The sequence below is a fragment of the Sphingomonas sp. H160509 genome, assembly GCF_024124765.2.
Lineage (GTDB): Bacteria > Pseudomonadota > Alphaproteobacteria > Sphingomonadales > Sphingomonadaceae > Sphingomonas.
Genome location: NZ_JAMXSR020000002.1, coordinates 2810001 through 2925343 on the forward strand (window position 1 = coordinate 2810001; position 115343 = coordinate 2925343).

Here is a 115343-nt window from a genome sequence, read left to right on the forward strand (position 1 = left end):
GGTGAAAGGCCAATCAAGCCGGGAAATAGCTGGTTCTCCGCGAAAACTATTGAGGTAGTGCCTCGCACGAACACCTTAGGGGGGTAGAGCACTGGATGGGCTAGGGGGGTCGCGAGATCTACCAAACCTAACCAAACTCCGAATACCTAAGAGTGATATGCGGGAGACAGACGGCGGGTGCTAAGGTCCGTCGTCAAAAGGGAAACAGCCCTGACCTACAGCTAAGGCCCCCAAATCGTATCTAAGTGGGAAAGCATGTGGGACTTCCAAAACAACCAGGAGGTTGGCTTAGAAGCAGCCATCCTTTAAAGAAAGCGTAACAGCTCACTGGTCTAAACAAGAGGTCCTGCGGCGAAGATGTAACGGGGCTCAAGATACGTGCCGAAGCTTAGGGTGTGCCACTTATGTGGTACGCGGTAGCGGAGCGTTCCGTAAGCCTGTGAAGCGATCTGGTAATGGGTCGTGGAGGTATCGGAAGTGCGAATGCAGACATGAGTAGCGATAAAGAGGGTGAGATGCCCTCTCGCCGAAAGACCAAGGGTTCCTGCGCAAGGCTAATCCGCGCAGGGTGAGCCGGCCCCTAAGACGAGCCCGAAGGGGGTAGTCGATGGGAACCACGTTAATATTCGTGGGCCTGGTGGTGTGTGACGGATCATGTGTGTTGTCATCCCTTATCGGATTGGGATGGCTTCGAAATGGTTCCAGGAAATAGCCCCACCGTATAGACCGTACCCGAAACCGACACAGGTGGTCAGGTAGAGTATACCAAGGCGCTTGAGAGAAGTGTCCTGAAGGAACTCGGCAAATTGCCTCCGTACCTTCGGAAGAAGGAGGCCCTCACTATGCGCAAGCACTTTGAGGGGGCACAGGCCAGGGGGTAGCGACTGTTTAGCAAAAACACAGGGCTCTGCTAAGTCGGCTTCAAGACGACGTATAGGGCCTGACGCCTGCCCGGTGCCTGAAGGTTAAGTGGAGGGGTGCAAGCTCTGAAATGAAGCCCAGGTAAACGGCGGCCGTAACTATAACGGTCCTAAGGTAGCGAAATTCCTTGTCGGGTAAGTTCCGACCTGCACGAATGGCGTAACGACTTCCCCACTGTCTCCAGGACATGCTCAGCGAAATTGAATTCTCCGTGAAGATGCGGAGTACCCGCGGTTAGACGGAAAGACCCCGTGCACCTTTACTGCAGCTTCAGAGTGGCATTAGGGAAGAAACTGTGTAGCATAGGTGGGAGGCTTTGAAGCATCGGCGCCAGCTGATGTGGAGCCATAGGTGAAATACCACCCTGTTTGTTTCTGATGTCTAACCTCGTTCCGTAAGCCGGAACAGGGACCCTCTGTGGCGGGTAGTTTGACTGGGGCGGTCGCCTCCTAAAGAGTAACGGAGGCGCGCAATGGTGGGCTCAGGACGGTCGGAAACCGTCTGTTAGAGTGCAATGGCATAAGCCCGCCTGACTGCGAGACTGACAAGTCGAGCAGAGACGAAAGTCGGTCATAGTGATCCGGTGGTCCCTCGTGGAAGGGCCATCGCTCAACGGATAAAAGGTACGCCGGGGATAACAGGCTGATAACCCCCAAGAGCTCATATCGACGGGGTTGTTTGGCACCTCGATGTCGGCTCATCACATCCTGGGGCTGGAGCAGGTCCCAAGGGTTTGGCTGTTCGCCAATTAAAGTGGTACGTGAGCTGGGTTCAGAACGTCGCGAGACAGTTTGGTCCCTATCTGCCGTGGGCGTCGAAATTTGAGAGGAGTTGACCCTAGTACGAGAGGACCGGGTTGAACATACCTCTGGTGTACCAGTCGTTCCGCCAGGAGCGCAGCTGGGTAGCTATGTATGGACGGGATAACCGCTGAAAGCATCTAAGCGGGAAGCCTCCCTCGAGATAAGATTTCATAGAGCCGTCGGAGACCACGACGTTGATAGATCGGATGTAGAAGTGCGGTAACGCATGGAGCTAACCGATACTAATTGCTCTATTCGCGCTTGAGAGTCTCACACCATCAATGACAACACTGGGCAACCAGCTAGCCATTCGATAGTGCGGATGATTAAGACGACGCCAGATTGCCAATCCCCTCGCCGTCGAGGGATTGGTCGAATACCACTACAAACCTTGCACGGTATCGATTTTAAAACCCTCAAGCTTCGCAGCAATGCGAAACTTTGAGGGACCCAGATATGAACGCAAACGCATGTCGCACCGGCTCCATTGCCTGGTGGCTATAGCGTCGGTGTCCCACCCGATCCCATTCCGAACTCGGCCGTGAAACCCGACTGCGCCAATGGTACTATCGCTCAAGCGATGGAAGAGTAGGTCGTCGCCAGGCATTGAAGCCCGTGCAACATGCAAACACACACCATATCCAAAACCCATTCACAATTTCTCATACACTCAGTTCCGCACAACGCGGACACTCGGGCCCCATCGAAGTACCACTTCGATGGGATCTCGGCGCGGGGTGGAGCAGCCCGGTAGCTCGTCAGGCTCATAACCTGAAGGTCACAGGTTCAAATCCTGTCCCCGCAACCAACTCCTATAACGACGACGCCGCCCTCACGGGCGGCGTCGTCGTTTGTAGCCCAAGCTAGAAAATCCGAAATCTTCGCTACCAATTCAGTCTTCGGGCCATACTCGCCGTCCGGGTGAATCGTTAAATTCGTCAGCCGAACTTGACCAAGTCCTTGAAGATCAGCCAGCCCCAGCTCTTGTCGTGCGCCTGGACGAGCAGCCCCCCTTCCGAAAGTCCGCCGAGCTGGATCGGCGCGAAGCCGAGATCTTCCGCCAGCGCACCGACCTGTGCTGCAGCATCGTCGTCGTCACTCGACAAGAACACGACGCGCCTGCCACCCTGTACGGCCGGATCCTGGTCGAGCACGGCGGCGACCAGATGGTTGAAGCCCTTGACCACCCTGCCGCCAGCGAAGGCGTCCGCGACGACCTTGGCCGAAGGCCGTCCGCCCAGTTCCTTTGCGGACACGCCGTACGCATTGGTCACATCGACGATGATCTTGCCCTGCCAGTCCGGCAGCGCCTTCGCGACATCGGGGTGCGATTGGAAACGCACGGCCAGGAAGATGACGTCCGCCTTGACCGCCTCGGCGAGCGTCGTGGACGTGATGCCGGGACCGATCGCTACCGCGGTCGATGCGAAGCTTTCCGGATCGCGCGTGGTGGCGACGGATACCGCGATCCCCTTGCGGGCGAATGTCTTGGCGAGGGTCTGGCCGATCTCGCCGAACCCGATGATTGCGTAGGTCATGATAGTCTCCTTGAGGGTTCGGGCGGTCACAGCTTGTAGCCGCCGCTCGCTTCGATCGTCTGGCCGGTTACCCAGTGGCCGTCGTCGGATGCCAGGAACGCCACGACGGCAGCGATTTCCGCAGGCTCGCCAAAGCGTCCCAGCGCGATGTCGGCCTCGACCGCCTTCACGAGTTCTGGGTTCTCCCGGAAGGCCGCGTTTGCATCCGTTCGCGTGAAGCCTGGCGCGACGGCGTTCGCGGTGATCCCGCGCGGCCCCAGTTCGGACGCGAGCGCATGCGTCAGCGTGTTGATTGCGGCCTTGGCCATCGAGTAGATCGGCGCCGTCGTCACCGGCTTCGTCGCGGCGGCGGACGAGATGTTGATGATCCGTCCGCCATCGGCGAGGCGATCCATCGCGGCCTGCACGATGAAGAACGGTGCGCGCAGGTAGACCGCCATCAGCGTGTCCCAGCTTGCGGGCGTCGCGTCCTTGAAGCCGATCCAGCCGGCATTGCCCGCATTGTTGACCAGGATGTCGAGTGTGTTGCTGCCGTTCCGCTTGGTGAACTCGTGGTCGAGCTTGTCGAACAGGACTGGCACGGTTGCCGGGTCCACCAGGTCCGCATGAATCGCGAACGCAGTACCTCCGGCGTTTTCGATGGCCGCGACCGCTTCGTCCGCGCGGGATTTGCTGGCGTTGTAGGTCAGCGCGACCGTCGCACCGTCGCGTGCGAGACGCTCGGCGATCGCGCGGCCGATGCCACGCGATGCCCCGGTAACGAGCGCGGTCTTTCCCTTGAGAGGATGGTCCACAGGATGTTCCTTTATGCTTGGTCGCAGGTGCCGATCACGCGAGCGATCGGCGGGTGGGATGCGTCAGAGCTGCGCGAGGCCACCGTCGACGGCGAGTTCGCTGGCGGTCATGAAGCTGCTGTCCGACGATGCGAGAAAGGCCGCGGCTGCCGCGATCTCGGCCGGGTCGGCCATGCGCAGCAGCGGGGTCATCGCGCCGTAGGCCTTCTGGCCCTCCTCACCGAGAGCGGCCTTGGCGAGTTCGGTCGCCGTCGCGCCAGGGGACAGGACGTTCACGCGGATCCCGCTACCCTTCAGGTCTTCCGCCCAGCTCCGCGCGAGGTTGCGCACGGCCGCCTTGCTGGCGCTGTAGGCGGTGAACCCCGGGGCACCCGTGGTGCCCGCGCTTGATCCCGTCAGGATGATCGAACCGCCCTCGCGCATCAGCGGTAACGCCTTCTGGACGGTGAAGATCGTCCCCTTCACATTGGTGCCGAAGGTCTCGTCGATGTGTTCGGCGGTGATCTGGCCGAGCGGAAGCGGACTTCCCGCGCCTGCATTGGCAAAGACGATGTCGAGCGTTCCGCGCTCGGCCTTCACCGCGGCGTAAAGCCGGTCGAGGTCGGACCCGTCGGAGACCGAGCCCTTCACCGCGCGGGCATTCGACCCGAGCTCCGCCACCGCGGCATCCAGCGCATCCTGTCGCCGCCCATAGATGAAGACGAAGGCGCCTTCCTCGATGAACCGCTTTGCCGAGGCGAGGCCGATACCGGTCGCGCCGCCGGTGATCACGGCGGTCTTTCCGTCTAATCTCGTCATGTCGTGCATCCTTGTTCGCCGACCGGGTGTCCGACCGTCCGGGGATGTTCCCCCCGCGAGCCTCAACATGGGCTCGGCAAAGTCAGGCAGGGACTGTGAAATTCCGCACATCGGTGGTGCGGAAACGATCCACTGAACGTGTCGTGCGCAGATCGCGGCACCTCGTGCTATGCGCAGCGTGCAGTTTGCGGCGCGGGAATGCACCATGATCGACTGGGACGACGTTCGCTACTTTCTGGCCACTGCGCGCGAAGGGTCGGTGCGCGCGGCGGCCAAGCGCCTCGCGGTGAACCACGCGACCGTGCTGCGACGCATTGCCCAGTTGGAGCAGCGGCTGGGCGCGCAAATGTTCGAAAAGCTGCCCTCGGGCTACCGCCTGACGACGGCGGGCGAGGAGGTGCTCGAATTCGCGCTGCAGATGGAATCTTCGTCGCACCAGTTGGAGACGAGGGTCTTCGGACGCGACCAGAGCGTGCGCGGGCTCCTGCGGGTGACGCTGACTCCGATCCTGGCAACGCACCTTCTGCTGCCGGATTTCGCCGATTTCGCGCGCCGGCATCCGGACATCGAAATGGAAATCCAGTCCTCCGGCGACCTCGCAAACCTCACCAACCGGGAGGCAGACGTCGCGATCCGCGTCGTCTACGATCGGAAGACCCTGCCGCTCAATCTGCACGGATTGAAGGGACCGGAGCTGTTCGGCGGCGTCTACATCGCCCGCGATCGGCTGGCTGCATGGCGCGGGGGCGCGTCCGCCCCCCTCCGCTGGATCGTCATCAGCACGCACGGTATTCCCGATTGGGCGAGTGAGGGCGATGTCCGCACCACCGCAGTTCCGTTCAGGGTTACAGACGCAGCAGCGGAGATCGGCGCCGTTCGGCAGGGGCTCGGGTTGACGACGTTGCCATGCTTTGTCGGAGATGCGGACCCGCTGCTCGAAAGAGTGCCGGGCACCGACCTGCACCCGTACGGAACGCTCTGGGTTCTTACGCAAGGGGAGACCCGCAAGACGAAGCGCGTGCGGCTGTTTACGGAGCATATTTCCGGCAGGCTAGCCGAATACGCTCCGCTTCTCGCGGGAATGTCCGTATCGGGCGGTTGATGCCCGACGGTCTTCAGGCCGGCGATAGCACCTCCATAGAGGCGTCGGTTACAGTGTGCCTCCCTCGGCGAGCGTCTTGAGTTGATCAGCCATCGCGCCCCAGCCGCCTTCAAAGCCCATCGAGCGATGCTGCTCCAGCGCCTCGTCGGTCCAGTGGCGCGCCGTGGCGGTGAAAAGGGTGCCGTCCCCGTCCGGCGCGATCTCGAACAGGCCGACCATGAACGGACCGCTCGGCTTCCAGCCGGCCGTGAAGGCGTCGGTGAACACGAAGCGGCGGTTCGTCTCATATTCGAGGACCACGCCCTCGTTGGGCATCTCCTCGCCATTGGGTCCATGCATTACCACCAGACTGCGACCGCCAGGGCGCCACTCGATATCGCGTGCTTCTGCGCGCCAAGGTCGCGGACAGAACCACTCCTCGAAGCGGTTCGTCATAGTCCGCCAGACCGCCTCCACGGGGGCGGCGATGCGTCGCTCGACGCTGAGTTCGCGGCTATTGTTCATCGCTCGTCTCCTTTGCACATAGTATCGCATATCGCTTCAGTGCTGCCCGCTAACGCGGGCGGCTTGCGGGTAGCCTCTATGACGACGAAGCCTCCGTGCAACATTGCCTGCAAATGAAGCGCAAGGCTCGCAATGTCGGTGTCGGCGTTGAGCGTGCGCGCGTGTGGCCAATGCTTACGCTATGACTTCAAACCGCTCGCATTGATCGCGCGCCGGGCGGAGATAACACGGTCACCATAGAGTATTGCCAAGGATCGATGGACGGCCTTGGCGCACCTGTCGTTCGCCAGAGCCGACGCCTGTCGCTCGGCTTGTTCGCGCTTCTTGCTATAGGCGAGGTCGTAATCTTGAACGTTAGGCATGGCAGGCACTCGGCACTGCGGGCGGAAGCTGATTCCAGCTCTCTATCGTCACCGTGCTCGCGGCAAGGGTGATGGCGATGTCACAGCATACGCCGATGCGGCTTGGGGAGATACAGCGGTTGCGCTGTCTGGCTCGCGCAATGTTCCGTCTGCCGCGTATCGGACGGCTGGCCATGTCGGTGAAGTCCGCAAGGCCTACATCGGATACCAGTCCCATTGAGGTGCCTCAGCATGTCGCGATCGACCAGTCCCTTGTTCGTGGATGCCGTGATCGATTGCATGGGCGAGGGCAGGGCGCCAACGCATGAGGAGATGATGATCGTCGCGCAGCATATCTGGTCCGATGGCGCGGCATCCCGTTCCGCGTTCGCCTGGAACAGCTTGTCGGTATCCTCGCCCGATCGTCTCTGTTCGATGCGGGCGGCGGGTCTGGCCTTGCACGGCTCGCGGTAACCTGCCGATGGCGGCGCGCGCGTGTCTGCCGTGATGGACCCCGCGTACGGCAAATGAGCGGGGATGGTCTTGCGGCGTGGTTGCAGGTCGCCGCCAAACCAGAATAGCTCCGTTTCTCGCCGTTGCCGCGACGTGGCGTCATCGAGACCCTATCTAGACGACACGAAGTCATCTCGCCGCGACAGCCTTGACGGCGATGAAATCAGGATTGCGCCATGAAGAAGATCGGGTTCCTTTCGTTCGGTCATTGGTCATCATCGGCCCAATCCGCGACACGGTCCGCCTCGGACGTGTTGCTGCAGTCGATCGAACTGGCCGTCGCTGCCGAGGAAGTGGGCGCCGACGGCGCGTATTTCCGCGTTCACCACTTTGCGCAGCAACTCGCATCGCCCTTCCCGCTGCTGGCCGCGGTCGGCGCCAGGACCAGCCGGATCGAGATCGGCACCGGCGTTATCGACATGCGCTACGAGAACCCGTTCTACATGGCGGAGGACGCGGGGTCGGCCGACCTGATCAGCGGTGGCCGCTTGCAGCTTGGTATCAGCCGCGGCTCGCCCGAGCAGGTGGTCGAAGGGTGGCGTCACTTCGGCTACGCACCCGCCGAGGGCGAGACCGACGCCGATATGGGCCGCCGGCATGCCGAGGTGCTGCTCGATCTACTGAAAGGCGAGGGGTTCGCGCAGCCCAGCCCGAACCCGATGTTCCCCAATCCGCCGGGATTGTTGCGTCTCGAACCGCACGCACCAGGCTTGCGGCGGCGCATCTGGTGGGGCTCATCGTCGAACGCCACCGCGGTCTGGGCCGCGCAAAACGGCATGAACCTCCAAAGCTCGACGCTGAAGGCGGACGAGAGCGGCGAACCACTCCACGTCCAGCAAGCCAAGCAGATCCGGCTATATCGCCAGGCCTGGAAGGATGCGGGGCATGATTGGGAGCCGCGCGTGTCGGTATCGCGCTCGATCTTCGCGCTGATGAACGATCGCGACCGTGCCTATTTTGGGCGCGGCGAAAGCAGCGACCAGATCGGGGTGATCGACAACATGCGTGCCGTGTTCGGCCGTTCCTATGCGGCTGAGCCAGACCAGCTGATCGAGCAGCTTCGCACCGACGAGGGCATTGCCGAAGCCGACACGGTGTTGCTGACGGTGCCGAACCAGCTCGGCGTCGACTACAACGCGCATGTACTCGAATCCATCCTGACCCACGTCGCGCCAGCGCTTGGGTGGCGTTGAGGTGGCGGGTCACCTCATGCGTGGCTGCCTGTTTAATGGTACACGTCGGAGGGCAATTCGAGCGTTAGCGATGACTGTCGAAACGGATTGTGCATGAGTGTCTGAAGTTGAGAAGCGGGGAAGGGCCGCCGGGCGACCGGGAATGTGTCTCAAGGCTGGCCAGATAGCAGATGCGACCTGCGGCTTCGCACTCAAAGTCGGCGTCGATAAAAGTCCGTATTGTGTGGATGTGTCACAGAACATCCACATGGTGGAGATAGGACGTCTTTTTAGCGACGCGGCTGTGCATGCCGCGCTCTTAAAAGGGGTTTCGATGCTTCGTTCCATGCGACTTTCGTCGCGCGCAGTTCTGCGCGCGCTGTTGATGCTCGGCTCCACCGCCCCGGCCTTGATGATCAAGGCGACATCGGTCGAAGCCCAGGACTATACGAACATCGCCGCGTCCGGTCGCGTGACAGGGCAGGACGGGACCGCGATCGTCGGTGCGCAGGTCAAGATCACCTCATCGGACCGAGGCGTCAGCCGCGTTGCCGCGACGGACTCGACGGGCAGCTACACCATCCCGCAGCTTCCGCCCGGCAATTACGACGTCGCCATCACCGCGCCGGGCTTCGCAACCTATGACGAACGCGGAATTCCGCTGACCCGCGAATCCGGCGGTGCCAACAGCTTCCGCCTGGTTTCGGCGGAGCAGAGCGGCGACATCGTCGTCGTCGGCACGCGTCAGCGCACGGCAGACTTCCAGGACACCACGGTCGGCAGCACGATCAATCTCGGTTCGCTGACGACGCGCGTGCCGATCGGGCGCACCTTGCGCGACGTGATGCTGCTGACCCCCGGCGCGGTCCAGGGCTCGTCGCCTTCCAATGGCGGTTTTTCCAACCAGGTATCGATCGGCGGCGCGGCGTTCACCGAGAACGCGTTCTACATCAACGGCCTGAACGTGACCGATTTCGTGTCGGGCGGGCAGCCAGCCGAAGTGCCGTTCGACTTCTACCAGACGGTCGAAGTGAAGACCGGCGGCGCCCCCCGCGGAATTCGGTCGCGCGACCGGCGGCTATGTGGTCGCCACGACCAAGTCCGGAACCAACGACTATCACGCGAGCGTCACCGGGATCTGGGAGCCCGACGATCTTCGCGGCAGCGCGCCGTCGACGCGTACTGTCGACTATCGCCACGCGACCGCAAGCCGCAAGGAACTGGTGTTCCAGGCGAGCGGCCCGATCATCAGGGACCATCTGTTCGTCTACGGCCTCTACAACATGCGCGAAATCCGCACGTTAACGCCGCAGGCCAACCAGAACAACGCGACGGGCGTGGCGAACACCAGCCCGTTCTGGGGCGGGAAGGTCGACGGCTACATCAATGGCGACCACCATTTCGAATTCACCTATTTCGACACCACGAACGAGACGCGCAACCGCAGCTACAACTGGGATCGCACCGACCATAAACTCGGTGACAAGACCGGCGGCACCAATGCGCGGGCGGGCGGCATCAACTATGTCGGTCGCTACACCGGGACGTTCACGCCGTGGCTGACGCTGTCGGGCGCGTACGGCGTGAACAAGCTTCGTTCGGGCAACGTCCCGCTCGACGTCACCAACCCTCAGGTGATCGATTACCGTACCGACCCGGCCGGTATCCAGATCGGCGCGAACAAGGTGACGGACGCGTTCAGCAGCACCGACAACGAGCGCGAATTCTACCGCGTCGATGCCGATCTTCAGCTCCAGTTGCTCGGCGCGCACCATGTGCGCTTCGGCTACGATCACGAGAAGAACACCCAGTCGCAGACGTTCGAGACGATCGGCGGCGGCGCCTACAAGATCTTCAACGTCACGGCTCAGTCCGCCGCAGGGATCGGCGCGCCGGTCGGCACGCAATATTACACGACGCGCGTCTACGAGCAGAGCGGCGTCGCGCATGTCCGCAACGAAGCCTTCTACATGCAGGACCAGTGGTCGCTGCTCGACAACCGCCTCCGCCTCGATCTCGGCGTGCGCAACGATCGCTTCAGCAACCAGGGCGTGAACGGGAAATCCTTCTTCAAATCGGGCGACCAATGGGCGCCGCGCCTCGGTGCCGCGTTCGATCCGGTGGGCGACGGGCGTACCAAGATCTTCGGATCCTATTCGAAATACTTCCTGCCGATGGCGGGGGGACATAAACCTCAACGTCGCCGGCAGCCTGGTGACGTACACGCGCTACAATCTGTTCAACGGCGTCAGCGGCGCGGGCAGCGTCCCCGTCGCCGGTACGCCGCTTCTGTCGGTCGTCAACACCACGAACTGCCCCGACACCGGCATCAAGAATTGCGAAGTCTCGGCGGACGGCTCGGCATTCAATCCGGCGGGCGCGATCGCGAGCAACATCAAGCCCCAGTCGGATCGGGAGTTCATCATCGGCGCAGAGCACCAGTTCAGCGACCGCATCCGGATCGGAGCCTATTTCACGCACCGCCAACTGACCAACGTGATCGAGGACGTCTCGATCGACGTCGGCGCGCGCGCCTATTGCGTCGGCAAGGGCTTCACCGCGGCGGCGTGTCTATCGGCGTATCCGGGTGGCAGCCAGTTCGTCATCGGCAACCCGGGCAAGGACATCACGACGCAGATCAACAAGCTGCCCGACGGCTCGACCCCGACCGTGACGCTGAAGAAGGACGACCTCGGCTATCCCAAACCGAGCCGCAACTACAACGCGCTGACGCTCACCTTCGATCGCAGCTTCGACGAGAAGTGGAGCCTTTCCGCCTCCTACACGCTCGCGTTCGACAAGGGGAATTACGAAGGCGGCGTGCGATCGGAAAATGGGCAGCTCGCGATCAATCGCACCGCGGACTTCGACTCGCCAGGCTTCGTCAACGGGGCTTACGGGTATCTGCCCAACGATCGGCGCCACAGCTTCAAGGCTTATGGCAGCTACCGGCTGTTCGAAGCGCTGGATCTCGGCGCCAACATGCTCGTGCAATCGGCCCCGCGTTACAGCTGCATCGGCGCCGTGCCGCTTGCAGTCGACGCCTATGCCAACACCTATCACGGCTACGGCTATTACTGCCAAGGCCAGCTGATCCCGCGCGGTACGGCGTTCACCGGCGACTGGTTGGCGCAGGTCGACGTCAGCGCGGTCGTCCACCTGCCGATCCCGCATCTCAAGGCTTCGCTCCGGCTCGACGTGTTCAACCTGTTCGCCAGCTCGGCGGTCACGTCGTTCAACAACTTCGGCGAGTTGAGCGACGGGTCGGCCAATTCCGACTACCGCGCACCGGTGAATTACCAGACGCCGCGCTCCGTGCGGTTGACGGCGGTCGTCGGCTTCTAGGCATCGCTTGCGCGTGGAGCGAGGCATGGAGCATGTCTCGCCAACGCGGGTTCACCGACGAAGCCTATGATGGAGGGAACGATCGAAAAACGATCACAGCGGCAGAGCGAGATCATGGCGCGGCTGCGGGGCGGCCGAACATTGTCGGTGACCGCGTTGGCCGCCGATCTTGCGGTCTCGGACGAGACGATCCGCCGCGAACTGCGCGCACTCGAGGATCACGGCGTCATCATTCGCGAGCATGGCGGCGCGCGGATGACGACGCCCGTGCACGAGGGACCGCTCCACCAGCGCATGGAGGAGAATGCTGACGCTAAAATTCGCGTTGCGCGGGCGGCGGCCGAGTTTGTGCAGGACGGCGCGATCGTGTTCATCGACTCCGGTACGACGAGCTGCTTCATCGCAAGGCATCTTGCCGACCGGCGTTCGCTCACCGTCATCACCAACTCGCTGCGCGTCGCGAGCGATCTCGGCGGGATCAACAACAACCGCCTGTTCCTCGCGGGGGGCCAGATGGATTATGATTACCGCGCATTCTCCGATCACGTCGCGCAGGATTATGTCCGTGGCTTCACACCGCATCTGGCGATCCTGTCGGTTGGCGGCATCAGCCTCAAGCGTGGGCTGATGGACTTTCATCCCGGAGAGGCGGCGATGAGCCGTATCGCCTATGCGACGTCGAAGCAGGTGCTGCTCGCGGCGGATTCATCGAAGTTCGGGCGGTACGCCTTGATCCAGACGGCGGCACTGAGCGATGTCGGCATATTGGTGACCGACAAGCCGCTGGAAGAGGACTACGCCCGCGCCTTTGCTCACGCGGAGGTGGTGATCGCCTGAAGTCGCCGTGCCGCGCGCATCAGTGGCGGTGCGGCGACGAGAATCAGGAGCGCGCCAGCGCCTGCGGCGGCGGCGTGGAGCAACCAGAATTGCGGGCTCGCGGTCCGCTCGTAGAAGACGCCGCTGAACCCGGCCCACAGGCTCGCGAAAACGCCGTGAAGGTAGAATAGCCCCATCCAGAAGCCGACGAGATGGCGCGGTGCGGTGCCCGCGATCAGGCTCAGCGCAGACGGCCAGATCAGCACGATCGCACCGTCGATGAGGATCAGATACGCGAGCGTCCAGGGGAGCGCGAGCGGTGCGCCGCCGCTGGTCGCGTCGCCCAGCGCGAGGACGAGATAGCCCGCCGAACACAGCATTCCGCCGAGGAATATCTGAGTCACCGCGCCGATCCGGATGCCGCGCCGTTGCAGCGCCCGCGACGCGACCTGCGACACCGCGATCAGCGCTAGCGTGAAGACGCCGTCTAGCGAAAGGAACCACGCCACCGGCATGGTCCAGCCGAAGATATGCCGGTCGGCTCGCGTCCGCGCCCAGACCAGGAAGATGTTGCCGAGCTGATCATAGGCCGAATAGCAGAGGTACACGGCGGCCAAGGCAACGACGAGCAGCGCAGTCGATCGAGCCGGGTCGGGTGTTGACGCCGCCAAGTCCGCGGGAGGGGCTGCTGGCGCCGCACGGCCGGTCACCGCGTAGATCGCCAGCCCCAGTGCGACGGCCGCGGCCGCTGCGCCGATCGCATAGTCCTGACCGGCAAACGCGGCCAACGCTCCGCAGACCAGCGGCCCACAGATCACCCCCGCGTTGAGAAAGCCGAGATAGACCGCGTAACCATGTCGGCGCTGGGCCTCGTCCTGAAAAAGCGCGCCAAGCTGTGCCGATAGATTGCCCTTCAGCACCCCCGCGCCGATCGCGAAGGAGACTAGGCCGATAAGGAATGTCGGATCTCTAAGCATCAGTGTCAGGCCGAGCAGCATCCCGACACCACCTGCCGCGACCATCGTCCGCCGGTTTCCAATTACGTCGCCGATCAGCCCGCCGATTGGTATCGCCAGATAGATCAGCGCATTGGCATAGCCGTAAAGCTGCGAGGCAAGCCCGGTGGCGGACAAGGGTCCGAACATCGCTGCGCTGGTCTCGCTGAAGGCGGTCGCGCCGACGACGCGGGATACGTCGCCGACGAGCACCCGGTCGAGGAAGATCAGCACCAGGAGCGACTTCACGCCCGAGACGGCGAAGCGTTCGAGAAACTCCATCGTCGCGAGCGACAGAAAGCCCGCGCTCAGCAAGCGCTCGCCTTCTACCGAGCCGTCTCTTTGCATTGCGTCCGCCCCCCGCCAAGCGCCGCAACTAGGCATGCTTCGCGACACGGCCATGACAATAGGAGCGGCTCAGGCGGGGTGCGGAAACGTTGCAGCGGGCTCGCTGATGCCGGACTGCCCAGTCTCGACATGCCCGGCCAAACGGAGGCGCACGCCATCCACTGACGTAAGCAACAGGTCGTACCAGCGATGATCGGCCGAAGTGATCGGGACCTTAGCCGTGCCGTCGGCAGCGAGCGCGATCTCGCGTCGCTCGCCGCTGTGCGCGCAGTGCAGCGCCATCGTCACCGGCGCATTGCCGCGGTTGCGGAGCTGCAAAATGCCGGCCGTGCCGTCTTCACGCCATAGCGCCACTGCTTCGACCCCAGCGCTCCCCGCCTGGCCGCGATAGTCGCGCTGGAACCCGTTTGGTCCCCGAACGACCAGCGCGTGCGGCTGGTCCGCACGGATCGGCCACGCTTCGCTCAGGCGGGAGTTCGCCGCCACGGTGAAGTAGCGCCAACCGGGAAAATTCACTTCGTCCTGTACGCCGAACACGACCCCGACGGGACCTTGATTGACGAAGTTCAGCGTCACCGCAGCGTCGGACCAGGCCGGCTCGACGGCGAAGCGGTAGGGCAATGCGCGCGCCGGCCGAGTGCCGGGTTCCTGTACGGGCACGCCTTCCCCCTTGGCAATGATCGGGGCAGGTGCAGTCGCGCATAGCCGCTCGGTTTCCTCGACATAGCCGGCGACCGACGGGAGCGCCGCTGCCCAGCGCGTGTCGAGCCGTGCGCTATGCGGCACGTCGAAGTCGAAGATCGAGGTGAGGTCGCCGCACACCGCACGCCGCCACGGCGAAATGTTCGGCTCGGCCACGCCGAAGCGCTTCTCCAGGAACCGCAGCACCGAGGTATGGTCGAACAGCTGTGAATTGACCCATCCGCCGCGCGTCCACGGCGAGATCACGGTCATCGGCACGCGGGGTCCGAGGCCGACCGGCTCGCCCCGATAGGTCTCGCTGCGGACGTCGACGTTGCTCGCACCATAGCGCGGTGCGATTCCGGGGACGGGGGGCGGGAACGTGATCGAAGAAGCCGTCATTCTCGTCGTAGTTGAGGATCAGCGCGGTCTTCGCCCAGACCTTTGGATTGGACGCAAGCGCCGCGACCACGCTGCTGATCAGGACCTCGCCGAACGGCACGGGCGCGTCGGGATGCTCGCTCATCTGCATCATCGGCACGATCCACGACACCGCCGGCAGCCGGTCGGCGGCGACGTCGGCGGTGAACGCGGCGATCAGGTGCCTGGCCTGCGTCTTCTCGGGATCCTCGGGTGCGACGCCGTCGATCCAGTCGACGTACGCGCGCCCGCGTCGGTAATGCGGCGACGATCGGTCCAGCTTTCGGAACTCGCTGAAATAACCGAGCGGATTATCCGAATAATTGGCGAGCTCCTGGTACACGCGCCACGGAACGCCCGCCTCCTCGAGCCGACCGGCATAGGTGCGCCAAGGCAGGCCCTGCGTCGCGTCGTCCTTGGCCATGTCGGCGCCGGGATTGCCATCGGTACCACCGTTGGTGACGCAATAAGCGCCTTCCTGCCCAACGCTCAGGCCGTTCGTGCCGCTGAAATGATAAAGTCGGTTGGGGCCGGTCGGGCCTTGCAGCGAGCAGTGATAGCCGTCGCAGATCGTGAACTGGTCTGCCAGCGCATGGTAGTACGGGATGTCGGCGCGGGTCAGGTGCGCCATGGTCAGCGGGCCCTTCTGCTCCGCCCAGACGTCCCAGTTGCGCCAGCGCGCCTGGCTATCTTTCCAGCTATGGTCGAGCCCGGTGAAACAGCGCGCGTTGCTGCTGTTGTAGTCGAGCCGGAACGGCCAGGTGATCCGCCCGCCATCACGGTCGGCGCCGCGTTGCGCCCAGACCGACCTACCGCCGGGCAACGTCACAGGCCGTGGATCGGCAAAGCCGCGGACGCCCCGCAACGTACCGAAATAATGATCGAACGACCGGTTTTCCTGCATCAGGATCACGACGTGCTCGACGTCCATGATCGAGCCACGCGCAACCGAACGCCGTAAAGTGCTGGCTGCCCCTGGTGGCGTAGCAGCGGCGCCTGATGCACCGATTAGGAAGGCTCTTCGACCAATCGCCATTCTGCTACCCCAAAGCTATCGCGATGCGTCCCGTATAAGGCCGACAACCAACGCGTAGGCATACAGTGTACGATTCATGTGACAGCGCCGAGGTAAATGTGAATCTTATGATGGCCTCAATCAAAAGGCCCACACTTCAACCGGGGTATTCGTGTCAGATTTCCGACAGACCGAGGCAAAGCGATCATCTTTCGAAGGGAAGGAGCGCCGACGTAGAAACGTCGGGTAGGGCAGCCGAATGTCGGGAAGTGGGCAGAGCGTCACGCGGCCTCGATGTTGCGTGACAGACGATCTTATCATAGACAACGCGTGCTGCGAAAAACGATGGCGTGGTCAAGACCACCATCGCGCACAAGCCGGCCGATAGCTGGCTAGCGGCTCCATCAACGGCAACGCAGGCTTGACCTGCGCCGGCTAGGAGCGCGGACAAATGCGAGAAGACGTTACCATCATTGGTGCGGGCCTGGGCGGCTTGGTGCTCGCCGGCGCCCTGCATCGCAGCGGCATCGGGGTCGTCGTCTATGAAGGCGAGCCGTCGCCGGACGCGCGGGCCCAGGGCGGCTTGCTCGACCTGCATGAGCACAGCGGTCAGCAGGCACTGCATACGCTCGGACTGTACCATGCATTCTTGACGCTGGTCCGCCCGGGCGAGGATGCCAAGCGGGTCGTCGACCGGCATGGCACGGTGTTGCTCGATCGACCGGGCAATGCCGCCACCGCTAGCCCCGAGGTGGACCGTGGTGACCTGCGCCGGTTGCTGCTGAATGCCTTGCCGCCAGAGATTGTGCAGTGGGGCCGCAAGGTCGCGTCGGTGCAGGGTGCGGGACGTGGTCGCCACACGGTCGCATTCGCCGACGGCTCCGCGGTCGAAACGACGCTGCTGATCGGGGCGGATGGTGCTTGGTCGCGCGTACGCCCACTCCTGACCGACGCCCAGCCTGCCTATACCGGCACCTGCTTTGTCGAGCTTCACGTCGACGCGGACGATCCGCGCGCGGCCCCCGCCGCGGCGGTCATCGGCTCGGGCACGTTGATGGCGGTGGCGCCCGGCCAGGGCATCCTCGCGCACCGTAACGCCGACGGCAGCATCCATACCTATGTGGCTGTCAATCGGCCCGAGGAGTGGCTGGCCACAGCCCTGCCGATCACGGCCGCCCAAATCGAGGTCTTGTTCGACGGCTGGTCGCGATCGCTACGTGCCCTGATCACCGACGGCGAGAAGGTCCCGGTTGTGCGCCCCGTTTACGCGTTGCCGCCTTTGCTGACCTGGCCCCGCGTAAAAGGCGCGACGCTGCTGGGCGACGCCGCGCACCTCATGTCCCCGTTCGCGGGGGAAGGCGCCAATCTGGCGATGCGCGAGGGGAGCGGAACTCGCGCGTGCGTTGATCGACCATCGCGGCGATAACGAACGGGCCCTAGCCATCTACGAGCATGACCTGTTCGCACGGAGCCAACCGATGGCACAACTCAGCGCGAGAAACCTGTCCCGCTTCTTCGGATCGGACGCGCCGACCAGCGTCGTGGATCTGTTCAGAACCGCATGAACGAATGGCGGAAGTCGGGAGGTGGGCAGGCCGTTCTGGATGGCCGCTAGCGGTTCAGACCTCCGTCCGCTCTCAAAGATCTAACGCGGCACGACATCCACGCCAAGGTAGCGGACCGTGCTCTCTTTCGCATGACCAAGCAAAATCTGCACTCCCCGTAGATTTCCTGTCAACTTGTAGATGATTGATGCCATCGTGCGTCGAAGCGAGGGAGTGCCATATTATCGTTGCGGGTGGGGGAAGATGAAGTCGTTTAACGTGCCGCCGCGACGCTCTAGCCAAGCGGGCGAGGTTTTGCGGGCTTGCTCGACGATTTCAAATTGCACGGGTCGTTTGGTTTTCTGCCGACTAAGACGGCACGATCCCGGACGCTGCTGCCGGTAACGATGTCGCCGATGCGAACCTTGACGACATCGCAGCCGTACAGTTTGCTGTCGATCGCGACGTCAAAGAGCGCCCGGTTCTGGAAGCGCCTGTGTTGGTCAAGCCAGAGCGAATGTCTCAAACCTGCTGTGGTGTGAGGGAGCGCTTTGCGACCTGCACACGGCCCTTTTCCGGGGGCGGAGTTCATGGATAGCTGGATCTAACGACGAGTAACTCATCGATTATCTCCACGGTGTAGAGTTGATGCTACGGCGTACATCAAAGAAGGTAACACGGCCGTTTCTATTTATCGTTGGTGACGATGCCGATGACCAAGCGGCAGAGATCGAAAAAAGCCTTGTATCCGACGAATGTGCACACTTAGGTCTTTGCTTCAGTCATGGCGTTGAAGTAGCCACTGCAATCATAAAGCAAATCGGTGGTGGCAAAAATCTCAGCGGTGCTGCACCGCCCTCTGTTAGCATATCTTGCCTTGAAACTGCGATGCCGGCTCAACTATAGTTTTAATGGCAGCGTCCGGGCGGCGGCATCGGCACACTAAGGCCCTAGCATATGCCGCAACTAGATCCGCCGGCGAGATATTTACTAGTTTATAACTGTTGCAATGAATTAAGTTTCATTGATTACATCGTCAGTCGCGGTGTCATACCGTCAGCCCCTCGCGATTCACTGCGCCCCCAACGATCCGGGGTAAAAACTACTAATGTCAAACCAGAGCTCGCGCGGCTTTCCCGATTTGTCCAAGCAATTCAGTACATCGTAAGATCGATCCTGAGTCACCAACGACTGAGACAGCACGCGAAGTTTCATCTTTCGTGCAATCTTGTACTCTTCAGGAACGTTCGAAACCTTAATGGCGGTGATCGCAGATGCGCCAACCGCGCCCTCGGCGGCTCCTCTTGAAGCCTCCGCCTGCATCGGAGCCGCCTGAGCGTAGCCCGCCGCTGAGAGGAGGAAAATCAAACTACCGACGATCCGCATCACTTTACACCTTTTGCTGTAGGTTGCCGACAACACATCAAGCGTCAAGGAGCGGCCGCATCATCGTTCTGCGTTTAGTGCGCCTCCAACCGCAGACCTCAAACGACCTATATCGCCACGGCAGGCAGGCGATCTGCTCCTAAGCATCCTCAGCGCTTTACTCATCACGGATCAGATCGAACAGTTCCGATCGGACAATCGCGAGCGGGCAGGCCTATGCGGAGGGTCTTGCGACCGGCTGCGATCTCGCCATCGAGCACAAACCCCTCGGTACCCCGGACCCGATCTTCGAGGCGTTGCGTGCAAGGGCGACGGCCTTCGACGCGCGCGCAGCGATTGCATCCATCAACCGTGAGACGGGCGGCATGGCAGCACTCGCCCGACGTCACGGCGCTGCGCTCGCTCGGCTCGATCAGGTGCTAGGCTGTACGTCGGCGGAGCGGGAATGCGTACCTGCTGGCACGCCGGCGGTCAGCGCGAGCGCCGACGGCCACGATCTCGTGCTGGCGGGGCCGATCCGCGCCGCCTCCGGTATTGCGCAGGTACTGCTGCTGCAGGAGGTCGAGGGTCTGCCACGCGAGAGCGTTGGCTGGGGCCGCGCAAATCCTGCGACTATCGAGCAACTCGGCGCGCTGCATGCCGCCTTGTTCGCCGTGTACACCCACCCGCCCTATATGGCCGCGCATCAAGCCGCCGTGCTCGGCCGCGAGGTACTGGCAGCCTTGTCCTCGACGGGACCGCGGCTGACGGTGTTCATGGGGCATGACACCAACGTCACGGCGCTCGCCGCCGCGCTTCGGGTTGATCTGAAAGCGCCGGGCTATGCCACCAACGACGTTCCGCCGGGCGGAGCGCTATTGATCGAACGCCTGCGCGACGCAAGCACCGGTGACCGGTTCATGCGGGTGTCGTACCGCACCCAGTCGCCCGAGACCCTCCGTGGGCTTGGGCAATCCGCTTCGCTCGTCGCGCTCAAGATCCCAGGTTGCGCGAGCCTATTGTGTCTCGCGACCACATTTTCCCGGCTGCTAGTTTCACACCTGGCTCCGCTGCAAGCAGCTAGGTGACGCTCGAAGTAACCTTACCGCGTGTCCGGGGCGCCAACTAGAAACTCCGCACTCATGGAGATTTCAACACAGCCCTCAGCAGAAGCCGAACAATAAATTAATACTGCAGAGCGGCAGCGTCCTGCAAAGGCCAGAACCGAATCAAATCAGCCGAAAACCGACAGCCGAACAATGCCATTAGGATCGGATTGGGAAGTCGAAAACCGTAAGATCAGGCGAGTCTTCTCAAGAATACTCATGCCAAACATGCGAAGCTAAAAAATGGGATCGGTCGTGCAGCGCACCGGCCGATCCCAATGCCCTAAGCGTTATTTCGTCAGATCTGTGAAGAGCGAGCGATAATAGGTGATCGCGAGTGGGATGTTATCGATCGGGGTGCGTTCGTTGAGGCCGTGGCTGAAGTCGTCCGATTGCTTGATGAAGATCGGGCTGACGCCGTAGCTCGGCACGCCGACCGAGCGATACCACATCGAATCGCTCGCACCCGCCGACATGCTCGGGAAGATTGGCACGCCTGGACGGATCTTGCCCATTGCCGTCTTGACTGCGCCGGTCAGGTCCGCGCGCAGCGGCGAGGCGTCGGTCGGGTTCGATCCTTCGGTGACGTCGCTGAACTTCACACCCGGATCGGCGGCGACCCTGGCGAGTTCGGCCATTACTGACGCGGGTTTCACGCCGGGAAAGATGCGGCAGTTGATGTTGGCGGTCGCACGCTGCGGCAGCGCGTTTAGGGCGTGGCCACCGCTGACCATAGTCGTGACGCAGGTCGTGCCGATCTGGCCGACATAGCCGGTGTTGGCGGCGAGCGTCTCGATCGCCTTCTGGTCCGCAGGATTGGCGACGAACGCGCGCATCGCGGCGCCGAGTTCGGGGGTCTGACGCGGTGCGACGCCCCTCGAAATAGCCTTTGGTGATCGGCGACAGCTGTGGCGTGAAGCGATACGCGCCGATCTTGACCAGTGCGGCGGAAAGCTCGTTGATCGCGTTGACCTTCCGCGGCGCGGACGAGTGTCCGCCGGGGTTCGTCACCTCGAGCTGGAAGTCGGCATAGGTCTTTTCGGCGGCGCCGATCGTGAAATACTCGGGTTTGCCGGCCTCGTCGTACAGTCCGCCGCCGCCGTCGATGTTGAGCGCCATCTCGCTGGCCTTGAGCTTTTCGGCGATCAGCGACGAGGTCTTCATCACCGTTTCCTCGTCGCCGGACAGCGCGAGGACGATGCCGCGCTTTGGCGTGTAGCCTGCCTTCTTCATGTCGAGCAGCGTGGCGATCGCGAGCGCCGCGTCCAGCTTCATGTCGGTCGCGCCACGGCCGTAGAGATAGCCGTTCTCGACCACCGCGGTGAACGGATCGCGCTGCCAGTCGGCGGGCTTGGCCTCGACCACGTCGATATGCCCGGAGACGACGATCGGCTTCAGCGCCGGATCGCTGCCGCGCCATGTCGCGATCAGATACGCCGTGTCGTCGACCGGCGTGATCGTCACGTCGCTTGCCGGAAAGCCGCCCGCGACCAGTGTCGCCTTCAGATACGCGGCGAGTTGCGGAGTCTGGTTGCCGGGGCCGCGCACGCTGCGAAACGCGATCATCTTCTTGGCGATTTCGAGGCCGTTGGTGGCGGCAGCCTGCGTCTGTGCCGTTGCGGGCAGCGCGGTCATCGCGGCCGTGCAGGCCAGAAGAAGCTTGATCTTGGACGTCATCGTCATCTTTCCTCGAAGAAAACTCATCCTCCCCCGCGCAGGGGAGGATCGCAACCGTCGCCGTGCATCTACCCTAGAATTTCGCGCCTGCACGCAGGCCGATCGTGCGCGGCGTACTGCTCACGATGTAGGTGCGTTGCGAACACGTCCCGCATTGCTGGAACCGCGACAATTGCGCGCGTTCGTCCCACAAATTCTGGACGAACAGCTCGAGCGTGTAGCCGGACAGCTCCGCGCCGATCGACGCATTCGCCGTCGTATAGGCCTTGAGCCGCCCGAAACTCGCAGCCTGCTCCAGTCGGATGTCTGCGGCTGCCGAACTCTGGTGCGCGACGAGCCCTTGGATATACGCCTTTGCCGTGCCGACCGGAACGCTGTAGCGCGCCGTACCGCTCGCCTTGAAGCGCGGCGTGATCGGCAGGCGTGTGCCCTTCGGCGCAAGCACGTCGAGGCCAGTGCCGCTACAGGTCTGTGTTGCGCACAGATCGTTGCGCGTCTTCGCATCGGTGTAGGAGGCCGCCGCGGTCAGCGACAGGCCGCCGGTCGAGAAGTTCGCATCCGCCTCCGCGCCCCCTGATCCGCGCGTTCGGGCCGTTCTGGATGATCGTGAAGCTGTTCAGCCCGAGGAACGAGAACTGGAACTTGTCCCACGCCTGTTGATAGATCGACGCGTTGAACCGGAGACGATCGAACAGCGTCGTCTTCAGGCCGAGCTCGTAATTGGTCAGGAAATCGGCGTCATAGGGCGCGACGTCGCCGCGACGGTTGATACCGCCCGGCCGGAAGCCGCGCGAGAAGGTGGCATAGGCGAGCACCTTGTCGCTCGGCTTGAACGTCAGGTTGAAGCGATAGGTCGCGCCTTGCCCCTGCGTCCGCTTCGGGATCAGCCCGGTGGTCGTGTACGTCGCGAGGTTCGTACAGGGCGACCCCGATACCGCTGCGGGCAGCAGGGCGGAGGTGTCGCCGCCGTTCAGATAGGCTTCGCGCAGGGTCTGGCCGTTCGCCAGATAACAGCCTGCGACGCCCGTCTGGCTACTGCCCGCGGCATTGAACGGCGTCGCCGTGAAGGGCCGTCCATCGTCCGGATCGACCGCCGGATTGCGCCCGAACCCGTAGAAGCCGATCAGCGAATTGTCGTAGATGTACGCGCGGCCACCCGCGGTCGCGGTCAGGTTCGGCAGGATGTCGAAGCTTGCCTCGCCGAACATCGCGTAATCCTTGTCGACGCGCTTCTGCTTGGTCAGCCACAAGGTGCCCGGCGAGCCGTTGACCGACACCGCGGTGCCGAGATTGGCGATCTGGTAATCCTGGAAGATCGCGTTGGTCTGGCGCTGATAGAACGCGCCTGCGACGATCCGGAACCGGTCCTCGACGGGCGACGCGACGCGCAGTTCTTGGCTGGTCTTCTTGAAGTGATCGGTGCCGATGATCTTCTGGCGCGGGTCGATCGTCCGGCCGGCATTGTCCTGATAGTAGAAGTAGCCGGCCAGCCCGCCGACAGAGGAATAGGCCGAGTCATAGGCCTCGGCGTAATCGGTATAGTCGCTCGACGTATACGTCTTCCGATCGAGATACGCGCCAGCATAGGTCACGTCCCAGTTGCCGACCTTGCCCTCGATCGTCAGCGCGCCCTGGATGAAGCGATCGCGGCGGAATTCGGGGAAAAAATGCTGGACCTGGAGATCGCCAACCTTCGGGTCGTAGCCATAGGTGCCGTGGTTGCGCTGTTCCTGGTACAGCACGGTCGGCGTCACGGTCCAGTTGCTGTCGAGATCGACCTTCAGCGCCGCACGGCCGCCATAGGTCTCGGTGTCGTTGTAGTTCTTCTTCACGAATGCGGCGTTGTCGACGACGATGCCGCCATTGGCCGATGTGCACGAGGTCGGGGTCGGCTCGGGCAGATAGCTGCGGCACCCGGCGACGTTGTCGATATAGCCGGCGTCGCGCTGGTAGAATCCGACCACACGCAGCGCTGCGGATTGCGACAGCGGCATGTTGAGCATGCCCTCGATCTTGCTGCCGATGCCGCCCGACTTGACGCTGTTCACCTCGCCGTCGACGCGGCCGTAGAAGCCGCTGGTGTCGGGCTTGTTGGTGATGATGCGGATCGTGCCGGCTTCGGACGAGGCACCGTACAGCGTACCCTGTGGCCCGGCGAGGCTCTCGATCCGGGCGATGTCGTAGATGTGGACGTCGAGCGTACCGCCGATCGTCGTCACCGGCTGCTCGTCGAGATAGGTGCCGACCGAGGGCAGGGGGCCCGAATGATTGCCGTCGCCACCCGACGCGACGCCGCGCATGTAGACGACGGTAGAGCCGGGCTGCGTCGTCTGGAACGACACCGACGGCAGCAGCTGCGTATACTGGTTGAAGTTCGAGATGTTGAGATCGTCGAGCCGCTTGGTGCCGATCGCCTGGATGCTGATTGGGACGTTCTGGATGTTCTGGTCGCGCTTCTGCGCGGTGACGACGATGTCGCCCTCATATTCGCCAGCGGTCTGCGCGGCAGGGGTGGTTTGCTCGGCAGGGGCTGGTGCCGCGGCAGGGCCGGTCTGAGCGTGAGCGGAAGACACTATCGCCGAAGAGGCCAAAAGCGAGCCGATCAACAACCGACGATCGAATGTATGCATGCGCGAGCCCCCAAGCGATTATGCGCAGAGACTGTGGTGCAGTGCAGCGAACGTCAAACGAAGCTGGCGTATTTTGCAGCTTTATTACGTAAGCGTGACGTTTTTGCCACGGATCATGCGCGTGGCAGGTCGCCGAGTGCGGTTTTCAGTGGGTCGAGCCACATCTCGTACGGCCGCCAGGCATCAACGCCGTCACGATTGATCGGCCGACGCACCTGTTCGGAACTGGCGGTGCGAACCGCCCGCTCGGTCTCGTGGAAGGCAAGGCAGGCGGGCTCGAACTCAAGTCCACAGGCCGTAAGCAAGGCGCGGACTTCGACCTCTGTATTCTCGAGCAGGGCTTCGTGATCGACGCGGTGGACGCGGCCCGGCAGCACCGCGTCGACATGCGTCATCAGCCGGACATAGTCGCGGTAATAGCGACCGAGATCGTCGAGCGAATAGCTGAACGCCTGCCCCCGCGCGTAATGCTGCTTGAAGTTCGAGAAGCAGCAGTCGAGCGGGTCGCGCCGCGCGTCGATGATCCGCGCATTGGGCAAGGCGAGGTGGATCAACGCGGTATGCGCCCAATTGTTGGGCAGCTTGTCGATGAAGAACGGGCGATCGGTGCGCCGCTGGATCGCGGCACGACGCAGATACTCCTCGCCGATCTCGCGCAGTGCATCCGCAGAGAGGGTGGCGATGCCCTGCGGATAGTCGGCGATGCGGCGGGCGAGCGCGGGCATGTCGGGTAGTTCGGTGGTGCCCTCGACGAGGCTATGGCTGGCGAGGATCTGCTCGATCAACGTCGACCCCGCACGCGGCATGCCAAGGACGAAGATCGGGTCGGGGGCCTCGCATCCCTGGCCGCGGCGCGCGTTCAGGAACTCAGGCGTCAGCAACGCGATGCTGCGGTCGACGAATATGCGCGTTTCGTCGGCGTCGTACACGATCCGGGTCCGGCGGAGTGCGTTACCCGCCGCGTAATGCGCGAACGACTGCACCGGTTCTCGGCGATCCTCGAATGCCTTGCCGAGCGCGAAATCGAGATGGAAGCGGTCCTCGTCATCCAGATCATCCCGAGCGAGGCCAGCCTCCATCGATGCGATATCGGCATCGTCGAACCGTACCGTCTTGAGATTGGCAAGGCTCCACCACGCGTCGCCGAGCGTCGGTAACAGCGCCAACGCGCGGCGATAAGCGGCAATACCGTCGTCGCGACGCCCCACCGTCTTGAGCATGTGACCGTAGCTCAGCCACACGCGCGGCTGGCCCGGCGCATTGTGCAACACTTTTTTCATACAGCGCGATCGCATCCTCGAACCCGCCAAGCCGCCCGAGCGCCGCTGCTTTCAGGTTCGCATGCCCGGGATTGTCCGGCTCGTCGGCGATCACCGCGTCGAGCAAGGTCAGCGCTTCGGGCGCGCGGTTCTGGCGGTACAGCACGAGCGCGAGGTTCGCGCGCGCCGCGGTAAAGCCTGGCGCCAGTTCGACCGCGCGGCGCAGCAATGCCTCCGCATCGCCGTACCGCCCGATCCGCCCGGCCAGTTCGGCCAGCATCCGGATCGCCCGCGCATCTAACGGATCGCGCTTGAGATACGCCTTCAGCAGCGGTTCGGCGACGTGAAGCTGGTTGTCGTGGAGCGCGAGCGCGGCCTGCATCAGGTCGCTCGGCCAACGATGGTTCGGGGTGGCTGCCATTGCTCCAACTTTCAGTGCCCGCCATCTCGGCGTCAAGCGCGAAGGTAGGACGGAGGTTTTTCCACCGTCACGTCGTGTTGTGGGCAAAGACCTCGCGGTCGCAGATTTCGTATCGTGAGGATCAGTCAGCGATGAAAGCCAGTGTTTATAAAACGGTGCTTGCGGCTTCTTGTCTTGAAACAGCAGTTCGCAGGCATGAGCGCAGAAGGCTTCATGTGGAATCGATGTAACGGCTCAAAGTCTAAGTTTTGTCTCTTCGTTACGTCGCTGAACGCAAAGGTGGGGACGCACTCGCGCCCCCACGTCCATTTCAATATTTTACACGAAGACGCGTGTAGTAGAAGCCGCCGTTGAAGCCGAACGGGCCACCACCGCGCGGGTAGACCTGGCCGTCGGACGTGCCGCCGGTCAGGGGATAGATCTGCACCGTTCCGTTCGCCGCGAGGCGATCGGGGTGTTCGTCGGTAAAGTTCTGCGCACCGATCGACAGGGTGAAATGCTCGGCGAAGACATAGCTTACTTCGAGATCGGTAACGAACTTGCCGCCGAAGACCTGGTTAGGCGTCGCCCCGGTCACGATGCCGTTGGTCAGGATGTTGGTGACGCCGTAATCCTGCGCCGCGGTGAACGAGCTGTAGTAATTCTCGCGGACATTGAAGCTCAGATTATCCAGCGACCAATTGGCGTTGAAGACGATACGGTGCTTCGGCGCCAGGTTTTCCGCATCGATGAGGATGGGGAAATTGATGACACGGGAGTCGTAATCGGTAACCTTGGTCTTGTTGTAGTTATACGCGAGCGAGAAGTTGAGCTCGGCTTCGCTCAGTTTCGTGCGGTAGGTGCCGACCACGTCGATGCCACGGGTGCGCGTTTTGAAGCCATTGGTGAAATACTGCACTTGGCCGTCGAGTCCAACGGCTTGCAGTGCCGGTTGCGCCGCGATCGCGATGGCATTGACGATGAATGGCGAGGTCAGGCCGATGCGATTGCGCAAATCGATCTGATACCCGTCGACCGTGACCGTCAGGCCGCGGACCGGCTCCAGGATGACGCCGAGGCCGTAGTTGGTCGACTTTTCCGGGGTCAGCGGCTCGGCGCCGTAATATTGCGCGGGTGCGCTGTTGACAGGATAAGTGCCGGCCTGGAACGCGTTGCCGTTGTTGAACGAGGTCGTGACGATCGAGACGTTCGACTGACCTGGCGACGGCGCGTGGAAGCCGGTGCCGAAGCTGCCGCGGACCGAGAACCCTTCGACGAACTTGTAGAGTGCGTTGACCTTGCCGACCCAGGCATCGCCGAACGTGTTGTAGTGCTCGTATCGGCCGGCCGCCCCGACCGTCAACGCTTCGGTAAGATCGGTTTCGAGGCCGACATAAGCGGCATAGGCCTTCTGGTCGAACTTGCCCGCTGTGGCTGGGCTGGTTCCTGCATAGCCGCTGGCGCCGACTCCCTGCGCCGCGGTCGTGCCGGAATCGACGTACACGCCGGGCGCGGTCTGCGTGTAGAGCTGCTGCGCGATGGCGTAGGGACCGGCTGCATAGGATTGCGCATTGCCGGCAGTCTGTTCGTAGGTTTCCTTGCGGAACTCGCCGCCGGCCGAGATGGTCAGCGGCGCGGCGAGGCCGAGATCCGCCGCATAGGTGAAGTCGGCGTTGAAGTTCACTTCCTTCTGGATCAGGTCGCCGAAGTCGAAGCTCGTCTGGGTCGCCGGCCCGTAGGAGAAGTTGGCCGAGTTATACATCGACAGCGACAGCTTGTTGCGTGCTAGCGTCACCGACAGGTCATAGCTGAAATCGCCGCTGGTGCCCTTGTAGCCGAGCACGCCGTAGAGTTCCTGCGACTTGCCGACGAAGCGCGGCGTGAAGCCGGCCGGGTAGAGCTGGTTGAACTTGAAGGTGTTGCCGTCCCGTACGAAGCCGCCGGTCGGGCAGGTCGCGTTGCCGGTGGGGCAGGGGGGTGAGGAAGAACGTGTTGTTGAACGCGCCGTTCGCACCCTGATTGCGGACCACCCCGGCTGAATCGACTGCGGTGCTGCTCACTGGCGCACGATAGTTGAAGCTCTGGTTGCCCTTGCTCTGCGCAAAGTTGCCGAAGAAATAGAGTTTGCTGTCGGGGGTGACGTTGATCGCCGTGTTGAGCACCGACTTGAATCCGTGCGAGGGCGAATTTCCCCAGATCTGCACGGGGCCGGGGAAATTGGGTAGCTGCGTCGCGAGCGCCGGGAAGTTCTGCGCGAAGTTCGCCGCGGATGGGCGGGTTCGACCCCGGCTGGTCTGCCCCTCGTCGACATATTCGCCGGTCGCGTTGATGAAGCCCCAGTCGCCCTTCAGGCCCGCATTGCCCGCGATCTGGTAACTTTCGCCGTCTCCCGCATAATATTGCCCGGCGCGACCGACCAGTTCGATGCCCTGATCCTGGCGCAGGCCGTAGTTCAGAACGCCGGCGATCGCGTCCGAGCCATATTGCGCGGTGGCACCTTCGCGCAGCACCTGGAGATTGCCGATCGCGAGCGACGGAATTGCCGAGATGTCGGGCCCCTGGGCGCCGCGACCGAGCCCGGTATCGCTGCCGCCGTAGACCTGCACCAGCGCCGACCGGTTGTAGCGCTTGCCGTTCAGCATCACGAGGACCTGGTCGCCCGACAGGCCACGAAGCGATGGCGAGCGAACGAAGGTCGACGCGTCCGAAATCGAGTTCTGGCCGGCATAGAACGACGGTACGATGTTCTTGAGCGCATCGATCATGTTGGCGGCAGGCTGCGTGGTCAGGTCATCCGCACTGATGATGTCGACGGGCGAGGGCGAGTTGGCCAGCGTACGGTCGGTACGTCGCGTACCGAGTACGAGGATCTCACTCGTTGGTTCGGCCTCCACGGGTGCAACCCCTTGGGGGAGTGGTGTCCTGAGCGGAGCCTGTAGCCGCGTCCTGTATGGTATCTCGTTCGGCTGCGAAGGCGGCGGGGCACGATAGTAGTGCAACCGCCAGTGCGACGGTCGAAGTCGTGTATCTGATCATCTAAAGCCCCCTTGGAAAACCTAGCTCTTCAAAAGTCTTCTCCAGATGTTCCCGTTCTCGACCGTCGATTGTGTTCGGCGTATCGAAACGCTTTTTTGACCAGCCCTGCGAATGTCGTGACGGTGTCATTTCACTGCATCGTCATCGTGCACCAAACGGCCACAACGGACGTGTTCTAGCAATCGAAAACTTCGTACGTCGTCACGCATCTGCAACAATGTTGCATTTTTGCCGCATTTTGGTGAGCCGGAGCCAGTGCAGGGCTGGGGACCGCGAAGCGCGCTAGACAAAATGAACGAATGGCAGAAGTCGAACCCAGGAAACTATCAGGAAGATGTCCGCTATAAAGTCCGACTGGAAGCTTTAGTGACGCGTTTGTCGACAGCCGATCAAGTGTTAGGGCCAGTGCCCAAGCACCGGCCCACCACAGTATCACGTCAGACGACAGCGCCTTTGGCTCGCTTGCGACCCAAGATCGACCGTAAGGCGCTCAGTCCGGCGTCTTATCTCAAAATGCGGCCTTGAACTGGCCACCGATGATCCGCGGTTCGTTGATCATGCCCGTCAGGTTATTAAAGTCGATCGCGCTGATGCTGCGATACTGGTTGGTGATGTTGCGGACGAACGCGCCGACCTCATACCCTTGCGGCGATTTATAGCCGACCTTAAGGCCGCCTTCGAGCGAAGACTTGCCGGTGAACTCGACCGCTTCGTACAGGAAGAAGTTGATGCGGCTGCGATAGACCCAGTCGGTGTACGCGTAGACCTCGCCGCCATTGGCGAGCGGGATGCCGTAGCGTGCGGTCCAGTTGGCGATCCAGCGCGGCGCCTGGGGAAGATCGTTGCCGTCGATCACCGCGAACCCGTTGACGATCGGATCGAGCACGGTGCAGGTCGCGCATACCCCGACACCAATGCCCCGGTCGCGGATCTCGGTGAAGTTGTAGCTGCCGCTCGCGGTCAGCGTCAGTTCGGGAAGCGGCCGCGCCTCGAATTCGCCCTCGATGCCGTAGCCGATCGCCTTGTTCGCGCTGATAAGCCGTGCCGAATTGCTGCTGCCGCCGACCGCGGTGATTTGCAAATCCTTGGTGCTGTACCAATAGGCGTCGAGCGAGAAGTTCACCTTCCGATCGAGCAGCGTGCCCTTGAAGCCGCTCTCGCCCGAGAAGGTCGTCTGCTTGGGCGCGGTGCTCTGGACGCTGCCGAAGGTCACGCGGTCCTGGATTGCGGGGCCCTGATAGCCGGTCGCGAGCCGCGTATAGACGTTGATCGCGGGCGTCAGTTCGTAGGTAGCGCTCGCGTCCCAGGTCACGTTCGAGCCACGGACGATCGCACGCGCGGGCAGCGTGTCGCTGATCCCGGTGCCGGGGATCGGTGCTGTGACGAGGTCGTTGCGATAGTCGTGCGAATAGCGGACGCCCGCGCGCAACGTCAGCAGGTCGACGGGCTTGGCCTCGATCGAGGCGAACGCGCCGTAATTCTCGTTGCGGTTGTCGTGGTAGATATCCTGGTCGAGGTCGGTCGCGCGCGAACCGGTACCGCCGAACGCATAGTCGTACTGGTGATAGCGGAGCGTCTGGTGGAAATAATACAGACCGCCCTGGAGGCGGATGCCGTTCATGTCCTCGCTGGCATACCGCAGTTCCTGGCTGAACTCCTTGGGCTTGGTCAGGCCGCCGGTGTTCGACGGAAACAGCCCGACGCCGATCGCGCCGATCGTTCCGCCGAGGAACGTGTAGTTGTTGCCGCCGTCGACATCGCCGGTGCTCTCGACCTTGGCCTGCTCGTAGCCGGTGACCGAGTAGAAGGTGCCGATGCCATCGAGGTGATAGTCGAGCCGCAGGTTGGTGCCCCATTGCGTGAGGCTCTGGCTGGTGTAGCCGTCGAGCGTGACGTGCTTGGGGTCGAATCCGGTATTGAAGTCGTTGGTCCCCGGCTTGAACAGCCCGGCGCGGAAGATGCGTGGCGAGCCCGTCAGGTCGCGGACATGCACGTTCAGCAACGCGTTGAAATCGCTGCTGGTATAGCCGAGCTGGAAGCGACCGGCGACGTCGCGATAGCCTTCGAGCTTGCGATTCGCATTGCCCGTCGTGGAATCGTTCTTAACCCAATCGTCGCGCGACTGGATGATGCCCGATGCGCGGAACGCGAAGCCGTTGCCGATCGGCAGGTTGAGCGCCGCCTCGCCGTTGATCGTGTTGTAGGTGGCCCAGGATCCGGTCGCATAGCCCGAGACCTTGTCCGGGTTCGGCTTGGCGGAATCGATTTTCACGACGCCCGCGGGCGTGTTGCGCCCGAACAACGTGCCCTGCGGCCCGCGCAGCACTTCGACGCTCTGCAGATCGAAGACCGGGAACGACTTCAGCATCGGGTTCTCGAGCGCGACGTCGTCATACACGACCGACACCGGCTGCGCGGCGTTGGGATCGAAATCGGTGTTGCCGAGGCCGCGAATGTAGAACCGCGGGAAGGTGCGACCGAACGACGACTCGACCTGGAGGCTCGGCGTGCGGCCGGCGAGGAAGCGGATGTCGAGGCCGCTCGAATTGAGCACGTCGAGCTTCTCGCCGCTGATCGCGGTGACCGCGAGCGGCACGTCCTTCGACGATTCCCGGCGGCGGGTCGCGGTGACGACGATCTCACCGACGCCTTGGTCGCTCGCCGGATCGCTCACGGCTTGTGCAGCCGGCACGTGTTCCTGTGCGATGGCGGGCACCGCGAAAACGAGCAGCGGCGCGCTGGCGGCGAGCAGTCGGGCGATGGCAGACGTACGAACGGGCAAGCGAATCATGGATGGTCCCCCTTGGGCTTCGAACATCCTCCTGTGTCGATCCGTGTGACCCGGATGCGTCACCAACCGGTAACATCACTGCAACGCGCGGCAATAGACACGATCAGGTGCGATGCATTTTTCCTGGCACCGCGACATCTTTGCCCCAATCTCTGTCCGGGCCTGCAACCGTTGCGGATCGCGCATCGGCTTGTCCTGCCCCACTTCGAATTTAGGAATCCCCGCCCGCTCCCAAGTGGCGTAAATACATAGCCGTCATCGCTCCGCGCGAGTTTTAACCGATCGCGTCCTTCGTCCTAGTCGATGAAGTCGCTAAGCAGAAAGACGCTATCCGTGCGCTGTCGTGCAGAGGCGGGCCGTGCAGATGCGGGCCGCGCCGCCCACGCCTGCCAGAACCGTGCGTCGCGATAATTCTTACGTCATGCGTCTGCAACGGGACGATCATGCTCCCGATCAGACCCATGTCGGCTTGATACCGCTCCGGACGGATGCTTTACCGTTGCTCGGGTATAAGCGCCTTGCGTATCGGCTCTACCCAACGACCCTTGTCGATGTCGTACAGTATGAAGTCGCTGTCGAACTGCCAATACGCCCATGGGAAGCCATGCGCCTCGGCCTCGCGGCGGACGGTCGCCGTGTAACGGGCACGTGCCTCGATTGGCGTGCCGCTTTTCTCATACGCGCCGAACTCCCCCATCAGTACGGGACGGTCGTTCGCGCGCGACCATGCACCGACCTTGTCGTAATCGGCCTTGATCCTCGCCTCGTCGGCGGCTGTGAAGGGCACGTCCTTCAGTTCGGCGGTTTCCGACGACCAGGGCGCACCCTGGTGGGTGAATCGGAAAGGCTCGTACGAGTGGAAGGTGACGAGAATGTTCCGGTCGGATTTGGGCAGTTCGAGTCCGGGCAATTCTTCCAGATTGTTCCAGCGGGTCGGCCCCACGACGAGCGTCCGACCCGGGTTGGTCGCGCGTACAGCAGGGGATGAGCCTGCTCAGCATCGCGTTCCACCGGGGACCATCCAGAGGCGCGTGCGGCTCGTTCAGCAATTCGAACAGAACGCTGTCCGGCGCGTCGCGATAGCGTGCCCCGATCTGCTGCCAGAACGCGATCAGCCTGGGTTCGCAGGCGTCCGGCGCTTCCGAGCACAGGTTGAAGTCGTGCTCATCGAGAATGACGCTCAGGCCTGCTACGGTCGCGTCCTTGACTACACCATCGAGCGTTGCGAGCCACTTCGGATCGAGGCGGTTTCTGGCATCCATGTGCTTGAAGGACTGGAGCACGACCCGGACGAAATCGAACCCGCCCTGCTTGATGATCCGGAAATGACGCGGCTTGAACCGTGCCTTCTGGGGATCGTCCCACAGCGGATCGTATCCGATGATGTTGACGCCGCGGTGCAGGCGCGACGCGGTGCGCCATGCCGGCCCGGTCGCCGTCGCCGGACTGTCGGATGTCCGTATCGATGCTTTTGCGACGCCGTCGTGCGAATAAGCGACCGTCGGAGCGGCGAGGGGCCACCGCCGCACCCAACACATATCTGAAGAGCACGGATGTCTTTCTTTCGATAACGTATCGTAAACTGCAGCTCCCTGGTGCGAAGGCCATGACAGGAAGCTGCAGCATTGACGACGGTGTCGGGCGTGCGCCCGGGTTAGAACTTTAGCCGTGTGGTCAGCGAGAAACGACGATCGTTCTTGAAGTAACTGCGCGGCGCGCGCAGCCCTCGGCATTGACGACCGATTCCGTCTTCGTCGTGCTGTCGAGGAGATTTACCCCCTGGAACCCGATCTTGAAGTTGTCGTTGACCGAGTACAGGATCGTCCCGTCGAGCTGCCCGAACGCACTGGCATAGATCGGCAGGAATGGCGCGATCTCGTCACGGATCGTCAGCAAATACCTCGATCGCCAGTTGTACGCGGCGCGCAACGACAATGGCCCCTTTTCATAGAATAGCGTGCCGTTGATCGTATGGCGCGAAAGCCCTTCGAGCGGCAGGCGAGAGACGTCGATCGTCGTGGTCGGCGAAGTGGCCTGTGCGCCGCGGCCCTGCGGGATGTTGGACGGGTCGACAAAGGTATAGTTGGCCTGCACGCCAGGCCCAGACAGCAGCCCCGGAAGGAAATCATAGGTCTGCTGATAGGCGAGTTCGAAGCCCTTCACGTTGCTGTGGCTGTCCGCGTTCTGTGGCGCCACGAACAACACGTTCTGGGTGATGCCGTTGTTCGTGATCGAGCGGGTTTGCGCCACGTTCGCGACGATGACGTTCGACAGATCCTTGTAAAACGCCGCCGCGGTCAACGACCCGACCTTTGCGAAATACCATTCCGCGGTGAGATCGAACTGGTTCGCCTCAACGGGTTTCAGGAACGGATTGGAATTCCGGCTGCCGCCCTCGAGCTGGAACACCGAAAGCCCGCTGGTCGGTGCGATCAGGGTCGTGCTCTGCAACTGCTCGAAGCCCGGCCGCGAGATCGCCTTCGAATAGGCGAAGCGCGAGATCAGGTTCGGCGTGATGCCAACCTTGAGGTTGAAGCTCGGCAGGAAGTGATCGAAGCGGTTGCGCGTCGTCTGGTTGATCGCGGTTCCATTGGAAAACGTCAGAACGTCCTGCTGCTGCGCCGATGTAAGGCCGCAGAACGGGCTCGTCTGTGCGGGCTGTCCACAGAAGGTCGCGACGCTGGCAGCGCTGCCGATGATCTGGTTGCGCGTCGGGAACGTGAAGAAGCCGTTCGCCTTGTCCGTCGTCTGGATGTAGCGGAGGCCGACGTTACCCGAGACCTTCAGGCCTCCGAACAGGTCGTTGCCCTGCGTACCAAAGTCGAGCCGGGCGTATGCAGCTTTGGTCTCTTCGGAATTGGTGTAAACCTCGCTCGGCAGGAAGCTGGTGCCGGCGACCACGCCCGCGCGCTGGCCGGCAGGCGTCCATCCGCCCGAATTCGCACCCTTCTGGTTGCGCCAGATCGCATTGACCGCCTGTGCCTGTGCGGTGATGGCATCGTAGCTGGATGCCGGATTTCCGTTGATGTAATTTGCGCCGAGCCCGGACGGACCGTCGCCGCGGAACACATTATCGAAGCTGAACAGGCCGTAGCCGTTCGAGTTGGTGTCCGCAAAGGTGACGGGACCCGACCCATCCCAGACTTCGCTGAGCACGCCCCAGTTATACAGCGAATACCGCACTGTCTGGTCGCGGTCGGCATAGCGGGCACCGACCTTGGCCTTCTTAAGGAAGCTGTCGTCGTCGAAATCATACGTCGCGTCCGCCTTGAACGCCCATTCATGGCCCTTGTTGTCCTCGAAATGGTCCATCGCAGCACGATAATAGCTGTTCGCCGGATCCGCGAAATACGCCTGGCTGTTGGCGCCGTTAGGGGCGAGGAAGCTGATGTCGGGCGTATTGCCGGTGAGGTCGAGCGCTACGTCGGAGAACGTCGATCCATAGACCGACAGATCCGTCTGCTTCGTGGTCGATTTTACATACTGGCCATCGAAGTTGAAGGACAGCTTTTCGGTTGCCTGCCACTTCACGTTGCCGCCAAAATCATTGGTCACCGCACGCGTCTTCACGCCGCGATTCGAAAGCTGCGTAACCATGCCGCGTTGCTGTCCGCCGGCCGGCACGTAACCGCGGTCGAGCGAAATCGTACCAGTTTCGAAAAGGCCGTCGTCCCCGAAGGTATAGTTGGTCCCCGGCCGCGGCGCGGTGGCGCGGTCGATGCCGTCGGACACGGTTTCTACGGTGCGCTCGCCCCAGGTCTGGCGTGCGTCGCTGCGCACGAACTGCAGCGTAGCGAGCAGCGACCTGTCGTTCGATTCGAACTGCAGCGCGCCTGCCGCACCGATGCGCTCGCGGTTGAACTCCTGCGTCCGTACGCCGGCGCCCACTGGCGCGTACGCCACCTGGCCCGGGGCAAGCCCTGCCAGGGTGTCGGTTTCGTTTACCCCGTCGCCGTTGATGTCCTGCGAACCGTTGAAGCGGGCCTGGTAGTTCGTGACCTGCAGGCCGTCCGCGCGGCTGAAGAGCTGCGAATACGACCCGCCGACGAGCACGCCAAAACGACCAATGCTCGTGTCGAAGTTCTTCGACGCAAGGCCTGAGATGGAGGGTGAGCCCTTCTTGGAAAAATCGCCGTAGTTCATGTCCGCGGACACGTAGACGACCGGTTCCTTGCTATCGAAAGGCTTGCGCGTGTTGAGGACGACCGTTCCGGCGATCCCGCCTTCGATCTGGTCGGCGGTCATGTTCTTGTAGACTTCGACCGAGCCGAGCAATTCGGGCGAGACGTCCTGGAAGTTGAGCGCGCGGCCGCCATTGACCGAGAAGCTGTCGCGACCGTTGAATTCGGAGCGGACGTAGTTCAGTCCGCGAATGACGATCCCGGAACCCTCGACCGAGAAGTGATCGGAGTCGTTGCCGGCTGCGAAGCGGCTGATCGAGACGCCGGGAACGCGCTGGAGCGCCTCCGTTACCGAGCGGTCCGGCAGGGCGCCGATGTCTTCGGCAGTGATCGCGTCCACGACGGTGTCGGCATCGCGCTTGATACCCTGCGAGTTCGCCAGGCTGGCGCGGATGCCGGTAACGACGATTTCATCACCGGTTGCTGCGTCGGTCTGGGCCGCAACGGGATCCTGCCCCGTAGCCGGCGTCCCCGTCTGCGCGTCGGGTGCGGCGGCGCCGGATACTACGGGATCGGTCGACCGCGATATGCCGCCATCCTGGGAATTGGTCGTGGGCGCGGTCGGCTGCGTCACCGTCTGCGCGAAGCCTTGCACACCGGACGTGAGTGCCAATGCGGACACACCGATACCCAGCGAGCGGACGAAAGATAGGTGCGCGCTACGCGAGGCAATGACGTGCATTCAGTTTCTCCCCCGAGGTCGAGCTGCGAATGTGCGCCGACTCTCTTTCTCGCAAATACGCGAGTGATGGTGCTCGGTAGCTCGCGTTCCGGCGGCGGGACAATGGTTGACGTGTGGTCCTGAGGTATAACTGTTTTGATTTTCATTCATATGTTGCCTACAGGTCACAGTCGCTGAGATCGGCATAACCGTACCGGCCAAACTGGAGAGGATATCGCTATCAATTCGGCTTCGCGCACTCCTATCAAGGTAGTCGTCGTGGGCGGCGGTACCGCAGGCTGGATGACTGCCGCTGCGCTTGCGGCCGTTGCCGGCCGACCGGTCGCGGAGGTCCACCTCGTCGAGTCCGAAGAGATCGGCATCGTCGGTGTCGGCGAGGCTACGCTGCCCCATATCCGAGCCTTCAACACGCGGCTGGGTATCGACGAGGCGGAGTTCATGCGAGCGACCGGCGCGACGTTCAAGCTTGGTATCGAGTTCTGCGACTGGGCGCGGATCGGCGACAGCTATATCCATCCGTTCGGCGCCTTCGGACACGATGTCGACGGGGTAGGATTCCACCATTATCTCAGCCGTGCCGGACAGATTGCCACGCTTCCGGACTATTCGCTGCCGGTCGTCGCCGCCCGCCACGCGAAGTTCGCGCCGCCCCTGGACGATCCGCGGTCCCTGTTGTCGACGTTTGGCTACGCGTATCAGTTCGACGCGACGCGCTACGCTCCGTTTCTCCGTGTGCGGGCCGAGCGGCAGGGGGTGGCGCGAACCGAAGGACGCGTGGTCGATGTCGAACGGAGCGCCACGGGTGATGTCGTGGCGGTCGTGCTCGACGACGGCCAACGAATTACGGGCGACCTGTTCATCGACTGCTCGGGGTTCCGCTCGCTGCTGCTCCGGACAGGCGATGGGCGAGCCGTTCGAAGACTGGTCGCATTGGCTGCCGTGCGACCGTGCAGTCGCGGTGCCCTGCGCCGACGCGGGAACGCTGAAGCCCTACACCACGGCAACCGCGATGCCTGCCGGCTGGCGATGGCGTATTCCGCTCCAGCACCGGGTCGGCAACGGCTATGTCTACTCGTCCGCGCACATCGACGACGGCGTCGCGCAGGACGCCTTGCTGCGGTCGATCGAAAGCACGCCGCTGGCGGACCCGCGCATGCTGCGTTTCAAGGCGGGCCGGAGAGCGCGCAGCTGGGTCGGGAACGTCATCGGCGTAGGGCTGGCCGGCGGCTTTCTCGAGCCACTGGAATCGACGAGCATCTATCTGATCCAGTTGGCGATCACCCAGTTGCTGGAACTGTTCCCCGCCACGCCGGTCTCGCCGATCGACCGCGATGCGTTCAACCGGGTGGTCGATCTGGAATATGACCGTATCCGCGACTTCCTGATCCTGCATTACCATGCGACGACGCGCGACGATTCACCGTTCTGGGATCATGTGCGGACGATGGACGTACCCGACACGCTCGCGGAGAAGATGACGCTGTTCCGCCAGCGGGGGGCGCGTGATGACCTACCGCGAAGGCGTATTCCTCGAGCCGAGCTGGATTGCCGTGTATCTCGGGCAGGGCGTGGTGCCGAAAGGATATGACCAGCGTGCGGACCGGCCGTCCGATGCCGCGCTGGTCCAGGCGCTGGCACGGTTGCGCACCGAAACGCGGGTCGCCGTCATGACCATGCCCGATCACGCCGCCTACATCGCGCAATCGGGGGGGGCTGCTGCATGAGCGACACCCGCATCGGAACGATCGCGGTGGTCGGTGACGGCATTGCGGGTTGGAGCGCCGCGGCCGCCCTGAAGGCGCGTGTCCCCGGTATCTCGGTCGCATTGATCCCGGTCGCGGAACTGCGTCCCGGCTTCGTCGATCTGTTCGGCGGCGCATCGCCGTCGATCGGGGAGTTCCACACGGACATCGGGTTGGACGAGCGCGATGTCCTGACGCGGACCGGCGCGAGCATACGGCTCGGCACCCGGTTCTTTGGGTGGGGCGGGGGGGCGACTATACCCATGCGTATGGGCGCGCCGGAATGCCTGTCGATGGAGTGCCCTTTGCCACGATCTGGGCGGGTTCGGGTGGAACCGAGCCGTTCGACAGCTTCGCACCGGCGGCGGCGTTGGCGGCAGCGGGTCGGTTCGTACCGCCTCGCGCGGACATACTCGGTGGCTATGCCAATGGGTTGCAGCTCGATCCACCGGTCTATCGCCGGTTCATCGAAGCCTATGCCCGACATCTAGGCGTCGTGGTGACTGCCAGCGGGATGCGATACGCCGAGACAAACGGCGATCGCGTGACGGCGCTCCACCTGGACGATGGGGGGCGTCTGGAGGCGGACCTCTACATCGACGCGACCGACGTGGATGCGCACCTTATCACCCAGTTCGGCGACGATTGGCAGGATTGGTCGCCATGGTTGCCGTGCGACAGTTTCGTTCAGAGGCGCGGGACATCGGATGCCGAGCCTGGTGATCGGTTCCTGTCACCTCTTGAGCAGGTCGAAGCGATCGATGGCGGATGGCGCCTGACATCGTGCCTGCCCGGCAGAACCGATACGGCCATCGTCTATGCAAGCGGCGCTCGCCAGGAACCGGGCGACGTTTCACGGTTCCGGAGCGGAAGGCGATCGCGAGCCTGGATCGGCAACGTCGTGGCGATCGGCGAGGCCCATTGCGTCGTCGAACCGCTCGAAGCCGCACCGCTCCATGTCTTGCATACGCAGATCGATCGACTGGTCGCGTCGCTGCCCGATCGCGATTTCGACGAGGTCGAGCTCGCTTACTATAATCGCGAGACGGGGCAGGAGGCGGACCGCCTGCGCGATTTCCTGATCCTGCATTATGCGACGTCTGATCGTCCCGAGCCGTTTTGGCAGGCGGCGCGAGACGCCCCGTTGCCGCCCGAGCTGGCCGAGACGTTGACGCTATTTCGCGAACGTGGCCGTTTGCCGATCCGCGACGGCGAGAGCTTCGATCGGGACAGCTGGCATGCCGTGCTGCTCGGGCAGGGTATCCTGCCACGACGCGGCGACGTTTTGGTCGCTTCTGTCGATCCGAAGCGTGCGCGCGCCGCCATGGTCGATTTTCGAGCGCGGTTGTCGAATGCGGTCGCCGCCGCCCCGACACATCGCGCGTATCTGACAAGCTTGAGGACCAACGCATGAGCGAACACACCATCCGCGAGGTCGTCATCGTCGGCGGCGGCACCGCCGGCTGGATGGCGGCGGCGGCGCTGTCCAAATTCCTTGGCGGTGGCAAGGAGCAGGGGCAGCCGCGTATCCGCCTGATCGAGAGCGAGGAGATCGGCACCGTCGGCGTCGGCGAGGCGACGATCCCGACGATCGCGACGTTCAATCAGATGCTGGGCATCGACGAGGATGATTTCGTCGCAAAGACCCAAGGCACGTTCAAGCTCGGTATCGAGTTCGTCGACTGGCGCAAAATTGGCGAACGCTATTTTCACCCCCTTCGGCCAGTTCGGACACGATATCGAAGGGCTGAACTTTCATCAGTTCTTCCTCAAGCTCGCCAAGCAGGGCCAGTGCGCCGACATCTGGCATTACGCGCCGTGCGCGGTGGCAGCGGCGGCGGGGCGGTTTGCTAGGCAATCGCCCGATCCTCGATCGCCCTTCGGCACATTGCCGTACGCGTTCCATTTCGACGCCGGGCTCTACGCCAGATACCTGCGCTCCTATGCCGAAGCGCGCGGGGTCGAGCGTATCGAGGGCCGGATCGTCGATGTCGCATTGCGCGGCGAAGACGGATTCGTCGAGGCTGTGACGCTGGAGGATGGGCGGCGCATCGAAGGCGAGCTGTTCGTCGATTGCTCGGGGTTCCGCGGTATTTTGATCGAAGGCGCGCTGAAGACCGGATATGAGGATTGGCGCCATTGGCTGCCGTGCGATCGCGCCGTCGCGATGCCCACGGCGAACATCGGCGACCCCGTGCCGTTCACCCGCGCGACCGCCCGAAGCGCCGGCTGGCAGTGGCGCATTCCGCTGCAACACCGCACCGGCAACGGCTATGTCTATTCGAGCGCGCATATCTCCGATGAGGACGCGCAGGCGACGTTGCTTGCCACCGTCGAAGGGCCGCCGATCGCCGATCCGCGACGTCTGGCGTTCGTGACGGGGCGGCGAAAGCGGTTCTGGAACCGCAACGTGGTCGCGCTTGGCCTTTCCGGCGGCTTTCTGGAACCGCTCGAATCGACCTCGATCCATTTGATCCAGACCGGGATCGCCAAGCTTCTCGCGCTGTTCCCGGATCGACGATTTCTCGAGGTGGAGGCCGGCGAATATGACCGCCTGATGGGGAGCGCGTATGACGGCGTGCGCGACTTCATTATCCTGCATTATCACGCCACCACCAGGGACGATTCACCGTTCTGGAACCATGTGCGGACGATGACCGTGCCGGACAGCCTGCGTCGAAAGACCGAACTGTTCCAGGCGAAGGGGCCGCTTCTTCCGCTATGACGACGAACTGTTCTCGCTCGCGAGCTGGGTCGCGGTGATGTTGGGGCAGGGCGTTACGCCCGAAGGGTACGACCCGATCGTCGACGGGCTCGACGAGCGAAAACTCGTGGAGGCGGTGGAGCGGATGCGGCTGGGTATCCGCCAGACGATTGCGCAGATGCCGTCGCAATCGGACTACATCCGCGCACACTGCGCCGCTATCTGATGCGCCGATCGGGTGCCCAGTAGCGGACATAGTCGATCCGCATCCGCTGGGGCAGGGCCGCGTCGTCGATACCTTTCACGCCGCCCCAGTCGCCGCCGATGGCAAGGTTGAGGATCAGGTCATAGGGGCGGGTGAAGGGCCATGCATCGGCTCCACCCGGCCGATCGTTCGCGACGCGCATGTAGGCTTTGTCGTCGACTCCGATGGTGATCGAGTCCTGGCGCCAGTCGAGTTGATAGCGGTGATAGGCGGTACACGCCGTCGATACCTCGGTCTGGCCGCCGCGCTGGGTCCCCTTGGCGTGATTGAATGCAGCGGTGTGGAGCGTGGCGTGGACGATGTTCGGTTGCCAGCCCACCATCTCCATGACGTCGATCTCACCCGCGTCGGGCCATTTTCCAGTCCGCGGCAACAGCCATAGCGCGGGCCATGTACCCCGTGCGCACGGCAGCATCGCGCGAATCTCGTAGAAGCCATAGGCGTGCGATACGCGGCTCACGAGCTTGGCGGATGTGTAGGTCTGACCGCCCCAGTCGGGCTTGTCCGGCAGGCTTTCACGCCGTGCTTCGATCACAAGCACGCCGTCTTCGATACGAGCATTTTCAGGACGATCGGCAGCATAATATTGCCGTTCGTGATTGAACCAGCCGGTCTTGTTGTTGGCCGTATCGAACCGCCACTTCGTCTGGTCGATCGTTTTCCCCGCGAACTCGTCCGTCCAGCTCGGCCTGGTCGACGGCGCAGGCATGGGGGGCGGCGACCTGGTAATTGGTCGCCGCCAAGGTCTGCATCGGCAGGACGAGAAGGATCGCCGCGATCGTCACCTCAACGGGTCGGGCAGGCTGCGACCGGTCCATCGGCATGCGCCAGACGAACGTCGGAGATCGAGAGTGTCAGTTTTCCAGCGGTCGAGATGACGAGCGGCTCGGTGACCTTGTGCGGATCAACCCCGGCGGTGACGAAGCATTTGAGCGGGATCGCCAGGGACTTCCACTCGCCGATTGGTGCCGCTTGCAAGAAGCCGGTGATCGGGACCGCGGCGGTTTTGCCCAGGCTGGCCATCGAGAGAGAGACAGCGGACACGGGCTTCGCGTCCATCCGGAACTGGACGATCATGCTCAGCTCGCCATTGGCCTCACGGGCAATGTCGAGCGGTGCGTTGGCCTCGATCCTGACGTCCGCCTCGCGCGTGCCTGCCCAGGTAAAGCGTCGGGCGTCTTCCTGGGCATTGCGATCGATACCGGCGATCGTCAGCGCGCCACCCGGGCTCCGGCCGCTGTTGCCGACGATGCGGGTCGATCCCCGGTCGCCTTCGCCCAGCGACAGGCTCCACGCTTCGGGTACGCGCCCCTTCGTGAAGAAGACGCCGCCTGCGTCTACCGCCATACCCGCGGGACGGGTCTCGTCCAGCGTGCCGACCACGGTGCGATCGGCGTAGGTGAGGCCGTAACCGAATTTGAACAGCGGGTCGTAATTCGGATCACGCGCATTCAAGACATACTGGTCGGGACGCTTAGGCCACGAGAAGGACAGCTTGCCCCGGAAGTCATGAACGGGTTTGCCATCCTTGCCGGCAAACAGCACGTCGGCGACGCCCGCGCCTTCGCTCCCCGGCAGGAACGCCGCGACGAAGGCATCCGAAGCGTTGAGTTCGGCGTTTACCCACATCGGGCGGCCCGACAGGAAAACGGCGACGACGGGGATGCCCGCCGCTTTCAGTTTGCGGAGCAGCGCGACATTGCTCTTGTCGCCCGGTGAGTATTCCAGGGTCGGCCGGTCGCCCATGAACTCGGCATAAGGGGTCTCGCCGAACACGACGATGGCAGCGTCGGGTTTCGCCGAATACGCGCCCGTCGGCGAGTAGGTGGCGGTACCGCCGCCGGCACGCACGGCCTGGTCGATGCCGCCCCAGATCGACGTCGCATTGGGGAAGCCGCGCTTCGGCACGTCGGTCCCCTGCCAGGTGATCGACCAGCCGCCTGCCTGCTGCGCGACATCGTCGGCAGCGATACCCGCGACGAGGATATTCGCCTTGGGCTTGAGCGGCAGAACACCCCCGTTATTCTTGATCAGCACGAGCGATTCCTGAACCGCCTGACGGCCGATGGCATGACCTTCAGGGGATCCGATCAGGCCGAACTGTCCGGCATAGCGTCGCGTCGAGGGCTTGCCCGCGGTGAAGGTACCGGCGAGCATCTTTACGCGCAGGATACGACGAACCGCGTCGTCGAGACGCGCCGGCACGATTTCGCCCGACTTGGCCTGCGCCAGCGTGTTGCGGTACAACGCCTTCCAATCGCCCGACATCATGAACATGTCGAGACCGGCGTTGATCGCCGCAGCGCAGCTTTCATTGGTGCATCCGGCAATCTGGCCGTGCGCGTTCCAATCGCCGACCACGAACCCGTTAAAGCCCATCCGGCCCTTCAGCACGTCGGTCAGCAATGTCTTGTTGCCGTGCATCTTCTCGCCGTTCCAGCTCGAAAAGCTGGCCATCACGGTCAGGGTGCCCGCTTCGATCGCGGGCGGGTATCCGGCCGCGTGAACGTCGCGCAGCACGACCTCCGACACCTTGGTATCGCCCTGATCACGTCCACCCGTGCCGCCGTCCCCGACGAAATGCTTGGTGGTCGCGATGACGTGGCCGGGCGCCATGAAATCTGGCGAACCGACCTTGCCCTGGATGCCGGTGACGACCGGGCCCGCATAACTGGCCACCACGGAGGGCTCTTCGGAATAGCTTTCGTACGTGCGTCCCCACCGATCGTCCTGCACGACCGCCAGCGTCGGTGCGAAGCTCCAGTCGAGACCGGCGGCGGCCGTCTCGCGTGCCGTGATGCGGCCGATCTTCTCCATCAGCGCGGGGTCTCGTGCCGCGCCCAGCCCGATATTGTGTGGAAACAGGGTTGCCCCGACGATGTTGTTGTTGCCGTGGACCGCGTCGGTGCCCCAGATCGTCGGGATCTTCGGGCGACCGTCATTGCGCTGCATCGAGGCGTCGTAGAACGCGTCCGCCAGCTTCAGCCATTCCGCCGGCGGTGCCAGTTCATCGTTGTTGGGCGCCGAATTGCCGCCGTTCAGCACCGAGCCAAGCTTGTATGTCTTGAGGTCCTCGGGCTTCACGGTCGCGATATCGGCCTGGATGATTTGCCCGACCTTGTCCTCGACCGACATGGCAGCAAGGATCTTGCCGATCCTGGCTTCCAGCGTCGGATCCAGCGCCGGCTTCGCAGCCACCTTTGGCCATGTCTCGGGATGCGCGACGGGGGAGAGCGAGGCCGGCGCGGTCTGCGCCATCGCCGTGGCGCCACCGAGCAACGCCAGGACGCTGGCAACCGAAAGCTTCGTCTTCATCATTCTCTCCCCGGTTCCCGCGTTGCGGGATTGGCAGCGTTTCAAACCACTCGGGAGGTCTCGTCAATCAATATTGATTTTGATTTTCACAAAACGCGCTCAGTCGCGTCCGACGTTCATCAGGATAGCGTCCGAGGGCAGCATGAGATCGCTGAACGGTAACAGCGCCGCACCAACCGCTGGTGCATCGGCGGCCATGGTCGCACGCCTGATCGGCGCAATCGACGGCATGTCCGCGGCGTGCGCGGCGAGCGCATGCGTCAAGCTCACGACCAGGGCATCGATCAGCGGTTCGGGTAACCGGCCTCCCACCAGCACAGCCTGCGGATTGATGAGGCAATTGATCGCGATCATCGGATCGACCAGCATCTCGGCAGCTTCGGCAATCCAGGCGTCGATGACGCTTTTGGTACGAGCGTCGTCCAGGCAGAGTGCGGCGAGTGTCCCACTTGCGCACCCAACGTCCGACAGGCGATCGTACAGGGCGGAAAGCGAAACGCGGCTTTCGATGGACTTGCCGCTCGATGCAGGAACCCGGCTCAAAATGTACCCGACTTCTCCGCTTCTAGCAGACGCGCCTCTATAATAGCTTCCATCGATCACTAGGCCGCCGCCAAGACCCGCACCGATCAGCAGGTAGAAGAAATTGTGGCAATTGCGGCCCGACCCAAACTCCAGCTCGCCCAGCGCGGCCGTTGCGGCATCGTTGTCGACATGCAGCGGCCAAGGCATCAGGTCCGACAGCAAGCCTGCGACGTCGAGATCATTCCATACCGAATAGCCGGCCGGTTGATCGTGAAAGCCGGCCTTGCTGAACGGTTCGGGCACCGCGATGCCCGCGCCGACTATCCGATCGACCATGACGCGAGGGTTTTCGCAGCAGGTCTTTACCGCCCCGGCGACGAATGTCCGTACCTGTTCAGGAAGGGCATAAGCAATGTCCTGGGAAACGCGCACGCGGACATTTCCGGCCAGATCGAGAATGACAAAGGTCAAATGGTCGCGGTCGATATTGACCCCGATGCCGAACGCACCGTCGGGATCTATCCCTAATTGCACGGCAGGCTGCCCGCGTCCCTGTTGCAGCCGTCCGACGATCTGGACCAGGCCAGCGGCGATCAGGCGCCGCGTGATCGTTGCGATGGTCGGCGGCGTCAGACCCGTCACCGCGACGAGCTCCTGCCGTGTGGTCACCTCTCGCAAGCGGATCGCCTGCAATACCACGCGCTGGTTATAGTCCGCTGCACGTTCGAGGTTCGTACCTGACAGACTGACCGTCAGCCTGGCGTGTCGCCGGTCGTTCAAGACCTTCGTCCCAGCCCACGCTGGAGAAACTCGCGCATGAGCGCCGTTCTCTCCGGACTGCTGGGGCCAAGGATACCGCGTGCATGTTCGGGCAGATGTTCCGCGTCGGCAGCGTCAGCATCGAACACATAGTGATCGAAAAACGCCCGCCAGTTCTGGCGTTCCACTGCCGGCCGGTTGCGAACGGCCAACATCGCATAGATCAGCGCTTCGAACGCGGACGCATCGTTCGGCGGGCTCCACCAGTAATTGACGAGCAGGTTGAGGCGTTCGGTCGAGCGAACGTGATGCCACCACATCGTCGGCACATAGATCGCGTCGCCGGGCGCAAGCACCGCCGACCGCGCAGTCTCCGCCGCCAGGGCATAGCGTGGAAAGCGCTCTAGGTCAGGCGCCAACGGGTCGACCATGCTGACGGGTTGACCGGAAATCGTGTTTTCCAAGGGCCCGACATACAGGTTGGCGACCTGTGCGGGGGGAACAGGGTAAAGTGGCGATGGCCGGCAGCCACGCAGGCGATGTTGTCGGCGGTGTCGTAATGCGTCGATACCGTCACCGCATTCCCGATCCACAACCGGGGTATCGCCGTCGGATCGAGCAACGGCATGGGGTTGTCGGCCGCGAAGGTCGGGAAGTGCTCCACCGCGGATGCCGCGCCGCTGTAGATCGCTGGACCGGCACCCGTCGCTAGATCGCCGAGCAACATATCGGCTACGGCGCGAAACGGCGCTGTCCCGCGGTCGAAGTTGAAGCCGTTCATGTCCTCGCGGTAGAAGAACCTGCCAGCGATCGTGGGTGCGCCCACATAGGTCGACAGCGGCGCGCCCGAGTCATGGGAGGCTAGATAGGCAACCAGCTCACGGCCCGTACGGCTGCCAGCGATGGTTGCCGGCCAGTCCGCGACGAGCCCCTCGTAGTACCGCTGGTTCACCCATCGGTACGACCTCAGTCTCGAAAATCTGCCGCGTGACGCCGTGCCATTCGCGAACCGGTTTGCCGATCGTCTCCATGCGGCCGCTTTGCCTTGGTTGTCCCGGAAACGAAAGGCTGGAGCGCGGCAACCGCACCGAAACGTTCAACAGGACGATCTGCCGCGCGAAACTGGGACTGATTCCATTGCCGCGGTTGGCGATTGCTGACAGCTTTACCGGCACCGGTTTTGATCGCTCGCGACAATAGCAAGAACGGGTCTGGATCCCTGTCTTCGCTAACGGTGATACTGTGGCCAGAGAGGGGCACCGATCATGAGGTTACCGGGGTTGAAGTCGAGCAGCGGATTATGCCCGGCAAACCTCGACAGACTTTATCGTTCGTCGCGCCAATCCGGTTCGTCGGCATGGTCCCCTTAGCGGAAACCGTTACGGGAATGCCGGTGTCCTATGAGGATGGCCTGGTCGGCGTCCAAACCACGAACTACACAATGCCCGACCATAGCCTCGGCCGTCGCTGGACCCGCACGCGTGCCGTGTCGGGGCTGGTTACGGTGCGCTACCCACCAGTCCTCGCTGTAAGATCTCTTTTACGCCTCGGCGTTCGCTGCGATACTGTCAGAAAGAGCTAGTGACAGAAAACATCGTGCGGATGGCTTGTGAAGATAGGCAAGCAGATCATCCGCGGCTTAGATCCAAAACGATCTGATGATCGAGCGCTCCGTTTATATCATCATATATCCTGGCTCTAGATTGCGGGTATAGGGATTACGGATCGTGTGTGTTAGGCGCGGGGCAAAACGAATTACCGATCGATGTCGAACGTGCCGCCTCGCTGATGGAAAAAACAGCGTGAGAGAGGACACTCCTCGTCCAGCACAACGATCGGCCCCACGCGGCAAGGATTGAGCAATGAATGGTCGCGATCGCTATACCGTGCCGATGCGGGCCCTGCACTGGACCCGCGCTGGCTTGATCATCGGGCTGATCGCGCTCGGATGGGTGATGACCTCGCTACCCGACAGCACCGCCGTCAAATTCGACTGGATGTATCCCGTTCACAAGGAATTTGGGGTCCTCGCGTTCATCATTGGCCTCACAGCGTTGGTAGTGCGGACGCGTTCGGCGCTGCCCCCGCATCCCGCCGAACTGAGCGGCTGGGAGAATATGCTGTCGACCATTGTCCAATATGCAATGTTGACGCTGGCAGTGGTCGTTCCGCTGATGGGTTACGCAATGTCGAGTTCGTTCACTCAGAGTGACGGCGTCCCGTTTTTTGGCATCAATTTGCCGGAGATTTTAGCTAAGAACGACGATGCCTTTGCAATATTTGAGTGGGTACACAAGACCCTGGCTTACACGATGCTCGCGCTCATCACGCTGCATATATTGGGCGTCGTCAAACATCGCTTTTTCGATAGCAGGCGTGACACCGATGTTCTTCATCGAATGTTGTAAGGGATGCTGGCCGGGTCATGAAATTCTCAGTGGTTTGCAGGCGTAGAATAACATTTTCTTCGCCGGACTCGCCCCGAACGATTGCTGCCCATCAAAACGATGCATAACCTTTGACGAGAAGGGACGGGACGTCTGCAGCGGAAAGGCTCACCAGGCGATAGCGTCACCAAGGAGTGATGGACGAAATGCCAGCTGGAGGGGGCAAGCCGGCGGGCAGCGGCGCTTGCCCCCTCCCGTATTCCGCTAGAACCGCATGGTCCCGCCGAACGCGAACGTGCGGCCGCTCACCGTATTGGTCATCACGCGTTTGGCGGTGCCGTCGGCATATTGGACGATGGGCTCGTCGGTGATGTTGATCACGTCCAGCGACAGCTTGAACTGCCGCGTCAGATTGACATAGGCGGACGCGTCCAGGTTCGTCGTACCTTGATGTATTCGCCGATATTGCCGTTGCCGCCATCGCCCCAGCGATAGCGCGACCGCGTCGCCAAGGAGCCGCGCACCCCCCAGTGATCGGTATCGTAATAGAGCGTCGCGTTGGACGAGAATTTCGACAGCGTCGGCAAGGGCAGGCGGACCGAGACTCCCGAGTAAAACACGTCGCTCGATCCCCTGGCGAGGGTCACGTTGCCGAGCACGCCGAGCTTGTCGAACGGCGCGGGCAGGAAGTCGAAGTCGCGCTTCGCCGCGATCTCGATGCCCTTGATCGACGCGCCTGGCCCGTTGATCGGACGGGTGTAGTTCACCAGTACGGAGGGGCTGACGCCGGGGGGCAGCAGCGCGGCGGGGTAGCCCGTGGTGTCGTAGGCGACGAGCCGCGTCTCCGAGGTGATGTACGAGTCCATCTTCTTGTAGAAGGCGCCTATCGCCAGCGAGCCGCGCTGCCCGTCATAATATTCCAGCGAGGTCTCGACGGAGTCCGCCTTGAAGGGCGCAAGGTTGGGGTTGCCGGCAGCGACCGTGCCGCCGAACGTGGCGAGGTTGAGCGTGCCCGCCGCGCGCATGTCGTTCAACGCGGGGCGGCTCAAATTGCGGTTGCCGCTCAGGCGGAAGACCAGCGATCGGCTGATGTCGAACGCTAGGTTCGCCGCGGGAAGGAAGCCGTCATAGCTGTTGGTCACGTCTACGGGCACGAGCACGCCGCCGACCAGCGCCGTTCCCGACGAACCGAGGTCCGTGTGGTAATAGCGCACGCCGAAATTGGCGCGCAGCCCGACGCTGCCGATCTGGGTCTTGAGGTCGTATTGCAGATAGGCGCCATAGGTTTTCTCGAGCAGGTCGTAGGCGGTGCCGGTGACGGTGCGGCTCGCATCCACGGTCGTGCTCTGGCCGAGCAGCGCGTAGGTCTCCGCCACGTCGCCGATAATGTAAGGGGCGAGGGTGCTGTTCGACAGGACGCTGGTCGGTACGTCGGGGTTGCCCGGCTTGTCCTCGTAGTTCGGGTTGACCTTGCGCTGCCAGCCGCTGTTCGTGAAACGCTTGAACCCGGCTCCCGCCTTGATCGTCGAACCCGAGCCGACGGTCCAGGCGAGTTCCGCCTTGCTGTTGTAGAATTCGCTCGTGATGCGATCGGCGCGGGTCTCGAGGCCCTGCAGGTCCCATTGTGACGCGTCGGTCGTGTCGAAGCCGTAGCTGGTGCGCGGCGATCCCGTGTTCAGGCCTGAGAAGGAGTAGCTCTTGTCGACGGACTCCAGCAACACCTGGGCATAGTCTGAATCGAACGTCGATTTCGACCAGCCGCCGAGGAAATTGACCGTCAGGTTGCTGCTGAGATCGGTGTGGCCGTTCAGCGCCGCCTGCCAGAAGGTCGTCTGGTCATGCGTGACCTTCGATTCGGTCCGCATGTCGACATGATCGAACGATGCGCCGACGATGTCGTTGTAATCGTCGAAGGTCGCACCGGTCAGCACCTGCGTGCCGGTCACGTTGTTGGCGGCGATACCGTTCGTTCCTGCGGCGCCGATTACGCCCGAGGTGCGATCGTTATTCAGCTTGCCGTACAGCACGTCGAGCGACACGTCGGTGCGGTCGTCGGGATGATATTGCAGTGCCGTGGTCAGGCCCAGTCGCTCGCGCTTGTTGAAGAAGGTCGCATAGGTCTGCGCGCGGCTGTTCCAGATCCTGTTGGCGCCGGTCGCACCCACCAGCAACGCGCGGTCCGCCGCCGAGACGGTCGGCCCGACATTGCGGGCGCCGAAATTGATCTGCGACCAGTTCCAGTTGCGATAGCCGAATTCGACTGTGTCCGCAGTGCTGTACGCGACCGATGCCAAGAAGCCGAAATCTCCCCAGCGGTCCGATATCAGCCCTACCAGCCGCGGCGTGACATCCTTGGTATATTGGTTCGTCTGCCCCTTGGCGGACGCGACGACGGTAAGCCCGGCATAGTCGAACGGCTTGGCCGTGTGCAGCCCGACGGTACCGCCGATGCCGCCCTCATCCTGCTCGGCCGCGTAGGATTTCTCGACCACGACCTTGTTGAAGAGTTCGGACGCGAAGATGCTATAGTCGAACGACCGCGAACGACTGACCGACGATCGGCTGTCGAGCCCCGACGAGGTGTTGGTGAGCACCTCCATGCCGTTGAGTTGGGTACGCGTGAAATCCGCGCCGAGCCCGCGCAGCGAGATTTGCCGGCCTTCGCCGCTGTCTCGCGTGATCGCGACGCCGGGAATGCGCTGCAGCGCTTCCGCGAGGTTCTGGTCGGGAAAGGCGGAGATGTCCTGCGCCAGGATGACGTCCTGCGATCCGGTCGCCGCTTTCTTGATCTGCTGCGCCTTGGCGATGCTCTCGCGATAGCCCGTGACGACGATATCGGTGCCGTTCTCGAGCTGCACGTCCGACGCGCTCGTTACCTGTGGGGCCACGCCGCCAAGTGCCACGGCAGGGACGGACGCCCCCGCCGTGGCGAAGCGCATGTGACGGACCACCGTTACCGTACCGTCGACGATCCGGCCGTCCAGGTCGCTACCCGCTGTGAGCTGTGCGAGTGCTTCCTCGGCAGTCATCCGCCCGCGCAGGCGCTGGCCAAGGACGCCCTTCAACAGCGACGGCGACGAGGCGAGCTGCAGACCAGTCCGGCGCGAAAAGGCCAACAGCGCATTGCCGAGGTCCTGCGCCGGCACGTCGAACGTGAACTGGCGCGGCGCCGACGCCGCCTGCGCGACAGCAGGCGCGCTGACGAAGACGGACAGCGCGACGGAACTAAGCAAAAGATGCGAGCTTCGAATTTTTGTGGAACATGTCTTCCCCCCAGATGGTTTGCGGGAAAGACGAGCCTCGGGCGATAAACCCGACAATCTATTTGGTTTCATTTATGTTACACGGATGTTGCAATCCGGTTGCTTACTCGCGCATCTGCAAACGCGACTGTGTACTTGTCGCACTTCTACCGATCTCACCGAGATTGTCACAAACGCGGTCTAGGTCGGCGGGACCAGCAACCCGGATACTCCATGCCCGCCATATTGCACCAGATTAAGAGCTGTAAGGGAGCTCCTTCTGAGGATTGGCGCGCAATCGCTGCGACGTTGAGCCGGTACGTGAGGGGCGCGCACCAACCGCACGGACGTGGTCGAGGACGTCGTGCAGGAGACACTGTCGCGGCTGGTGCACCAGAGTCGCGTGCAGACACTCGTGAGCGTTTATGCGTTGGGCTTCCGGATCGCTGCGAACTTGCTGATCGACCATCATCGCCGAGACAGCCGCTATGTCGCCGAACGCGAGGAAGAGCCCGTCAGCCATGCGCCGTTGCCCGATCGGGTGCTGGTCGGTCGGCAGGAGGTCGCGATCTTGCGGCAAGCACTGGCGGCGATGCCACCGCTGCGCCGCGACGTGCTTGTCCGTCGGCGATTGCAGGGGCAGAGTTGTGCCGCGATAGCGAGGGAACTGGGGTTGAGCCCGAAGGCGGTAGAGAAGCACATAACGCGTGGCCTGGCAGACCTCCACAAGGCGATGCCGGGAGAGGCGCGCGCTTCTGGGAATGTGCGATGAACCGCGAGAGCCAGATCGCGGAGGAAGCAGCCGCCTGGATCGACCGTATCAACCAGCCGGTATTCGACGCCGCTGCGGGGCCAGCCTTCGATGCCTGGATGGCAGCGTCGGCACGTCATCGGGAGGTCTTTGCCGATCTGCAGGCGTTGTGGCAGTCCGAAGCGCTAGTCGAGGCGCTAAACCAGGCCGAAAGCGCACCCGCCGCCGGGCTCGCGCCGCTGGCATCGGGCACGCGACCCCGGCGGACGTGGCGCACCCTCCCGCAGTTCGCGGCGGCGGCCTGCGCGATGTTGCTGGCGATCGTACTGATCTTGCCAGCGTTGTCGACGACGACCTATCGTACCCTTGCCGGCAAGAGCAGATCCGTTGTCCTGGCGGACGGATCTCGCGTCGACATGAGCGGCGATACCGAGCTTCGCGTGCAGATCTTGCCGTGGAAACGCAACGCCGAGCTCGTGCGAGGCGAAGCGTATTTCGACGTTCGCCATGAAAGCGCCCGAACTTTCCGGGTCGAGAGCGGCTCCACCACGGTGCGCGTCCTGGGCACGGCGTTCAACGTCGATCGCCAGGGTCCGACGCGGACCGCCGTCGCGGTGTATCGCGGCGCGGTCGAGGTCGGCGTGGCCGATCAGGCCGACCTCGTGTTGCGCAAGGGCGACGGAGCCCGCGTCGTCGACGGCCATGTCACGGCGCAACCCCATATCGCGGTTAGCGCGCCCGACTGGAAGTCCGGGTGGTTCGAGGCGTCCGATATTCCGCTCGGCGTGTTGATCGGCAAGGTGCAGCGGTATTCGGCGCGGCCGATCCTGTTGCAGGATGCCGCCCTACAGGCGCTCCCGATCAGCGGCCGCTTCCATGTTTCGGATACCGACCGCGTGCTGAAGGCGGTGGAGACTGCCTATCACGTCGACGTCGCTTATGGTCCGAAAACGATCGCCATCCGTCCCGCAGGCAACGCGGAAGACCGATAGTCCCGTTATTTTGCCTGTCGGGTTTCGTCCGGCTGCTCCGTCTTCCCGGCATACGTGGTCGCGACCCGCGCCTGCCGTGAGGGAGTGTCCTTGTGCCTCAGTTCGATCGCCGCAATCTGGTCAAGGCTGGCTTCTCGCTCGCGTTGCTGGGAAGCGCCCCCCCGCCTGCTCGCGCGCGCGACGTTCACGCGTGATCCGTTCACGCTTGGCGTCGCCTCGGGGGACCCCTTGCCCGACGGGTTCGTGATCTGGACGCGGCTGGCGCCCGAGCCGCAGACGCCCGATGGCGGCATGCCGCCGCACGATGTCGCGGTCCGCTGGGAAGTCGCCGAAGATCCCGGTTTTCAAAAATCGTTCGTGCAGGCCCGGCGATGGCGGAAGCCACGCTGGCACACTCGGTCCATGTCGAGATCGGCGGGCTGCGGCCGCATCGCCCCTATTGGTATCGCTTCCTCGTCGCGGGCGCCGGATCAAGCCCGGTCGGCACCGCGCGCACCGCCCCTGCGGCGGGCGCGTCGCTCGACCGGCTGCGGCTGGCGATGCTGGGCTGCCAGGATTTCGAGACGGGGTTCTTCACCGCCTATGCGCATGTCGCGCGCGAGCCCGATCTCGACGCGGTGTTCCATTATGGCGACTATATCTACGAGATGGCCCCGCGCACCGAACCCAGCCCGCGTAAGCACCTCGGCGCCGAGACCTATACGCTGAATCAGTATCGCCGACGTTATGCTCAGTACAAGGCGGACCCTGACCTCCAGGCGGCGCACGCCGCGGTCGCGTTCATCATGTCGTTCGACGATCACGAGATCGACGACAATTGGGCGGGCGAATTCGACAAGGAGGGCAACCGGCCCGATGTGTTCGCGCTGCGCAAGGCGGCCGCGATGCAGGCCTGGTACGAACACGTCCCCGTTCGCCGCGCGCAACGCCCCGGGGCGGGGGTTGCCTATCGCCAGCTCGATTACGGCAATCTCGTTCGCATGCACGTGCTCGACACACGCTCGTTCCGCAGCGATCAGCTCTGCGAGCGTCCTGGTATAGGTCGCGCGGAACTCGACGCCTGTATTCCCGTCGATCGGCCAGAGCGCACGATGATGGGGGCAGCGCAGGAGAGCTGGCTGGATCGCGGACTAGCCAACGACGCGCGCTGGAACTTCATCGCGCAACAAGTGCTGTTCATGCCGTACGACGCCCGCAAGGACGGCGCCTCCACGCCCGTCATCGGCAAGGACAATTGGAACGGCTATCCGCTGTCGCGCCAACGGCTCGTCGACGGCATCGCTCACCGGGGCCTGACCAACGTCGTGATCGGCAGCGGCGACTTGCATCAGCATGTCGTCGGATCGGTGCCGCGAAAAATGGAAGACGTCGGCGGCCCTGCGATCGCGACCGAATTTCTCGCGACGTCGATTTCGTCGGGCGGCACGGGCGGTGCGCATTATGCGGGAGAAAGCCGCGCGCTGGACAATAATCCGAACGTCAGCCTGCTCAACAACCAGCGCGGCTACCAGCTCTTCACCGTGACGCCGGATCGCTGGCTCGCCGAAGTGAAGGCCGTGGATCAGGTCGATCGGCAGGGGTGGCACGATTGCGACGATCGCCAAATTCGTCGTGGATCCCAAGCAGCCTGGTCCGCAACCAGCCTGACGATCTGGACGCCAAGTCCGATCATGCGGAACCATCCCGGTGCTGTCATGCTGCCTTCACGATCGCCTCATAAGACGCTCCAGAACGGCAGATGGGGGCTTGGTGAGCAGCAGAGGATCTCTCGGCGAAGAGCCGTCGCCTGCGCATGCCCTGACGCTCGAATATCCGGACGTGGCGCTGGCGGGGGCGTTGCGGCGTTTCGTGCAAAGCCGGTTGGATCACCATGCCGATGGCGACGACGTGCTGCAGGAGACCTATTTGCGGCTGTTCGCGTACCAGGCGACTGCGCGGGTCAACGACATGAAGGCGCTGTGTTTTGCGATTGCGCGCAACCTGCTGCTCGATCATCACCGTGCCGCGCGGCGCTCGGCGCATGTCGAACTGGATGACGCGATCGTCTGCCAGCAGCCGACGGCCGACAGGGTGCTGGCCTTCCGCCGTGCCGTGGTGATCATGGCGGATGCGCTCGAGCGTATGCCGCCGCTACGGCGCGAGATTTTCCTGCGCAAGCGGCTCGACGGATTGAGGACCGACGCGATCGCCAAGAGTTTGGACATGAGCATGGCGGCGGTGGAGAAGCACGTCGTCCGCGCCTTTCAGGACCTCCGCGGCGCGCTGGCCAAGCGCGGCTTCACGATGGAGGCGGGCGCATGACCGTAGCAGGTGGTGCAACACCGGTGAGCGAAGCCGCGCTTGCCGATGCACTGCAAACCGCGGCAATGCGATGCGGCCGATTGTCGGACGAGCAGGTCCGGTCGCTCAGGCGATGGCGGCGATCGGCCATCGCGGCCGTCGCGACCGCCCCGGTCGCCATCGCCCTGCTGTTCCTGGCCAGTGACGGGTTCGTCGGGACACCGACGGCGCCGCGGGTTGCGACGCGCATGTTCGCCACCCGTGCCGGGGAACGCTCGACCGTAACACTGGCGGACGGCTCGACTGTCGCACTCAATGGCGCGACGCGGCTTCGAATTGTCTATGGCGACGGGCAGCGCAGTGCCGAGCTACTCGCGGGCCAGGCGTTCTTCGACGTGCGGCATGACGTAGCCCGCCCCTTCGTCGTGCGCGCCGGCGCCAGCGAGACACGCGTCCTCGGCACCGCGTTCGACCTCGACCTGACCCAGACACAGGTTGCGCTGGCGGTCTATCGCGGCGCAGTCGGCTTTGATCCGGTAGGGGCGCCGCGCGGCGTCGTAGTTCGGGCGGGGTACCGCAGCGCCGTACGCGGCGGCGTGGCGGCGGCGCCGACGAAGTTCGATCCGGTTTTACCCGACTGGCGCAGCGGTTGGATCGACACGGCGGGCATGCGCCTCGACGATCTGGTCGAAATTCTCGACCGCCAGGGGGCGTCAGGATCGCACGTCCCGTGGAGCCGCTCGCATCGACCACTATATTCGGTCGGTTCCGCACGGATCATCCGCACCAGCTGTTAAAGGCCATCGGCAGCGGGTTCGGCTTCACGGTCGTCGAGGGGCAGGGGGCGTTGGCGCTTAAAACTGCGGACTGACGAAAAACACTGTCCGGATTTGGCGGCCTTTACCGTCTTCCCACCGGGTGGCGTCTGATGGCGCCAAGACGGGGGAATATGATGACGCGGTTTCATGGAACGTCGGCACTGGCCTTGGTAGCGTTCGCTCTATCCGCACCGACGGTTGCGGATGCGCAATCGACGGGCGCACGGATATTCACCATTCCTGCGGGCGATCTCGCTCGGGCGCTGTCGGCCTATTCGAGCGTCACCGGCATGCAAGTCATCGCCGCGCCCGCGCTCATTCGGGGGCAGCGGACCAGGGGTGCCAGCGGCCGGCTCACCACCTCGGCAGCACTCACCATGCTGCTACGCGGGACGGGTCTGCGTCCGGTCGAGAGCAACGGCGTGACGATCCTCCGCCGGGACCAGGCACCGCCAACACCAAGCATCGTCGGCTCGCGTGCGCCGGTCGTCGTAGCCGCCGCGGCGCAGGCCACCACGCTCACGCGGGAAACGCCGGAGACCACCCCGGACATCGTCGTCAACGGCTATCGGAGCAGCCTGCTGGCAGCGCAGGACCTGAAACGTCGTGCGGTCGGAACCGAGGATAACATCGTGGCGTCCGACATCGCCGCGTTTCCGGACATGAACCTCGCCGAGGCGCTGCAACGCGTGCCCGGCGTCGCCATCACGCGCGACACCGGCGAAGGACGCCAGATCGCCCTGCGCGGTCTCGGCCCCGATTTCACCCGCACGCAGCTCAACGGCATGGAAGTGCTCGGCAACACCGCCTCCGGCATGGACAACCGCGGCAACGTCAGCCGCAGCCGCGGCTTCGATTTCAGCCTGTTCGCCTCCGAGCTCTTCAACCGCGTGAGCGTCCAGAAGAGCTATGCCGCCAACCAGGACGAGGGGCGGCATCGCCGGCACGGTGCAGCTCTTCACCGCCAAGCCGTTCGACTATGCCGGCCAGAAGATCGTCCTGTCCGCGAAGGCCCAGACCAACGACCAGACCAGCGGCGTCACCCCGCGCCTCGTCGGCCTGTTCTCGCAGCGTCAGGGCGATTTTGGTGCGCTCGTCTCGGTCGCCTATTCGAAGGTTCGCAACAACGAATATGGCTACCGCAACTGGAACTGGGGCAAGGTCACCTACGGCGCGAACAACATCGGCCCAGAGATCGACGCGCCGACGCGGGCGCTGCTGCGCGGCGGCACGATCTTCGCCCCTCAGGCGCAATCGCCATCGACCTGGTACACCGATCGCGAACGGATCGGCGTCACGAGCGCGCTGCAATATCATCCCGGCGACAATTTCAAGATCGACGTCGATCTGCTGTACGGACACCTCGCCGACAAGCGTGACGACTGGGCGATCGCGGCGGGTGGCTACAACGCGCTGACCGGCAACGTCAGCGGTACGCAGGTCATCCGGTCCGCGACGATCCAGGGCAATTCGCTCGTGGCCGCCAGCTATACCGGAATCGATCAACGTACCGAGCATCACCGCGTCGAGAACCAGACCGACTTCTACCAGGCGGTAGCGAATGTGAGCTGGGACGTCGGCGATCGGCTGAAGCTGACCGCGCTGGGCGGGTACCAGAAATCGAATTTCGTCCAGCCGACGTTCGACAAGATCTTCCTGCAGGCGCGCAACACCGTGTTCAGTTTCGACATGCAGCCGACGATCCCCGTGAACACCTACGGCTTCGACCTGACCAATCCGGCGAACTGGAACGTCCAGCGGCTGGTGACGCAGGAGAACATGATCAAGAGCGACTATCTCAACGGTCAGCTCCAGGCGGTCTACGACCTCACGCCGATCCTGAAGCTGGACGTCGGCGGCGAGTATAAGCGCTTCACCAACAGCGGGTATCAGTATCTCACCAACATCTTCTACGGCACCGCGGCGACCAGCGATCGCGCGATACCCGACGCGCTGAAATACGTCATCAACCGCGACAGCCTGCTCCCGTATATCGGCGGCGACATTGCCGGCATCTACGCGCTGCTCGGCAACAACCGGGACCTGACCGCCGCCAACCTGACCGCGGGCAGCGACTTTCGCATTCGGGAGAAGACCTGGGCGGGCTTCACGCAGCTCGATCTCGATACCGATATCGGGTCGATGCGGCTGCGCGGTAATGCCGGCGTCCGCTATTATCACACCGACCTCGTCTCCAGCGGGTCGCTCGCCACCGCGACCAATGGCGTGACCACGCTTCAGCCGGTGACGGTCGGGACCAGCAACGACGATTGGCTGCCCGCGCTCAACGTTGCGCTCGACATCACGCCGAAGCTGATCGCGCGTGCATCCGCCAGCCGCAACGTCAACCGTCCCGGCCTCCCCCAACTTGCCGCGGCGGGAACGCTGACCGTGGCGCCGTTCGGCGGATCCGTCTCCGTCGGCAACCCCAATCTCCAGCCGTTCCGGTCGACTTCGGCGGAGGCGGGGCTCGAATATTATATGGATCGCAACGGCTTCGCGTCGGTCGGCTTCTTCTGGAAGGACCTCAACAGCTTCATCACCTCGGAGACGTCGCAGGTCCCCTATAGCGCGACGGGCTTCCCGGTGTCGCTGCTGTTGCCAGGCCAGGACGGTACGACGCCGTACAACTACACGCGCCCGATCAACGGCGACGGCGCCAGCATCAAGGGTATCGAGGCGGCGTTCCAGCACGACTTCACCTTCCTACCCGCGCCGTTCGACGGGTTCGGCATCGTCGCGAACGGCACCTGGATCGATGGCGACCAGACCGCGGTCTACAACAGCGTCGTCAAGAGCATCCCGCTCTACAATCTGTCGAAATGGGCGGCCAACGCGACGCTCTATTTCGAGACCGAACGCTTCGGCGCGCGTGTCTCGACCGCCTATCGCAGCCGGTATCTGACGGGCGCCGGCGGCAACGCCAATGTCGGCGACGGCATCCGCCCGACCAACAACGTCGATTTCCAGGTCCGCTACAGCCCGGTCAAGAACCTGCGCTTCGTCGTCGAGGGGATCAACGTCACCAACCGGCCGATCGAGCAGTTCACCGATCTCTCGACCGACCGGACGCTCGTCTACACGCGGAGCGGTCGCATCTTCACCTTCGGCGTGACGACCAGTTTTTGAACTCCACGTCCGCGCCGGCAACGGCGCGGACGGCGTGCGGCCATAGGTAGGACAACGCGCGGTATGTTTCTGCTATGCGGCTTCAGCTTCGGCGGTGCATTGCGCCCCGTTGAGTGCGGAACTCGCCCCATGCCGAAGTTCCGCCCGTGCCGCCTCCATGTCGCGTCGGAACTCGGCAGAGCTATGCAGCATCGCTACCAGCACCGATCCCGCCATGTATCCCGCCTCGACCGCGCTTCGGCTATGCGATCCGCAGATGTAGCGGCTTTCGCCATATTGGCGTCCGCGCCGCAAGATCTGGGTGGCGCGGTCGGGCATCAGTTCGGCCAGGATCAGCGCGGCGGACCAGCCCGAAGTCGTGTGGCCTGAGGGGTAATCGCCATTGCTTGCGAGATGCTCGGTCTTCGGTTCGCAGATCGGCAGGTCGTCCTTCAGATACGGACGCTTGACGGCAAAGCCATCCTTGGCGCGGCCGACCATGCTTTGGTCGCCCATCCGCGCGAAGATGCGGGTGAGGGCGGGGGACGATGTCGCATCGAGCTCGCGACCGATCGCACAGGCGAACACACTGAAGCGATCGTCGGTGACGTCCCGCGTCGCCATGTCGCCACGCGGGGTGCCGAGCAGCGCCCTGGTTTCGCGGAAGGTCGCGCGGTCGTCGAGATCCTGCGGCGATCCGGGTTTGGGCGGGGCGGGAAGGACCTGCATCAGGTCCGGCATCGACCGGTTCCGCAGATAATCGGTCGATGCGGTCGCACCGGTGGCCAGCGCCAGCACGGCAATGAAGGCGAGCGTCCGCATCACTTGCCACCCTTGTCGAGATCGCCGCAGCCCTTCGGAAGGCGCACGGGGTTGCAGCGAGCGACCACACCACCGGGCAGGGCGACGTGATACCCTCCGTCCAGGCGCGGATCGGGCCAGAGATAATCGGTCGATACAAACTGCGCGCCCCCCGCCAGCGCGGTGTCGCGAGGGACGATGTCGTTGGCACGGGCCTCGCGCGTGTTCGCGTCGGCACGCGTGCGAACGATGAACCCCGCGGCGACGTCGCCGCGGATGCGGTCGGCATCGCGGACCGGATCGTTGAGCGTCAGATAGGCGGCCGCGGGCGACGCCTCGTCGGTGTTGATGAAGAACACCCGCCCTTCGAGCGAGCGCCGCTTGCCCCGGTACACCGCGACCTTGGCAGGCGGCTCGTCCAGCGCGAACAGGAATTTCCCACGCGAGCGTTCCAGCAACGGCCAGTTGTCCGCCAGCACCGCCGCCCGCAGCGTAGGATAGCGTCCCTGCACGTCGTCGGGCACGATCAGCTTGCCGGGCGCAATCACAGACCGGATCTCCGCATCGAGCGCATCATACGCCGCCGCGTCGAACGGTAGCGCATCGATCCCGCCCCGCGCCGCGTTCTGCTCGTCCTTCGCATTGAACATCAGCAGGATCGGTACATGGCGCGGATGCTTCGCCGACCAGTCGCGGATGATCGTCAGGCATTCGGTGAGCAGGACGCAACTCGATGCGTTGTCGATGCCGGGGATGTGCAGCACCTTGAAGCCCGGCCGCTTGAGCTTCGGATCGTTGGAGCCTCGCGCGTAATGGCCACCCTGCGGATCGTAGTTCACGTCGATCTCGAGTTGCCGCGCACCGGCGTCGAGCTGCTCGGTCAGACTGCGATGCGAGTAGTCGAGCGCATCCGCCATCGCCGGATCGACCGCCCGCACCTTCGCCATCGTCGCGGCGGGCATCGGCTGCTTATAGCTGTTGTGCGTGCCGATCACCGCCACGTCGTTGATCCGCAGCGGCGGCGCGGTATCGCGCGCCACTGCCGTTTGGGTGAGAAGGCCAAGGCTCAGCCCAGCTACGATCGATCGCTTCACGGATACTCTCCCGATCAGAATTTGAACAACACCGAACCCTGCACCGCGCGGCCGAAGATCGGTCGCGCCAGGATCACCGCACCGTCCGCCGCCCCCGGCACGAGCTGCTGCCCGCCGCCCTGGCCGAGGCCGAGCGCGTTCGACAAATTGGTGCCCTTCACCTGCACGGTGATGTTCTCGGTCACGTCCAGCTCCGCGCTGGCATTGAACACCGAGAACGCCGGCAGCTTCACGAGGTTGGAGTCGTCGTTGAACTTGTCCCCCCTCGTACCGCCATTCGCCCAGCACGCGCAGGCGGCCACCGATCAGCGATACGCGCGGCCGGATGCTCGCCATCACCTTAGGCATGCTCGACGGCCGATTGCCGTCGAACGAGGTGGTGACGGGCGCCCCAGCGACGATGGTGTTGTAGGTATAGTTCTTGAACTTCGGATCCTGGTACGTCGCGGTCGCCGAGACGTCGAACCAGGGCACCGGCTTCAGGTTCGCCTCCAGCTCGACCCCAGTCGTGCTGACGTCGCCATAGTTGATCTCCTGGACGATCCGGAGCGTCGCCGGGTCGATATACGTGTTGGTGAACTGCACGTCCTTGAACGAATTGTAGAACAGCGTGGCGTACAGGCTGCCCCAGGGCTTCTGGAACTTCACGCCCGCCTCGGCCTGTTCGATCGACTGGCTGCGGATGCCCGTCGGCAGCACGTTGTCGCGGTACTGGCCGATCTGCGGCAACCGGTAGGTGCTGGTGTAGCGGCCGAAGATGCCGGCTTCGGGCATGAACTGCCAGTTGGCACCGATCGTGTAGCTGTGGTCGCTGAACTTCGGGTCGAAGCGGTTGAACACGTCCGAGCCGTACAGCACGTTGTCGTCGGCCAGCGTATCCGGATTGCCCAGATTGAAGCTCTTCACGCCTTCCGAATAGCCATGGATCCAGATCGTCTCGTAGCGAAAACCCCCCATCGACGCGCAGCTTCGGCGTGATCTGCCATTCGTCGGAGATGTAGAAGGCAACGTCCTCATACCCGCCATAGGAATGCGCGAACCGGGCCTCGTACCGCTGGATGCCGGTGTCGGTGACGCGCCCGACGACCTGCCCGCCCGCGTTGACCGCGACGATATCGAGCAGGCGCGCGTTCGGGGCGACTTCGGTCAGGCCGACGCCGTCGTTCCGATCGTGTGCCCAGTCGGCGGTGGTGCCGTACAACCCGAGCTTCACGTCGTGGCGGCCGATCCCGGTTTCGTAGACATGGCCGAGTTCGAACAGGCCCATGGTCTCCTTGATCGGGTTCTGGATCGACTGGAAGGTGTTGACCCCGACCAGGCCGTTGCCGTTCGCATTGGCGCCGTACGCGCTGCCGTCATCGTTGTAGACCAGCCGCACGTCGGTCGCGCCGCGGCCTGCGAACGCCTTGACCGCATTGGCGCGGACCGAGGACAATTGCGCGGCCTGCGTGTTGAGGCTGTTCAGTCCGCGCGCGTTGCGATCGGTGGTGGAATCGCGATAGCGGAACCCGCCGCTGACCGTCGTGCCGTCGTCGAACTCGGTATTGCCCTTCAGCGTGAACTGCAGGTCGCTCGTCTGGTTGAACAGGTTGAACTGCGCCTTGCGGATACCGTCGGGCGTCTTGATCTGGACGCGACCGTCCTGCGGTCCGGTCAGCGTGTCGTCATGGCCGTTGAACGGCGCGAGCGGCTTCAGGTCGTCGCCGTTGCGCACCAGCGGAATGGCGTCGAAGAAGAAGTTGTTATCCTCCATGTACTTCACGCCGAACGAGATGCTCCCTCGCGCGAAGTCCTTCGAGATCAGCACGCGACCCTGGCCGCCGTTGTTCGCCGCCGGCCCCGGATCGCGGATGCCCTGGTCCTTGTTGTAATAGCCGCCGACCGAAAAGCGCCAGCCGTCCGCGATCGGTCCACCGAGCCACGCATCGCCGCGGATCTGGCCATAGTCCGATGTCGTCAGCTTGAGCAGGCCGCTCAGTTGCGGCGTGCCCTTGCGCGGGATGAAATTGACGAGGCCACCCGGTGCGTTGGCGGCGAAGATCGAGGAGGGGCCACCGCGAACCGCCTCGATCCCCGAATAGGTCTCGTCAATGCGCAGGAACTGGTCGACGTTGATCCAGTTGATGCCGGGATCGTGCTGGATCGGCAGGCCGTCCTCGTACACGGCGAGCGACTCGTAGCCGCCGCGCGGAATGCCGCGGACGCGCGTGTTGTTCGCGCCGACGCCACCCGAGGAATCCGCCCAGACGCCCGGGATCTGCTGCATCGCCTCCGCCAGGTTGCCGATCGCACGCTCGCGGAGGTCCTTCTCGCTGATCGTGGTGATCGAATAGCTCGCATCGACCTTCTTCTGTGCGACCGTGCCCAGGCGTCCGGTGACCAAGATCTCATCGCCTGCGTTCGTGGCGTCGTCGGTTTCTCTGAGCGTCGATTCCGCCAGGGGGTCGACTGTGCATGAGCGACGGATGCAGGGGTCAGAATGACCAGCGATGCCGCGGTCGCCCGCAGCATGGTGATGGTACGCATAAACATGAACCCCTGTAGTGAATCGGATTGTAACCGATTTGTCCGGGGCGTTATGAGCATCCTCGATGACGGCTGAGCGTCACCTTTGTTTCGGACGCGTGACGCCACTATAATGAAGCTATGATGTAGCCTCACGAGAGGGGTCGAATACCTGCTACGGCACAAGGGTAATGAAGCGCCTCCTCGACAGCTTCTGTTCGTTTGAGCGGATATCTAAACGATGATCGCAGACGGTCAGGGCGCAAGAACAAGGGCTGCCGGACAAGTTCACTAGATAGCTTGCGAGCGTCCGCTTATGGGTATTCGTAACCAGACCGTTGTCGGTCGGCTAGCGCCCAGACCTCGATATCCTGGCAAGCAATCAGAGCCACTGGAAGACACCAAGAACGTCACAGGTGTCACCGACACTTACTGAGCGAGGTTAGGCGCATCCTGGCTTGGAACTACACAGGAAGCCTAAGGTTCGGAGCCGGTCCAGGTCCCCATCTCTTTCGAATGGTGTGTACGCGTGCGTTTCTAATACCGAGTGCGTCGCGATTGCTACTTTCTCGCCGGGTATCCACGTCACGCCTAAATCCGGTTGCCTCGACCGTTATCGATAAGAGATCATCTGCAAGCTTCTCTGTCGAGACGACCGTTGCGCGATGGGCGATCATGCGGGCGAACCGGGCTCAGGGCACCTGCAAAATCGGCCATAGGGTTGTGATCCTTGGTCTGCGCGATGGGTGGCATCGAACGGCTATGCGGCTGCATCGCTCGTCAGCCGTAGCCAGTTGCCATGCGCGAACGCCGCCTTGTCGGCATCGCTCAGACCGCAGCTTGCCAAGAAGCGACGTGCGTCGCCGCCTTCGCGGTATTGGTAGGGATAGTCGGTCGAGAACAGCAGCCGGTCCGGGCCGACGACCGCCATCGCTCGCTCCTGATAGTGGGGTAGGAACATACCACTGGCGGTCACGTACAGGTTGTGGCGCAAATAGTGCGCGATCGGGTTGGACAGGTCCGCGACGCGGTCCATGACCGCGAGGCGTTCCGCGTAGAAGAGGACAAGTTCACCCCAATGGCCGAGGATCACCTGGAGGTTCGGCAGGCGATCGAATGTGCCCGCCAGAACGAGGCGTAGGAACTGGATGCCGGCGTCATAGTGCCAGCCCAGTCCCACGGTCGCGAAGGCGGCGTCCACGATCGGCGAGAAGCCGGAGTAATAGGCTTCTCGTACCAGCGCTGGTGGTGTGCGGGGGTGCAACAGCACGGGCACGCCCAGTGCTGCTGCACAATCGAGAACGGGCGCGAATGCCGGGTCGTCGAGGTGGCGCGTGCCAACCCGGCCGCACAGCATCGTGCCCTTGAAGCCTAGCGTCGAAACGCAGCGCTCGAGCTCGATCGCGGCTTCGTCAGGCATGGACACCGGCAGGGTCGCCATCGCCTGGAACCTGGTCGGGTGCCGTGCGACCGCCTCCGCCAAGGCATCGTTGGTGCGTCGTGCCAACTCTACGCTTTCCGAGCCGAGATCGTGCAGCGCGGGAGTGGTCAACGACAGCACCTGAACGTCGAGGCCGGTTTCGTCCATCAGCGCGAGCCTTTCGTCTGCGAGGTCGACGAGGCGCCGTCCGAACGCGCCTCGATGGTAGCCGACGCTCGGATCGGACGCTTCCAGCCCGATCGCATGCCATGCGTGTTCGATCGCCGGTGTCAGGAAGTGTTCCTCGATGCCGATCAGCGTCGTTGCTGGCTCGGTCACCATGGCACCGTGTTTCCATCGCGATCGAGGAAGGCGAGACCCGGCTTGCCCTGACGGCCGAGCAGCACGTCCACGATCAGAGGCACGCTATCGTCCACACCGAACGGCGCCTTTGGCCCGCCGAGCTGGGTTCGTATCCAGCTGGGTGCCATCAGCACCAGCGCGCGGCGATCCTCTGCATGTCGCGCCGCGTAGCTCCGTACGAGTTGATTGAGCGCCGCCTTGCTGCTGCGATAGACCTCGTGAAGGCCGTTGGTGTTGTTGGTGATGCTGCCCTGGCCCGATGACATGACCCCGATCAGCCCATCGGCTGCGACCAGATTCCGGCAGGCTTCGATCACGCGCATGGGACCGAGCGCATTCGTCACGAGCACGCGCGCATATTCCTCGGTCGTGATTTCGCCGGCGATTTCGTCCTCCATGTTCGCAGTGCCGGCGTTGACGAACAGCAGGTCGAACACCCTGCTGGCGAGACGGTCGCGCAGCATGGCGATCTGTTGCGGTTGCGCGATATCGACGGTCTCGATCTCGATACGATCGGGATGCGCCTCGGCCAGATCGTGCAGTTCGGTTCGGGCGCCCGCGCGCACGGTGGCGACGACATGCCATCCGCGCTTCGCGAACTCACCGGCCAAACCGAGACCCAGGCCGCGCGATGCGCCGATCAGCAGGATTGTGCCGGGATTGAAGGTGTCTTGGGTCATGGGATGCTCCGAAGTATGTCGGGGCAATATCTACTCAGCCGCGATCAATGCGCCAGACGCAGTGGATGCACAGTATCATTGCACCAGACGCCTATCGTGTTGCAGCTGGATCGAGCATGGTCGCGGCTATGACCGACCTCGATTTGAACCTGCTTGATGCACTCGACGCACTTCTGTCCGAGGGGGAGCGTGACCGGGGCCGCGCGAAAGCTGGGACTGAGCGCGTCGGCGATGAGCCGGACCTTGACGCGGCTTCGCAACGCTACTGGCGATCCGCTCCTCGTTAGAGCAGGACGTGGCCTGGTGCCAACGCCGCGGGCGATCGAGCTGCGCGATGTCGTCCACGCACTCGTGCGCGACGTTCGCATGGTCCTCAAGCCGCCAACTGGCGAAATCAACATGGCGGAGCTCGACCGCGTCTTCACCATCCGCGCGAGCGAAGGTTTCGTCGAGATGTTCTGCGGTCCGTTGGTGGCCGACATCGCATCGGCGGCGCCCCGTGTCCGCCTGCGCTTCGCGCCGAAGCCCGATAAGAACGCCGAGGCCGCTACGCGCGGGGCAGATCGACCTCGAAATCGGCGTACTCGGTGTTTCCGCACCCGAAATGCGCACGCGCCTCATCTTCCGAGACCGGTTCGTCGGAGCGGCGAGAACGGGGCATCCGCTGCTCTCGGGCGCGATCACGCCTGAGCGCTACGCAGCCTGTCGGCATGTCGCTGCGTCCCGCCGGGGCGCGTTCACCGGCCCGGTCGATGCCGCGCTGGCCGAGCTGGGGCTGAGCCGCGATACGATGGTGGTCGTGCCGGGCTTTTCCGACGCCCTGCGGATCGCCAGGCAGTCGGACCTGATCGCGCTCGTGCCCGGTTTGGGTTTTCGTCGCAAAGCACCGGGTGCGGAAGGAATCTGTGCGTTCCCGCTTCCCGTTCCTACCCCCCGAGATTGCCGTGTCGGCGATCTGGCATCCACGGATGGACGCCGATCCCGCTCACCGGTGGCTGCGAGAGACCGTGATCGACATTTGCCAAAAGATGGTGCCGGACAGCTGAGGCGGGTGGCTCTGCCGAAGTTCCATCCTCAAGCAGCGCCTCCGACTAACCCACCGGCGCTCAGGCGGTCACGATGCGAAGCTGGTTGAACGGGAGAGCGCATCCCATGCGGCGATCTCGGCCTTCATCGCATCAAGCTTCTGATGGACCACGCCCAGCGCGTCCTCGCCCAGGAACAGGCGTACCGGTGGGGTCTCGGCATCGACTATCGCTAGCAAAGCCTGTGCCGCCTTGTACGGGTCGCCGGGCTGATTGCCGCTCTTGGCCTGGCGCGCTGCCCGGATCGGGTCCATCACGGCGTCGTAGTAGGAAATACTGCGCGGGGTGCGATCCATCGAGCGTCCTGCCCAATCCGTCCGGAACTGGCCTGGTGCCAAGGCCGTTACCCGAATGCCGAAATCCGCCACCTCCTTGCCAAGCGCCTCGGAGATGCCTTCCAACGCGAACTTGCTACCGCAGTAGAAGCTGATCCCCGGCATCGTGATAAAGCCACCCATCGAGGTCACGTTGACGATGTGGCCGCGACGACGCGTGCGCATGCCGGGAAGCACGGCCTTCATCATCGCCACTGGTCCATACACGTTGGCCGCAAATTGACGCTGAAGATCGTCCATCGACGATTCCTCCAACACGCCTTCGTGACCGTATCCGGCATTGTTCACCAACACTTCGACCGCACCGGTGTGCCGCTCCGCTTCGGCCACGGCGGCTGGAATCGCTGCGAAGTCGGTCACGTCGAGGATCAGGGGATATGCACGGCCCGCTGCTGCGAGTACGGCGAACGTATCGGCGTCGCCCTCGTTGCGCACGGTGCCGATCACGCGATGGCCGGCGCCCAACGCACCCTCGGCAAACGCGCGGCCTAGGCCGGAACTCACGCCGGTGATGAGGAAGGTCTTGGCGGTGATGGTTGCCACGGGCTAACTCCATTATACTAGGTTTGTATATCATGATATAGATAGCGATATGGCACGAGACAAGACACGGGAGAACATTGCGATCCGGGGGTGAGCCCGTGCGCCAACGGGTGATCGACGCTGCGGAACGACTGCTGCGGAGTGGCAAGGCCGACTTCTCTATGCGCGACCTCGCCGCCGAAGCCGGCGTCAGCTTCGCCACGCCGTTCAATCACTTCGGAAGCAAGGGGGCTATCATGCACGCGCTGTCCGAACGTCGGACGGACACGATGGCAATGCGCTTCGCCGAAGCGCGGCTTCCGCCTGACGCTGCATCCCGCGTGCTGCTCGCTGTAGACACGGCCGTCGCGGTGATGCTGGAGGAACCCGGTGTGAACCGCGCCGTGATGAGCTGGATCGGCACGACCGGTGGTTCGGCGGGTCAGGCCTGGGCGCGCTCTACCGCATTGTGGACGCTCGCGCTGGGAGCGGGCGAGGGCATCCCGGAGAATTGCCGGACCTACGCGCTAGACTGCCTGCCGAGGCAACTCGCCCTAGGGTTTCGCGGCGCCCTGTCGTTTTGGAGCGCCGGCGAACTCCCCGACGAAGCGCTTGGCCCCGACGCACGCGCCGTCGCAAGCACCCTGCTACTGGGCTTTACCGTGCGATCGATGTCATTTGGCTAGATCTTGGCATGTCTATGTCGCCCTCCATCAACCCGTTTTCCAAAATCATCTGTTCGGGTACGCTCAAGAGTGCACCGTCTGGACGTGTCGTAAACGCGAACTTTCGGGCAGCAGCTGTCGAGAAGCGGTGTCAGGTCGACCGCGGCGGCGGCCTCGCTACCCGCATCGACATGTTTGAAAGGCTCGATCAACCCTTCGATCTTAATCTCGACCAAGACGGCGCCGAATTCTTCCCGCAGGCGCCGGACGAACCTGCGCTCGTTCGCCTTGAGACTGCTTTGGCCGCGCTTCCGATCGACACGCCCTGGCTCTACGCTACGCCTATCGTCCACGCATCGCTCCCTGCCGAACAGCCGCGGCGACGCCGCGTGCTCCAGGTCGACTATTCCGCTGACGTCCTGCCACACCCGCTCGCATGGCGTGGCCTATAGGCGCCGGCTCGAGCTGGTAACGTGTCCGAACGGTCCTGTTTGTATGTAGCCAAGTGACACTGCGAAGCCCGACGGCTGAGCAGGTGTTTTCGTGGCGAGAAGATCCGGAGTGGACTCCGTCGTGAGAAACCATGACGTCGCAAATCCGATCACGACTGAACTGGATAGGTGGGCCGACTATGATCCAGTCGGGGCTGAGGCCGGCGATCGTCCTTGCCGTTGATGCGGTATTGCGGGACGTTATGGTCGTGGCGGACGTAAAACTTGCCGAAACCGTCCTGCACGACGCCGGGCGACTGGATCAGGATCTGGTTGAATTGCTGATTTCGCTACCCGGCAGCGGCAATCGCGGGCTCACTGAAATCCGACGTGGACGTCAATTCACGTACGGCATGGGCGTTCGCTATCGACGGGCGACGCGCTTTAACGAGGTCGCTGAAAGTTGGCTTTTCGGCATTGCCTGCCGGAAAACGTAGCGCGTGCAATGGCGTAGCGATCCCTCGGCAACGCGCAGTCGGCAGGCTCTATCGCGTCGATCGCCAAGAGACGGGCGGCGGTTTGAGCCAACCCTCGTCGGGACCAGCAGGCCACTACCCAGCTATCAGGCTCAAGTACCTCGAGATATCCGAAACGCGGTGAAGCGAGGGCAACACTATGCGCGCGCTATGCGATCCGTGGGGATCGATCTCGCAGCGCTATGTTGCGGCTCGTAGATCATGAGCGCGGGCACGACGCTCGCGATACGAAAGGCAATGAGGCGACATGTCGTCTGAAACCATATCGGAACCCGATCCTACCGGGCTCTATACTGGGCTCGTCATCTATGTCGGCCAGGATCGCGCAGGGCATTGGCTCGTGCAGGACAGCAGGCGCAACCTCGAGGGGCGTTTCATCTCCTATGGCGCGGCGATGAACTACGCTCAGGCCGAGTGCGACATCTATCATGCGAGCGTCGAGATCGCGAAGGTGCCGCTGATCCCGGTCATCTCGTTCGCCCCCCGTAGGTCGCGACGAGCGCGCACTGCCGCAGGCGGCATGACGGAAGCGATGGCAATGAACACGCAAACTCGCCTGAACCGTCTTCACACCGGTCCAAGCCCGAAGATCGCGACCAAAACCGCGATGCCAGGGTCGAAAAACGCGACCCACGATCCGCGTTGGCCGGTCATCGCTGCCGCCCTTGCAACGTTGCGTGACGACGGGCGTCACGCGGTCCGCATCGTCGATGCCGATTGCGGCGCGGGCTCGCTCCTCCTGCAAGCGGTGCATCATGCCCGGTCGCTCGGTTTCACGGCGATCGAAGGGCGCGGGATCGACGGATCCCCTGCGCTGATCGGTCGCGCCCGCGCGGCGGCGAGCCGTTGCACCAACCTTGCGATCGGCACGACGTTCGAGGTGGCGGACATGGTCACCGCCTTGCTGGAGGAGCATGACCTGCCAGCCGATCTCGTGATCTGTCACGGCATGGCGAAAGACCGGCGGCCGGAGGTGGCGTCGGCGTTGGGGAATGCAGCGCGGATCGTCATCGGCGACGACGCGACGTGGCTTGCCCACGGTGCCGAAGCATGACGAAGCGTGACATCCTGTGGCGGGGGATCGGCCTGGCATTGTGCGTGGGCGCGTGCAGCGTTGCGGTTGCAATGGACGGCTCGGCACGCGCCATGCTCGTATTCCCCTTCGCATTGCTGGGCCTGACGCTGGCGATCAACGGCAAGCGGGTCATCATCGCACTTCGCGCCGAACGCCACGGTCATGCACGAACCGCCGAAGCGATCCATGCCGTCCGCGTCCGTCGCTATCGCCGCCGACTCGACCAACCGCATCCCTGACCTCGAGCCTCCAGGATCATCATGACGTATTTCGATCGGCGGGACGGTGTCCTGTGTGCCGAAGGCGTGCCGTTGCCGGCCATAGCCGAAGCCGTCGGTACGCCCGTCCACGTCTATTCGGCGGCTGCACTGCGCGACGCGGCCCGGCGTTTCACAGCGGCGCTGTCGATCCTGCCGCGGACGCGGACGGCGTTCGCGGTCAAGGCAAACCCGAACAGCGCGGTGCTGCATCTGCTGGCCGGCTGCGGCTTCGGTGCCGACATCGTCTCGGGCGGAGAGATGCGCCGCGCGCTCGGAGCCGGTATCGCCGCATCGGACATCGTCTTCTCCGGGGTCGGCAAGACCGACCGCGAGCTCGCCGATGCACTCGACGCCGGCATAGGGCAGTTCAACCTCGAGCTCGAGGAGGAGGGGCGGGTGCTCGCCGCGCTTGCCCAGGCGCGTGGCAAGCGGGCGGTCGCGGTATTGCGCGTCAATCCCGACGTCGATGGCGGCATGCATGCCAAGATCTCTACCGGCCGGCGCGAGAACAAGTTCGGCGTGGCGATCGCCGATGCGCCCGCGATGTACGATCGCCTGTCGCGACTCGATGGTCTCGATCTGGTCGGGGTCGCGCTCCACATCGGCAGCCAGCTCCACGATCTTGCTCCGCTGGAGGCCGCGTACGAGCGCATCGGTTCGCTGGTGATCGAACTGCGCGCGTGCGGCCACGGCATAACTCGCGTCGATCTCGGCGGCGGCCTCGGCATCCCCTACCGTGTCGACGACGTGGTCCCGACGCTCGACGCCTATGCCGCCATGGTCGCTAGGGTGACGCGCGACTGGGATGTCGACCTTATTTTCGAGCCGGGCCGGGTCGTCGTAGGCCTCGCCGGCGTCCTGATGACGCGGGTGATCTGGGTAAAGCCCGGGGCGGACCGCCCCTTCGTCATCGTCGATGCCGCAATGAACGATCTGGCTCGACCAGCGCTGTACGATGCCTTCCACCGCTTCGAAGCCGTCGCGCCGGACGGCGAACGCATGGTCGCGAACATTGCCGGACCGATCTGCGAGAGCGGCGACGTGTTCGCGCTCGCCCGCGATATCGACCGGGTTCGCCGCGGCGATCTCGCGGTCTTCCATGCGACCGGGGCGTACGGGGCCGCGATGGCGTCGAGCTACAATTGCCGCCCGCTCAGCCCACAGGTCTTGGTCGACGGCGACCATTTCGAGATCGTCGCCGACCGCTTTCTGCCCGAAGAGTTCGTAGCGTAGATCGCATTGAGTCCGAACGGGAAGAGGGCAAGCTGCGGCACCGTGACGCTGCGACGGTAACGATCGCCGCGCTGGCCACGGAACGTCGTGGCTGCTGCTTCGCTGTGATGTCAGCGGGCGGCGTGCCCGGGGATGAGGACGGCGAGCATGACCCAGAAACCAGGCGATGCGATCACGGACGAGCGTGGCGGCGGCCTGTCCCGTCCGGCTGCGCTGGCGGTCGTCGTGGGGGTGCTCGGCGCCAGCGCGGTGCTCGGGCGCCGTAACGCGCCCGATCCGTTGCATCCCGGTATTCGCCGCTGGTACAAACGGCTCGACAAACCAGCTTACACGCCGCCCGACGCCGCGTTCGGCGCGGTATGGCCGATTCTGGAGACTGGCCTCGCGGTCGGCGGCTATCGGTTGTTGCGCCGCCCCGCCGATGCGCCGCGCAACCTCGCGGTCGGACTTTGGTTGCTGAATACCGGCATGGTCGGCGGCTGGACCGAATTGTTCTTTCGACGCAAGGCACTCGGCCCCAGCGCGGTCGCGTCGGGTGCGATGATCGCGAGCGGTGCCGGCTATGTCGCGGCTGCGGCCAAGGTCGATCGCACTGCGGCGGCCACTGCGATCCCGTTCGTAGCCTGGCTTGGTTTCGCGACCCTGCTTGCCGAGCGCATCTGGGAGCGGAACCGGTCCGGCGACCCGGACAAGGCATGACCCGCCTGACGGTCTGGCATGATGGCGGATGTCCGCTGTGCCGACGCGAGATCGCGCTGATGCGTCGCCTCGATCGACGTGGCGCGATCGATTTCGTCGATGCCAGCAACGGCGAAACGAGCTGTCCGATCGACCGGAGCGCGATGCTGGCGCGGTTTCATGCGCGCGAAGGGGACCGGATGCTGTCGGGCGCCGCGGCCTTCGCAGCGATGTGGCGCGCCATCCCGCTGCTGCGACCGCTGGGGCTGGCAGCGCGCAACCCGGTCGTCCTGGCTAGGCTTGAGCGAGTGTATCGGGCGTTTCTCCACCTTCGGCCTCGCCTCCAGTCTTTCGCCCGGAAGGTGGATCGCACCGCATGAGGCCGGTCGTTCCCGATACCGCGCGACCGGGCCAGGAAAGCGTCTGGGATTATCCGCGTCCGGCGATCGCGCAGCGCAGCGATCGTCATGTCCTGATCGAGCACCACGAGGTGTTGCTCGCCGACACGCGGCACAGCGTCCGCACGATCGAGACGAGCCATGCGCCCAGCTATTATATCCCGCCCTCCGATATCCTGATGTCGGCGCTCCGGCGTTCCACGCGGCAATCCTTCTGCGAATGGAAGGGCAACGCGGTCTATTACGATGTCGAGATCGCGGGCGATGTCCTGCGCGATGTCGCCTGGAGCTATCCGTCGCCGACGCCCGCGTTTGCAGCTTTGCGCGACCACATAGCGTTCTATGCAGGCCCGTTCGACGAGTGCCTCGTCGATGGCGAACGCGTCATCCCACAGCCCGGCGAGTTTTACGGCGGCTGGATCACCGCCGATCTCGCGGGACCGTTCAAGGGCGTGCCGGGTAGCCGCTACTGGTAGGTTGACGCTCGACGACGCGTATGCGCTCGCCCGCCAGTATGGCCGTACTCGGTTCATCGCATTTCGATGTTGTTTACACCTTTGGCATAGCCGGACGCGTTAGAGGGGTGTGCCGGCTCGCCATCAACCTTTGGCTCGTCACCAAGGCGGGTCGGCACACCCTGTTCAAGATCCCCGAGCCGGATCAACGCGTTACGATGCCTCGGCGATCAGCTTTGAGGCGGCGTGCGTGTTCCATTCATACCCGCCGGTCATCCGCCAGACTTCCTTGCCCGCCGAATCGTACAGGATCGTGGTCGGCAGGTTCGCCTGGTAGGCGAGGCTGAGGCCCAGTTTCGGATCGAGATACGGCTTGAGCGTCGTGAACTTCTTCTCGGCGAAGAACGGCGTCACCTTCTCCGCGCCCTGCATGTCCTGGCTGACCGCGATCACCTGAACCTTGCCGGCGAGCGACTTGGCGGCGGCATCGAGCGTCGGCATTTCCGCTACGCACGGCGCGCACCAGGTCGCCCACATGTTGAGCAGCAACGGCTTGCCCTTGAACGAGGCGAGCGTGACCGACTTGCCATCGGGCGCGGTGAAGGCAACCGTCGGGCCGGTCTCGCCTTTGTGGCTGCGGTCGAGCTTTTCGGTGCTGGCGGCAGGGCCCGTCGCTTCGTCGGGGGTTGGGCCGGACGCGACCTCGTCGGCGGACACGGTGTTCGCGGTGACGACGTTTGCTTGCTCCGGCGCGGGCGATTTCCTATCGCAGCCGGCGACCAGCAGGCCCATCCCGACGAAACAGATGATTGGGCGCGAATTGAACACAGGACGCGAGAACATGGACGGTTCCAATTCGATGTGGGGCGGGCGGTTCGCCGAAGGGCCGGCAGCGGTCATGCGCGAGATAAACGCCTCCATTCCCTTCGACAAGCGCCTCTGGCAGCAGGATATTGCCGGATCGAAGGCGCATGTCGCGATGCTCGGCAAGCAGGGCATCGTATCGGCCGAGGATGCCGCGACGATCGCCGCCGGGCTCGATACGGTGGCGGCGCATTATGCCGAGCACGGCGTCGAGGAGGATCTGGTCCTCGAGGATATCCACATGCAGACCGAGGCGCGGCTGGCCGATGCGATCGGGCCGGTGGCGGGACGGCTGCATACTGCACGGTCGCGCAACGACCAGGTCGCGACCGACTTCCGGCTCTGGGTGCGCGATGCGATCGACCAGGCGCTGGCGGCGCTCGCCGGGTTCCAGGCGGCGTTGCTTGCGCGGGCGGAAGAACATGCGGCGAGCGTAATGCCGGGCTTCACGCATCTCCAGTCGGCGCAGCCGGTGACGCTCGGGCATCACCTGATGGCGTATCATGCGATGATCTCGCGTGACGTCGGGCGGTTTGCCGATGCGCGCGCAAGGATGAACCGATCGCCGCTCGGCTCGGCGGCGCTGGCTGGCACTGGTTTTCCGATCGACCGCGAGATGACGGCCGAGGCGCTTGGCTTCGATGGACCAATGACCAATTCGCTCGACGGCGTCAGCGACCGCGATTTCGCGACCGAGTATCTGACCGCCGCGACGCAGACCTCGCTGCATTTGTCGCGGCTGGCCGAGGAGTTCGTGCTGTGGGCGTCGCAGCCGTTCGGGTTCGTGGCGCTGAGCGATCAATGGTCGACCGGCAGCTCGATCATGCCGCAGAAGCGCAATCCCGATGCCGCCGAGCTCGTGCGTGGGCATGCCGGACGGATCCTCGGCTGCATGACCGCGCTGATGGTGACGATGAAGGGCCTGCCGCTCGCCTATTCTAAGGACATGCAGGACGACAAGCCGCCGGTGTTCGAGGCGCACGACCTGCTCGCGCTGTCGATCGCGGCGATGACCGGGATGGTCGAGAGCGCGACGTTCCGCACCGATCGGATGCGCGGGCTGGCGGAGAGCGGCTTTGCGACCGCGACCGATCTCGCCGACTGGCTGGTGCGCGAGGCTGGCCTCCCGTTCCGCGAGGCACACCATGTGACGGGGCGCGCGGTGAAGCTGGCCGAGGAGCGCAAGGTCGCGCTCGATGCGCTGCCGATCGAGGACCTGAAGGCAATCGATGCGCGGATCGACGAACGCGTGTACGGCGTGCTCTCGGTCGATGCGTCGGTCGCCAGCCGGACCAGCTTCGGCGGCACCGCGCCCGACAATGTGCGCGCTGCGATCCGTGCAGCGCGGGGGGAAACGGCATGAAACGGCTTTTTGGCATCGTGGGTTTGGCACTCGCCCTATCGGGTTGCGGCGCAGCGGACGGGCTCGTCCCGGCGGAGGGCAAGACGCTCCCGATTGCGCCTTACGGTGCGAAAACGCCGCCGACTCCTGAGCAGTTGCTGACCCCCACGACGCAGCAACGCCCGCAGCGCAGCGACGAGCTGCTCACCACGTCCCAGCCGCGCCGCAGCGACGAGTTCGACCTGCCGCCGCCGAATTGAAGACCTGAATCATGGATCACTTCGCCTATCGTGACGGTGTCATGCACGCCGAGGACGTCGCCCTGCCGGCGATCGCTGAGGCAGTCGGCACGCCGGTCTACGTCTATTCGACCGCCACCTTCCGCCGTCATGCGCAGGTGTTTCGCGACGCGCTGAAGGGCGCCGGGCGCGTCCATCTGGCTTATGCGATCAAGGCGAACCCCAACGTCGCGGTGCTCCGCGTTCTCGCCGACGAGGGATACGGCGCCGACGTCGTCTCGGCCGGCGAGATGCAGCGCGCGCTGGCGGCGGGGATCCCGGCGTCGGACATCGTGTTCTCGGGCGTCGGCAAGACGCGGCGCGAACTGGCGCAGGCGCTCGATGCGGGGATCGGCCAGTTCAATCTGGAGCTGGAGGAGGAGGGCGAAGTCCTTGCCGCGCTCGCCCATGCGCGCCGCGAACGCGCGCCGGCGGTGCTGCGGGTGAACCCCGACGTCGATGCCGGCACGCACGCGAAGATCTCGACCGGGCGCAAGGAGAACAAGTTCGGCGTCGCGATCGACCAGGCAGTGGCGATGTTCGACCGCCTGTCGAAGCACGACGGGCTCGATCTGCGCGGTGTCGCGATCCACATCGGCAGCCAGCTGGCCGATCTCGCGCCGCTGGAGGCCGCCTATGCGCGGATCGGCGAGCTGGTCGCGGAGCTGCGCGCTGCGGGTCACACGATCAGTCGCGTCGATCTCGGCGGCGGTCTCGGCGTGCCCTACAAGCCCAACGACGTGCTGCCGAGCCCCGCCGACTATGGCGCGATGGTCGCACGCGCGACCGCGGACTGGGACGTCGAACTCATGTTCGAGCCCGGTCGCGTGATCGCGGGCAATGCCGGTGTGCTTCTGACCGAAGTGATCTGGGTAAAGCCGGGCGTCGTGAACCCATATGTGATCGTCGATGCAGCGATGAACGACCTCGCACGCGTCGCGATGTACGACGCGTATCACGATTTTGTCGCGGTCGCGCCGAGCGGCGAGCGGATGATGGCCAACATCGCAGGGCCGGTGTGCGAGACCGGCGACACCTTCGCGATGGGCCGCGATATCGACGCGGTGAAGTCGGGCGATCTCGGTATATTCCGCACTGCGGGCGCGTACGGCGCGACGATGGCCTCGACCTACAACAGCCGCGCGCTGGTGCCCGAGGTGCTGGTCGACGGCGACCGGTTCGCGGTGGTTGCCGACCGCATCCACCCGGAGACGATCCTGGCCGCCGAGCGCGTGCCCGAATGGCTCAAGCGGTGATACAGAACCTGCCGCTGTTCGTCAGGCTGTCGGGGCGTCCGGTCATCCTGCTGGGCGAGGGCGAGGCGGCGGACGCGAAACGCCGGTTGCTCGATCGCGCCGGAGCAGATGTCGTCGGCGAGGCGGCGACTGCGGCGCTCGCGATCGTCGCGATCGACGACGAAGACGAAGCGCTGGCGGCGGTCGCACGGCTGAAAGCGCGCGGCATCCTGGTCAATGCGGTCGATCGCTCGGCGCTGTGTGACTTTACGCTGCCCGCGATCGTCGACCGCGCCCCGGTGCTGATCGCGATCGGCACGAGCGGCGTATCGGCCGGGTTGGCGGCGGCGTTGCGCCAGCGGCTGGAGGCCCTCATTCCGGCCGATCTCGGCAAACTCGCGCTGGCGTTGCAGGCCGCGCGGGGCACGTTGCGAAAGCGCTGGCCCGATATGGGGGAGCGCCGCCGGGCGCTCGCCACGGCGATGGGGGCGGGCGGTATGCTCGACCCGCTATCGCCGACGCACGATGTCGACGCATGGTTGGCCCCAACCGCCAAGTTATCTGCAAAGCGCGACGTGGCGATAACCCTCGTTCTGCTGTCCGACGATCCCGAGGACCTGACGCTCCGCCAGGCGCGCGCGCTCGCCAGCGCCGACCGGGTTTATCACGGCGCTGACGTCCCTGCGGCGATCCTCGACCGCGCCCGCGCCGATGCTGCACGACTGTGCGCGGCGATGCCCGCCAATCCCGGCACCGGCCTGTCGGTCGAAGTCGAGATGGCACGATGAGCGGTTTCGCATTCCGGATCGTCGATGGGAAAGCGACGCGTGTCGACGTCAAGGAAGCGCTCACCTGCACCGCCGACCTCGTCTGGGTGCATTTGTCGACCACCGCCGAGCATGCGCAGGCGTGGCTCCGCGACGAGGCGAAGCTGCTCGACTATGTCGTCGACGCGCTCACCGCGACCGAGACCCGACCGCGCTGCGAGGCGGTCGGCGACGGCGCGTTCCTCAATTTGCGCGGGCGATCGAAGGAGGAGCTCGACACGTCCGACCTGCTCGCGTCGGTGCGGATCTGGGCGGTGAAGGGCCGCGTCTATTCGGTCACGCGGAAGCCGCTGATCGCGGTCGCCGAAGTCGAGAAGATGGTCGAGCACCACGAGGTGCGCGATCCAGGCGACCTGATCGCCGCGTTCGCCACCGCGATCACCACCGATCTCGATCCCGATGTGGCGACGCTCGGCGACGAACTAGACGATTGCGAGGAACAGCTCGACGCCAACCGCGTGTTCGAACTGCGCCGCGCGGTCAGCAAGGTGCGCGTCGCGGCGATCGGCTACAAACGCTTCCTCAGCCCGCAACGCGCGGCGCTCGAGAAGCTGGCGGCGCTACCCGGCGAGTGGCTCGCTGACGACGATCGGCTGCATCTGGCGGCTGCGGCGGACCGCGCCGCGCGGATGGCGGAGGAACTGGAATCGATCCGCGAACGCTCGGCGCTGATCCACGAGACGCTGACCGACCTGCGCGCCGAACAGATCGACAACCGCTCGCTGATCATCTCGATCGCGGCGATGGTGTTCCTGCCGCTGACGTTCCTGACCGGCCTGTACGGTATGAACGTGAAGGGCCTGCCCTATGCCGAGGAGCCGTGGGCGTTCGACGCGATCGCCGGAGCCTGCGTGCTGATCGCGGTGGGTGTCGTGGCGTATTTCTCGATGCGACACTGGTTCAAGCGCTAGCGCTACGTGGCGCTCGCAGTCCGCCAGGCTTGTGCGATCTCATCAAGCATGTCGGCAGAGTCGCGGAACGGTCGCGGATCGTGGCCGATCGAGGCGTTGACGATGGTCTTCCGCGCACCGGCATATAGTCGCGACAGTGTCTCCGACACTTGGCCGCCATTCTCAAAATCGAGTCCGGCCTCCAGCGCGAATAGGATCGCGGTCGCCCGCGTGACGCGCTCGCTCTTTATCGAGAACTTGCGGTTTTCGCAGGCCCAACCCGCCGCGCGCAGGGCCGCGACGAGTTCCCTTGTAGAGCAGCTGCACCAGCGCCGGGCCGTCCGCGGTCGCGGTACGACCGACGGCATCGATCTGGCGATAAGTGGCGAACGGGTCGCGCGCGAGAGTGGAAGCGTAGGCCATCAGTCGCTCTTGTTCCACGCGGCGATCTGGTTGGTGAGGAAGGTCTGCGTCGATTTATACGCCGACACGCGGGAGTTCATGCTCGCATATTGCTGGGTCAGCCGCGTCGTCATCTGATCGGCTTGCGCGGTGATCTTGTCCTGTTCTTTGGCGACATCGCTCTGCGCAGCGGTGTAGCGTGCGGTCGATGCGCCAAGGCCGGCGGTCGTGCTCGTCGCATTCTTTGCCAGCGCGCCTAGGACAACGGACAGCCCGGCCGGGTTGCTCGTCGAGGGTGCAAACATCGCTTCGATCCCGGCGGGGTTGGTGCCGATCTGCTTCGCAAGCTGCGCGGTGTCCACGCGGAGCGTGCCGTCGCGGTTGGTCGCAACGCCGATCTCGGCAAGCGTAGTCGGCACGCCTGGTGCCGCCCCGGTCGCCAGCGGCTTGAGCGTCAACGCCTTGAGCGAGCGCAACAGCGATGCCGCGGCGGGATCGGCGCGCAGCACGCCGGTCACCGGGTCGGTCTGTTCGTTGATGATCGCGAGGGATCTGGTTGTAGGTCTCGACCACGTCGTTGACCGCCTGTGTCAGGCCATCGGTCGGCGGCGTGCTCGACAGCGTGACGGGCGCCTTGGATATTGTGCTCAACTGGAGCTTCACGCCGTCGACCAGATCGCTGATCGTGTTGCTCGATCGCTCGACAGGGATGCCATCGACCGTCAGCTGCGCGTTCAGCGCGCTGCTGCTGAGCTGCGTGTTGCTCGCACCCGAACCGGGAGGTCCGACATCGATCGCGTTCGAATTGGCACCCTTCAGCGTGAAGGCCTGCGCATCGCCCGTCGCACCCTTGACCGAAAGGAACGCGCCGCCCTTGCCATCCGACACGACCGAGGCGGTGACGCCGCTCTTCGTCGCGTTGATGGACGCGGCGACCGTGTCCATGGTGTCGTTGGCGCCGACGGTGATCGTGAAGGCGGTGCGCTTGCTGAAGTCTGGATCCAGGCCTGCCCATATCGCCCCATCCACTCCCGCCTTGACGCTGTTGCCTTTTGCATCGGTGTAGATTGCAGTGCCGACCGTAAGCGTCAGATTGCCGAATCCCAGCGGCTTGGTGCGATCCATCGCGACCTTCGTCCCGGCAACCTGAGCGGTAGCGAGGCGGGTTACCGAGATCGTCGACGACAGTGTCGAAACCTTCGCGCCGCTGATCGCCGTGGCGGAAATCGAGCTGATGTCGGAACTGGTCGGCTGCGTTTGCAGCGTGCCGCCCTTCACCAGGCTATCGAGCGCACTGGAGAAGGTGGTGATCGCGCTTTTCAGCGAACTGATCCCAGAGATCTGCGACGTCAGCGCAGTCGATTTCGCCGTCAACGCGGCGGTCTTGGTCGCGAACTGCGCGGTGACCAGTGCGGGAACGAGCGTGCCGGTATCGATGCCCGAACCGGCATTCAACGACGCCAGCAGCGATTGCGTTGCTGCGTTCACGACGCTTTGCGCATTGGCGGGAGTCGCTGCGGGTGTGGGAGTCGGCGTGGCCGTCGTGCTGGTGGTCGATGTTACCATGGTCGAGTCCCTGCACGTGCGCGCTCATCTGTAAGAACGGCTGCGCGGCGCGAATGTTTAGGCCTGCTTCATGCCGTTTTCGTCGAACCTCGCATCCTTCGGTACGGTGACGAAGGGTTGAACCCCGCCGGCCGTACCGCCCGCCGCCGCGTTCAGCCCGAAGACGAAAGCGAGCACGGTCGCGATCGCGGTGTAGAGGTCATCGCGGACCTCCTGGCCTTCCTTGCTCGTATAATAGACCGCGCGGGCGAGCGTCGGATATTCGAGGATCGGCACGCGGCCTTCGCCGGCCAGTTCGCGGATCGCCAGCGCGGTCGCGCCGCGTCCCTTGGCGACAACCACCGGCACCTGGTCCTTGCCGCGATCGTAGCGCAGCGCCACCGCGAAGTGCGTCGGGTTGGTCAGCACGACATGCGCCTCCGCGACCGATTTCCGCAGGCCGCCGCTCGCCATCGCGCGCATCTTGGCGCGCATCTGGCCCTTCGCCTCACCATTGCCTTCGGTCGACTTGTGCTCGTCCTTCACCTCCTGCTTGGACATCCGCATCTTGCCCAGGCGGCGGATGATCTGGATCGGCAGGTCGATGCCGGCGATCGCACACAGCCCGAACGCCATCGCGATCAGGATGCCCTTGAAGATCCCGCCGAGCGTCGATAGCGCCTGGTTGAGATCCGCGGACGAGGCGAGCCCCATTGTGGAATGCGCGGCGTTCCACAGCATCCAGCCGCCGATCGTGCCGAGCAGGATCACCTTCAGCAACGACTTGCCAAGTTCGATCCAGCCGTTCGCACCGAAGATGCGCTTGAGCCCCGCCGCCGGATCGACGCGGCTGTATTTGGGGGCGAGCAGGCCGCCGTTGAAGCCGAGCGAGCCGAGCCCCGCCTGGCTCAGGATCGCGGCGCCGATGCTGACGATGAATAGCGTGATGAGCGATGGCGCGAGCTTGCCGCCGGCTTCCATCAGCGGGCGCCAGGGGGAGAAATCCTCGACGTCAGCGTGGGTGAACTGGAAGCTGGAACTCATGATCGCCTTGCACGCCGAGATCAGCGTCGGCCCCGCGTAGATCAGCCACGCGACGCCGGCGAGCATGCTCAGCGCGGTCGCGAAATCGCGCGATTTAAGGATGTCGCCCTTTTCGACCGCATCCTTCTTGCGCTTTGCGGTTGGTGCTTCAGTCTTTTCGCCCGAATCCTCCGACATCAGCCGAGCACCAGGTTTTCGGTCGCGGCGAGGCCTTCGCGGACGATTACGAGCATGTAGTCGCCCATCGTCGGGAACGCGATCGCCAGCGTGACGACGCCCACCGCGAGGCTGGCGGGGAGCCCGACCGCGAACAGGTTGAGGGAAGGCGCGGCGCGGCTCAGCATGCCGACGACGATGTTGAGGCAGAGCAGCAGGAAGCCGACCGGGAGCGCAAGCAGCAGGCCGGCGAAGAACGCATAGCCACCGAAGAACGCGATCGCCTTCAACCGCTCGACGCCGATCCACGCGGCGCCCGGGGGGAGCACGTCATAGCTTTTCACGAGCAGGTCGATCAGGATCAGGTGGCCGTCGACCGACAGGAACAGCAGCGTCAGCATGATCGAGAAGAACTGGCCGAGGGCAGGGGATGACTTGCCGTTTTGCGGATCGATCGAGGACGCGAAACCGAGCCCCATCGCGCCGCCGATGATCTCGGCGGCGATGACGGGCGCGGCGAACGCGATCTGGAGCACGAAGCCGAGTGCGAGCCCGACGAGCGCTTCGGCGGCGGCGGAGAGGATCGTGGAGACCGCAAAGATGTTCTGCGGCGGGACGATCGGGTGGGCGGCAAGCACGAGGAACCCGATCGCGCCCGACAGCGTGACTCGTACGGTCAGGGGGACCGACACGGACCCGAACACCGGCGCGGCGATGAACGTCGCACCGATGCGGATCATTACGAACACGAGCGCCCAAAGCTGGGGCTCGATCGAGAGGCCGAAGCCTAGCATCTCAGTTGCCGTTCGTGCCGAGTAGGGACCGAGCGAAGTCGAGGGCCCGTATCGAGGTACCTGTCCCTCGATCCGCCTTCTCGACGAGCTCAAAGTCTACTCGGGACGAACGGAAATTGTGGCTCACTTAACCAGATCCGGAATACGCTCGAAGATCCCGATCGTGAAATCGCTCAGCAGCCCCAGGATCAGGCTCCCGAAGATCAGGATCGACAGCGCAACCACGACCAGCTTGGGCACGAACGACAATGTCTGCTCGTTGATCGACGTCGCCGCCTGGATCATCCCCAGGATCAGCCCCGCCAGCAGCGCCGGGATCAGGATCGGCGCGCTGGCGAGCGCCAGCACCCACATCGTCTGGTTCGCGACGGTCAGGAAATATTGCGCGTCCATGCTCTCAGGTCGCGAACGAGTTGGCGAGGCTGCCCATCGTCAGCGCCCAGCCGTCGACCAGCACGAACAGGAGGAGCTTGAACGGCATCGAGATGATCGTCGGGCTCAGCATCGCCATGCCGAGCGACATCAGCACGGTCGCGACGACGAGATCGATGACGATGAAGGGCAGGAAGATTAGGAAGCCGATCTGGAACGCGGTCTTCAGCTCGGACGTGACGAACGCGGGGAGTAGCACCGAGAAGGGAATGTCGGTCGGCGTCGCGTAAGGGGCCGGATTTCGCGATCTGCGCAAACATAGTGACGTCCTTAATCCGCGTCTGCTTGACCATGAACGCGTGCAGCGGGACGCCCGCCGTCGTGATCATCTGCGTGCCTGCCAGCTGCCCGGCGGCATAGGGCTGGATCGCGGTCGTGTTGATCTGGCTGATCGTCGGCGCCATGATGAAGAAACTGAGGAACAGAGACAGCCCGAGCAGCACCTGGTTCGGCGGTGTCTGCTGAAGCCCGAGCGCCTGGCGCAGGATCGCGAGCACGATGATGATCCGCGTGAAGCTGGTCATCATCAGCAGGATCCCCGGCAGGACCGTGAGCAGCCCCATGATGATGAGGACTTGCAGCGACAGCGACAGCGAGCCGCTCTGGCCGGTATTGCCCCCAGCCTGGCCGCCAAGCTGGCCAAGCGCGCGATCGACCGCGTCGCCGACGGCGGGGTTGGTCGGGGCGGGGACGCCTTGCGCAAAGGCGGGCATCGCGAGGAAGAGGGCGAGCAGGACGGCGAGGCCTATCCACAGCCATGCGTTTGCGCGCGGGCGCGGCGCAAAATTATGCAGCGCACCGGTCGTGGCTCCTGGATTCCCGCGTACGCGGGAAAACGGTTTGGCGGTCGATGCGGCGAACAGGGCGGGGCCCGAGCCTTTCCGCGTAACCGTCGGACGAGCGACCGCGCTCATGCGTCGACCTTGTCGATCAGGTGCACGCCGCCGCGACCGACCGAGACGAGCAGCCGGCGGCCCTCGAAATCGATCACCGCGAGGCGCAGGCCCGGCGAGATCATCATCGTTTCCTTGACGCCGATCAACCGCGTCGACGGCTTGCCCGGGATCCGGCTCTCGAACTTTCGCCACAGATACAGGCACCCGAACATCAGCCCGCACACCAGCGGGAGCAGGATGACGAGCTTGAGGATATAGGTCCAGAGCATCGTGGTTCAGCCGCGCTTGTCTGGAGACACGAGCTCGGTCATCCGCACGCCGAAGCGCTCGCCGACCGTCACGACTTCGCCGCGCCCGATCAGCGTGCCGTTGACGAATACATCAAGCAGCTCGTTCGCTTGGCGATCGAGTTCGATCACGCTGGCTTCGCCGAGCGCGAGCAGTTCGCGCAAGGTCAGGCTGGTCGATCCGATCTCGACGGTCAACTTGACATCAACATCCTGGAGCAGCCGGAAATTGGCGGCAACGGCAGCATCTACGGGGAAGCCTCCGGTCATGTCGTTCATGCTGCAAATCCTTCGTCGAAACTGGTAATCGAGGTGAGCTGGATGGCGGCGAAGCCGTTCGATGTGCCGACCGTGCCGCAGCCGAGGCGGTTGTTGCCGACCATCACCGGCACGTCGCCCGAGATGGTGATCGGGATCACGTCGCCGGGCTTCAGGTCCATCAGCATCGTCAGCTTGACGACCGGCTCGGCGAGCACCGAGCGGATCGGGAAGCGCACATTCATCGCCGCGCGAGTCAGTTCGGTGCGCCAGGCCGGATCGGGCTCGGCCGACTTGCCGACGACCTTCGCGGTCAGCGATGGCGCATGCGGCTTCAGCGCGGAGACGGGATAGACGAGGTCCAGGAACACGGGCTTGGCGGCGCCCGCGGCGACGCCGAAGCGCGTGACGATCATCGCGTCCTCGCCGTCGAGATCGGCGATCATCGCTGGGTTCACCTCGACGCGCGTCGGCAGGAAATCGAACCGCGCCATCGGCTCCCACGCGGTCTTCAGCGGCGCGGCGATCATCTGGCCGATCCGTGCGACCATCGCCTCGGCGGCGGGCGAGAACTCGGTCGGCAGCACGTGCGGCGCTGCTCCGGTACCGCCGAAGAACATGTCGAGCATCTCGAGCACGAACTTGCCGTCCATGATACACAGCGCCTGCGCCATCCCCGGCGTCATGATCAGCGGCAGCCACGCGGTCAGCGCATCGCTGCGTTCCGCGCGGTAGTCGGTGAAGCGCTGGACCACGAGAGGCTCGGCCCAGCAGCGGACCTCCTGGCGCAGCAGCGGCTCGAACACGCCGCGCAAACCCCGCGCGAACCGTGCCGAGAGATGCTGCAACGAATGCAGGTCGCCGAACGGATTGAGCTTGGCCCCGCCAAGCACGCCCTGATGCAGCACGCCGTCCTTGGGCGCGCTGGAGCGATCCCGATCGCGTCGCTCGCGTGTCTTTGCTGAGGCCTCGTTAACCATGCCTCACTGAACAACGAAACTGGTAAAGTAAACGTTACCGATGCCGCCGAATCCTTCCTTCTGCTTCAGCGTATCGTTGATCGATTTGGCGAGGCGGACCTGCAATTGGCGCTTGCCGTCGCTGCTCATCACCTGCTCCTCGGTGGTGTCGCCGAGCGTCATCAGGATGGCCGAACGGACCGCGATATCGTTGGTTTTCAGGTTGGTGATGACGGTGTCGTCATACGGTGTCGACACCGCGATCCCGACCTGGACGAAGTGCATCGAATCCTGGAGATTCGACATGAAATCTTTCTCCATCGGGAAGTAGGTCGAGGCGTATTTGTCGCCGCCCTGCCCTTCCGGGGTCTTTATGCCGTGGTTTTCGGGCGCTGCGTCCTCGCCACCATGACCGCCGCCTCCGCCGCCCTCGGGAGCATGCTTCTGCTCGCTCTTGGGGAGGAGTTTGGGCTTGCCGTCGTCGACCTCGGCGTGGCCGCCACCGAACAGTCCGGCGCTGCTGGCATAGACGCCCGCACCGATGCCGCCGCCGACGAGCACCAGCAGCGCGACGCCGCCGATCAGCATCGTCTTCATCTTGCCCTTTTTCTTCGGGGCCGTGTCCGCAGTATCTTTCTTGTCGCTCATGTCAGGGTCCTTCGGGTCAAGCGATTCGGGTGTCTTCGGTGGGGTCTGCGATCACGGCGGATGCCGCGGTCGCGCGATTCGGGGCGTTCGTGGTTGCCGGTGCGCGCTGCTGGCTGGAACCGGCGTTGCTGCTCGTGTTGCCATCGCCGAGCATGGCTTGCCCGAGCTTCAGCCCTCGCGCTTCGGCCAGCTCGGCCAGCCGCGGCTGCGCATCGGCGAGCAAGGTCCGCGTCGCAGCCTGTTCGGCGTTGAAGTGGACGTGGACGGTGTCGCCATCCTTCCTCATCGACACGTCGATCGCGCCGAGCGCATCGGGGATCAGGCGGATCCGCGTGTCGGTCGCGTTGGCGGCGTCGCGGAGCATGTCGATGCGTTCGATCATCGCGTGCGGCCAGCGCTCCTGCCGCATGTCCAGCGCGGCATGCTGCGCCGTCGCGGGCGCGCTCTGCACGAGCGGTGCAGGGGCAGCCGAGCCGAGCAGGGCCTCGAGCGATCCCGTTTTAGCTTCGGTATCGTCCCGCGCCTTGGAGGCCACCTGGATCGCCGCGCCGAACACCTGAGCCGCCGACGCGACCGTGCCGGGTTGCGGCTGAACCGCACCGGGCTGCGCCACCGCAAGCGCGACCGGCGCCGTCGCCTCGGTCGCGGTCCAGCGCGGCGTGCCCACCACGGGGGGTGTCATCAAGGGCGCATCGGTGGGTAAAGCATCCGCCGACATCGAACGGCGATCCGCCATTGCATCAGGTCCAACCCGCGTCGGCATCGCGAACGGCGCTGGAAAACCTGCCTGGAGACGCGATTCCCATGCCGCCTCCACCGTTCCCGCACCGGCAATCGGCGACGGCGTGATGGCGGGAGGTTGCACCGTGCCGAGCGGAAGCTCGACGACCTGGCTCCTATTAGTAGCGGTCTGCGCGGTCCGGATCATCAAGTTCGCACCCCCCTCGCCTGCCCGCGTCTGACGCGCCGGGCTTACGATCGGCTGGGACAGCGCAGTATCGCCAGGCGTCGTGGCATTCAGAGGCAATGAGCCAGATTGCGCCGGATCGGAGCGCCGCACGACGCGAACCGACTCGCCTGCGGGGACGCCATCCGGGGGCGCGGAGCCGTTCTTCGCATCGACCCCCGCCTGCAGGTTCGCGACCGGACTCCGCGCGGCTTCGGTCTGCACGACGACCGCGTCATGGCGATCGGATCGTGACGGCAACGGCGTAGCGGACGGAGCGACCTCCGCGTTCGCCGTGTCGGCAATCGCAGGAGCAACGAGCAGGATCGCCGTAACACCGTCTTTCCGCAATGCCGCGATCGCAGGCATCGGGACGGGGCCCGGCGGCTCGACGGACGCGGTATCCTCAGCGTCATCCGCTTCGACATCCTGGTCGATACCGGATGAACGGGGAGGACGTGCGCTCAGTGCCGGCCGCCCGACGGTGAGAGCTGGACGTACGGGAGCCGGCATGGCGACCGTCGCGGGTAGAAGCGCGGCGTCCGGTATCACCGGTGACGCGTCCGGCTTGGCGGCCACGGGTTGGGGCGTGATCGCGGCCTGCCACGAGACCGCGCCGACGCCGGCAAGAGTCGCGATCGGCAATCCGTTGCCGGTCGCGGTCCAGTCCTGCCGGGTGGAGGACCGCGATTGGAGATCGGGCGGCACGTCCCCGGTCGTCGCAGAGGGGGGCGTATCGTCGCTGGCCTGCGCAAAGGACTCCGCGAAACTGCCCGCTCCACCGCCTGCGACACTGCCTGCCTGCGGCGTCGTGGTCGCTCGCAGGGTGGGGGACGTCGGAGGAAGGGTCGCGGTCTGAATCATTCGGGCACTCGAGTTCGGGCGTGTGCCCGTCACTCAGCAAGGATCGTGCCGAACCTTCCGGAACGCCGGCGCATCTTCCATTTCGCGGATCGCCTTCAGCACCGCATCGGCGTCTGCGCGGGCGAGCAGCTTTTCCACCGAGCTCTGATCGCGCTTGGCGGCGCGAGTCGCTTCGGTCGCGCGTTCGACATGGCGCTCGGCAGTGCGGACGCGTTCGACCGCGGCGGTGGCGGATTGATGCAGGCGCTCGCGGTAATGCGCCGACGCCCCCAGCGACACCGCGGCGAGCGTCTCGTGGACCGGCGCGACCGCCTCGGCGAGCAGCGCGATACGGCCGGACAGCGTCTGTTCGTTGGCGAACTTGTCGTGCGCGCGCGCTTCCTCGGCGCGGGTCAGCCCGAGCTGGAGCGTGCGGACGCGGTGGATGCGCGCCAGCGTCTTGCCGCGGGCATCCGCCACCTCAGCCGCCGAACACGCCGGTCAGCTCGGCGACCGCGTCGTTCAACGAGACGTTCTCGTCGGCGTCCTGGCGGATATATTCCATCACCGCGGGATGACACGCGATGGCAGCGTCGATCGCCGGATCGGCGCCGTGGCGATAAGCGCCCATCAGCACGAGATCGCGGTTTTCCTCATAGGTGGCGAGGTGGCGGCGGAGCGTCCGCGCGGCCTTCGCATGGGGCGCATCGACGATGTCTGTCATCACGCGGCTGACCGACGGGCCGATGTCGATCGCGGGATAGACACCGCGCTCGGCAAGGTGGCGGTTGAGGACGATGTGGCCATCAAGGATCGAACGCGCGGAATCGACCACCGGATCATTGCCGTCGTCGCCGTCCGCCAGCACCGTATAGATCGCGGTGATCGAGCCGCCGGTGTGGACGTCGACGCCGGCGCGCTCGATCAGATTCGGCAGCATCGCTATTGCGCTAGGCGGGTAGCCTCTGGCCGACGCTGGCTCACCGAGCGCGAGGCCGATCTCGCGACCGGCATGCGCGACGCGGGTCAGCGAATCCATGATGAGGGAGGACCTTCTTGCCCTCGTCGCGGAAGGATTCGGCGATCGCGTGCGCCCGCAGCGCGCCGCGGATGCGGAGCACGGGCGAATGGTTGGCAGGGACGGCGACGACGACCGAGCGCTTGCGCGCTTCGCCGGCGACCTTGGTCTCGAGGAAGTCGGCGACTTCGCGGCTGCGCTCGCCGATCAGGCCGATCACGATGACGTCGGCCTGAGCGGCACGGACGATCATGCCGAGCAGCACCGACTTGCCGACGCCCGAGCCGGCCATGATGCCGACGCGCTGGCCTTGGCCGATCGTCAGCAGGCCGTTGATCGCGCGCACGCCGACGTCGAGCGGTTCGAGCACGCGGCCACGATCGAGCGGCGACTGGAGCTTGCCTGCGAGCGGCCAGCGCCCGGCGCCGCGGATCGGGCCGAGGCCGTCGATCGGCTTGCCGGCGCCATCGACGACGCGACCGAGCATGGCAGCCCCGACTTCGGCTTCCCCCGACGCGCCGATCGGCTTGACCGGTGCGCGCGGAAGGAGGGCCGCGGCGCCGCCGAGGTTCATCATCAACGTGCGGCCGTTGCGGAAGCCGATGACTTCCGCCTCGACGCTCGCCGCGCCTTCGCCGACCTGGCAGACGGTGCCGACAGGCAGCGTGAGGCCGACCGCTTCCATGAGTAGCCCGTCAAACGAGGCGAGGCGGCCGGAGACCTTTGGCTTGGCGACGAAATCGGCGTTGGAGAGGGTTTCGAGATAGTCGGCGGTAAAGCGATTCAGCATTTGGGCACCGGCACGCGGTCGATCGCTTGCGCCAACTGGTCGAGCCACAATTCGGGACCGTCCTCGACGATCGTCGACGCGCTTTCGAGCACGAAGCTGCCGCGCGCGACGCCAGGGTCGCCGGCTGCGAAGATCGTCTTTGGCAGGCGGCCTTCCAGCAGCGCAACGTCGTCGGGGTGGACGCGGAGCAGCGCGGATTCGGCAGCGTCGGACAGGAGTTCGGCGGCTGTCTCGATGCGGCCGGCGAGGACGTCGGGGGGCGATACCGACTTCACCGACAAGTTTCGAGACTAGGAACAACACGGTTTGGCGGAGCTGGGCGGCGACATGCTCGCGGTCGATCCGGTCTCCGCCGAGCGCGGTGGCGAGGTCGCCGAGCAACGCGCCGTCGCGCATCGCCGTCTCCTGCGCGGCGGCGGCCGCAGCGGCGAGACCCTCCGCGTACCCCGCGGCATGCGCGTCGGCGAGCGGATCGATGAACGACGATTCGCTGACCGGATCGAGCGGATCCCATCCCGCGGTCGGGTTCACGTCCCTGTCCGCGGGGCTGAAATGCTTCGGGGCACTCGGCTCCGAAGTAAAGTTCGGGGACGCGACATTGGTCGGCCGCGCTGTCACACGCTCGCGGATATCCGCCGCGGCGAACCCGGAGGGCGGGGCGAACGCGCTCGCCAGTATGTGCGCGGTCGTCGTGTGGCGCGATGCGAAGCCTGCGGTGAAGCCGTTAGACATAATCGTCTTCCCCCCGCCCATCTGGATCGTGCCGTCCTTCGCGAGGCCGCGCGCGATCGCGATCATCGCCTTCTGCGCCTCGAGCACTTCGGCGAGCTTCATCGGCCCGCGCGCTTCCATCTCGTCGCGGATGCCGTCGGCGGCGCGCGCCGACATGCAGCCGAGGAAGCGGTTGCGGATCGTCTCGTCAACGCCCTTCAGCGACTTGGTCAGGATCTCGCTGTCGACGTTGCGGATCAGCGTGCCCAGGTTCTTGTCGTCGAGTTCGAGCAGATTGTCGAAGACGAACATCGCCTCCTCGATCGCCTTGGCGACGTCGCGGTCGATCTTGAACAGCTTGGGCATCACGCGCTGTTCGGTCGCCTTGCGCGCGCCGGACAGGATCTTCGCCGCCTCGCGCGTGCCGCCCAGTGTCACGCCGGCGCCGGTCGAGCCGGTGCTGGTGCGGTTGGCGAGCAAGGTGCGCAGCGTATCGACCGCCTCGGGCGTGATCGGCCCAAGCCGCGCGATGCGGTGGAGGATGTCGGGCTGGACCGCGTCGGGCAGCAGTTCGAGCACCTGGCCGCCGACCGATGCGTCGAGGTTGGCGATCAGCACTGCGGCGATCTGCGGATGCTCCTTCTCGATCATCGCCGCGATCTCGGGCGCGTCGAGCCAGTCGAGCAGTTCCAGCTCGCACGCAGCCTCGGCCGGGGTGATCCGCGCGAGCACGCTCTCGGCCTTCTCGCGACCAAGCGCGCGGTTCATCACCGCCTCGATCTTGGGACGCGGGTCGAACCCGATCGCGGTCCGCTCGCGGGCGCGGTCGACGAAATCGTCGAGCACGTCCTCGACCTCCTGCTCCGACACGTCGGCGACCTTGAACATCGCCGCGCCGAGTTGGCGGACTTCCTCCGGCTCGAGCTTCTGGAGGATGGCGGCGGCCTCCTCCTCGCCGACGAGCATCATCAGCACCGCGGCGCGCTCGACGCCGGTGTAGGTGCGGATCACGGCTTCGGTCACTTGGCGTCCGCCTTGATCATGTCGCGCACGGCGAGGGCTGCACGCGTCGGATTGTCGCGAGTGAAGCCGCGGACCGCACCGATCCGGTCGTCATAGCCACGCGTGTTCTCGAGCTGGTCGAGGCTGACGGGCGGCGCGACGCCGATCCCGGCGGGTGCGCCCTCGCCATCGACCTCGCCGATCGGCTGGCCGAACGCAGGACGCGTCGTGGCATCCTCGCGCTTCTTCATCAGCGCCTTGGCGATCGGACGGACACCGAGCAGCAGCACCAGCAGCGCGATCAGAATCGCAGTGCCGTTGCGCGCGAGCACCGGCAGCCATGCATTGTCGTACCAGGCGGGGCCGGCGGCGGCATCGGTGGCGCCCGCGAACTTGCGACTGATCACCGTGACGTTGTCGTTGCGCGCCTGATCGAAGCCGACCGCGCTCTTCACGAGATCGCTGATCTGGTTGATCTCCATCGCGGTGCGACGGCCCTTGTCGGGATCGCGCAGCAGCACGGCGACCGAGAGACGCTTGACCCCGCCCGGCGTGGCGCGCGTGACCGACACTTCGCGGCCGAGGTCGTAGGCGCGCTGATACTGGTCGGACTGCTTCATCGCATCGGGGGGCGGGGCCGCCGGCGACCGGCTGCGCCGCAGGCGTGCCGGGGTTGCCGGTCGCAGGCTGCGGGGCGGAAAGCGTGCTCGCGGCAGGCGGCGTGTTGCTCAGCGCACCGGGGATACCGCCCGGAGCAGCGCCCGCGCCGTCCTTCTGGTTGCCGGTCCAGTTGCCCGTCTCGGCGCGCAGCACGCCCTGCTTCTCGTAGCTTTCGCGCGTTGCCTGGCTTTCGTCGAGATTGACGTCGGCCTGGACTTCCGCGGTGAAATTGCCCGCGCCGACGAGTGGCGTCAGCAGCGCGATTAGCTGCGTGCGATACTTGTCCTCGACGCGGCGCTGGATATCGATCCGCGCGTCGCTCGCCGCCCCTGCGCCGTCGTTGCCGCCGGCCTTGGTGAGCAGTGCGCCCATCTGGTCGACGATCGTCACCGCCTCGGGCTTCATCCCCGGCACCGACGAGGCGACGAGGTTGATGATCGAGCTGACCTGCGCATCGCTCAGCGAACGGCCACCCTGCAACTTCAGGATCACCGAGGCGGAGGGCGCGGCGTTGTCGCGGACGAACACCGACGCTTCGGGCATGGCCAGATGCACGCGCGCTTCGGCGACCGCGTCGATCTCCTCGATCGACTTCGCCATCTCGGACTCACGCGCCTGGCGGAGGCGTTCGCCTTCGACCGCGCGCGAAACGCCCATCGGCAACTGATCGAGGATCGCATAACCGCCGGGCGCCGCTTTCGGCAGGCCCTGACCCGCGAGCAGCATCTTGGCGCGGCTGTAATCGTCCTCGCCGACGGTCAGCGCACCGGTGCCTTCGTCGATATGGCTCTTGATGTTGGCCGTCGTCAGCGCGGACGTGACCGCAGCCTTGTCGGAATCGGGCAGGCCGCTGAACAGCGTCTTCTGCGTCGGCGTCGACAGGCTCATCCACGCGAGCGCGGCGGCGGCAATGAGGCCGACCATCAGCGCCATCGGCAGCGAACGGCGGACCGCAGGCTGCGCGAACGCGCCCCTTGATCTGCTGGAGGGGATTGGCGAACCGTTCGGTCGCGCCGGAGGTGGGGATGAGTGCGGTGCTCATATCAGACCGGCATGCTCATGATATCCTTGTAGGCGGACAGCAGCTTGTTGCGGACCTGCAACGTCGCCTCGAACCCGACCGACGCCTGCTGACGGGCGAGCATCACTTTCGCGATGTCGACCGTCTCGCCGCGCTCATAGCTTTCGCTGAGCTTGGCGGCCTGGGTCTGGCCGTCGTTGACGCTCTTCAGCGCGGTTTCCATCGTGTCGGCAAAGCTGGTCGGCTTGACCGTCTCGGTCGGTGCGACGTTCCCCGCGGCACCAGCGCGCGACAGCGCCTGGTTGCGTTCGAGGATCTGCGAGCGCAGCGCCATCACGCGGTCGACGCTCATCGCGCCACCGCCAATGCCTGAGACGCCGCTCATGCCGAGGCTGCCCAATTCTGTGCGCTGCCGATGTCGTCACCCTGCTCGCGCGCCTTGGCGAGGCGATAGCGCAGCGTGCGTTCGGAAATGCCGAGGCGCTTGGCGGTCTCGATCCGGCTTCCGTTGCACGCCTTGAGCGTCTCGCGGATCGCGGCGAACTCGCTCATCTGGACGATGTTACCCAAGGTCTCGGGTTCGGCCGGCGTTGCGACTGGTGCGATCGGCGTCACCGAAGCGGTGCGCTGAAAGGTCATCGTCACCGGGCGGTCGAAGACGATGTGGTTCGCCTCGATCGTGTCGCCGCCGCAGAACAGCAGCGCACGCTGGATCACGTTCTCCAGCTCGCGGACGTTGCCCGGCCAGTCGTGCAGCATCAGCTGCTCGATCGCGGCGTGGCTCGGCCAGGGAATAACGTTGCGGTTGCCGGCATGACGCAGGATCAGCGTCGCGGCGAGTGCGGGAATGTCCTGCGGGCGCTCGGCCAGCGACTTGGTCGCGAGCGGGAACACGGCGAGACGGTAATAAAGATCGGCGCGGAACCGGCCGGCGGCGACTTCGGAGTGGAGGTCGCGGTTGGCGCACGCGATCACGCGCACGTCGATTGGCTGCGGTACCGAGGCACCGAGCGGCACGACCTCGCGCTCCTGCAACACGCGCAGCAGCTTCGCCTGCAACTGGAGCGGCATCTCGGCGATCTCGTCCAGCAGGATCGTGCCGCCGTTTGCTGCACGGAAGAACCCGTCGCCGCCCGCCGACGCGCCGGTGAACGCGCCCTTCTGGTGGCCGAACAGCAGCGCCTCGAGCATCGATTCGGGGGAGCGCGGCACAATTGATCGCGATGAACGGCTTGTCTTTCCGCGCGGAGCCGTTGTGGATGGCACGCGCGAGCACTTCCTTGCCGGTGCCGGTCGGGCCGTTGATCAGCACGGTGATGTCGGCGGCGGCGACGCGCTCGGCAAGCGCGAGCAGCGCGAGTGATTCGGGGTCCGCGGCGGTCGGCATTTCGGGCCCACCGATGAGTGCGCGCGCGAAGCCGTTGCCGACCGCGGTGTCCTCTGCAGCAAAGCTGATCCGCGCCGGCGAGCCGTCACGCGACGGGGTCACTTCGCGCCCCTGGCAACCGATCACCACGGTGCGGGCAGGGGCGGTGATGCCCTCGCCATCCGCGACCAGGAACAGGTCGTTCGGCCCAGGCTGCGCGGTCTCGAAAGAGCCCACCCCGAACCCCTGCGCGCGCAGCGACGAGACGAGCGCGTATTTACGCGAAGTGACTGCCGCTGATGGAAAAATCGAACGCATGAAAGGGTCCCCCTGAACGAATCGGGGAATGCGCCATCATTGGTAAATTCGTGGTTAAATGCTGCCGGCACCGGCAGATTATTTCCGGGCGCGTCCACGCGGACACACGCGGACATATACCGGGTGCGTTCGCGCGCGCGGAAGCGCTCACCTGCGTGTGCCAGCCCGCGCGCGAGGCCGAATTTTTTCCCTAAATCTCCGCGGAAGGCGGCCGTTACTCACTCTGACGGCACGGGACTTCGCCATGGGGGCGGCGCGGATCGTCTGACACTTTACGGAGTTTTCGCCATGACTGTTATCGGAAGCAACATCTCGGCACTCAGGGCTGCTAACGCCTCGACCAGCGCCAGCAGCGCGCTAGCGACGTCGATGGAGCGCCTGTCGACCGGCAAGCGTATCAACTCGGCGAAGGACGACGCCGCCGGACTCGCGATCGCCAGCCGCATGACCAGCCAGATCAAGTCGATGGCCGTCGCCGTCCGCAACGCGAACGACGGCATCTCGATGGCGCAGACCGCAGAAGGCGCGCTTGGCGAAGTCACCAGCATGCTGCAGCGCATGAAAGAATTGGCGACGCAGTCTGCCAACGGCACCCTCGGCACGTCCGAGCGCAAGGCGCTTCAAGCTGAGACCGATCAGCTGACCAGCCAGATCAACGACATTGCCAAGACCACGAATTTCAACGGTCAGAACCTGCTTGACGGTTCTGTTAAGGGCCTCAAGCTCCAAACCGGTACCAATGCGGGCGACACGGTTTCCATCTCGATGGACGGCGTCTCGTCAAAGGCGCTGGGTCTGAGCGGATCCGGCACACCGGGCTCGATCACGGGCGGCCGCGCTTCCGTTTCCGCGGACGGCGTAAATATCGCCGCCAGCGACATTCAGGTGAACGGCAAGAACCTGCTAGCGAGCGCGTTGACGCCGACGAACTCTTTGGAGGGGAACGCGGATATTGCAAAGCAGCTTGCAGCTAAGATTAACGAGAATACCCAGTCGAGCGGCGTTTCCGCGGTTGCCACGAACTCGTTGCGTAGCGAAGCAATGTCCACCACCGGCACGGCAAACGGCGATTTGAAGATCAATGGCGTAGCGATCGCAGGCGCCAAGGATTCGGCGGAACTTGTCGCCAACATTAACCGCGATGCGCCCGGTGTTACCGCCACGCTGAACGACGACAAGACGATCAGCCTGACCAATGACACCGGTGCCGATATCGTGATCTTAGACGGCGCAAGCGGTACGGCAGCGAAGGCTGGGTTCGCCGTCGGCACGAACCGTGGCTATGTTTCGCTACAGTCCGCGGATGGCTCGCCTGTGTCAGTCACCAAGGGTTCGACCGGCGCCGCCCAAGATCTGAAGACGCTGGGCCTGAACACCGGATCGGGTGCTGTAGTTAGCGGCCTTGCTTCAGTTGGTGGCCTCCAACTGTCGAGTGGTGAGCTGAAAATCAACGGCGTCGCGGTTGGCGCCTCGGACAACGCCGGCGTTACCGCAAAGATGGCTGCCATCAACGCCGTGTCGGGCAAAACGGGTGTGACGGCATCCGCAACGACGACGGCGGTACTGGGCTTCACTGCCGGTGTAGGAACGATCAACGTCAACGGTAAGGATTTTTCCACCACCGCTGACTCGACCAATGATACCTTGGCAAAGAGCATCAACGACGCGGGTATCGGCATAACGGCAAAGGTCGATGGAGGCAAAATTGTCCTGACCTCGAGTGGTGGCGCCAACATCACGGCCAAGAGCGCCGACGTGACCGCAACATTGACCGACGCAGCCGGGACCACCGGGGGCGTCATCACGGCCGGTGCTTCCGTCAAGGGCTCGCTTACACTGGCTTCGGCTGATGGTTCGGCTGTCCTGATCGAAGGAACAGACGCTGCGCTGACAGCAACCGGGCTAAACGCTTCGGGTGGAAATGCCGACGCCGCCTCGGGTAAGCTGGATATCTCCAGTCAGGCATCGGCATCGCAGGCAATGTCTAAGATCGATGCAGCACTTGACCAGATCTCTGCGACCCGCGGCGATCTGGGTGCGATCCAGAACCGTCTGCAGGTAACGGTCAACAACCTGACCACGACCTCGACGAACCTGGCAGAAGCGAAGGGCCGCATCGAAGACACCGATTTCTCGGCAGAAACGACGGCACTCGCCAAGGCGCAGATCCTGAGCCAGGCATCGACCGCGATGCTCAGCCAGGCGAACCAGAGCCAGCAGAGCGTCCTGAAGCTGCTTCAGTAATCCGGACCGGCACCGGCACTGCCCCCCTCAGGGTGTTGGTGCCGATCGGACCCGCCTTGCTTCCCAGAAGCGGGGGGGCGGAGAAAACCCCGGTGGCGAAAGCTGCCGGGGTTTTTACGTGTTTGTGGTCGATCGCCGGAACGCGCTATCATGGGCGTATACGACGTGGTCGGTGGGCATGCAGGGCGGGGGCTGGCGATCCGCCTACGCTCGCGACTGCCGATACGGCACCGCGATACATGCCGATAAGGGGGACGCTTCATGACGGCATTGCTCGGCAAAATCGCGCTGGTGATCGGCGGCACGCGCGGCATCGGGGCCGCGATCACGCGCCGGCTGGCGGCCGATGGCGCATCGCTCGCGGTGATCTATCGATCGCGTGCGGACGATGCGCGACAGTTCGTTCGCGAGATCGAGGACGGTGGACGCGCGGTCCTCGCGGTTCAGGCCGATGTGAGCGACGCCGCCGCGTTGCGCGCTGCGATCGACACGGTGATCGCCCACTTCGGCACGGTGGATATCCTGGTGAACGTCGCCGGCATGTCGGAAAACGGCAGTCTCGCAAGCTATGCCGACGACGCGTTCGACCGGGTGTTCGCGGTCAACGTCCGTGCGCCGTTCATCGCCGCGCAGCGGGTGGCGGCGGTCATGACCAATGGCGGACGCATCATAACGATCGGCAGCATCGTCGCCGATCGCGCCCCTGGCGCGGGCGCGACGCTCTATGCCGCCAGCAAATCCGCGCTCGCGGGAATGACCCGGGGTCTCGCGCGCGATCTCGGCGCGCGCGGTATCACTGCGAACCTGGTGCAGCCGGGACCGGTCGACACGGAACGCAATCCTGCCGACGGTCCCAATGCGGAGGCGAACAGGGCGCCGCTGGCCATCCGCCGGCACGGCACGCCCGAAGAGGTGGCCGGGCTGGTCACCTACCTCGCGTCGGACGAAGCGGGGTTCATCACCGGCGCGGTGTATAATATCGACGGCGGTTGGAGCGCCTGAACGAGCAGCGTTGCCCGTCAGTCACTCTATACCGTGCGGGCGAGCGCCTTCTTCAGTTTCGCATGCGCGGACGCCTTGATCTGGCACACGCGCGCCGAGCCGACGCCGAAGACTTCGCCGATCTCCTCGAGGTTGAGTTCCTCGACATAATAAAGCTGGATCACCTGCGCTTCGCGTTCCGGTAAGGCGGTGATCGCGGCGATCAGGGCTTCGCGCATGTCGCTATCCGCCAACTGCTCGAACGCGTCGGGCGTGTCGTCGGCAAACCAGGGGAGGTCGTCGGCGTACATGTCGTCGATCGAGTCGAAGCGGATCGCGTCGGCGGTGACGTAGTCGGCGCGGAGTTTCTCGATCGTGACGCCGATATGCTCTGCGATCATGTCTTCTCCGGGAGCCTTGCCCGTGCGGGCGGTTAGCGTCGAGATCGCTTCGGCATATTGGCGACGGCGACGCATCGCGCCTCGCGTCGACGTCGCCTGGCGGCGGAGTTCGTCGATCATGCTGCCGCGCAGGCGGGTGATGAGGTAGGTCTTGAACGGCATGCCGCGCTCGTCGAAATTCGCGGCGGCCTCGACCAGCGCGACCAGGCCGACCTGGATCAGGTCCTCGACCTCGACGCTGCTGCTCATGCTGCCGTGGACGTGCCAGGCGATCCGGCGGACGAGCGGCAGATGCTGTTTGACGAGCAGGTCCGCGTCGCCACCGGGACGTTGATGCGGGCGGTAGGTCAAAGGCTGGGCGTCTGCAAAAGCGCCGCGCATCGGGAGGGCGCTCATGCTGCGAGCGCCTGCTGCGAAGCGCCGATGACGGCGACGACTTCGACGGCCTTCTCCTCGGGCACTTCGAAGAACGACATGACCGGCGTATCGGGCAGGCACGTCCGCACCAGCTTGCGGATCGCGATGCGGATGGTCGGCTGGACCACCAGCGCGAACGGTTTCGCCTCGGCGATCAGCGGTTCGGCGGCGCGTTGCAGTGCCTCGACGATGCGGCGGCCGAGATCGGGTTCGATGACGTGGCGGCGCGATTGATCGGCGCGCATCGCCTGGCCGAGCAGACCTTCCAATTGACCCTCCAACGTCATGACGCGCAGCGGTTCGCGCACGCCGCACAGTTTCTGGATGATGAGCGCGCCGAGCTCGGGACGGATCGTCTCGATGATCTCCTCGGCGTCCTGCGTGCGCTGCGCCGCGACCGCGATCGCGCCGGCGATGCGGCGGAATTCCTTGAGCGGGACGTTCTCCGCGAGCAGGCCTTTCAGGACCTGCGTCAGCGTCGTGATCGGCAGCGGTGCGAGCGCGGCGACCAGCTGCGCGGCGCGTTCCTTGAGACCGTCGAGCAGCGCCTGCACCTCGTCCTGGCCGAGCAGATCGGACGCGTTCTGGCCGAGCAGGTGATTGAGGTGTGTCGCCATCACCGTGCCGGGATCGACTACGAGATAGCCCGCACCGGTCGCGGCATCGGCATCGCCCGCATCGACCCAGGTCGCGTCGAGCCCGAAGGTGGGATCCTTGACCTTCTTGCCGAACAGGTCGCCGAACGCCTGCCCGGTGTCGAGCGCGAGCATCTCGTCGGGCGACACGGTGTCCTCGCCGACGACGACGCCGTTGACGAGAATGCGGTAGACGTACGGCGCGAGGTTGATGTCGTCGCGGACGCGGACCTGCGGCACGACGAAGCCGAGTTCCTTCGACAGCTGGCGGCGGACCCCAGTGATACGCCCCATCAGCGGCGACCCGCGACGCTCGTCGGCGAGCGGTACGAGGCCGTAACCGATGTCGAGATTGACCTGCATGCCGTCGGTGACTTCCTCCCAGCCGATCTTCGACTGGTCGATCGTCTCGACGGGGACGACCACGACGGGGGGCAGGGCGGCGCTCGATCTGGCGCAGCTTCCACGCGGCGAACCCGGCGATCGCCGCGGCGGGGGAGGATCACCATGTGCGGCATGCCGGGCAGGATGCCGAGCAGCGCGAGGATGACCGCGACCGGTGTCCAGGTGCGGGGGCTGCCGAACTGGCCGCCGATCTGGCCGGCGAGATCCTTGTCGGAGGTGACGCGTGTGACGATCGAAGCGGCGGCGATCGAGAGCATCAGGCTCGGCAGCTGCGCGACCAGCGCGTCGCCGATCGCGAGCAGGATGTAATTGTGCGCCGCATCCGCGATCGTCATGCCGTGACTGACGGGGCCAAGGATCAGGCCGCCGATGATGTTGGCGGCGAGGATCAGCATCGCGGCGACCGCATCGCCCTTCACGAACTTCGACGAGCCGTCCATCGAGCCATAGAAATCGGCTTCGGTGGAGACTTCGACGCGGCGCGCCTTGGCTTCGTCGGGGGTGATGAGGCCGGCGTTCAGATCGGCGTCGATCGCCATCTGCTTGCCGGGCAACGCGTCGAGCGTGAAGCGCGCGCTGACTTCGGACACGCGGCCGGCGCCCTTGGTGACGACGATCATGTTGATGATCATCAGGATCGCGAAGACGAAGATGCCGACGACGTAATCGCCACCGATCAGGAACGTGCCGAATGCTTCGATGACGTGACCCGCCGCGCTCTCGCCTTCGTGGCCGTGGACCAGCACGATGCGGGTGGAGGCGACGTTGAGGCCGAGGCGGAAGAGGGTCGCGAACAGCAGGACGGTCGGGAAGGCGGAGAAATCGAGCGGTTTCTGCGCGTTGAGCGCGACCATCAGCACGGCCAAGCTGATCGCGATGTTCGCCACGAAGAAGATGTCGAGCATGAACGCCGGGATCGGCACGACCATGACGAGCACGAGCAGCAGGATCGCGAGCGGCAGGACCGACGCGCGCGCGTTGGAGAGGATGCGGTTCATCGCTTAGCCGCCCAGCCGTGCGAGCATCATATAGGCGAGCCGCGCGGTGTCGGGTGTCGGGCGCAGGATGCTGGCGGCGGCCTGCGTCGTCTTGCCGGTGAACCGGCCCATCGCCGTGGTCGCCCAGGCGAGCGCGTCGTCGGCGCTTTCGTTGTTGCCGGTGATGACCGTGCTGCCGTTCATGTCGCCCCCCCAGCTCGAGCGCCTGCGCGGCGTAGTTGGCGGGCGTCGCGGTCGCGCTTGCTCCTGCGGCGGCACCGCCGAGCTTGTCGGCGAACCGGTCGTAGATCGCCGACAGCGTGCGTGGCTGGTTGTTCGAATCGTAGAAGACGTTGTGGTTCGCGCGCGCCGCGGCGGGGAAGAGCGCGGCGCCGCTCGCCTGCGGGTTGGCCTGCATCGTCTTGAGGAACTTGGTCGCGCCGCCGAGGCCCATGAAGTGCGCCATATAGAGGTCGGTGCCCGATGCCGGGCGGTTCAGCGTGCCTTCGAGCGACGCCTTGTTGTCGGACGCATATTCGGCGGCCATCAGCGAGGCGGCGTTGGGATCGTTGCGCAGCGCCAGGATCGCCGCCTTGGTGCCGGCATCGCCGACCGAGAGGCGGCCGCTCGACGACTGGCCGATGCTGTTCGCGGCCCACGCCATGCCGTGCTCGGCGCCATGCTTCTTGACGACGGACAGCCAGCTCTGTTCGATGAACTGATAGAGGCCGGATGCGCTCGACGTGCCGGCCTTGGCGTTGGCGTTGAGCCCGCTCTCGAGCTTCGCCTGGCCCAGCAGATAGTCGAAATCCACGCCCGTCTTGCTGCTCGCAAGCGCGATCGCGGACTGGATCCGGCCGGTAGTGATAGGATTGACGGTCATGCCCGTGTGCGGTGCCCCTGGTTCAGGGGATGCTCAGCAAGGGGCGTGCCAGTTTTCGGGGTTGCCGCTCCCACTACCGTCATCCTGACGAAAGTCAGGATTCAGAGCCACGTAGTCCACCCCCCTGTTACTCTGGATCCTGACTTTCGTCAGGATGACGGAGGTTAAAAGGGAGGGGGCGCAGAAGTCAGGCGTACGCGGCGCGCAGACCCGGACGATACCCGGCAACGGCACCATCGCCGGTCAGGGTTTGCAGGCGGCGGCGGACATTTGCCGCCATCAAGTTGGTGTAGATCCGGCACGTCTCGTTGAGCCGGTTGGCTTCGTCGGCCAGCTCGCGGATCTCGGTGCCCGCAGGGCCGGTGCCCAGCAGCGCGACCTGTTCGATCCCGGCGAGCTTGTCCGCGGTCGCGCGCTCGAGGCTGGCGACGTCGTTCGACTTCAACGCGGCGATCTCGGCGTGCAGCGCGTCGATCACGCGGATCAGGGCTTCACGCCGCTTCATTGGAATTCCAGGCGAGGCTGAGCGCCATCAGCCGATCGGCGATGGTCGCGGGAAGGATGGGGAAGGTGCCGCTGGCGATCGCCTTCTTGATCTCGGCGACGCGCGTCGCGTTGATCGGCGGCGACGATGCCATCGTCCTGGCCAGTGCCAACGAATCCGAAAGGACCGGGTTCTGCGCCTGTGCCGCGGCTTGCGGCGAGGGCTGTACCGGAGTCTGAACGGGCGTCGTCGGCGTCGTGGCGGCGACGCGCACGACGGAACGATCTCCTGCTACTGACGGCTTCGCGCCGATCGAGTCCACCATGTCCGCATCCTTTGGTTTGCGATGACATCAGCAGGAACGGCCGCACGGCGAAAAGCTTTAGCAAAATTAATCTGTTTGCCGAATTTAGCTTAGACCTCAGTTCGACCAACCGGGCAGCGTCGCGTGGCCAGCCTCGACGGCGATCGCCTGGACCGGCGTACGCGTGTCGTCGACCTTGACCATGAAGCGGCCGCCGGGCGCGGCATCGCCCATCGCGACGCCTTCGCGGCTGATCGAGAACCCTTCGGTCCCCGCCTCGATCACGATCGGATCGCCGCGCTTGATGACTGGCGCGACCTTCACGGCTGGCGCGAACGAGGCGGCGACCGCGGCGGGCGCATTGGCTGGGCGGACCACCTGCACGAAGATTCGCCATGCCGGTCCCGCGCACGATACGACCACCGCGTCATGCTGTTCGGAGCGCCACGACAGCGACACCGTAGGGCAGGTCGCGAGCCGCAACCGTGCGTCGATCGGCGTGCGTGCGCCACCCTCGGCGCCGGTCGGCCGGCCGGTGAACGCGGCAACCGAGCGATCGAGTGCGGCGGTATCCTGGAAGCTCGCGGCCATGAGCAGGAACGGGATGATCATTGAGCGGTCCTTTGAACGTCACCCCGTGAGGGTTCGCCGACAAAGGCGACGGAGACGATGGCGGCGCGGCGGCCGGGCTTGGTGGCGGTGACGATCGCGACGCGGGACGGCGCGACCGCGGCTAGCGCAGCGGCAACGGTGCGCGCGCGGTCGGCGGCAAGGATCGCAGCGCTACCCGTCACGCGGTCGATATCCGCGGACGTGCCGTCGGTGGAGCCGGTGACGGTGAGCATCACGCGAGGGTCGCGCGCCGCTTCCCGCGCCCAGGCGACGAGCGCGCCCGGCGTGGTCGGCAGGATCGCCGAACCCGGCGCGAAATCGAGGATGCCGGCGGCGGCGACGGGCATCGGCGTCGGCTCGGTATCGTTGGCGCCGAAGCCTTCGCGGATACCCTTGGCCAAGTCCTTGCCGCCGATATGCTGCGTGGCTTGCAGGAGCACGAGAAAACCGACGAGCAACAGCGCGAGGTCGGCGAGCGTGATCAGCCAGAGTGGCTTGCCGGTCGGCGTATCGGGATACTCGCTCGCGTTCACGCGACGGTGGCCAGAACAGGCGCGACATACCCGCGCGGCGTCTCGCGTTCGGCAAGTGCGACGAGCGGCGCTTCGATACGCGCGCGCTCGAACGCCTCGTTGCGCCCCTGCGCGCGCAGGCGGTTGGCGATCGGCATGAACAGCAGGTTTGCGAACAGCGCGCCGTACAGCGTGGCGAGCAGCGCCACCGCCATCGCGCCACCGATCGCGCCGGGATCGCTCATCGTCGCGAACATCTGCGCGAGGCCGATCAGAGTACCGACCATGCCCATTGCGGGCGCGACCTCGGCAGCACCGGCCCAGACGTCGGCGGCGGCGACGTGGCGTTCTATACGGGCGCGACGGCGATGCTGGACCAGCGTCGCGACGTCGGTCGCAGAGCTGCCGTCGACGATCGCGGCGATGCCGGCGGCGACGTCATGGTCGGTGATGACCGAGCGATCGAGTGCCATCACGCCGTGGCGCTTGGCGATCCGCGAAAGCGCGGTGATCTGTTGCAGCAGCGGATCGGCGTCGAACCGGCCGCGGCCAAGCGTCGTGACCGCGGCCAGCGCGCGGCCGAGGTCGCGGAAGGGCGTGCGAAGAACGACGGCGACAGCGGTGCCGCCACCGACGATGGCGAGCGCTGCGGGGTCGAGCAGTTGTGCGAGCGTGATCATGTGCGTGGGGCGATGCAAGGGGCGGGCCAGATTGGCGGGCGTCATGCCGGGCACTTCGGCTACACTCAGGAGAGCCTCGTTCTTGCAATAGCGATCCACGTCGTCGATGGCTTCAGTTACGCCGACCGGTGGATCCCGGATCAGGTCCGGAATGACGGGGTGGGTAGGGAGCCGCAACTCCTCACCCAAAGAACCACCCCGGCGAAGGCCGGGGCCCAATTGGGGGACGCTGCTAACTGCGGATGCGCTTCGTTACTGCAACCTCTCCAATTGGGCCCCGGCCTTCGCCGGGGTGGTGGAGATGGCGGAGTGACAGCGCCCCCTTCCTTGTTCTCCCGCGAAACATAGTGGTGGGGCGGGGTGCCGGGAGTTGCCGCCCCAACGCGCCGAGCGGCAACCGCCTTGCCGCTCACCTCTGCGACACCGGCAATCTCTTGCCGTTCGCCTTGCCGCCGCGTTGCCGCCGTCCGGCAAACCGTCATTTCCTACCCTGATCGCCAAAACTGGCACGGCCATTGCTTATGTCCGGTTGCGCAATGGTTGCGCCAGGAGACGGGCTTGTGTCAGGCGACACGCTTTTCGGAGTTCACGGGGCGGCACTCGAGGTGCGCTCGCAGCGCATGGGTGTGCTGGCGTCGAACATCGCCAACGCCTCGACGCCCGGCTTCAAGGCGCGCGACATCGATTTCCAGGCCGCGCTCGCGTCGGTCGAGAACGATGGCGGCACCAATGCCGCAACCAAGTTCCGCATCCCGACGCAGACCTCGATGGACGGCAACACCGTCGAGCTGAGCCAGGAGCAGACCGCGTTCGCCGAGAACGCCGTCCAGTATCAGACGACGCTGTCGTTCCTGAACGGGCGGATCGGCCAGATCACCCGCGCGCTGAAGGGAGATTAAGCCATGTCCAACCAGCCCATGACGATCTTCCAGGTCGCCGGCCGCGCGATGTCCGCGCAGCTCGTCCGGATGAACACCACCGCGTCCAACCTCGCCAATGCCGGCGGCACCGCGGGGTCCGCCGAGGCCGCCTACAAGACGATGAAGCCGGTGTTCCGCACCAGCTTCGACGCCGCCAGCGGCATGTCGACGGTCGACGTCGAGCGCGTCGTCACCGCCGGTGAAGCGCCGACCAAGCGCTACGACCCGGACAATCCGATGGCCGACAAGGATGGCAACATCTTCGAGGCGGCGGTCGATGAAACCCGCGAGATGGTCGACATGATGGAGACCGCCCGCAGCTACCAGAACAACATCGAAGTGATGAACACGGCCAAGTCGCTCATCATCGATACCCTCAAGCTAGGCCGCTGATCATGGCAACCTCCTTCGACTCCACGCTCTCCAGCATCGGCATTACGCGCTCGTCGGCTGCCACGGCCACCAAGACGACGACGGCCGCTGCGGCAGGGTCGCTCAACCAGAACGACTTCCTGAAGCTGATGACCGCGCAGATGCAGAACCAGGACCCGTTCAACCCGGTCGACAACACCCAGATGGTCGCGCAGATGGCGCAGTTCTCTTCGCTCGCCGGCATCTCCGAAATGAACACGACCATGAAGGCGATCTCCGACAAGCTCGGCGCGACCAGCGCGAGCGATGCGATGGGCTATGTCGGCAAGACCGTCCTGACCGAGGGGCAGCACCGCCTACGGTCGTACCGGCGGCGGGATCGCGGGCTCGGTCGAGCTGGCGGGCGCGGCGAGCGGCGTCAACGTCACGATCAGCGACGCGAACGGCGCCGCGCTCCGGACGCTGGCGCTCGGGCCGCAGGCCAAGGGCACCGTCGGCTACGACTGGGACGGCAAGGACGCGGCCGGCGCGGATGCCGGCAGCGGCCCGTTCACCGTCAGCATCAACGCGCAGAACAACGGCACCACGGTCGCTGTGACCGGGCTGGTCTGGGCACCCGTCCAGTCGGTCTCGACCACCACGGGTTCCACCATCCTCACCCTTCCCGGGATCGGCGAAGTGCCGGTCAGCGCAGTCCGCCAGATCGGCTGATCGCACCCTCGATTTCAAGGAGTTAAACGCATGTCCTTCTACACTTCGCTTTCCGGTCTCCAGGCATCGCAGACCGAGATGTCGACGATCTCGCACAATCTGGCGAACGTCTCCACCAACGGCTTCAAGAAGAGCCGCACCGATTTCGCCGACGTGATCGCATCCAGCGTGTCGGTCGCGCCGTCGCAGCAGATCGGCTCGGGCGTCATGGTCAAGGGCAACCGCCAGCAGTTCGCGCAGGGCAATCTGATCCAGTCGGCGAACGCGCTCGACCTCGCGGTGTCGGGCGACGGTTTCTTCGTGGTGAAGCCCGAGACCGGCTCGTCGCAGGTCAACTTCACGCGCAACGGCGGCTTCCTGGTCGATGCCGATCGCTTCGTGGTCGATTCGAACGGCAGCCACCTCCAGGTCTATCCGGTCGACGGATCGGGCAGCGTCGTCGCCACCGGGCTCCAGTCGGCGATCAGCCTGCAGCTGCCCGAGACGAGCGGCACCGCGGCCCCGACCAAGGCGGTCACGCTGGGCGTCAACCTCAACGCGAGCTCGAAGCTCCCTACCACCGCCACCTTCGATCGCTTCGATCCGTCGAGCTACAACCAGTCGGCGCAGACCACCGTCTACGACGCGTCGGGCAACGCGATGACGCTGACCAATTACTTCAAGCGCACCTCGGTCTCGACCGATGCCAACACGCCGAGCACGTGGGAAGTCCACAGCTTCGTCGGCGACAAGGAACTGACGTCGGGCGGCGTTGCAGGATCGAAGATGACGTTCGACGGGACGGGCAAGCTGACCGACCCGACCGCACCGATCGCCTATGACGAGTTCACCACCGCCGGTTCGGCAACCCCGCAGCAGATCGCGTTCAGCTTCGGCGACGCCACCACGCAGAAGGCGAGCGCGTTCGCGGTCAACTCGCGGACGCAGGACGGCAAGGCGGTCGGCCAGATCCAGGGCGTGACGATCGACGAGAAGGGCATCGTCAAGGCGAGCTTCTCGAACGGCGACACGCAGGCACTCGGCCAGGTGATGCTCGCCAATTTCTCGAACCCCGAGGGCCTGCGCCAGCTCGGCAACAGCTATTGGTCGTCGACCGGCGTGTCGGGCACGGCAAAGCTGGGCGAGGCGGGCTCGAACGGCTTCGGCAACCTGATGTCGGGCACGATCGAGCGGTCGAACGTCGACATCACCGAGGAACTGGTCAGCCTGATCGCGGCACAGCGCAATTTCCAGGCGAATTCGAAGGCCCTGGATACCGCCAGCCAGATTTCGCAGACCATCTTCAACATCCGCAGCTAATCGACAGCGGACGGGGGACCCTGAATGGACAAGCTGGTCTACACCGCGGCGACGGGCCTGCGCGCGCACATGGCGGCGCAGGCGGCGATCGCCAACAACATGGCGAACGCGTCGACGACCGGATTCCGCGCCGATCGCGTGGTGTTCGACCGGCTGAACCTGAAGGGCGACGGCACCGCGCTGGAGGCACGCGCGCCGACGTCGGAAGAAGTCACCGACGCGGACCGCGCATCCGGCGCGATCCAGTTGACCGGCCGTCCGCTCGACGTCGCGATCACCGGCACCACCGCATGGCTGGCGGTGCAGGCGTCGGATGGATCGGAAGCGTACACGCGGCGCGGTGATCTGGAGGTTGCGCCGTCGGGCGTGCTCCAGACCGGCGACGGGCATCCGGTGATCGGCTCGGGGGGGCCGATCACCCTGCCGCCCTACCAGTCGCTGTCGATCTCGGCCGACGGGACGATCTCGATCATCCCGCAGGGTGGCGACGCGAAGGACCCACAGGTCATCGACAAGCTCAAGCTCGCCGACACCAAGGGGTCGGACACCGTCAAGGGGCTCGACAACCTGCTGCGCGTCAAGGGCGGGGGGACGCTGCCCGAGGATCTCGATGCGAAGGTGCAGGGCGGTGCGATCGAGGGATCGAACGTCAACATGACGCAGGCGCTGGTCGACATGATCGAGAACCAGCGCAGTTACGAAGTCCAGGCCAACATGTTGAAGTCCGCCAAGGACATGGATGAAAGCGGTGCATCGCTGATGCGCCTGCCGAGCTAGAAGGAACCGACGAATGTCATCCGCAGCCATGCATATCGCGCGTACCGGGCTCGACGCCCAGGATACCCGCATGCGCGTCATCTCGAACAACCTCGCCAACGTGAACACCACCGGCTTCAAGAAGGACCGTGCGGCGTTCGAGGCGCTCGCCTACCAGACCGTGACGACCCCCGGCGCGCAGAGCACCGCGGAGACGAAATACGCCACCGGGCTCAACCTCGGCACCGGCGTCCGGCTCCAGGGTACCGCGCGGATCGACACGCAGGGTGCGATGCAGACGACCGGCAACAGCCTCGATCTCGCGCTCGATGGTGACGGTTATTTCCAGGTGCAGATGCCCGGCGGCACGCTCGGCTATACCCGAGCCGGTAACTTCTCGCGCTCGGCGGAAGGCCTGCTGGTTACCAGCGAAGGCTATCAGGTGCAGCCCGGCATCACGGTCCCCGAGGGTACGACCGCGATCACGGTCGGCTCCGACGGCACCGTGTCCGCGACCGTTCCCGGCCAGACCGAGGCGACGCAGATCGGCCAGATCCAGGTTGCGAACTTCCCGAACGGCGCAGGGCTCCAGGCGACCGGCGACAACTATCTCGTCGAGACCGCCGCCAGCGGCGCCGCCAATGTCGGCGTCGCCGGGCAGGACGGTCGCGGCAACATCAAGCAGGGTATGCTCGAGGCGTCGAACGTCAACGTCGTCGAGGAACTCGTCGACATGATCGAGACGCAGCGCGCGTACGAGGTCAATTCGAAGATGATCTCGGCGACCGACGACATGCTCAAATACGTCAACCAGAACATCTGATCGTGATGCGCAACGCTCCCATCGCCGCGCTCGCCGGCACGCTCCTCATCGCCGGGCTCGGCGCGTCCCCGGTGGACGCCAGCCTGTTCGGCAAGAAGGCACCGCCCGAGGATTTCTCGGTCGCGCGCCCCCTGCCGGTCGTGACGGTGCCGGTCGTCGCGACCGGCTCGATCTTCCAGGCGCAGGATGGCTATGCGGCCCTCTATGAAGGCTGGCGGGCGCGGAAGGTCGGCGATCCGCTGACGATCGTGCTGGTCGAGCGCACCGCCGCGTCGAAATCGTCGGGTTCGAAGCTCGACAGCAACGGCGGGGCGAGCATCACGCCGCCTACCACCGGCGCGCTCAACCTGTTCGGCAAGAGCGATGCGACGATCAGCGGTGGGCGCAATTTCAATGGCACCGGCGCCGCCGACCAGGCGAACTCGCTGTCGGGTGAAGTCAGCGTCACCGTCGCGCAGGTCTATCCCAACGGCACGATGCTGGTGCAGGGCCAGAAGCGCGTCACGCTCAACCGCGGCGATGAGTTCCTGAAGATCAAGGGCCTCGTCCGTACCGCCGACGTCGACGCGAACAACCGCGTGCTGTCGACGCGGGTCGCCGACGCGCAGATCTCGTACACCGGCAAGGGCGACGTCGCCCGCGCCGGCCGGCAGGGGTGGCTCGGCCGCTTCTTCTCCGTCGTCAGCCCGTTTTGATGCGCAACACCCAGCCGTTCGTCCTGAGTAGAGACCGAGTAGTGCCGGAGGCGCGTATCGAGGGCTCGTATCGAAGGACAGGTTGGGGCGCGCTGCGGGTGCTTCGATACGTACCCTCGATACGCCCCTGCGCGCCTACTCGGTCGCTACTCAGCACGAACGGTAAAGGACTAACGATCGTGTCTCGTCTATTTGCAGGTCTCCTCACCGCCCTCCTCGCATCGCTCCTGATCGCCGCGCCGGCCTCGGCCGACCGGATCAAGGATCTCGGCGGGTTCCAGGGTATCCGTTCGAACCAGCTGACCGGCTACGGCATCGTCGTCGGCCTGCCAGGCACGGGCGACGACAATCTCGAATACACCGTGCAGTCGTTGAAGGCGGTTGCATCGCGCTTCGGTCTGCAGCTGCCGCCGTCCGCGAATCCGGGCATGAAGAACGCAGCGGTGGTGATGATCACCGCCGAACTGCCGCCGTTCGCGAAACCCGGCCAGCGTCTCGACATCACCGTCGCCTCGATGGGCAAGGCCAAGTCGCTCCGCGGCGGCAGCCTGATCATGACCCCGCTGCTCGGGGCCGATAACCAGATCTATGCGATGGCGCAGGGCAATCTCGCGGTCGGCGGGCTTGGTGCAGAGGGCGCGGACGGGTCGAAGATCGTCGTCAACGTACCGTCGACCGGCCGCATCCCCGAGGGTGCGACCGTCGAACGCGCGGTCGCGACCGGGTTCGACAGCGCGCCGACGCTCACGTTCAACCTCGCGCGTGCCGATTTCACCACCGCGCAGAATGTCGCCGGCGCGATCAATTCGAAATTGGGCTTCGGCAGCGCGCAGGCGATCGACGCGGTCTCGGTCGCAGTTCGCGCGCCGATCGGCGCCGATATCCGCGCGACGCTGATGTCGACGATCGAGAATCTCGACGTCGTCTCTGCCGAGCCGTCCGCCAAGGTGATTGTCAACGCGCGCACCGGCACCGTGGTCATCAACTCGGCGGTCCGCGTGGGGCCGGCGGCGATCACCCACGGCAAAATGACGGTGCGGATTGACGAGAAGCCACAGGTCAGCCAGCCAGCCCCGTTGAGCCAGGGGCAGACCGCGATCACCCCGAACAGCCGCGTCGCGGTCGAGGGAGGAGCGTCGCCCGATGTTCTTGCTGAACCCCGGCCCCAAGCTCGCCGACATCGTCAAGGCGGTCAACGCGATCGGCGCTTCGCCGGCCGATCTGGTCGCTATCCTCGAGGCGCTGAAGGAAGCCGGCGCGCTCAAGGCCGAGTTGATCGTCCTGTGAGCCCGCTCAACGCCCCCCTCTCGCCGACGGCCGCTTCGACGACGGGCATCTCGACCGACACCAGCCGCCTCAAGTCGAAGGACAATCTCGAAAAGGCCGGCAAGCAGTTCGAGGCGGTCTTCACCGGCATGATGCTGAAGAGCATGCGGCAGGCGAAACTTGCCGACCCGCTGTTCGATTCGAAGGCGATCGATACCTTCACCGACATGCAGGACGGGTTGGTCGCCAAATCGATGGCCGAGCACACGCCGCTCGGCATCGGCAAGGCGATGACCGATTTTCTGAGCAAATCGCAATCCGATCTTAACCAGACTGCTGCAGACTCGCCGCCATGAGCGATCTCCTCTCGATCGGCGCCTCGGGCGTTCGCGCCTACCAGACCGCGTTGTCGACGGTGTCGGAGAACATCGCGAACACCGGAACGGTCGGCTATACGCGGCGCACGACGACGCTGGCTGAGGTCTCCTCGGTCAATGGCGGGATCAACGCGCGCAACTCGGCGACCGGCAGCGGCGTGATCGTCGTCGGCGTGGGTCGCAGTGCCAACGCGTATCGATCGCAAGCGGTTCGCTCGGCGGGCACCGATCTCGGCAAGACCGAGACCAGCGTCGCCTGGATGAGCCGGATCGAGATCGTCGCTCGGCGACAACAAGCTCGGCGATCGCCTCACCAGTTTCTTCAGTTCGGCGCAGACCCTGTCGGCCGACCCGACCTCCGTACCGGCGCGCGCGGTCATGCTCGAAGCGGCGAAGACTGCCGCCCAGGCCTTTGCCGCGACCGGCAAGGCACTCGATACCGCCGCGACCGAACTCGATTCGTCCGCGTCGCAGGCGGTCCAGTCGCTCAACTCGCTCGGTACCGCGCTTGCCAAGGTCAATGATGGGCTCGCGCGGACGCCGCCGGGATCGTCCAGCGCGGCGCAGCTAGCCGACCAGCGCGATCAATTGCTCGACCAGATGAGCACGCTGACCGACGTCAGCACCGCGTTCGATGACCTCGGGCGCGCGACGGTTCGGCTCGGTGGCACGACCGGCACGGTGTTCGTCGTCGGCAACCAGAGCGGACAGGCGTCGTTCGCGCGCAACGACGAAGGCGCGGTGCAGTTCGCGGTCATCCGCGATGGTGTCACGACCGGTTTGTCACCAACGGGTGGCGCACTGGCCGGAATGGCCGAGGGCGCGCAGCGTATAGCCGCGGTGCGCGGGTCGCTCAATGGCATCGCCAGCGACTTCACCACCCAGGTCAACGCGGTCCAGGCGCAAGGCCGCGATCTCAGCGGGAACCCAGGCGCCGCTCTCTTCGAGACCGGCACCCGTCCCGCCGACATTTCCGTCTCGCTGACCGATCCGCGCGGGATCGCCGCGGCGGGCGCGACCGGCGGCGTGCGCGACGCGTCCAACCTCGCCGCCTTGCAGGCGCTTCGGACCAGCGGCGGGTTCGAAACGAGGACCACCACGCTGATCGCCGGCAACGCCGCCGCGCTCGAACAGCGCAAGACGGTTGCCGATGCGCAAGGCGCGATCCGCGACGGCGCGGTCGCGTCGCTGGCCTCTTCGTCGGGTGTCGACCTGGATAGCGAGGCGGTCGACCTGCTGCGCTTCCAGCAAGCCTATCAGGCGTCGAGTCGCGTGATCCAGACCGCGCGCGACACGTTCCAGACCATCCTCGATCTACGGTAACGCTCATGCAGATCGCCACCAGCCTTTTCTACGATCGTGCCGCGAGCACGATGGCGTCGCTTACCGGCAAGGCGGATGCGCTCCAGACGCAGATCGCGAGCACCAAGCGGTTCTCCGCGCCGTCGCAGGACAGCGTCGCGTATCAGCGGCTCGCCGGGCTCGCGCGCGATACCGCGAACGACAAGGCGTATGCCGCGAACCTCGATACTGCCGCATCGGTGCTGACGCAGGCCGATACCAGCCTGACCGCGATCACCGATCAGTTGCAGAGCGCGGCGGAGCTCACGACGCAGGCGCTGAACGGCACGCTCAACCCGGCGAACCGCAAGGCGATCGGGGTCCAGCTCGCCGGTATCGTCGCGACGCTCGCCAATCTCGCCAATGCCAAGGACGCCGGCGGCCAGGCGTTGTTCGGAGGCGCCGATGGAGCGCCTGCGGTCGCCGCGGATGGCACCTACGCGCTCGCCGGAAAGCCGGTATCGGGTATCCCGATCGGTGACGGCCAGAGCATCCAGGCGAACGAAACCGCCGCGCGCATCTTCACCGTCGGCGGCAAAGCCAACGCCGAAGGCGGCATTGATGGCGGTATCAACACCCTGGAAATGCTCGCCGCCATCGCGACCGCGCTGCAATCCGACGATTACACGCCGGGCGCGCTCGGTACCTCGCTGGAAGACATCAGTGCGGCATCCGATCAGGTGTCGATGGTCCAGTCGTCTCTTGGCGCTCGGGCGGCGCGAGTCGATCTGGAGGCGGCGCGGTTGAAGGATACCGGCGTGGACCGCGAAGAGACTCGCTCCGCGCTCGAGGACACCGACATCCCGACGGCGGTGGTCGAGTTGCAGAAGACGATGACGATACTGTCGGCGACGCAGGCCAGCTTCTCGAAGCTCTCGGCGCTGTCGCTCTTCGATTATCTTCGCTGACCGTATTTAATTGCGCAGGCGCGCATCTGGTAACCGGTTGGCTACCAAATCCGGTTAATTCTCTGGCGACGTAAGTGCCGCTGTTGGCCCTGGGGGAATTTCGAACACCATGTTTCCGGTCATCGGCATCGTCGTCCTGCTCGTCATGGTGTTCGGCGGATTCGCCTTCACCGGCGGCGCGCTCGGCCCCGTCATGGAGGCTATCCCGCACGAGATGCTGATCATCGGTGGCGCCGCCGCCGGCGCGCTGATCATCGGCAATTCGGGCAAGGAGCTGAAAGGTCTCGGCGCCGGCCTGGGCAAGGTCTTTAAGGGTCCGAAATACAAGAAGCAGGATTTTCTCGACGTCATCTTCCTCGCCAGCAGGTTGATGAAGATGCTGCGGATGGACGGGCCAATCGCTCTCGAGCCGCATGTCGAGGATCCGCAGTCTTCCGCCGTGTTCGCCGAATATCCGAAGCTCCTGAAGGACAAGGCGCTCATTAACCTCATCGCCGATACGCTGCGCCTGGTCGTGGTGTCGTCTGGTACGCTCGACGTGCATGCGGTCGAAGAGGTGATGGATCACTCGATCAAGAACCATCATCACGAGGAAGAGGCTGCGCAC

General features: G+C 64.6%; 89 protein-coding genes, 1 tRNA gene, 2 rRNA genes and 26 pseudogenes (2 of these 118 cut by a window edge). 56 read left to right on the top strand and 62 right to left on the bottom strand.

All coding sequences use genetic code 11. From position 1 onward, the window contains the following. From NHF48_RS15590 to NHF48_RS15600, 3 genes are all read left to right on the top strand, one after another. Positions 1-1990 (top strand): 23S ribosomal RNA (locus tag NHF48_RS15590) (it extends 810 nt beyond the left edge of the window). A gap of 224 nt (positions 1991-2214) precedes the next feature. Beyond that, positions 2215-2329 (top strand): 5S ribosomal RNA (gene rrf, locus NHF48_RS15595). Between the two features lie 126 nt (positions 2330-2455). After that, a tRNA-Met gene (locus tag NHF48_RS15600) sits at positions 2456-2532 on the top strand. 130 nt (positions 2533-2662) lie between these two features. On the opposite strand, the gene NHF48_RS15605 is transcribed toward NHF48_RS15600, so the two are convergent. From NHF48_RS15605 to NHF48_RS15615, 3 genes are all read right to left on the bottom strand, one after another. Next, positions 2663-3262, bottom strand: a complete 600-nt coding sequence (locus tag NHF48_RS15605; RefSeq protein ID WP_253071610.1) for an NADPH-dependent F420 reductase — start codon at positions 3260-3262, stop codon at positions 2663-2665. Between the two features lie 26 nt (positions 3263-3288). After that, on the bottom strand, positions 3289-4056 hold the full coding sequence (locus NHF48_RS15610; RefSeq protein WP_253071611.1) for an SDR family NAD(P)-dependent oxidoreductase: 768 nt from the start codon (positions 4054-4056) through the stop codon (positions 3289-3291). Positions 4057-4119: 63 nt separating this feature from the next. Beyond that, positions 4120-4854 (bottom strand): SDR family NAD(P)-dependent oxidoreductase, encoded by a 735-nt coding sequence (locus NHF48_RS15615; RefSeq protein ID WP_253071612.1) that lies wholly within the window; start codon positions 4852-4854, stop codon positions 4120-4122. Positions 4855-5059: 205 nt separating this feature from the next. Between NHF48_RS15615 and NHF48_RS15620 the strand changes: the two genes are divergently transcribed. After that, positions 5060-5956, top strand: a complete 897-nt coding sequence (locus NHF48_RS15620) for a LysR family transcriptional regulator (RefSeq protein WP_253071613.1) — start codon at positions 5060-5062, stop codon at positions 5954-5956. 48 nt (positions 5957-6004) lie between these two features. On the opposite strand, the gene NHF48_RS15625 is transcribed toward NHF48_RS15620, so the two are convergent. Next, on the bottom strand, positions 6005-6460 hold the full coding sequence (locus tag NHF48_RS15625; protein WP_253071614.1) for an SRPBCC domain-containing protein: 456 nt from the start codon (positions 6458-6460) through the stop codon (positions 6005-6007). 593 nt (positions 6461-7053) lie between these two features. Here NHF48_RS15625 and NHF48_RS15630 point away from each other — a divergent pair. The 5 genes from NHF48_RS15630 (at position 7054) to NHF48_RS15650 (ending at position 12668) form a co-directional block, all read left to right on the top strand. Further along, positions 7054-7275 carry a hypothetical protein gene (locus NHF48_RS15630; RefSeq protein WP_133021178.1) on the top strand — a complete coding sequence of 74 codons (222 nt, stop codon included), beginning with the start codon at positions 7054-7056 and terminating at the stop codon, positions 7273-7275. 215 nt (positions 7276-7490) lie between these two features. Then, a complete protein-coding gene (locus NHF48_RS15635; protein ID WP_253071615.1) occupies positions 7491-8507 on the top strand; it encodes an LLM class flavin-dependent oxidoreductase in 1017 nt (338 codons plus the stop codon). 313 nt (positions 8508-8820) lie between these two features. After that, on the top strand, positions 8821-9960 hold the full coding sequence (locus tag NHF48_RS15640; RefSeq protein WP_253071616.1) for a carboxypeptidase regulatory-like domain-containing protein: 1140 nt from the start codon (positions 8821-8823) through the stop codon (positions 9958-9960). A 740-nt stretch (positions 9961-10700) separates the two neighbouring features. After that, positions 10701-11831, top strand: coding sequence for a hypothetical protein (locus NHF48_RS15645; RefSeq protein ID WP_253071617.1), 1131 nt, complete (start codon positions 10701-10703; stop codon positions 11829-11831). A 69-nt stretch (positions 11832-11900) separates the two neighbouring features. Beyond that, on the top strand, positions 11901-12668 hold the full coding sequence (locus tag NHF48_RS15650; protein WP_263816905.1) for a DeoR/GlpR family DNA-binding transcription regulator: 768 nt from the start codon (positions 11901-11903) through the stop codon (positions 12666-12668). Here the strand turns inward: NHF48_RS15650 and NHF48_RS15655 are convergent. The 4 genes and pseudogenes from NHF48_RS15655 to NHF48_RS15670 form a co-directional block, all read right to left on the bottom strand. Further along, the gene (locus tag NHF48_RS15655) at positions 12644-13957 is read right to left on the bottom strand and encodes a POT-type proton-dependent oligopeptide transporter (RefSeq protein ID WP_253071619.1); all 1314 of its coding nucleotides are present in this window, start codon (positions 13955-13957) and stop codon (positions 12644-12646) included. The two genes, NHF48_RS15650 and NHF48_RS15655, sit on opposite strands and share 25 nt — an antisense overlap. Positions 13958-14059: 102 nt before the next feature. Further along, complete coding sequence (locus tag NHF48_RS15660) at positions 14060-14848, bottom strand: phospholipase domain-containing protein (protein ID WP_253072453.1); 789 nt, start codon at positions 14846-14848, stop codon at positions 14060-14062. Between the two features lie 57 nt (positions 14849-14905). Further along, positions 14906-15073, bottom strand: a pseudogene (locus NHF48_RS25260) (alkaline phosphatase family protein); the annotation flags it as partial. A gap of 19 nt (positions 15074-15092) precedes the next feature. Then, positions 15093-16127, bottom strand: a pseudogene (locus NHF48_RS15670) (alkaline phosphatase family protein); the annotation flags it as partial. 475 nt (positions 16128-16602) lie between these two features. Here NHF48_RS15670 and NHF48_RS15675 point away from each other — a divergent pair. Both NHF48_RS15675 and NHF48_RS15680 read left to right on the top strand, forming a co-directional pair. Next, a complete protein-coding gene (locus NHF48_RS15675; RefSeq protein ID WP_263817041.1) occupies positions 16603-17532 on the top strand; it encodes an FAD-dependent oxidoreductase in 930 nt (309 codons plus the stop codon). Further along, positions 17510-17671, top strand: a complete 162-nt coding sequence (locus NHF48_RS15680) for a hypothetical protein (protein WP_263816906.1) — start codon at positions 17510-17512, stop codon at positions 17669-17671. Before NHF48_RS15675 ends, NHF48_RS15680 begins: the two co-directional genes overlap by 23 nt. Before the next feature lie 80 nt (positions 17672-17751). Here NHF48_RS15680 and NHF48_RS15685 read toward each other — a convergent pair. Together NHF48_RS15685 and NHF48_RS15690 are read right to left on the bottom strand one after the other, a co-directional pair. Continuing rightward, positions 17752-18273: pseudogene (locus tag NHF48_RS15685) on the bottom strand (integrase). A gap of 448 nt (positions 18274-18721) precedes the next feature. After that, complete coding sequence (locus tag NHF48_RS15690; RefSeq protein ID WP_253071621.1) at positions 18722-19084, bottom strand: hypothetical protein; 363 nt, start codon at positions 19082-19084, stop codon at positions 18722-18724. A 317-nt stretch (positions 19085-19401) separates the two neighbouring features. Between NHF48_RS15690 and NHF48_RS15695 the strand changes: the two genes are divergently transcribed. Next, positions 19402-20103 (top strand): histidine-type phosphatase, encoded by a 702-nt coding sequence (locus tag NHF48_RS15695; RefSeq protein ID WP_253071622.1) that lies wholly within the window; start codon positions 19402-19404, stop codon positions 20101-20103. Between the two features lie 308 nt (positions 20104-20411). On the opposite strand, the gene NHF48_RS15700 is transcribed toward NHF48_RS15695, so the two are convergent. The 11 genes and pseudogenes from NHF48_RS15700 to NHF48_RS15750 form a co-directional block, all read right to left on the bottom strand. Beyond that, positions 20412-20957, bottom strand: a complete 546-nt coding sequence (locus NHF48_RS15700; RefSeq protein ID WP_253072454.1) for a M20/M25/M40 family metallo-hydrolase — start codon at positions 20955-20957, stop codon at positions 20412-20414. A 316-nt stretch (positions 20958-21273) separates the two neighbouring features. Next, positions 21274-21825, bottom strand: a pseudogene (locus tag NHF48_RS15705) (M20/M25/M40 family metallo-hydrolase); the annotation flags it as partial. A gap of 46 nt (positions 21826-21871) precedes the next feature. Continuing rightward, a complete protein-coding gene (locus NHF48_RS15710) occupies positions 21872-22333 on the bottom strand; it encodes a hypothetical protein (protein WP_342454755.1) in 462 nt (153 codons plus the stop codon). Further along, positions 22260-24371 (bottom strand): TonB-dependent receptor, encoded by a 2112-nt coding sequence (locus tag NHF48_RS15715; protein ID WP_253071623.1) that lies wholly within the window; start codon positions 24369-24371, stop codon positions 22260-22262. The genes NHF48_RS15710 and NHF48_RS15715 overlap by 74 nt, the downstream gene beginning before the upstream one ends. A 170-nt stretch (positions 24372-24541) precedes the next feature. Beyond that, positions 24542-26069: pseudogene (locus NHF48_RS15720) on the bottom strand (sulfotransferase). Positions 26070-26418: 349 nt separating this feature from the next. After that, on the bottom strand, positions 26419-28101 hold the full coding sequence (locus NHF48_RS15725; RefSeq protein WP_253071624.1) for a TonB-dependent receptor domain-containing protein: 1683 nt from the start codon (positions 28099-28101) through the stop codon (positions 26419-26421). A 502-nt stretch (positions 28102-28603) separates the two neighbouring features. Then, a pseudogene (locus tag NHF48_RS25265) lies at positions 28604-28981 on the bottom strand (TonB-dependent receptor plug domain-containing protein); the annotation flags it as partial. 650 nt (positions 28982-29631) lie between these two features. Beyond that, positions 29632-31914, bottom strand: a complete 2283-nt coding sequence (locus NHF48_RS15735) for a TonB-dependent receptor (RefSeq protein ID WP_253071625.1) — start codon at positions 31912-31914, stop codon at positions 29632-29634. Between the two features lie 493 nt (positions 31915-32407). After that, positions 32408-32857, bottom strand: a complete 450-nt coding sequence (locus NHF48_RS15740) for a glycoside hydrolase family 5 protein (protein WP_253071626.1) — start codon at positions 32855-32857, stop codon at positions 32408-32410. Between the two features lie 118 nt (positions 32858-32975). Continuing rightward, positions 32976-33647, bottom strand: a pseudogene (locus NHF48_RS15745) (cellulase family glycosylhydrolase); the annotation flags it as partial. Beyond that, positions 33589-36777: a TonB-dependent receptor gene (locus tag NHF48_RS15750; protein WP_253071627.1), complete on the bottom strand. Its 3189-nt coding sequence runs from the start codon at positions 36775-36777 to the stop codon at positions 33589-33591. The pseudogene NHF48_RS15745 and the gene NHF48_RS15750, both read right to left, overlap by 59 nt. A gap of 282 nt (positions 36778-37059) precedes the next feature. Between NHF48_RS15750 and NHF48_RS26070 the strand changes: the two are divergent. The 3 pseudogenes from NHF48_RS26070 to NHF48_RS15765 all read left to right on the top strand — a co-directional run bounded on the left by NHF48_RS26070 (position 37060) and on the right by NHF48_RS15765 (position 41449). Continuing rightward, positions 37060-38501 (top strand): annotated as a pseudogene (locus NHF48_RS26070) (tryptophan halogenase family protein). Further along, a pseudogene (locus NHF48_RS15760) lies at positions 38498-39933 on the top strand (tryptophan 7-halogenase). The pseudogenes NHF48_RS26070 and NHF48_RS15760 overlap by 4 nt, the downstream one beginning before the upstream one ends. Then, positions 39930-41449: pseudogene (locus NHF48_RS15765) on the top strand (tryptophan halogenase family protein). Before NHF48_RS15760 ends, NHF48_RS15765 begins: the two co-directional pseudogenes overlap by 4 nt. Here the strand turns inward: NHF48_RS15765 and NHF48_RS15770 are convergent. The 4 genes and pseudogenes from NHF48_RS15770 to NHF48_RS26075 form a co-directional block, all read right to left on the bottom strand. After that, positions 41442-42197, bottom strand: a complete 756-nt coding sequence (locus NHF48_RS15770; protein ID WP_253071628.1) for a glycoside hydrolase family 16 protein — start codon at positions 42195-42197, stop codon at positions 41442-41444. The pseudogene NHF48_RS15765 and the gene NHF48_RS15770 overlap by 8 nt on opposite strands. A gap of 77 nt (positions 42198-42274) precedes the next feature. Next, positions 42275-44803, bottom strand: a complete 2529-nt coding sequence (locus tag NHF48_RS15775) for a glycoside hydrolase family 3 protein (RefSeq protein ID WP_253071629.1) — start codon at positions 44801-44803, stop codon at positions 42275-42277. 99 nt (positions 44804-44902) lie between these two features. Further along, on the bottom strand, positions 44903-46108 hold the full coding sequence (locus NHF48_RS15780) for an ROK family transcriptional regulator (RefSeq protein ID WP_263816907.1): 1206 nt from the start codon (positions 46106-46108) through the stop codon (positions 44903-44905). Beyond that, positions 46105-47039, bottom strand: a pseudogene (locus tag NHF48_RS26075) (cupin-like domain-containing protein). Before NHF48_RS26075 ends, NHF48_RS15780 begins: the two are co-directional and overlap by 4 nt. A gap of 910 nt (positions 47040-47949) precedes the next feature. Between NHF48_RS26075 and NHF48_RS15795 the strand changes: the two are divergent. Next, positions 47950-48495: a cytochrome b gene (locus tag NHF48_RS15795; protein ID WP_253071633.1), complete on the top strand. Its 546-nt coding sequence runs from the start codon at positions 47950-47952 to the stop codon at positions 48493-48495. A 386-nt stretch (positions 48496-48881) separates the two neighbouring features. Here the strand turns inward: NHF48_RS15795 and NHF48_RS15800 are convergent, their stop codons facing one another. After that, positions 48882-51707 carry a TonB-dependent receptor gene (locus NHF48_RS15800; protein WP_253071634.1) on the bottom strand — a complete coding sequence of 942 codons (2826 nt, stop codon included), beginning with the start codon at positions 51705-51707 and terminating at the stop codon, positions 48882-48884. 358 nt (positions 51708-52065) lie between these two features. Between NHF48_RS15800 and NHF48_RS15805 the strand changes: the two genes are divergently transcribed. The 7 genes and pseudogenes from NHF48_RS15805 (at position 52066) to NHF48_RS15835 (ending at position 59686) form a co-directional block, all read left to right on the top strand. Beyond that, on the top strand, positions 52066-52488 hold the full coding sequence (locus NHF48_RS15805; RefSeq protein WP_253071635.1) for an RNA polymerase sigma factor: 423 nt from the start codon (positions 52066-52068) through the stop codon (positions 52486-52488). Further along, positions 52485-53459 (top strand): FecR family protein, encoded by a 975-nt coding sequence (locus tag NHF48_RS15810; protein WP_253071636.1) that lies wholly within the window; start codon positions 52485-52487, stop codon positions 53457-53459. The genes NHF48_RS15805 and NHF48_RS15810 overlap by 4 nt, the downstream gene beginning before the upstream one ends. A gap of 243 nt (positions 53460-53702) precedes the next feature. Beyond that, positions 53703-54994, top strand: a pseudogene (locus NHF48_RS15815) (alkaline phosphatase D family protein); the annotation flags it as partial. A gap of 352 nt (positions 54995-55346) precedes the next feature. Beyond that, entirely contained in the window at positions 55347-55760 is a 414-nt protein-coding gene (locus NHF48_RS15820) for an RNA polymerase sigma factor (protein WP_253071637.1), read from the top strand. Beyond that, positions 55757-56536 (top strand): FecR family protein, encoded by a 780-nt coding sequence (locus NHF48_RS15825; protein WP_253071638.1) that lies wholly within the window; start codon positions 55757-55759, stop codon positions 56534-56536. Before NHF48_RS15820 ends, NHF48_RS15825 begins: the two co-directional genes overlap by 4 nt. A 683-nt stretch (positions 56537-57219) precedes the next feature. Next, positions 57220-57414, top strand: a pseudogene (locus NHF48_RS15830) (TonB-dependent receptor plug domain-containing protein); the annotation flags it as partial. Positions 57415-57505: 91 nt separating this feature from the next. Continuing rightward, positions 57506-59686 (top strand): TonB-dependent receptor, encoded by a 2181-nt coding sequence (locus tag NHF48_RS15835; protein ID WP_253071639.1) that lies wholly within the window; start codon positions 57506-57508, stop codon positions 59684-59686. 72 nt (positions 59687-59758) lie between these two features. Here the strand turns inward: NHF48_RS15835 and NHF48_RS15840 are convergent, their stop codons facing one another. The 7 genes and pseudogenes from NHF48_RS15840 to NHF48_RS15865 form a co-directional block, all read right to left on the bottom strand. Next, complete coding sequence (locus NHF48_RS15840) at positions 59759-60487, bottom strand: acid phosphatase (protein ID WP_253071640.1); 729 nt, start codon at positions 60485-60487, stop codon at positions 59759-59761. Continuing rightward, entirely contained in the window at positions 60487-61560 is a 1074-nt protein-coding gene (locus NHF48_RS15845; RefSeq protein ID WP_253071641.1) for a Ca2+-dependent phosphoinositide-specific phospholipase C, read from the bottom strand. The genes NHF48_RS15840 and NHF48_RS15845 overlap by 1 nt, the downstream gene beginning before the upstream one ends. A gap of 14 nt (positions 61561-61574) precedes the next feature. Further along, positions 61575-61862 carry a hypothetical protein gene (locus NHF48_RS25285; RefSeq protein ID WP_253071642.1) on the bottom strand — a complete coding sequence of 96 codons (288 nt, stop codon included), beginning with the start codon at positions 61860-61862 and terminating at the stop codon, positions 61575-61577. A 19-nt stretch (positions 61863-61881) separates the two neighbouring features. Then, positions 61882-62586 (bottom strand): annotated as a pseudogene (locus NHF48_RS26080) (TonB-dependent receptor domain-containing protein); the annotation flags it as partial. Between the two features lie 1000 nt (positions 62587-63586). Next, a pseudogene (locus tag NHF48_RS26085) lies at positions 63587-63943 on the bottom strand (TonB-dependent receptor plug domain-containing protein); the annotation flags it as partial. Between the two features lie 882 nt (positions 63944-64825). Then, positions 64826-65824, bottom strand: a complete 999-nt coding sequence (locus NHF48_RS15860) for an amidohydrolase family protein (protein ID WP_253071644.1) — start codon at positions 65822-65824, stop codon at positions 64826-64828. Next, complete coding sequence (locus NHF48_RS15865) at positions 65821-66528, bottom strand: SDR family oxidoreductase (RefSeq protein ID WP_253071645.1); 708 nt, start codon at positions 66526-66528, stop codon at positions 65821-65823. The genes NHF48_RS15860 and NHF48_RS15865 overlap by 4 nt, the downstream gene beginning before the upstream one ends. Before the next feature lie 189 nt (positions 66529-66717). Here NHF48_RS15865 and NHF48_RS15870 point away from each other — a divergent pair, with 189 nt between their 5' ends. Continuing rightward, the gene (locus NHF48_RS15870) at positions 66718-67218 is read left to right on the top strand and encodes a LysR family transcriptional regulator (protein WP_253071646.1); all 501 of its coding nucleotides are present in this window, start codon (positions 66718-66720) and stop codon (positions 67216-67218) included. Beyond that, the gene (locus tag NHF48_RS15875; RefSeq protein ID WP_342454756.1) at positions 67103-67663 is read left to right on the top strand and encodes a LysR substrate-binding domain-containing protein; all 561 of its coding nucleotides are present in this window, start codon (positions 67103-67105) and stop codon (positions 67661-67663) included. Before NHF48_RS15870 ends, NHF48_RS15875 begins: the two co-directional genes overlap by 116 nt. On the opposite strand, the gene NHF48_RS15880 is transcribed toward NHF48_RS15875, so the two are convergent. Beyond that, positions 67643-68491, bottom strand: coding sequence for an oxidoreductase (locus tag NHF48_RS15880; protein WP_253071648.1), 849 nt, complete (start codon positions 68489-68491; stop codon positions 67643-67645). The two genes, NHF48_RS15875 and NHF48_RS15880, sit on opposite strands and share 21 nt — an antisense overlap. A gap of 98 nt (positions 68492-68589) precedes the next feature. On the opposite strand from NHF48_RS15880, the gene NHF48_RS15885 reads away from it, so the two are divergent. The 9 genes from NHF48_RS15885 (at position 68590) to NHF48_RS15925 (ending at position 74222) form a co-directional block, all read left to right on the top strand. Continuing rightward, entirely contained in the window at positions 68590-69156 is a 567-nt protein-coding gene (locus NHF48_RS15885; protein ID WP_253071649.1) for a TetR/AcrR family transcriptional regulator, read from the top strand. A gap of 170 nt (positions 69157-69326) precedes the next feature. Beyond that, complete coding sequence (locus NHF48_RS15890) at positions 69327-69587, top strand: hypothetical protein (protein WP_253071650.1); 261 nt, start codon at positions 69327-69329, stop codon at positions 69585-69587. 179 nt (positions 69588-69766) lie between these two features. Then, a complete protein-coding gene (locus NHF48_RS15895) occupies positions 69767-70063 on the top strand; it encodes a hypothetical protein (protein ID WP_253071651.1) in 297 nt (98 codons plus the stop codon). A 286-nt stretch (positions 70064-70349) separates the two neighbouring features. Beyond that, entirely contained in the window at positions 70350-71156 is an 807-nt protein-coding gene (locus tag NHF48_RS15900) for a class I SAM-dependent methyltransferase (protein ID WP_253071652.1), read from the top strand. Beyond that, positions 71153-71416: a hypothetical protein gene (locus tag NHF48_RS15905; RefSeq protein ID WP_253071653.1), complete on the top strand. Its 264-nt coding sequence runs from the start codon at positions 71153-71155 to the stop codon at positions 71414-71416. Before NHF48_RS15900 ends, NHF48_RS15905 begins: the two co-directional genes overlap by 4 nt. Positions 71417-71437: 21 nt before the next feature. After that, entirely contained in the window at positions 71438-72670 is a 1233-nt protein-coding gene (lysA, locus tag NHF48_RS15910) for a diaminopimelate decarboxylase (protein ID WP_253071654.1), read from the top strand. A gap of 147 nt (positions 72671-72817) precedes the next feature. After that, entirely contained in the window at positions 72818-73369 is a 552-nt protein-coding gene (locus tag NHF48_RS15915) for a TspO/MBR family protein (RefSeq protein WP_253071655.1), read from the top strand. Then, positions 73366-73728: a thiol-disulfide oxidoreductase DCC family protein gene (locus tag NHF48_RS15920; RefSeq protein WP_253071656.1), complete on the top strand. Its 363-nt coding sequence runs from the start codon at positions 73366-73368 to the stop codon at positions 73726-73728. Before NHF48_RS15915 ends, NHF48_RS15920 begins: the two co-directional genes overlap by 4 nt. Beyond that, positions 73725-74222: a DUF427 domain-containing protein gene (locus NHF48_RS15925; RefSeq protein ID WP_253071657.1), complete on the top strand. Its 498-nt coding sequence runs from the start codon at positions 73725-73727 to the stop codon at positions 74220-74222. The genes NHF48_RS15920 and NHF48_RS15925 overlap by 4 nt, the downstream gene beginning before the upstream one ends. A 192-nt stretch (positions 74223-74414) precedes the next feature. Here NHF48_RS15925 and NHF48_RS15930 read toward each other — a convergent pair whose 3' ends face one another. Next, on the bottom strand, positions 74415-75044 hold the full coding sequence (locus tag NHF48_RS15930) for a TlpA family protein disulfide reductase (RefSeq protein WP_253071658.1): 630 nt from the start codon (positions 75042-75044) through the stop codon (positions 74415-74417). Between the two features lie 16 nt (positions 75045-75060). Here NHF48_RS15930 and argH point away from each other — a divergent pair, with 16 nt between their 5' ends. From argH to NHF48_RS15955, 5 genes are read left to right on the top strand one after another with little or no spacing between them, the layout of a single operon-like run. Next, a complete protein-coding gene (gene argH / locus NHF48_RS15935; protein ID WP_446741217.1) occupies positions 75061-76428 on the top strand; it encodes an argininosuccinate lyase in 1368 nt (455 codons plus the stop codon). After that, entirely contained in the window at positions 76425-76667 is a 243-nt protein-coding gene (locus NHF48_RS15940) for a hypothetical protein (protein ID WP_056061645.1), read from the top strand. The genes argH and NHF48_RS15940 overlap by 4 nt, the downstream gene beginning before the upstream one ends. 11 nt (positions 76668-76678) lie before the next feature. Further along, positions 76679-77941, top strand: coding sequence for a diaminopimelate decarboxylase (gene lysA, locus NHF48_RS15945; protein WP_253071660.1), 1263 nt, complete (start codon positions 76679-76681; stop codon positions 77939-77941). Next, on the top strand, positions 77926-78708 hold the full coding sequence (locus tag NHF48_RS15950) for a precorrin-2 dehydrogenase/sirohydrochlorin ferrochelatase family protein (protein ID WP_253071661.1): 783 nt from the start codon (positions 77926-77928) through the stop codon (positions 78706-78708). The genes lysA (NHF48_RS15945) and NHF48_RS15950 overlap by 16 nt, the downstream gene beginning before the upstream one ends. After that, positions 78705-79658: a zinc transporter ZntB gene (locus tag NHF48_RS15955; RefSeq protein WP_253071662.1), complete on the top strand. Its 954-nt coding sequence runs from the start codon at positions 78705-78707 to the stop codon at positions 79656-79658. Before NHF48_RS15950 ends, NHF48_RS15955 begins: the two co-directional genes overlap by 4 nt. A 2-nt stretch (positions 79659-79660) precedes the next feature. Here the strand turns inward: NHF48_RS15955 and NHF48_RS15960 are convergent, their stop codons facing one another. The 19 genes and pseudogenes from NHF48_RS15960 to NHF48_RS16055 form a co-directional block, all read right to left on the bottom strand. After that, entirely contained in the window at positions 79661-80005 is a 345-nt protein-coding gene (locus NHF48_RS15960) for a flagellar export chaperone FliS (protein ID WP_253071663.1), read from the bottom strand. A 54-nt stretch (positions 80006-80059) separates the two neighbouring features. Next, on the bottom strand, positions 80060-80557 hold the full coding sequence (fliD, locus tag NHF48_RS15965) for a flagellar filament capping protein FliD (protein WP_253071664.1): 498 nt from the start codon (positions 80555-80557) through the stop codon (positions 80060-80062). Between the two features lie 91 nt (positions 80558-80648). After that, positions 80649-81605, bottom strand: a pseudogene (gene fliD, locus NHF48_RS15970) (flagellar filament capping protein FliD); the annotation flags it as partial. A gap of 57 nt (positions 81606-81662) precedes the next feature. Beyond that, entirely contained in the window at positions 81663-82805 is a 1143-nt protein-coding gene (gene flhB, locus NHF48_RS15975; protein WP_253071665.1) for a flagellar type III secretion system protein FlhB, read from the bottom strand. Further along, the gene (gene fliR, locus NHF48_RS15980) at positions 82805-83578 is read right to left on the bottom strand and encodes a flagellar biosynthetic protein FliR (protein WP_253071666.1); all 774 of its coding nucleotides are present in this window, start codon (positions 83576-83578) and stop codon (positions 82805-82807) included. The genes flhB and fliR overlap by 1 nt, the downstream gene beginning before the upstream one ends. 123 nt (positions 83579-83701) lie before the next feature. Further along, the gene (fliQ, locus tag NHF48_RS15985) at positions 83702-83971 is read right to left on the bottom strand and encodes a flagellar biosynthesis protein FliQ (RefSeq protein WP_253071667.1); all 270 of its coding nucleotides are present in this window, start codon (positions 83969-83971) and stop codon (positions 83702-83704) included. Between the two features lie 4 nt (positions 83972-83975). After that, positions 83976-84924 (bottom strand): annotated as a pseudogene (gene fliP / locus NHF48_RS24355) (flagellar type III secretion system pore protein FliP). Then, the gene (locus NHF48_RS16000; protein ID WP_056054129.1) at positions 84921-85175 is read right to left on the bottom strand and encodes a flagellar biosynthetic protein FliO; all 255 of its coding nucleotides are present in this window, start codon (positions 85173-85175) and stop codon (positions 84921-84923) included. The pseudogene fliP and the gene NHF48_RS16000 overlap by 4 nt, the downstream one beginning before the upstream one ends. 6 nt (positions 85176-85181) lie before the next feature. Further along, positions 85182-85472: a flagellar motor switch protein FliN gene (gene fliN, locus NHF48_RS16005; protein ID WP_056485127.1), complete on the bottom strand. Its 291-nt coding sequence runs from the start codon at positions 85470-85472 to the stop codon at positions 85182-85184. Then, positions 85469-86431, bottom strand: coding sequence for a flagellar motor switch protein FliM (locus NHF48_RS16010; RefSeq protein ID WP_253071668.1), 963 nt, complete (start codon positions 86429-86431; stop codon positions 85469-85471). Before NHF48_RS16010 ends, fliN begins: the two co-directional genes overlap by 4 nt. Positions 86432-86434: 3 nt before the next feature. Next, positions 86435-87058, bottom strand: coding sequence for a flagellar basal body-associated FliL family protein (locus NHF48_RS16015; protein ID WP_253071669.1), 624 nt, complete (start codon positions 87056-87058; stop codon positions 86435-86437). A gap of 16 nt (positions 87059-87074) precedes the next feature. Continuing rightward, positions 87075-88712: a flagellar hook-length control protein FliK gene (locus NHF48_RS25290; protein ID WP_263816908.1), complete on the bottom strand. Its 1638-nt coding sequence runs from the start codon at positions 88710-88712 to the stop codon at positions 87075-87077. Between the two features lie 189 nt (positions 88713-88901). Next, positions 88902-89327 carry a hypothetical protein gene (locus tag NHF48_RS16025; RefSeq protein ID WP_253071671.1) on the bottom strand — a complete coding sequence of 142 codons (426 nt, stop codon included), beginning with the start codon at positions 89325-89327 and terminating at the stop codon, positions 88902-88904. A 1-nt stretch (position 89328) separates the two neighbouring features. Further along, positions 89329-90655, bottom strand: a pseudogene (locus NHF48_RS16030) (FliI/YscN family ATPase). Next, entirely contained in the window at positions 90649-90930 is a 282-nt protein-coding gene (locus NHF48_RS26090) for a FliH/SctL family protein (RefSeq protein WP_253072456.1), read from the bottom strand. Before NHF48_RS26090 ends, NHF48_RS16030 begins: the two are co-directional and overlap by 7 nt. 449 nt (positions 90931-91379) lie before the next feature. Further along, a pseudogene (gene fliG / locus NHF48_RS16040) lies at positions 91380-92335 on the bottom strand (flagellar motor switch protein FliG). Positions 92336-92385: 50 nt separating this feature from the next. Further along, positions 92386-94070: pseudogene (gene fliF, locus NHF48_RS16045) on the bottom strand (flagellar basal-body MS-ring/collar protein FliF). A 1-nt stretch (position 94071) separates the two neighbouring features. Next, positions 94072-94434, bottom strand: coding sequence for a flagellar hook-basal body complex protein FliE (fliE, locus tag NHF48_RS16050; RefSeq protein WP_187504370.1), 363 nt, complete (start codon positions 94432-94434; stop codon positions 94072-94074). After that, a pseudogene (locus NHF48_RS16055) lies at positions 94431-95733 on the bottom strand (sigma-54 interaction domain-containing protein). The gene fliE and the pseudogene NHF48_RS16055 overlap by 4 nt, the downstream one beginning before the upstream one ends. 288 nt (positions 95734-96021) lie before the next feature. Between NHF48_RS16055 and NHF48_RS26095 the strand changes: the two are divergent. The 3 genes and pseudogenes from NHF48_RS26095 to NHF48_RS16065 all read left to right on the top strand — a co-directional run. Further along, positions 96022-96429 (top strand): annotated as a pseudogene (locus tag NHF48_RS26095) (flagellin N-terminal helical domain-containing protein); the annotation flags it as partial. 1296 nt (positions 96430-97725) lie between these two features. After that, positions 97726-97977, top strand: a pseudogene (locus NHF48_RS26100) (flagellin); the annotation flags it as partial. Positions 97978-98238: 261 nt separating this feature from the next. Further along, positions 98239-98979, top strand: a complete 741-nt coding sequence (locus NHF48_RS16065; RefSeq protein ID WP_253071673.1) for an SDR family NAD(P)-dependent oxidoreductase — start codon at positions 98239-98241, stop codon at positions 98977-98979. A 26-nt stretch (positions 98980-99005) separates the two neighbouring features. Here the strand turns inward: NHF48_RS16065 and NHF48_RS16070 are convergent, their stop codons facing one another. The 3 genes and pseudogenes from NHF48_RS16070 to NHF48_RS16085 form a co-directional block, all read right to left on the bottom strand. Then, a complete protein-coding gene (locus NHF48_RS16070) occupies positions 99006-99755 on the bottom strand; it encodes a FliA/WhiG family RNA polymerase sigma factor (protein WP_253071674.1) in 750 nt (249 codons plus the stop codon). After that, positions 99752-101814 (bottom strand): annotated as a pseudogene (gene flhA, locus NHF48_RS26105) (flagellar biosynthesis protein FlhA). Before flhA ends, NHF48_RS16070 begins: the two are co-directional and overlap by 4 nt. Before the next feature lie 3 nt (positions 101815-101817). Beyond that, on the bottom strand, positions 101818-101997 hold the full coding sequence (locus tag NHF48_RS16085) for a hypothetical protein (RefSeq protein WP_253071676.1): 180 nt from the start codon (positions 101995-101997) through the stop codon (positions 101818-101820). Positions 101998-102269: 272 nt separating this feature from the next. Here NHF48_RS16085 and NHF48_RS16090 point away from each other — a divergent pair, with 272 nt between their 5' ends. After that, the gene (locus tag NHF48_RS16090) at positions 102270-102515 is read left to right on the top strand and encodes a hypothetical protein (RefSeq protein WP_253071677.1); all 246 of its coding nucleotides are present in this window, start codon (positions 102270-102272) and stop codon (positions 102513-102515) included. Between the two features lie 348 nt (positions 102516-102863). Here the strand turns inward: NHF48_RS16090 and NHF48_RS16095 are convergent, their stop codons facing one another. The 5 genes from NHF48_RS16095 to NHF48_RS16115 all read right to left on the bottom strand — a co-directional run bounded on the left by NHF48_RS16095 (position 102864) and on the right by NHF48_RS16115 (position 105445). Continuing rightward, complete coding sequence (locus NHF48_RS16095; RefSeq protein WP_107963439.1) at positions 102864-103181, bottom strand: flagellar protein FlgN; 318 nt, start codon at positions 103179-103181, stop codon at positions 102864-102866. Next, complete coding sequence (gene flgM, locus NHF48_RS16100; RefSeq protein ID WP_192238312.1) at positions 103168-103485, bottom strand: flagellar biosynthesis anti-sigma factor FlgM; 318 nt, start codon at positions 103483-103485, stop codon at positions 103168-103170. The genes NHF48_RS16095 and flgM overlap by 14 nt, the downstream gene beginning before the upstream one ends. A gap of 96 nt (positions 103486-103581) precedes the next feature. Next, positions 103582-104076 carry a flagella basal body P-ring formation protein FlgA gene (locus NHF48_RS16105; RefSeq protein ID WP_192238311.1) on the bottom strand — a complete coding sequence of 165 codons (495 nt, stop codon included), beginning with the start codon at positions 104074-104076 and terminating at the stop codon, positions 103582-103584. Next, on the bottom strand, positions 104073-104609 hold the full coding sequence (locus NHF48_RS16110) for a hypothetical protein (protein WP_253071678.1): 537 nt from the start codon (positions 104607-104609) through the stop codon (positions 104073-104075). The genes NHF48_RS16105 and NHF48_RS16110 overlap by 4 nt, the downstream gene beginning before the upstream one ends. After that, complete coding sequence (locus NHF48_RS16115) at positions 104606-105445, bottom strand: motility protein A (RefSeq protein WP_253071679.1); 840 nt, start codon at positions 105443-105445, stop codon at positions 104606-104608. Before NHF48_RS16115 ends, NHF48_RS16110 begins: the two co-directional genes overlap by 4 nt. A 443-nt stretch (positions 105446-105888) precedes the next feature. Here NHF48_RS16115 and NHF48_RS16120 point away from each other — a divergent pair, with 443 nt between their 5' ends. The 13 genes and pseudogenes from NHF48_RS16120 to motA all read left to right on the top strand — a co-directional run. Further along, complete coding sequence (locus NHF48_RS16120; RefSeq protein ID WP_056485319.1) at positions 105889-106167, top strand: flagellar basal body rod protein FlgB; 279 nt, start codon at positions 105889-105891, stop codon at positions 106165-106167. Between the two features lie 3 nt (positions 106168-106170). Next, on the top strand, positions 106171-106581 hold the full coding sequence (gene flgC, locus NHF48_RS16125; RefSeq protein ID WP_056485088.1) for a flagellar basal body rod protein FlgC: 411 nt from the start codon (positions 106171-106173) through the stop codon (positions 106579-106581). A 2-nt stretch (positions 106582-106583) separates the two neighbouring features. Then, entirely contained in the window at positions 106584-107297 is a 714-nt protein-coding gene (locus NHF48_RS26110) for a flagellar hook assembly protein FlgD (RefSeq protein WP_446741167.1), read from the top strand. A 4-nt stretch (positions 107298-107301) separates the two neighbouring features. Further along, positions 107302-108570: a flagellar hook protein FlgE gene (locus tag NHF48_RS16140; RefSeq protein ID WP_253071680.1), complete on the top strand. Its 1269-nt coding sequence runs from the start codon at positions 107302-107304 to the stop codon at positions 108568-108570. A 24-nt stretch (positions 108571-108594) separates the two neighbouring features. Continuing rightward, positions 108595-109347, top strand: a complete 753-nt coding sequence (gene flgF / locus NHF48_RS16145) for a flagellar basal-body rod protein FlgF (protein ID WP_253071681.1) — start codon at positions 108595-108597, stop codon at positions 109345-109347. A gap of 13 nt (positions 109348-109360) precedes the next feature. Next, positions 109361-110149, top strand: coding sequence for a flagellar basal-body rod protein FlgG (gene flgG, locus NHF48_RS16150; protein WP_107963448.1), 789 nt, complete (start codon positions 109361-109363; stop codon positions 110147-110149). Between the two features lie 5 nt (positions 110150-110154). Then, positions 110155-110844, top strand: coding sequence for a flagellar basal body L-ring protein FlgH (locus NHF48_RS16155; protein ID WP_082452973.1), 690 nt, complete (start codon positions 110155-110157; stop codon positions 110842-110844). Positions 110845-111023: 179 nt separating this feature from the next. Beyond that, positions 111024-112131: pseudogene (locus tag NHF48_RS16160) on the top strand (flagellar basal body P-ring protein FlgI). 143 nt (positions 112132-112274) lie between these two features. Then, complete coding sequence (locus tag NHF48_RS16165; protein WP_253072459.1) at positions 112275-112466, top strand: rod-binding protein; 192 nt, start codon at positions 112275-112277, stop codon at positions 112464-112466. After that, positions 112463-112525: pseudogene (locus NHF48_RS26115) on the top strand (hypothetical protein); the annotation flags it as partial. The gene NHF48_RS16165 and the pseudogene NHF48_RS26115, both read left to right, overlap by 4 nt. Positions 112526-112826: 301 nt before the next feature. After that, positions 112827-113810: a FlgK family flagellar hook-associated protein gene (locus NHF48_RS26120; protein ID WP_446741218.1), complete on the top strand. Its 984-nt coding sequence runs from the start codon at positions 112827-112829 to the stop codon at positions 113808-113810. Positions 113811-113815: 5 nt separating this feature from the next. Further along, entirely contained in the window at positions 113816-114736 is a 921-nt protein-coding gene (locus NHF48_RS16180) for a flagellin N-terminal helical domain-containing protein (protein WP_253071683.1), read from the top strand. Positions 114737-114845: 109 nt separating this feature from the next. Beyond that, on the top strand, positions 114846-115343 hold the 5' portion of the coding sequence (gene motA / locus NHF48_RS16185; protein ID WP_253071684.1) for a flagellar motor stator protein MotA. 366 nt of this gene lie beyond the right edge of the window; 498 of the gene's 864 nt are visible here — the first part of the coding sequence; its start codon is at positions 114846-114848; the stop codon falls past the right edge of the window.

What these genes read in the sequence shown, in the direction of transcription:
- NHF48_RS16140 (WP_253071680.1), top strand. Translation starts at nt 107,302, where the DNA reads ATGTCCTTCTACACTTCGCTTTCCGGTCTCCAGGCATCGCAGACCGAG.
- lysA (WP_253071654.1), top strand. Translation starts at nt 71,438, where the DNA reads ATGACGTATTTCGATCGGCGGGACGGTGTCCTGTGTGCCGAAGGCGTG.
- lysA (WP_253071660.1), top strand. Translation starts at nt 76,679, where the DNA reads ATGGATCACTTCGCCTATCGTGACGGTGTCATGCACGCCGAGGACGTC.
- flhB (WP_253071665.1), bottom strand. Translation starts at nt 82,805, where the DNA reads ATGTCGGAGGATTCGGGCGAAAAGACTGAAGCACCAACCGCAAAGCGC.
- NHF48_RS15840 (WP_253071640.1), bottom strand. Translation starts at nt 60,487, where the DNA reads ATGCGGACGCTCGCCTTCATTGCCGTGCTGGCGCTGGCCACCGGTGCG.
- NHF48_RS15650 (WP_263816905.1), top strand. Translation starts at nt 11,901, where the DNA reads ATGGAGGGAACGATCGAAAAACGATCACAGCGGCAGAGCGAGATCATG.
- fliN (WP_056485127.1), bottom strand. Translation starts at nt 85,472, where the DNA reads ATGAACGACATGACCGGAGGCTTCCCCGTAGATGCTGCCGTTGCCGCC.
- flgC (WP_056485088.1), top strand. Translation starts at nt 106,171, where the DNA reads ATGTCCAACCAGCCCATGACGATCTTCCAGGTCGCCGGCCGCGCGATG.
- NHF48_RS15890 (WP_253071650.1), top strand. Translation starts at nt 69,327, where the DNA reads ATGTTTGAAAGGCTCGATCAACCCTTCGATCTTAATCTCGACCAAGAC.
- NHF48_RS16065 (WP_253071673.1), top strand. Translation starts at nt 98,239, where the DNA reads ATGACGGCATTGCTCGGCAAAATCGCGCTGGTGATCGGCGGCACGCGC.
- NHF48_RS15635 (WP_253071615.1), top strand. Translation starts at nt 7,491, where the DNA reads ATGAAGAAGATCGGGTTCCTTTCGTTCGGTCATTGGTCATCATCGGCC.
- NHF48_RS15960 (WP_253071663.1), bottom strand. Translation starts at nt 80,005, where the DNA reads ATGCCGTCGGTCGTACCGCGACCGCGGACGGCCCGGCGCTGGTGCAGC.
- NHF48_RS16105 (WP_192238311.1), bottom strand. Translation starts at nt 104,076, where the DNA reads ATGATCATCCCGTTCCTGCTCATGGCCGCGAGCTTCCAGGATACCGCC.
- NHF48_RS15770 (WP_253071628.1), bottom strand. Translation starts at nt 42,197, where the DNA reads ATGCCTGCGCCGTCGACCAGGCCGAGCTGGACGGACGAGTTCGCGGGG.
- NHF48_RS16155 (WP_082452973.1), top strand. Translation starts at nt 110,155, where the DNA reads ATGCGCAACGCTCCCATCGCCGCGCTCGCCGGCACGCTCCTCATCGCC.
- NHF48_RS16070 (WP_253071674.1), bottom strand. Translation starts at nt 99,755, where the DNA reads ATGAGCGCCCTCCCGATGCGCGGCGCTTTTGCAGACGCCCAGCCTTTG.
- NHF48_RS15950 (WP_253071661.1), top strand. Translation starts at nt 77,926, where the DNA reads ATGGCTCAAGCGGTGATACAGAACCTGCCGCTGTTCGTCAGGCTGTCG.
- NHF48_RS15955 (WP_253071662.1), top strand. Translation starts at nt 78,705, where the DNA reads ATGAGCGGTTTCGCATTCCGGATCGTCGATGGGAAAGCGACGCGTGTC.
- NHF48_RS15915 (WP_253071655.1), top strand. Translation starts at nt 72,818, where the DNA reads ATGACCCAGAAACCAGGCGATGCGATCACGGACGAGCGTGGCGGCGGC.
- NHF48_RS15795 (WP_253071633.1), top strand. Translation starts at nt 47,950, where the DNA reads ATGAATGGTCGCGATCGCTATACCGTGCCGATGCGGGCCCTGCACTGG.
- fliQ (WP_253071667.1), bottom strand. Translation starts at nt 83,971, where the DNA reads ATGGACGCGCAATATTTCCTGACCGTCGCGAACCAGACGATGTGGGTG.
- NHF48_RS15735 (WP_253071625.1), bottom strand. Translation starts at nt 31,914, where the DNA reads ATGATTCGCTTGCCCGTTCGTACGTCTGCCATCGCCCGACTGCTCGCC.
- NHF48_RS16165 (WP_253072459.1), top strand. Translation starts at nt 112,275, where the DNA reads ATGCGGCAGGCGAAACTTGCCGACCCGCTGTTCGATTCGAAGGCGATC.
- NHF48_RS15810 (WP_253071636.1), top strand. Translation starts at nt 52,485, where the DNA reads ATGAACCGCGAGAGCCAGATCGCGGAGGAAGCAGCCGCCTGGATCGAC.
- fliE (WP_187504370.1), bottom strand. Translation starts at nt 94,434, where the DNA reads ATGAGCGGCGTCTCAGGCATTGGCGGTGGCGCGATGAGCGTCGACCGC.
- flgG (WP_107963448.1), top strand. Translation starts at nt 109,361, where the DNA reads ATGTCATCCGCAGCCATGCATATCGCGCGTACCGGGCTCGACGCCCAG.
- NHF48_RS15775 (WP_253071629.1), bottom strand. Translation starts at nt 44,803, where the DNA reads ATGAAGACGAAGCTTTCGGTTGCCAGCGTCCTGGCGTTGCTCGGTGGC.
- NHF48_RS16120 (WP_056485319.1), top strand. Translation starts at nt 105,889, where the DNA reads ATGGGTGTGCTGGCGTCGAACATCGCCAACGCCTCGACGCCCGGCTTC.
- flgF (WP_253071681.1), top strand. Translation starts at nt 108,595, where the DNA reads ATGGACAAGCTGGTCTACACCGCGGCGACGGGCCTGCGCGCGCACATG.
- NHF48_RS16000 (WP_056054129.1), bottom strand. Translation starts at nt 85,175, where the DNA reads ATGCTCTGGACCTATATCCTCAAGCTCGTCATCCTGCTCCCGCTGGTG.
- NHF48_RS15905 (WP_253071653.1), top strand. Translation starts at nt 71,153, where the DNA reads ATGACGAAGCGTGACATCCTGTGGCGGGGGATCGGCCTGGCATTGTGC.
- NHF48_RS15930 (WP_253071658.1), bottom strand. Translation starts at nt 75,044, where the DNA reads ATGTTCTCGCGTCCTGTGTTCAATTCGCGCCCAATCATCTGTTTCGTC.
- NHF48_RS16015 (WP_253071669.1), bottom strand. Translation starts at nt 87,058, where the DNA reads ATGAGCGACAAGAAAGATACTGCGGACACGGCCCCGAAGAAAAAGGGC.
- NHF48_RS15700 (WP_253072454.1), bottom strand. Translation starts at nt 20,957, where the DNA reads ATGCGCGCGTTCGTCGCCAATCCTGCGGACCAGAAGGCGATCGAGACG.
- flgM (WP_192238312.1), bottom strand. Translation starts at nt 103,485, where the DNA reads ATGGTGGACTCGATCGGCGCGAAGCCGTCAGTAGCAGGAGATCGTTCC.
- NHF48_RS15940 (WP_056061645.1), top strand. Translation starts at nt 76,425, where the DNA reads ATGAAACGGCTTTTTGGCATCGTGGGTTTGGCACTCGCCCTATCGGGT.
- NHF48_RS15640 (WP_253071616.1), top strand. Translation starts at nt 8,821, where the DNA reads ATGCTTCGTTCCATGCGACTTTCGTCGCGCGCAGTTCTGCGCGCGCTG.
- NHF48_RS15620 (WP_253071613.1), top strand. Translation starts at nt 5,060, where the DNA reads ATGATCGACTGGGACGACGTTCGCTACTTTCTGGCCACTGCGCGCGAA.
- NHF48_RS15605 (WP_253071610.1), bottom strand. Translation starts at nt 3,262, where the DNA reads ATGACCTACGCAATCATCGGGTTCGGCGAGATCGGCCAGACCCTCGCC.
- NHF48_RS15825 (WP_253071638.1), top strand. Translation starts at nt 55,757, where the DNA reads ATGACCGTAGCAGGTGGTGCAACACCGGTGAGCGAAGCCGCGCTTGCC.
- NHF48_RS15925 (WP_253071657.1), top strand. Translation starts at nt 73,725, where the DNA reads ATGAGGCCGGTCGTTCCCGATACCGCGCGACCGGGCCAGGAAAGCGTC.
- NHF48_RS15695 (WP_253071622.1), top strand. Translation starts at nt 19,402, where the DNA reads ATGGCAGCACTCGCCCGACGTCACGGCGCTGCGCTCGCTCGGCTCGAT.
- NHF48_RS15865 (WP_253071645.1), bottom strand. Translation starts at nt 66,528, where the DNA reads ATGACCCAAGACACCTTCAATCCCGGCACAATCCTGCTGATCGGCGCA.
- NHF48_RS16010 (WP_253071668.1), bottom strand. Translation starts at nt 86,431, where the DNA reads ATGGTTAACGAGGCCTCAGCAAAGACACGCGAGCGACGCGATCGGGAT.
- NHF48_RS16085 (WP_253071676.1), bottom strand. Translation starts at nt 101,997, where the DNA reads ATGAACGGCAGCACGGTCATCACCGGCAACAACGAAAGCGCCGACGAC.
- NHF48_RS15750 (WP_253071627.1), bottom strand. Translation starts at nt 36,777, where the DNA reads ATGCACGTCATTGCCTCGCGTAGCGCGCACCTATCTTTCGTCCGCTCG.
- NHF48_RS15895 (WP_253071651.1), top strand. Translation starts at nt 69,767, where the DNA reads ATGATCCAGTCGGGGCTGAGGCCGGCGATCGTCCTTGCCGTTGATGCG.
- NHF48_RS15920 (WP_253071656.1), top strand. Translation starts at nt 73,366, where the DNA reads ATGACCCGCCTGACGGTCTGGCATGATGGCGGATGTCCGCTGTGCCGA.
- NHF48_RS15625 (WP_253071614.1), bottom strand. Translation starts at nt 6,460, where the DNA reads ATGAACAATAGCCGCGAACTCAGCGTCGAGCGACGCATCGCCGCCCCC.
- NHF48_RS16180 (WP_253071683.1), top strand. Translation starts at nt 113,816, where the DNA reads ATGCAGATCGCCACCAGCCTTTTCTACGATCGTGCCGCGAGCACGATG.
- fliR (WP_253071666.1), bottom strand. Translation starts at nt 83,578, where the DNA reads ATGCTAGGCTTCGGCCTCTCGATCGAGCCCCAGCTTTGGGCGCTCGTG.
- argH (WP_446741217.1), top strand. Translation starts at nt 75,061, where the DNA reads ATGTGGGGCGGGCGGTTCGCCGAAGGGCCGGCAGCGGTCATGCGCGAG.
- NHF48_RS16095 (WP_107963439.1), bottom strand. Translation starts at nt 103,181, where the DNA reads ATGAAGCGGCGTGAAGCCCTGATCCGCGTGATCGACGCGCTGCACGCC.
- NHF48_RS15900 (WP_253071652.1), top strand. Translation starts at nt 70,350, where the DNA reads ATGTCGTCTGAAACCATATCGGAACCCGATCCTACCGGGCTCTATACT.
- NHF48_RS15630 (WP_133021178.1), top strand. Translation starts at nt 7,054, where the DNA reads ATGTCGCGATCGACCAGTCCCTTGTTCGTGGATGCCGTGATCGATTGC.
- NHF48_RS15615 (WP_253071612.1), bottom strand. Translation starts at nt 4,854, where the DNA reads ATGACGAGATTAGACGGAAAGACCGCCGTGATCACCGGCGGCGCGACC.
- NHF48_RS26110 (WP_446741167.1), top strand. Translation starts at nt 106,584, where the DNA reads ATGGCAACCTCCTTCGACTCCACGCTCTCCAGCATCGGCATTACGCGC.